Genomic DNA, 113,341 nt, shown 5'->3' with positions numbered 1-113,341 from the left:
ACGCCGTCCAGGAGGGCGGGCAGGTCGGAGAGGGGGAGACGGGCGGGGTTGGCGAAGCGGTACTCCACCGGGCCGCCGGCCGAGGCAGCGTTCGCCGCGCGGGCGCTGAGCAGGTCGGTGTCGGAGTGCGACAGCAGCAGAAGCATGGCGAGCGCAGGCCTTCCTCGGGGTTGTCCGCGCCCCGGGTGGTCGTATGGGTTGGGGCCTCCCCTGCTCGGGCGAAGCCGAGAGCCTGGGGAAGGGAGTTCCTGACTCACCGCCCCCGAAGTGCGTCGCTGCGCACAGCCGGACCGGCTCACAGTGGCGGGACCGCGCCGGAGTCTCACCGGGCTTCCTCCCCGGGGTCCGGGGACCCCATGCCGATCTGCATCCTAGATCGTGCCGCGGAGGGACGGGACGGGCCACCGGGTCGACCTGATCACACCGGCCGAGGGGGCGGGGCCCCGTAGGTACGCCGACCGCCGGGCCGATCCCGCCCGTGGCCGCCCGGCCTCCCGTTGGTACGCCGACCGCCGGGCCGATCCCGCCCGTGGCCGCCCGGCCTCCCGTTGGTACGCCGACCGCCGGGCCGGTCCCGCCCGTGGCCGCCCGGCCTCCCGTAGGTGCGCCGACCGCCCGGCCGGCTCGGCCCGTGGCCGCCCGGCCGCCCACCGCGCCCACGTCCGTCGCGGCGTCGGCCTGATCACACCCGGTGGCCGCCCTGTTCCCCGTAGGTATGCTCGCCGCCATGCCGCCCACCCCACCCACGACGCCCGAACCGGGCGAAGCTCGTATACGGGACCGTGGCGACGCCTGCCCGGGGGCGCTGCGCCTGCATCCCGCCGAGGACGGCCGCCTGGCCCGACTGCGGCTCCCCGCAGGCCGTCTGACGTCTCATCAGGTCGAGACGCTCGCGGCCGCGGCGGAGACCCTGGGCGACGGGCGGATCAGCATCACCTCGCGCGGCAACGCGGAGCTGCGGGGCCTCGCGGACGACTGCGGGGCGGCGCTCGCGGCGCTCCTCGCGGACGCGGGCCTGCTGCCCTCCCCCACCCACGAGCGCGTCCGCAACATCGTCGCCTCGCCCACCGCGGGACTCGACGGACTCGGCCACGCGGACGTGCAGTTGTGGGCGCGCGGACTGGACGCCGCACTGTGCGCCGAGCCCCGGGCGGCGTCCCTCTCGGGACGGTTCCTGTTCGTCCTGGACGACGGTCGCGGCGACGTGGCCCCGCTCGGCGGGGATGTGAGCTTGGTCGCAGACGAGGACGGATCCGTCCTCGTGCGACTGGGTCCGCAGGTCTTGCGGCTCGCTGCCGCCGACGCCGTCCGCTCCGCCCTCGCCGCCGCCCTCGCGTTCCTCGACGCGGCCGAAGCGGCCGGCAACGGGGCCTGGCGACCCCGCGAACTGCCCGACGCGCACGTGCCGGACTGGGCCCGCGCCCTGGCGGCCGCCGGGATCGCGGCCGAATCCGTACCCCTCCCCGTACCGCCGCTGCCCGTGTCCCGTCCGCCGGCGCCCGGGGTGCTCGGCGCCGACGCGCTGTACGTCCTCGCGCCGCTCGGCCGGCTGACCGCCGCTCAGCTACGGGCCCTGCTGCCGGCCGACGAGGTGCGGCTGACGCCCTGGCGCGGGGCGGTCGTCGTCGGCCCCACGGGCTCTGCGGAAGCCGGCCCCACCGGGGCAGCAGAAGCGGGCCCCACCGCGCCGGCGGAAGCGGCCCGCACCGGGTCGGCCGTCGACGGACCCGCCGCCCGGCTCGCCCGCCTCGCGGCGTACGGGCTGATCACCCGGTCCGACGACCCCGGCGCCGGGGTCACCGTCTGTACCGGGCGGCCCGGGTGCGCCAAGTCCCTCGCCGACGTACGGACGGACGCCCGCGCCGTGCCCGCGGGGCCGGTGCCCGTGCACTTCTCCGGGTGCGCACGCGGCTGCGGGCACCCGTACGGCGACTGGATCGAGGTCCTCGCCACCGGCGACGACACCTATCTGGTGGACGGCGTCCCCACCCCCCGCGCCTCCCTGCCCGCAGCGGTCGGAGCGGCCCGTACCCCTGTCGACCACACGCCCCCCACGTCCCACACGAGATGAGCGAGAGCGACACCATGTTCGACTACGAGAAGGACGGGGCGGAGATCTACCGCCGGTCCTTTGCCACGATCCGCGCCGAGGCGGATCTCGCGGGCCTGCCCGCCGACGTCGCCCAGGTGGCGGTCCGGATGATCCATGCCTGCGGCATGACCGACCTCGTGCGGGACATCGCCTACTCCCCCGGCGTGGTCGCGAGCGCCCGCGCCGCCCTCCGGGCCGGCGCGCCGATCCTGTGCGACGCCCAGATGGTCGCGAGCGGCGTCACCCGCAGGCGCCTGCCCGCCGACAACGAGGTGGTCTGCACGCTCTCGGACCCGTCCGTGCCGGACCTGGCCGCCGAGCTCGGCACCACCCGCTCCGCCGCCGCCCTCGAACTGTGGCGGGACCGCCTCGAAGGCTCCGTCGTCGCCATCGGCAACGCGCCCACCGCCCTCTTCCACCTCCTGCAGATGATCGCCGAGGGTGCGGGGAAGCCCGCCGCCGTCCTCGGCATACCGGTCGGCTTCATCGGCGCCGCCGAGTCCAAGGACGCCCTCGCCGCCCAGGACCTCGGCCTCGAACACCTCGTCGTGCGGGGCCGGCGCGGCGGCAGCGCGATGACGGCCGCCGCGATCAACGCGATCGCCCACGAAGCGGAGATCCAGCAGTGACCGCCACCGGAAAGCTCTACGGCGTCGGCCTCGGCCCCGGCGACCCGGACCTCATGACGGTGGCGGCCGTGAAGGCCATCGCCGGCGCCGACGTGATCGCGTACCACTCGGCCCGCCACGGCCGCTCCATCGCCCGCTCGATCGCCGCCGAGCACCTCCGCGAGGACCACATCGAGGAGCGCCTGATGTATCCGCTCACGGTGGAGACCACGGACCACCCCGGCGGCTACCGGGGCGCCCTGGACGACTTCTACGAGGAGGCGTCGGCCCGCCTCGCCGCGCACCTCGACGCGGGGCGCACGGTCGCCGTACTCGCCGAGGGCGACCCGCTGTTCTACGGCTCGTACCAGCACATGCACAAGCGGCTCGCGCACCGCTACGACACGACCGTCATCCCCGGCGTCACGTCCGTCAGCGCCGCCGCCGCCCGCCTCGGCGAGCCGCTGTGCGAGGCGGAGGAGGTCCTCACGATCATTCCCGGCACCCTGCCGGAGGACGAGCTGACGGCCCGGCTCGCGGGCACCGACTCGGCGGTCGTGATGAAGCTCGGCCGCACCTTCCCCACCGTGCGGCGGGCCCTGGAGCGGGCCGGGCGGCTCGACGACGCCCGGTACGTGGAGCGGGCGTTCATGCGGGGCGAGCGGACCGAGCGCCTGTCCGACGTCGACCCCGAGTCCGTCCCCTACTTCTCCGTCGCCGTCCTGCCCTCCCGTATCGACCAGGAGCCTCCCGTACGGGAACAGGGCGAGGTCGTCGTCGTCGGCACCGGCCCGGCCGGCGCGCCCTGGCTCACCCCCGAGTCGCGCGGCGCGCTGGTGAACGCCGACGTCCTCGTCGGCTACACCACCTACCTGGACCGGGTGCCGGTCCTGCGCGCCGGGCAGATCCGGCACGGCTCCGACAACAAGGTGGAGTCCGAGCGGGCCGAGTTCGCGCTCGACCTGGCCCGGCGCGGCCACCGGGTCGCGGTCGTCTCCGGCGGCGACCCGGGCGTCTTCGCGATGGCGACGGCGGTCCTCGAAGTGGCCTGCGAACCGGCGTACGCCGACGTACCCGTTCGGGTCCTCCCGGGGGTGACCGCGGCCAACGCGGCCGCCGCCGCCGCGGGCGCCCCCCTGGGCCACGACTACGCGACGATCTCGCTGTCCGACCGGCTCAAGCCCTGGGACGTCATCGAGGCCCGGCTGCGGGCCGCGGCCTCGGCCGACCTGGTCCTCGCCCTCTACAACCCGGGGTCGAAGTCCCGTACGCACCAGGTGGCCGCCGCCCGCGACCTCCTGCTCGAACTCCGCCCGCCCGAGACCCCGGTGGTCGTCGCCCGAGACGTGGGCGGCCCCGAGCAGTCGGTACGCGTGGTGACCCTGAAGACCCTGGAACCGTCCGAGGTCGACATGCGCACCCTGCTCCTCATCGGCTCGTCCCAGACGCGCGCGGTGGAACGGACCGACGGCCGGACGATCACCTGGACGCCCCGCCGGTACGGGTGAGCCGGGCTGCCGGAGCGGCTACGAGCCGCTCCGGGTGAACGTCCCCAGGCCCTCCTGGTCCAGGTACTCGACGCGGACGGTCTTCCCGTCCGGGGAGAAGGTGACGCCGGTGGGGCCGACGGCGTTCTCCCCGCGCGTCGGGAAGCTGAACGTGTTCCCGTCGTAGTGCGTGAGCCGGTACGACTGGGGCTCCGGTCCCAGTCGCAGGACCAGGCCGCCGCCCTCCGCCGCGACCGTGAGCGGGCCGAAGTAGTCGTTGGCGTACGTGCCGGTGTAGGCGTCGGCGGCCTTCGCGGGGGTGGGATCGGCGGGCGGCTTCGTGTAGTCCGTCTCGGACCGGTCGGCGTCCGCCTGCTGCTGGTACAGGCCGTCCAGGAGCGGCACCCAGTCCCGACTGGGCTTCCCGTTCTGCACGGTGTCGAAGAAGTCGAGGGCGACGGCGTCCGCGACGCCGACCGGCGCCCCGTTGGTGAGGACGACGATCCCGAGCTGTTCGCCCGGCAGCATCGTGACGTTGGTGTGGGCGCCGAGCGCGAACGCGCCGGTGTGCGAGAGCCGCAGCCGGCCCTCGTCGTCGTACGCCACGTTCCAGCCCAGGCCGTAGAAGCCGGTCCGGCCCGCCGGCGCGTGCGGGGGCGAGGCGACGCTCTCGGGGTGGTGGGTGAGGTCGAGGGCCTCGGCGTCGACGATCTTCTTCCCGTCCAGCGTGCCGTTCGCGAGCTGGAGCCGGAGCCAGGTCGCCATGTCACGGGCGGAGGAGCTGACGCCGCCCGCCGGGGACTGGGCGTCCGGGTCGCGTACGGACGCCTTCCAGGTGCCGTCGGACTCCTGCACATGGCCGACGGCCCGGTCGGCGTTCGAGGCGAAGTCCTGGAAGCGGGAGCTGGTGTCGTTCATGCCGGCGGGCTTGTAGAGGGTGTCCTCGGAGAGCTTCTCCCACGGCACGCCCTTCTCCGCGGCGACGGCCTCGGCGGCCGCCGTCAGCCCGAAGTTCGTGTACGCGTAGCTCGCGCGGAACGGCGCCAGGGCCTCGTACCGCAGGTGGGACAGGATGTACTCCTGGTCGTAGCCGAGGTCCTCCAGGAGGTCGCCCGCGTGGTCGGGCAGACCGCTGCGGTGCGAGAACAGGTCGGCGACCGTCACATGGGAGCTCACCCACGGATCCTTCAGGCGGAACTCGGGCAGCTCGGGGGCGACGGGCCGCTGCCAGCCCTCGACGCCGACGGCCCCCGCGACGACGGTCGAGGCGATCGGTTTCGACACGGAGGCCAGCTGGAAGACGGTGTCGGCGTCGACGCGGGCCGTCTTGCCCACCTCGCGCACCCCGTACCCCTTGAGGTGGACGACCTCGTCCTCGTACACGACGGCGACGGACACCCCGGGGAGCCCGGTGCGTTTCATCATCGCCGCGACGTCGGCGTCGATCCGCCCGACGGCCCGGTCCACGTCCGCCCGGTCGAGCACGGGCGGCGGCTGCGCGGGCGGCGGTTCGGGCGTCGGGGAGGGGGAGGGGCTCGGCGCGGCACCCAGGAGCGCCACGAGCCCCGCCGTGGCAAGCCATCGGACGGTACCCATCACTCCATTGAACGCCGGGTGGGATCGGCTGTCGCGCCGGGAGCAAGGCGCCCGTACGGGCCCGTCCTGGCGGGCGCGGGGGACGTCATCGAGGCGACGGACCCGCGCGTGAACCGGGTCGAGGTCACCGAACTCGACAGCCCCCGCGAAGGCTGACCCGCCGAGGGGCCGACCCGCCACGGCTCCCTCTCAGGAGGCGGACCCACGCAACGCCCACCCGGCGGCCTCCGCCGGGGTCGTCGCCACCGGGACGTCCGGCGGGACCGGGGGGCGGCGGACCAGGACGACCGGGATGCCGGCCTCACGGGCCGCCCGGAGCTTCGGGGCCGTCGCCGCGCCGCCGCTGTCCTTCGTCACCAGGACGTCGATCCGGTGGCGGCGCAGCAGCTCCCGCTCGCCGTCCAGGGCGAACGGCCCCCGGTCGAGCAGGATCTCGGCGCGGGCCGGCATCGGAGCCTCCGGGGCGTCCACCGAGCGGACCAGGAACCACTGGGGGCAGGCCGCGAAGGCCGCGAGGCCCATGCGGCCCGTCGTCAGGAAGACGCGGTCGCCGAGGCCGTCCAGGGCGCGGGCCGCGTCGTCCAGGGACGGCACCTCGTGCCAGTCGTCGCCCGCCACCGGGACCCAGCCTGGGCGGCGCAGCGCGAGCAGGGGAACATGGGCGGTGGCGGCCGCCCCGGCCGCGTTGAAACTGATCCGCTCGGCGAAGGGATGCGTGGCGTCGATGACCGCGTCCACCGCGTGCTCCCGCAGCCACTCCGCCAGTCCTTCGGCACCGCCGAAACCGCCGATCCTGACCTCCCCGGCCGGCAGCCGGGGGCTCGCCACCCGCCCCGCGAGGGAGCTGGTGACCCGGGCCTCGCCGTGCAGCAGGCCCGCGAGGGCGCGGGCCTCGGCGGTCCCCCCGAGAATGAGTATGTGCACCACAGGAGCCCTTTCGTGACGTCTGGCGGGCGTGAGGCCCAACTCAAGCACACCGGCCTCCGCCCCGGCTGGACGACGGGTGCCTGCGCGACGGCGGCGACGACGGCCGCGTACACGGCGCTCCTGACCGGTGATTTCCCGGACCCGGTGACGATCACGCTGCCGAAGGGCCAGACGCCGTCGTTCGCGCTGACGGCGGAGTCCCTTCGCTCGGGCACGGCCATGGCGGCCGTGGTCAAGGACGCGGGCGACGACCCGGACGTCACGCACGGGGCGGTGATCCGGGCGACGGTACGGCTCCTGCCGCCGGGCTCGGGCGTGGTCTTCCGGGCGGGCGAGGGCGTCGGCACGGTCACCCTGCCGGGCCTGCCCCTGGACGTGGGCGAGCCGGCCATCAATCCGGTGCCCCGGCAGCTGATGCGGGAGCACGTCGCCGAGGTCGCGGCCCGGCACGGCGGCACCGGGGACGTCGAGGTCACCGTGTCCGTCGACCACGGCGCCGAGATCGCCCGCTCCACCTGGAACCCCCGGCTCGGCATCCTCGGCGGCCTGTCGATCCTCGGCACGACGGGCGTCGTCGTGCCGTACTCGTGCTCGGCGTGGATCGACTCCATCCGCCGGGGCGTGGACGTGGCCCGCGCGGGCGGCCTCACCCATGTGGCGGGCTGTACGGGCTCCACCTCCGAGCGCACGGTCAGCGGGCTCTACGAGCTGCCGGAGATCGCCCTGCTCGACATGGGCGACTTCGCGGGCGCGGTCCTGAAGTACATCCGCCGCCACCCGGTCGACCGCCTCACGATCTGCGGCGGCTTCGCGAAGCTGTCCAAGCTGGCCGCGGGCCATCTGGACCTCCACTCGGCCCGTTCCCAGGTCGACAAGGCCTTCCTCGCGGACCTGGCCCGCACGGGAGGCGCGTCGGAGGCCCTGGCGGCGGAGATCACCGGGGCGAACACGGGCCTCGCCGCCCTCCGCCTCTGCGAGTCCGCCGGCGTCCCCCTCGGCGACCTGGTCGCCACCCGAGCCCGCGACGAGTCCCTGGCGGTCCTGCGCGGCGCCCCGGTCGCGGTCGACGTCATCTGCGTCGACCGCGCGGGGACGGTGGTGGGACGCTCGCCGGTGCGGGGGCCGGGAGCGTGATTCCCGGCGGCCGACATGCGGCCCCCGGGGCCCGAACCTAGGCTGGCGGGGGCACAGCCCCCTAGCGAGAGGGAGTCCCATGGCGAAGCGTGGCAACAAGCGTCGGGCCCGGAAGAAGAAGAGCGCGAACCACGGCAAGCGGCCGAACGCCTGACGTCGAAGACCTGCGGTCTCACGTCGAACGCCTGACGCCGAAGACCCGACGACGTGCGGCGGGGCCCCGGGATCGGACTTCCCGGGGCCCCGCCGCATGCCCCCGCCCGGCCCCGCATTCCCCCGCACGCCCTCGCGCGCCCCCGCCGCGATCAGCAGGCGTGGCGGTCGCGGGCCGGGTCGTACAGGTGGCTGTCGCGGAATTCCGAGGCCGCGAGGGTGCGGCCGACGAGGATGACGGCCGTCTTCGTGATGCCGGCCGCCTTCAGCTGGGCGGCGATGTCGTCGAGGGTGCCCCGCAGGACGAGTTCGTCGGGGCGGCTGGCCATGGCCACGACCGCGGCCGGGCAGTCGGCGCCGTAGTGGGGGAGGAGTTCGGCGACGACCCGGTCGACGTAGCGGGCGGCCAGGTGGAGGACGAGCAGGGCGCCGCTGCGGCCGAGGGTGGCGAGGTCCTCGCCCTCGGGCATGGGTGTGGCCTGCTGTGCGACACGGGTGAGGATGACCGTCTGGCCGACCGTGGGGACGGTCAGTTCCCGCTTCAGCGCGGCCGCCGCCGCCGCGAACGCGGGGACGCCCGGTACGACCTCGTACGGGATGCCCAGCGCGTCGAGCCGCCGCATCTGCTCGGCCATCGCGCTGAAGACGGACGGGTCGCCGGAGTGGAGACGGGCCACGTCCTGGCCCGCCTCGTGGGCGGCGGCGATCTCCGCGACGATCCGGTCGAGGTCGAGGTCGGCCGTGTCGACCAGGCGCGTGTCCGGCCCGCACTCGGCGAGCAGTTCGGTGGGGACGAGCGACCCGGCGTACAGGCAGACCCCGCAGGACGCGAGCGTCCGCGCGCCGCGCAGGGTGATCAGGTCGGCCGCGCCGGGGCCCGCGCCGATGAAGTAGACGGTCATGCTCGTTCTCCTGGTTTGGTGACGGACCACTGCGTGACCGGCATCGCCTGGCGCCAGCCGGTGAAGCCGCCGACGGGGACGGCGGAGGCGACGGCGAGCCGGACCAGTTCGCCGCCGTGGCGGCGGTAGCGGTCGGCGAGCAGCGCCTCGGACTCGAGCGTCACGGTGTTGGCGACGAGCCGGCCGCCGGCGGGGAGCGCGTCCCAGCAGGCGTCGAGGAGGCCGGGGGCGGTGAGGCCGCCGCCGATGAAGATCGCGTCGGGGGGTGCGAGACCGGAGAGCGCCTCGGGGGCCGGGCCGGTGACCACGCGCAGGCCGGGGACGCCGAGGGCGTCGGCGTTGCGCCCGATGCGTTCCGCCCGCTGCGGGGACTTCTCGACGGTGATCGCCCGGCAGGAGCGGTGGGCCCGCATCCATTCGACGCCGATGGAGCCGGAGCCGCCACCGATGTCCCAGAGCAGTTCGCCGGGGGCGGGGGCGAGGGCGGCGAGGGTGGCGGCGCGGACGTACCGCTTGGTGAGCTGCCCGTCGTGCTCGTACGCCTCGTCCGGCAGGCCGGGGACGGCGCCGAGCCGGAGGGCGCCGGGGTCGCGTACGCAGTCGAGGGCGAGGACGTGGAGGGCGTCGGTCCGCTCGTGGGGCCAGTCGGCGGCGGTCGCGTCGAGGATCCGTTCGCGGTCGCCACCGAGCTGTTCGAGGACCCGGATCCGGGTGCCGCCCCAGCCGGTGTCCCGGAGGCGCGCCGCGACCTGGGCGGGTGTCGTGGGTCCTTCGCCGAGGACGAGGAGCCGGCGGCCGGGGTGGAGGGCGGCCGAGAGCGCGGCGAGGGGCCGGGCGACGAGGGAGACGGTCTCGGTGTCCTCCAGGGGCCAGCCGAGCCGGGCACAGGCGTACGAGACGGAGGACGGGTGGGGGTGGATCCGGAGGCGGTCGGCGCCGACGGCTCCGGCGAGGGTGCGGCCGATGCCGTAGAAGGACGGGTCGCCGCTGGCGAGGACGGCGACCGCGCGGTCCTGGTGGGCGGCGAGCAGTCCGGGGACGGCGGGGCGGAGCGGTGACGGCCAGGTGATCCGTTCGCCGGGGCAGGCGTCGCGGGGGAGCAGGTCGAGCTGGCGGGGGGCGCCGATGAGGACCTCGGCGGTGCCGAGGACGCGGCGGGAGGTCGCGGGGAGCCCGTCCCAGCCGTCCGCGCCGATTCCGACGACCGCTATCGCACCGTTCACGTCGGGGACTCTACGGGAGGCCTCCGGACCGCTCGGAAGAGAGGATCGGAATACCCTGGTCCTGGACCACGCCCCGCGACCGCTCTTCGCCCACCTGCGGGCCCTCGTCGCGCCGACCGCCGTCTACGCGGCCTCGGAGGACCGGGGCTCGGGCGGGGACGACTGCACGGACGGGCTGCCGTCCCGCATCAACCGGGCAGGACGCGATAGTTCGCGGCAGGACGCGATAGTTCGCGGAGATGGTCGCGCCCCGGCCGGGCGGACGGGACGACGAGGAGGAGATCGTCCCCTTCGGACGCCAACTGGCCGACCTGCGCCTCGACTGACCGGAACCCGCGGCGAAGGCCCCTTCCCCCACCGGACACCATGCGCCCGGCCGCCACGGGGCGCAGAATGCCCCCATGGACATCAAGCTGGAGCTCATCGGCGTGCCCGTCAGCGACATCGACCGGGCCAAGGCCTTCTACGAGCGGGTGGGGTTCCACACCGACCACGACATCCCGGTCAGCGACACCATCCGCTTCGTCCAGATGACCCCGCCCGGCTCGGCTTGCTCGATCGCCTTCGGCAAGGGCATCACCGAGATGGCTCCGGGCTCCCTCGACAACATGCAGGTCGTCGTCACGGACGTCGAGGAGGCCCACCGCGAGCTCACCGCCCGGGGGATCGAGGTCAGCGGCATCGACGACCAGCCGTGGGGGTCGTTCGTGTACTTCGCCGACCCGGACGGCAACCGGTGGGCGGTCCAGCAGACCACCCCGCGAGGCCGGTGAGCGGGAGCCCGCGCGGTCGATGACGGCGTGCGGGCGGAGCCTACTTGCGGTTGTAGAGCCTCATCGTCACCGCGCCGAAGACGATGACGAGCACCGCCGACCACCCCAGCGACCAGGCGATGTCCGCCGCGGGCCAGTTCCCGGCCATCAACTCGCGTACGGCCGTCGCCAGATGGGTCACCGGGCTGTTGTTGACGAAGGCCTGGAGCCAGCCAGGCATGGTCTTCGGGTCGACGAAGACGTTGGACAGGAACGTCAGCGGGAAGATCACCATCATGCTGACGCCCATGACGGACTTCTCGCTGCGCAGCATCAGCCCGAACATGGTCCAGATCCACGAGAACGCGAAGGAGAACACCAGCAGCAGCGCCACCCCGAGCAGCACGCCGACGACCCCGCCGTCCGGCCGGTAGCCGATGATCATGCCGACCGTCAGCATCACGGCCGAGGCGATCAGATAGCGCACCACGTCGCCGAGGAGATAGCCGACCATCGGCGCGGGCCGCCAGATCGGCAGGGTGCGGAAGCGGTCGAAGACACCCTTCTCGATGTCCGTGTTGACCGAGACCCCCGTGTACATCGTGATCATCACGACGCTCATCACGAGGATGCCCGGCAGCAGGAACTGGATGTACTCCGAGACCGAGCCGGCCAGCGCGCCCCCGAAGAGGTACGTGTACATCAGCACCATCATGATCGGGAACGCCGTCACGTCGAACAGCTGCTCCGGCACGTGCTTGATCTTCAGCATGGCCCGCCAGCCGAAGGTCAGCGAAGCGGACAGCGCGCTGGGGCGCGGCGGCCGGGACCGCCCGACGAGCAGCGCCGCGAGTTCGTCCGCCTTCGGGGCGACGAAGTCGAGCGCGTCGGTCGGCTGCGTGTCCTTGCCGGTGGTGACGGTGGTCATGCCGTCGGTCCCTTCCGGTCGGTGGGGGTTCCCTCGTCCGAGCCGTCCGCGAGCCGCTCAGCCGGCCGGTCCGTCAGGGCCAGGAACACCTCGTCGAGGCTGGGCTGGCCGAGCGCGAAGTTGTCGACGGTGATCCCGGCCCGCGCCAGCTCGGCCAGGGCACGCGCGGCCTGTTCGGCGGCGCCGAGGTCCGTCCCGTGGCCGTTGACGGTGGCGGTGAGCGCGACCGGGTCCGGTTCGAGGGTGACGGCCGCCTTCAGCGCGCCCTGGAGGACCCGCTCGGCCTCGGGGCGCTGCTCGGGGTCCCGGAGGCGTACGTGCACGGAGCCCGAACCGACGGAGGCCTTCAGCTCGCCCTTCGTGCCCTCCGCGATCACCTTGCCGTGGTCGATGACGGCGATGCGGGAGGCCAGCTGGTCCGCCTCGTCCAGGTACTGGGTGGTCAGCAGGACGGTGGTGCCCTGGGCGACCACGGCGCGGACGATGTCCCAGACCTGGTTGCGGCTGCGCGGGTCGAGGCCCGTCGTCGGCTCGTCGAGGAAGAGCAGGTCGGGGGTGTTGAGGATGGACGCGGCGATGTCGATGCGGCGCCGCATGCCACCCGAGTAGTTCTTGATCTGCCGGTCGGCGGCGTCGGCGAGCCCGAACGCGGCGAGCAGCTGCGCGGAACGCTCGCGGGCGGCCACCCGCGTGTGGCCGAGCAGCCGGCCCAGCAGGACCAGGTTCTCGGTGCCGGTCAGGTCCTCGTCGACGGAGGCGTACTGGCCGGTGAGGCTCACCCGGCCGCGTACGGTGTCGGCGTCCTCGACGACGTCCTTCCCGAAGACACGGGCCCGGCCGCCGTCGGGGCGGAGGAGGGTGGCGAGCATCTTGACGGCGGTGGTCTTGCCGGCGCCGTTGGGCCCGAGGACGCCGTAGACGGTCCCGGCGGGCACGCGCAGGTCGACGCCGTCGACGGCGCGGTTCGTACCGAAGACCTTGACCAGGCCCTCGGTCTCGATGGCGAGGTCGGTCATACCGTTCCCCTCCGGGATCGGGGAGTACCTGCCTGCCAGTCTCCGTCACCCGCGCACGGATCGCCAGAGCGGAGAACGGCGCGCGGGGCGGTGGCAGCACCACGCCGGCCCGCGCGGAGCGCCCGAGCCGGAGAGCCGAGCGCGCGGCGATGGCGCCGTGTCGGTGCGTGGACCGGGAGAGCCGGGCCTACGGCGGTGGCGTCGCCGTGGGGTGGAGCCGGTCTCCCCCGGGCGGCGGAGGCGGACCGGCCGCCGGGGCGACGTCCCGGGCCGGGTCCCGGCGGGACGCTGGGCGCATGACACGCATCAAGGCCCTTCCCGACGTGCCCCGCTGGGCCGTCCTCGCCGCTCACGCCGTCCCCCTGGTCACCCTCCCGTCCGGCCTGTGGCGCCTCGCGCTCGTCGCGGGCCTTCCCGTCACCCAGGACGCCGAGCTCGGCGCGATGAGCGCGGGCGAGTCCGTGTACGTCGTGGCCCTCAGCGTCGTCTCCGAGCTGCTCGCCCTCCTCACCCTGGGGCTCGTGCGCTCCTGGGGCGAGGTCTTCCCCCGCTGGATGCCCTTCCTCGGCGGCCGCCGGGTGAACCCGGCGGCCGCGACGGGTGCGGCCCTCGCCGGGGTCGTGGGACTGTGCGCCCTCGCGGGCTGGGGCGTGTACGCCTCGTACGCGGACCTCGGCCCCGCCATTCCCGCCACCGCGGCCCAGGACGCCCTGCTGATCGCCTGCTACGCGCCCCTGGCCGCCTGGCCGGTGCTGCTCGCCGTCGTGGCGGTCGCCTACCACCGGCGCCGCCGTCCCGCCGGGGGGCGGCGCGGGACCCGGGGTGGTCAGTACGGCGCGGGCCGCCCCGCGGCGTCCTCGTGGGTGTAGAAGACGTAGAAGGCGGCGACCGCGTTGAGCCCGGCGGCGGCAAGGCCGAGGCCGCTCGACGACAGGACGCTGGCGCCGGACAGGCTGAAGAGGAAACCGACCGCGATGCCGGTCAGAGCCCCCCAGGCGGCCGCCCGCAGCTCGCGGGGCAGGGCGCGGCCGTGGCGGTGGAGGGTGTGGATCCCGACGGCGAGGACGGCGGCCGAGACGAGGCCGAGCCACAGCTGCCCCAGAGTGGTGGGGCCGCCGTGGCGCGCCACGGTCGACGCGTAGAGGCCGTACAGGACGCCGATGGTGACCGGGGCGCCCCAGCCGCGCGTGTCGAACCGGCGCCGGGCGGGTACCGCTGCGTGTGCGGCCATGACGGGAGCTCCTTCGGGTCTCGTCCCCCTGCTGCTTTCCGCACCCTCCAGGGCACACCCGCGCCCGGCGCCCCGCAAGTGGATCAGGCGGCGGGCCGTACGGCGACGGCGCCGATCTCGAAGAGCATCCCGGGCAGGGCGAGTGCCGCGACCCCGCCGAGGGTCCGGGCGGTCATGGCTGTCCGTTCCCTCCGGAGGGTCCGAAGGGTCCGGAACGTGCGGAGGGCGCGGATCGTACGGGGCGATCGGAACGTACGGAGCCTGTGTCCGCCGCGAGCGCGGCCAGGCGGGCGAGGGCCTCGTCGAGGACCGGGTGCGGCGGGGAGGCGAGGCCGATCCGGATCGCGTCCGGGGCCGTGCCCGTCCCGACGGCGAAGGCGCCGCCCGGGGTGACCGCCACGCCCGCGCGTGCGGCGGCGGCCGTGAAGGTCTCCGCCCGCCAGGGCGCGGGCAGTTCCCACCAGCAGTAGTAGGCGCAGGGGGAGGTCCGCAGGGCCTGCCCGGCGAGCCGCCGTCGGACCAGGGCGTGCCGGGCCTCCGCGTCCGCCCGTTTCGCCGCGACCGCCTCGGCGACCGTGCCGTCCCCGGCCCAGCGGGTGGCGGCGGCGAGCGCGAGGCCGCCGGTCGTCCAGGCGCCGGACCGCAGGGCCTCCGCGACCGCCGCCCGCAGCCGGCCGGGCACCACGAGGTAGCCGACGGTCAGGCCGGGGGCGAGCCGTTTGGAGAGGCTGTCGACGAGGAGGACCCGCTCGGGTGCGTGCGCGGCGAGCGGGGCGGGCGCGTCCGGCACGAGGAAGGCCCAGGTGGTGTCCTCGACGGCCGTGAGGTCCAGGCTCCGCAGCAGCTCGGCCAGTTCGGCCCGGCGGCCCTCCCCGGCGGTCGAGCAGAGCGGGTTGTGGAGGGTCGGCTGGAGGTAGACGGCGGTCAGCGGCGCCGCCCGGTGGGCCGCCGCGAGCGCCTCGGGCCGTACCCCCTCGGCGTCGAGTGCGAGCGGTACGAGCCGGATGCCGAGGCGCTCGGCCACCGCCTTCACCAGGGGATACGTGAGTGCCTCGACGCCCAGGCGGCCGCCGGGCGGGACGAGTGCGCAGAGCGCGCCGGCGATGGCCTGGCGCCCGTTCCCGGCGAAGAGGACGCTCGCGGGGTCCGGTGCCCAGCCGGGTCGGGCGAGGACGGCGGCCGCCGCCTCGCGGGCCTCCGGGGTGCCGGTGGCGGCGGCGGGCCGGGAGACGGCCTCGGCCAGGACGTCGGGGCGGCCGAGGGCGGCGAGGGCGCGGGCCATCAGTTCCGACTGGCCTTCGAAGCCGGGGTAGTTGAGCTGGAGGTCGACGGGCGCGGTCCCGGTGGCCTCGGCGAGCGCGGGTCCCGGCAGCGGGGGCGCGGCCCGGACGAAGGTGCCGCGTCCGACCTCGCCGACGACCAGGCCCCGGCGCGCGAGCTCCCCGTACACGCGGATCGCCGTCGAGTTCGCGATGCCGTGGCGCCGGGCGAAGACCCGCTGCGGCGGCAGCCGGTCGCCGGGGCGCAGCCGTCCGTCACGTACGGCCGCCTCGACGCGGTCCGCGATCCTGCGGTACTCCTCCACGGCCACCCTCCCCGTATTGCACCGAGAGCAAAGATCTTATTGCACCGAGCAGTTGGGGCTGCCTAGCCTGCGGCCATGCCCGTCTCCACGACAGCCCACGCCGAGACCTTCTACGAGGACCGGGGCACCGGACCCGTCCTCCTCCTCGTCCACGGCCACCCCTTCGACCACACCATGTGGCGGCCACAGATCGACCGCTTCTCCCGGACGCACCGGGTGATCGCCCCGGACCTGCGCGGCTACGGCGCCACACCCCTCGGCGCGCACCCCGGAGCCACCCGCCCGGACTCCGCCTACCCCGGCTCCGCCCTCCCCGACGCCCCCGCCCGCCGCTCCACCGCCCTCGGCGTCTTCGCGGAGGACCTCGTCGCGCTCCTCGACGACCTGGACGTCGACGACTGCGTCCTCGCCGGGCTCTCCATGGGCGGCCAGATCGCCATGGAGCTGTACCGCAGCCATCCCGGACGCGTCCGCGGTCTCGTCCTCGCCGACACCTTCCCCGCCGCCGAGACCGACGAGGGCAGGGCCGCCCGGAACGCCATGGCCGACCGGCTCCTGCGGGAAGGCATGCGCGGATACGCCGACGAGGTACTGGACCGGATGGTCGCCCCGTACAACACCCATGCGGCGCCCCACGTCCACCGCATGATGTGCGCCACCGACCCCGTCGCCGCTGCCGCCGCCCTGCGCGGCCGGGCCGAGCGCCCCGACTACCGGGAGACGCTCACCACCGTGTCCGTGCCCGCGCTCGTCGTCGTCGGCCGGGACGACACGTACACCCCGGTCGCCGACGCGGAGGAGATGCAGGCACTCCTGCCCCACGCCACGCTCACCGTCGTCGAACGGGCCGCGCACCTGCCCAACCTGGAGCGGCCCGAGGAGTTCGACGCCGCACTGGAGAATTACCTCCACTCACTCGTACGGCCCAACTGAAGGTTCGCCGACGCGCGAACGCTCCGACGATGGGGCCATGAGCCAGAACACGGCACCACACCGCAAGCAGCACTCCTCCTCCGCCGCCTGGGCGGCCGGCGGCACGGTCTTCGCCGGCGTCCTGATGCTGATCACCGGCATCATGGACATCCTCCAGGGCATCGCCGGCATCGCCAAGGACGACGTCTACGCCCGCGTCGGCGACTACGTCTTCAAGTTCAACCTGACCACCTGGGGCTGGATCCACCTCATCCTCGGCGTCGTCCTCGTCATCGTCGGCTACGGCATCCTCAAGGGCGCCGAATGGGGCCGGGTCACCGGCATCGCGCTCGCCTCCCTCAACGTGCTCCTCCACTTCCTCTTCCTGCCGTACCAGCCGTGGTGGGCACTCTTCTCCATGGCCGTCTCGATCTTCGTGATCTGGGCGCTGGCCGCCAACGACGACTACGGCCGCGACGCGAGAATGTGAGGAACGGCCGGTCATGAGACGCACCACGGCCACCGCCCTGGCCCTCGCCGCGAGCACGGCCCTCGCCCTCACCGGCTGCGACACCGTCGCGGACAAGGCGGGCGAGGTCGTCTCCTCCGCCACCGCGGCCGCCGCGTCCGCCGCCCAGGACCGGATGAACGAGGTCAAGGACGGGGTGAACGCCACCGGCGACGTCACCGCCGGACCGACGAGGACCGACGGCGACCGCACGGTCGCCGAGATCACCGCGACCAACCCGAAGGGGAAGGACGCCGACTACACGGTCATGGTCACCTTCCGCGACGGCGAGGGGAACCTCCTCGACACGGTCGTCCTCAGCATCGACGGCGTCCCGCCCGGGGCGCCCAAGACCGGCACCGCACGCAGCAACCGGACCCTGTCGGGCGAGACCACGGCGGAGATCGGCCAGGCGCTGCGACACTGAGGGGCGTGGACCGAGCCCCTGCCGTCGCGCCCGAAGAACAGCCGCCCGTCACCAGCGCGGCCCCCGCGCCGCCACCCCCGCGGCCCAGGCACCTCCTCGGCGCCTGGGCCGCGGGGCTGCTCCTGGTGGGACCGGCCCTGCTCATCGGCTGCCGCGTCCTCGACAAGGACGGGATCACGCCCGTACCGCAGCTGCTCTCCCTGCTGCCCTGGTTCGCCGTGCCGGCCGCCCTCGCCGTGCTCCTCGCCGCCGTCGTCCGGCACCGCGCCCTCACCTGCACCGCCGTCGTCGTCCTCACCGCCACCGTCTGGGCGTCCCTGCCCCACACGCCGCAGCTCGTCACCGCCCATGGGCTGCCGCTGGCCCAGGTCCGCGTACTCGCCGCCAACGTCGAGTTCGGCCAGGCCACCGGGGCCCTGACCGAGACGATCCGGCGCGAGCGGCCCCAGCTGGTCTTCGTCTCCGAATGCGACCGGGCCTGCGGGCGCGCCCTCACCGCCGCCCTCGCGACCGAACTGCCCCACCGGGCCTCCGTCGACGCCGAGGGCTCCGTAGGCTCCGTCCTGCTGAGCGCCTACCCGCTCAGCGACCACCGGGTGATCCCGGCGGTCATGGGCATGCCGGGCGCCACGGCGACGATCGCCGGCGTCCCCGTACGCCTGCAGCTCGCCCACCCGCTGCCGCCGATGCCGGGCCAGGTGCGGCTGTGGAAGGCGGAACTCCGCCGGATCGAGAACGCCGCCGCCGGCCACACCGGCCCGCTCCTCGTCGCCGGGGACTTCAACGCCTCCCAGGACCACGCGGCCTTCCGCTCGATCCTGGAGACCGGGCACCTCCAGGACGCCGCCCGCCTCGCGGAGGAGAGCCGCACGCCGACCTGGCCCATGGAAGGGCCCCTGCCGCCGTTCGTCCAGATCGACCACGTCCTGGTCAGCGAGGACTTCAGCGTCCGGGGCGTCCGCTTCCTCGACCTCCCGGGCTCCGACCACCGGGCCGTCCTCACCGACCTCGACCTGCGCGGCGAGCGCTGATCGGCCACGCTGGAAGACATGGACAACGAGGAGATCCTGGACGACATCGGCGCCCTCGTCGAGGAGGAACGCGCCCTGCGGCAGCGCACGGGCGGTCTCCTCCCCGAAGAACGCACCCGCCTGGCCGAGGTCGAAGTACGCCTCGACCAGTGCTGGGACCTGCTGCGGCAGCGACGCGCGAAGGAGGAGTTCGGCGAGGACCCGGACACGGCCGCCCTCCGCCCGGCCGCGGAAGTGGAGTCCTACCGCAACTGACCCGCCCACGGGCCGCCGGGCGGGGACAGTACGTTGGGGCCATGGCTCGACCCGCAGGATCCGTACGGCTCTCCCCGCCCGCCTGGCTCACCGCAGGCCTCAAGCCCGCCCCCGCGCCGATCCCCTGGGCCGCCGCCCTCCGCGCCGCCGTCGCCCTCGCCGCGCCGCTCGCCGTCGGGCTGGCCGCCGGGCACCCGGCGTACGGGGCGCTCGTGTCGATGGGCGCGCTGTCCGGCGTCATCGGCGACACCGCCGACGCCTACCGGATGCGGGTCTTCAACATCGCCGTGCCGCAGCTCTTCGGCGCCGTCGGCGTCACCCTCGGCACCCTCGTCTTCGGGCACGGCTGGCTCGCGGTCGCCGCCCTCACCCTGGTCGCGCTCGTCTCAGGGATGATCTCCTCGATCGGCGCGGTCGCCTCCGTCTCCGGGCTGCTCCTGCTCCTCAACGCCGTCGTCGGCGCCGGACTGCCCATGCCAGACCCCTGGTGGACGGCGCCGCTCCTCCTCACCCTCGGCGGGCTCTTCGTCCTCGTCCTCACCCTCCTCGGCTGGCCGCTGCGCCGCGCGGCCCCCGAGCGCGCCGCCGTCGCCGCGACCTACCGGGCCGTCGCCGAGCTGTACGAGGCGACCGGCACAGCCGCGTACGACGACAAGCGGCACGCCGTCACCGCGTCCCTCAACCACGCCTACGACCTGATCCTGGCCCGCCGCGCCCGCCAGCACGGCCGCTCGCCGTCCCTGGTGCGGTTGCTCGCCCAGCTGAACGTCGTCATCCCGCTGGCCGAGGCGGCGCCCGCCGGGCATCTGCGCGCCCGGTTGTACGGCCCGCTGTCGCCCACGATCCCGGCGACCGTACGGGAGCTCGCCGACGCCGTCGAGGAGGGCCGTACGGGGACGCCCGTACTCGATCTGCCGACCCCGGAGCGGCCCGCCGAGAAGGCCGTCGACCACGCCCTGCGGCACGCCGCCGCCGTCGTCCACAAGGCGGAACCCGACGTCCACAACGTGGACGACCGGCTCGGGAAACCCGCCGCGCTCCGGGTCCGGGCCCGCCGCGCCACCCGCTCCGTGCTGCTCTCCGGGGCCTCCTGGCGGTACGGGCTGCGCCTCGCGCTCTGCATCGGACTCGCCCAGGCGCTGGTCTCACTGATCGCCGTACCCCGCTCGTACTGGGTCGCGCTCACCGTCACCTTCGTCCTGAAGCCCGACTTCGGCTCGGTGTTCTCCCGGGCCGTGCTCCGGGCCCTCGGCACCGCCGCCGGACTCCTCCTCGCCGCCCTCGTCCTCGCGGAGGTGCCCCGCGGCTTCTGGGACGTCCCCGTGATGTGCGCCCTCGCGGCCCTCATCCCGGCCTTCTCCGCGAAGGGGTACGCCTTCCAGACCGCGGCCATCACCCCGGTGATCCTGCTGCTCTCCGACACCCTCAACCAGCAGGGCTTCGGCCTGGTCATGCCCCGCCTGTACGACTCGCTCATCGGCTGCGGGATCACCCTGATCGCCGGCTACCTCCTCTGGCCCGAGTCCTGGCACACCCGGATCGGGGACCGGCTCGCCGACGCCGTCGCCGACACCGCCGCCTACGTGGCCCTCGCCTTCGCGGACGGCGCGGACGGCCAGGGCGCGCGACTGCGGGCCCGGCGGAAGCTGTACCGGGACCTGTCCACCGTCCGCTCCGAGTTCCAGCGCGCCCTGACCGAGCCCCCGCCCACCGGCGCCCGCGCCGCCGCCTGGTGGCCGCTGGTCGTCGCCGTCGAGCGGATCGTGGACGCGACGACGGCCGCCCGGCTCCGCGTCGACCACGGCGCCCCCGACCCCGACCGGGCCGAGGTCACGGCCGTGGAGGGAGAACTGCGCGAACTCGCGGACGCGCTGCGGGAGACGGACACCCTGGTGGAGGTCCGCACGGAGCTCCTCGGCGACGAGACCGGAGTCCTGGAACCGCTCCGCCAGGAGGTCCGCGCGGCCCGCGCCATCGCCGGTCCCGACCTGCGGTAAACCCTTTCCCCGGGGCGTACGGGAGGACTTACCGGCGGTCACCGAACGGAACCCTCCCCACCGCCGTTACCGGAAGCCACCCGGGCGACTACGATGCGCTCGATCTCACCGTGATCCGCGCCCGCCGCCGTCGGCAACCGGCCCGGCGGACGGGCCACTTCGACCTGCCTCACCCCCCGCGCCCCGAGGACCCCGCCATGCGCACCACCACCAACAGAGGGCTCCAGCCCAATGTCCTCGGCACCTTCGACACGATCGTGATGGCCGTCGCCGGCAGCGCCCCCGCCTACTCGCTGGCCGCGACCACCGCCGTGCTCTTCGGCGCCGTCGGCTTCGCCGGTCCCGCGGCCCTGCTGTACTGCGCGATACCGATGCTCGGCATCGTCCTCGCGTACGCCCGCCTCGGCCGGATCGACGTCAACGCGGGCGCGGGCTACTCCTGGGTGGGCCGCACCCTGCACCCCTTCCTCGGCTTCCTCTCCGGCTGGGCGCTGGTCTTCGCCGCGACCGTCTTCATGGTGGCCGGTTCGCTGCCCGCGGGCTCCCTCACGCTCTCCCTGATCGACCCCGACCTCGCGGACGACACGCCGCTCGCCGCCGCCGTGGGCGCCGGCTGGTTCCTGATGATGCTCCTCGTCGTCCTGGGCGGCGCAAGGCTCACCGTGCGCGCCCAACTGATCATGTCGGGCGTCGAGATGCTGATCCTGGTCGGGTTCGTCCTGGCGGCGGTCGCGCACCGGGGGCGGGCGACCGCCTTCGACTGGTCCTGGTTCGGGCTCGGCCAGTTCGAGGGCCCGCAGGGCTTCGCCGCGGGCGCCCTGATCGCCGCGTTCTACTACTGGGGCTGGGACGTCACCAGCAACCTCAGCGAGGAGACCCGGAACAGCCGGCGCACCGCCGGGCTCGCCGCGCTCGTCGGCGTCGGTTTCGTCTTCGTCCTCTTCGAGGCCTTCACCGTCGCCGTGAACGTCCTGCTCACCGCCGAGGAGATCCGCACCGCGGGACCCAACGTCCTCGCCGTCCTCGGCCAGGAGATCTGGCCGGGCGTCGGCGGCAAGCTCCTCGTCGTGGCCGTCGTCCTGTCGACCGTCGCCACCCTGGAGACCACGCTCCTCCAGGTCACCCGCTCGCTCTTCGCGATGGGCCGCGACCGGACCCTGCCCGCCGCGCTCGGCACCGTGCACCCCCGCTGGAACACCCCCTGGGTCGCCGTCGCCGCCGTCGGTGGCGCCGCCCTGCTGATGTTCGCCGCCGCCGCGGCCGCCGGCTCCGTCCAGCAGATCCTCAGCGACGCGGTCTCCGCGATCGGCCTCCAGATCGCCTTCTACTACGGCCTCGCGGGCATCGCCGCGGTCGTCGCCTACAAGTCGGTCCTCTTCCGCTCCGCACGGAACCTGGTCCTCGGCGGCCTCTGGCCGCTGCTCGGCTCCGCGTTCATGCTGTGGGCCTTCGTCGAATCGCTCGGCGAACTCTCCACGACCGCCCTCACGATCGGCCTCGGCGGCCTGCTCCTCGGTGTGGTCCCGCTGCTCGTCTACTGGCGGAAGGGCAGCGACTACTACCGCCCGGCCCGCCTGGACGCGGCCCGCGCGATGGCCGCGACGGAGGACTGGGGTCCGGCCACGCGTGCGCGTACGGGCACGCGGGACAAGAGCTACGCGACGGACTTCTGAACACCCACCGCCTCTCAGCACCCACGACTTCTGACGGCAGCCGAACCCGAAGGAGGCCCCCGATGGCCGTACGCCGTCGTTCCACGCGCGCCGCGCGTGCGGAGCGCTTCGCGCCCGACTTCGACCCGGACTTCGGGGACCGCGCGCTGACCGAGGCGCGCCACGACATCGTCATCGGCCGCTGGCAGGGCGTACGCGACCTGCTCGCCGCCACGGGCGACCACTGGGCGCGCCGCACCCACCGGCTGCGGCTCCTGTCGCACGCCGCCGCCGGCAGTTCCACCGTGGAGGCCTGGCGGGCCGCCGAACCGGGCAACCCCGACGCCGCCGTGCTGCGGGCGGCCACCGAGGTGGTACGGGTCTTCGACGCGGCCATCGCGGCCGGCCGGGGCGCCGCCGTGGAGCGGGGCCGGGTCGACGCCGCCGTCGACGCCTGCCGTGGCGCTGCGGAGGCGGCGCCCGCCGACCCGATGCCGTGGGTGGCGCTGCTCTCGGTGGCGCGACTGTACGAGGGCGGGGTGCCGCGCCGGGAACTGCGGCACTGGTTCGACGAGTTGCGGCGCCGTGACCCGTACAACACGGAGGGGCACATCCAGGTGCTGCGCTACTGGTCGGCGCGGTGGCACGGGACCCACGGCAGCATGTACGACTTCGCCCGCGACGCGGCGGGCGTGGCACCGCCCGGCTCCCCGCTGCCCGTCCTGGTGCAGGTGGCGCGGGTCGAGGAGTACCGGTACATCGCGGACGGGGCGCTGGGGCGGGGCCCGGTGCGCGGCTTCGACCAGCACTGGAAGCACGAGCTCGCGGTCACCGAACTGCGGCGCACCCACGCCCGCTGGATCGGCGGCCGGGACGCGGGGACACCGGTGGCACCCGAGGAGGTCGGGGACCTCAACTTCCTGGCGCACGCCGCCTGCTACGCGGGCCAGGTAGACATCGCCCGCGAACTGCTCGGGATGCTGGGCACGCGGGCGGCGTGGGTGCCGTGGGCGTACACCGGGGAGCCGAAGGAGCAGTTCGTACGGTTCAGGGAGGGCCTGGGGGTGGAGTGAGGCCGGAGTGAGGCCGGAGTGAGGCCTCCTCTCCACCCCCGGGACGGTTCCCCCGCTCAGGCGCCGATGTCGCGGCCGTCCGTACGCCAGACGGCGACGACCGACGGGCGGACGATCCTGCCGGGTCCGTCGGGCCAGGCGGAGGCGGGCTTCTCGACGGAGGCGCCGTCGATCTCGCCCGGGTGCTGCACGGCCACCAGGACGCGGCGGTCCTGGATGATCGGGCCGCAGGTCTCGGCGCCCTTCGGCACCGTCAGGAACTGCTTGAGCTCACCGCGCCGCTCGCCGCGGGTGGCGACGCCGAACAGGCCGTCGTGCGAGCCCAGCTGGTTGCCGTCGGTGGAGATCCACAGGTTGCCGTGCGGGTCGAAGGCGAGGTTGTCGGGGCAGGAGATCGGGGAGACCTTCTCCTTGGGGTAGCCGGCGTAGTAGGTGGCCGGGTCGTTCGGGTCGCCCGCGACGAGGAAGAGGCGCCAGGCGAAGCCGTCGGCGGCGGGGTCGTCCCAGTGCTCGGCCAGTTCGAGGACCTGGCCGTGCTTGTTGAGGTTGCGCGGGTTGGCCTCGTCGGCTCCCGGGTTGGTGCCCTTGCCGCGGTTGGTGTTGTTGGTGAGGGCGACGTAGACGCGGCCGCTGCGCGGGGACGGCTCGACGTCCTCGGGGCGGTCCATCTTCGTCGCGCCGACCTTGTCCCCGGCGAGGCGAGTGAAGACGTACACCTCCTCGGCGGTCATGCCGGGGACGTGGGAGACGTCGCCGGTGGCGAGCGGGATCCACACGCCGGAGCCGTCGAACTCGCCGTCGTTCGGGAGCTTGCCGGTGCCGTCGATCTCGGCGGCCGGGGAGTCGCCGGTCAGCCTGGCGACGTAGAGGGTGCCCTCGTCGAGCAGGGTGAGGTTGTGCTCACGGGCGGCCCGCGAGCCGCCCTTCTTCATCCGCTTGGCGGACACGAACTTGTAGAAGTAGTCGAAGCGCTCGTCGTCGCCCATGTAGACGACCGGACGGCCGTCCTCGGTGAGGCGGGGCTGCGCGGCCTCGTGCTTGAAGCGGCCGAGGGCGGTGCGCTTGCGGGGCGTGGAGTCGGGGTCGTACGGGTCGAGCTCGACGACCCAGCCCTGGCGGTGCACCTCGTTGGGCTCCTGGCGCAGGTCGAACCGCTTGTCGAACCGCTCCCACTTGCGCTCGGTGGCACCGGTGCCGACGCCGTACCGCTTGTCGGTCGGCGACGATCCGTACGCGAAGTACTGGTTGAAGTTCTCCTCGCCGGACAGGATCGTGCCCCACGGGGTGGTGCCGCCGGCGCAGTTGTTGAGGGTGCCGAGGACGGTACGGCCCTCGGGGTCGGCGGACGTCTTCAGCAGGTCGCTGCCGGCGGCGGGCCCGGTCAGCTCGAACTCGCTCGTCGTGTGCAGCCGCCGGTTGAGGTGGTGGCGGGTGACCGGGGTGAGCTTGCCGGTGCGGTGCTCCTCCTGGACGACGACGACCGACAGGCCGTGCGCGGCCCAGGCGATCTCGACCTGCTCGCGGGTCGGGTTCTCGGAGTCGTAGCCGCGGAACATGAGCACCTCGTCGGTGTACTCGTGGTTGGCGACGAGGACCTGACGGTGGCGCTCCCCGCGCAGCGGCAGCAGGGAGAGGAAGTCGTTGTTGTAACCGAACTGGCCGGCCTGGGCCTTCGCCGACTGCTTCTCGGAGTCGAAGGCGGGGGCGCCGCGGAGGATCGGCTCGCCCCAGCGGATGACGACGTTCTGCGCGTAGCCGGCGGGGACGGTGACCCGGTCGGCGGTGTTGGGGGCGACGGGGGCGAAGCGGAGGCCGCGGGCGCCGTCGGTGGGGGCGGGCCTGCCGGGCTTGCCGGGCTGCTCCGGGTGGGCGACCGCTTCCGGGGCGTTCCCGAGGACGACGGCGCCGCCCGCGGCGGAGGCGACGGTCACGACGGCGGCGGCGCGGAGGGCGGAACGGCGCGAGAGCGCACCGGCTATGACGTCACCGACGTACTCGTTGTCGCTGGTGTTGGGCACCTCGTGGAAGCAGGCGTCACCGCAGCGGAAGCGGCAGGTGAGAGCGGAACGGCCGCCTCCGTGGGGGTTCATGCTCAGCAGCGGCAGCAGTTTGCGCACTTCGTCCTCCTCCGGCGCAGCACTGCGCCGACATGGTGTCGGGGGTCCTTCGGCGGCCGACGCTATGGGCGTAGATCTGCACGGGGGCGGCGACGGAGTGAACGCGGAATGAATGCACGACAACCGGAGGCGACCGGGTCGCGGAGGAGGGAGGGGGTGGCCGCTAACCTTACGTATCCGCCCTGGCCAGGGATGAACGTCCCGAAACGCCCAGTACGGACATTCCCACTGCACCCCACTCATGCGAAAGGGTTCGCCCATGGGTATTCGGAGCATGCTGCGCAAGGTATTCGGCCGGGACCGCGAGGAATCCCCGGCAACCTCCGTCCCGCCCCAGACGCGTGAGACCCCGACCCCCGACACCCCGGAGGCCGCGGCCCGCCGAGCGGCGGACGACCTGGTGGCGGCGTCCTTCGACAACCCGCAGATCCCCAGGGCCCGAGCGAAGACCCCTGCGGCGGGCATGAAGGCGGCTGCGGCGGGCGCGGGTACGGAGACGGACACCGCGAAGGCGGCGACCCCTGCCGAGACCACCCCGGAGCCGACGGCCGCCGAGGGTTCGGATTCGGCCACCCCGGAGCCGACGGAGCCCGAGGGTTCGGATTCGGCCACCGCGGAGCCGACGGAGCCCGAGGGTTCGGATTCGGCGGCCGCGTCGACGGAGGCGGAGACGGAGACCGCGCCGGACGAGGCGCCGGTCGCCGCTGCCGAGCCGGTCGCGGAGACGCCGGACACGGCGGAGGCCGGGGAACCGGCTGAGGCCGAGACGGCGGCGGCTGAGGCCGACACGGCAACGGCTGAGGCCGAGACGGCGGCGGCTGAGGCCGACACGGCAACGGCTGAGGCCGGGGCGGACGCTGCCGCCGAGCCGGTCGCGGAAACGCCGGACACGGCGGAGGCCGAGGAGCCGGTTGAGGCCGAGGCGGACGCTGCCGCCGAGCCGGTCGCGGAAACGCCGGACACGGCGGAGGCCGAGGAGCCGGTTGAGGCCGACACGGCGGCGGTTGAGGCTGAGGCCGACGCTGCCGAGCCGGCTGAGGCGAAGACGGCGACGGCAGAGGCTGCGGCTGCGGCTGACGAGTCGGCCACGGCGACGGAGGCCGCCGACACGGACGCCGAGGCGCCCGAACTCGCTGCGGAGCAGCAGCAGGAAAAGGCGGAGGCCACTGCCTCCGCGCCGGCCGAGGAGCCGGAGGCCGAGCCAGCCGACACGGCGGAGCCGTCTGCCGAAGCGGACGGCGACGCGACCGAGGTCCCGGCGGAGCCGGAGGCCGAGGCCACTGCCGAGCCTGAGGCCGACGCCGACGCGACCGCCGAGCCGGAGGCCGAGGCCTCCGAGGCGGACGTCGCCCCCGAGCCGGAGGCCGACGCCGCCGTCGAGTCCGAGCCCGAGGCCCAGGCCGACGCGCCGGAAGCCGAGACCACCCCCGAGCCCGAGGCCCAGGCCGACGCGCCGGAGGCCGACGCGACCGCCGGGCCGGAGGCCGAGGCCTCCGAGGCGGACGTCGCCCCCGAGCCGGAGGCCGCCGCTTCGACGGCCGACGCCGACGACCCGCAGGGGTCCGTTCTCACCCTTCCCGCCGTCAAGGCCGTCGCCCCGCACCTCGCGGACGCGTACAAGGCCGCAGGGGCGCAGCTCAAGAAGCAGGGGCTCGTGGGGGCGCGGGCGGCCGTGTATCTCGTGGTGGACCGGTCCGGTTCGATGCGCGGGTACTTCAAGGACGGTTCCGTGCAGCGGCTCGCCGAGCAGGTCACCGCGCTCGCGGCGCACCTGGACGAGGACGCCACCGTGACGACCGTGTTCTTCTCCACGGACATCGACGGCACCGTCGACCTGACGCCCGGCGACCTCACCCCCACCCGGGTGGAGGAGATCAACGGCACTCTCGGCCGCCTGGGCCGTACCAACTACCACCGCGCCGTGGAGGAGGTCCTGGCCCACCACGGGAAGGCGGACCCGTCCCGGCCCGCCCTGGTCGTGTTCCAGACCGACGGCGCGCCGGAGTCGAAGACGGCCGCGACGCAGGCCCTGGCCGAGGCCGAAGGCCGCCCGCTGCACTGGCGGTTCGTGGCCTGGGGCGAGGAGGACAACAAGGCGTTCGACTTCCTCAGGAAGCTGGACGGCACGCCCCGTACGGCCACGTACTTCCCCGGCGCGACCCCGGTGGAGACCCCGCACGCCGCGTTCTACGGCGGACTGCTCGCCGGCCTGGAGCTCTAGGAGGGTGCGGTGGTGGCGGTGACCGGCAGGGTCACCGTCACCACCAGGCCGCCGCCCTCGGCCGCACTCCGCGCGACCGCCGTCGCACCGCCCCCGTGGGCGACGGCGATCGACCGCACGATGGAGAGGCCGAGCCCGGCGCCGGGGCCCATCCGGTCCCGCCCCTCACCCCGCCGGAAAGGTTCGAAGAGCCCCTCGGCGTCCGCCTCCGGGACCACGGGTCCCGTGTTGACCACGGTCAGGACGCCGCCCTCGGCCCGTACCTCCACCACACCCCCCGGCACGTTGTACGCGACCGCGTTCGCGACGAGGTTCCGTACGAGCTGCCCGAGCAGGACCCGGCTGCCCGGGACGACTCCGCCGTCCCCGACCGCGGTCGCCGCCCCGTACTCCTCCCGGACGACCTCGCCCAGCGGCACGTCCTCCCGTTCCGCGAGGCCCCGCTCGCTGCGGGCGAGGAGCAGCAGCCCGTCGATGAGGCGTTCGCTGCGCCGGTTGGCGTCGAGGAGCACCTGCCGGACGTCGCAGTCGTCGTCGAGCCCGACCTGGATGGCGGCGCGCTGGGTGGCGAGGGGGGTGCGCAGTTCGTGGGAGGCGTTGGCGATGAACCGGCGCTGGCTGTCGAAGGCGGTCTCCAGGCGTCCGAGCAGCGCGTCGATCGTGTCGCCGAGTTCCTTCAGTTCGTCGTCGGGTCCGCTGACGGCGATCCGGTCGTGCAGGGTGCGTTCCGAGAGGCGCCGCGCGCGGGCGGTCATCTCGTGCACGGGCCGCAGGACGCGTCCGGCGGTCCACCAGCCGACGACCACCGCGCAGCAGGTGATCACGATCAACGCCATGGACGACCACATGAGCATCTGCTCGCCCGCCGCGCGACTGATGTCGTCACCGAGCCGGTACGCCTCGACCACGGCGACGTCGTCGGCGCGCGCCACGATCGCCTCGGCTTCCCCGTCCGTACCGGCTCTGACCAGCAGGTTCACCAGGAGGAGCAGGGCCGCGCCGAGGACGAGGAAGACACCCCCGTAGACGATCGCGATCCGGGCCCGGATGGTGGACCCGGCCCCGAGGCAGCCGTGGCGGGGCGGGCTCACACCACGTACCCCACGCCCTGCACGGTCCGGATGAGCCCCGGTTCGCCGATCTTCGCGCGCAGCTTGCTCATGCAGACGCGTACGGCTCCGGTGAAGGGGTCGGCGTGGGCGTCCCAGGCGCGTTCGAGGAGCTCCTCGGCGGAGACGACGGCCCCGTCGGCCTCCAGGAGGATCTGGAGGACGGAGAACTCCTTGGGCGAGAGGTCGAGGACCCGCCCTTCGCGTTCGGCGGTCCGCCGGACGGTGTCCATGACCAGGCCGTACCGCGCGAGGAGCGGCGGCAGCGCGGGCCGGGCGGATCGCCGCCGCAGCGCCCGGACGCGGGAGACCAGCTCGGGGAACTCGAAGGGTTTGCCGAGGTAGTCGTCGGCGCCGAGGTCGAGTCCTTCGACGCGGTCGTCGACGGCGGTGGCGGCGGTCAGCATGAGGATCCGGGTGCGGGAACCGCTGGCGACGAGCCGCCGCGCCACGTCGTCACCGTGGACGCGGGGCAGGTCGCGATCGAGGACGAGCACGTCATACGGACACGAGCCCTCCAGCCCACCGCCCCCGTACAGCCCGGCCCGCTCCAACCCACCACCCCCGTCCACACTCGCCCGCTCCAGGGGACCGCCCCCGCACAGCCCGAGCCGCTCCAGGGCCTCCTTCCCGTCGTGGACGGTGTCGACGGCGAAGCCGGCCCTTCGCAGGCCGGTGGCGACGAGCGCGGCGAGGTCCCGTTCGTCCTCGGCTACGAGTACACGCATGCGTCCCATCTTCCCGAGGGCGCGCCCACGGCCGACCCCCGGGTTTATCGATGTGAGTGGATCTTCACGCGACCGTTAGGATTTCGACCATGGCGGCCACTGGATCCGAGAAGCAGGGGGCGAAGGCGTTCTACGTCACGACCCCCATTTACTACGTCAACGACGCTCCTCACCTGGGCCACGCCTACACGACCGTCGCAGGCGACGTGCTCACGCGCTGGCACCGTCAGCGCGGCGAGAAGGTGTGGTACCTCACCGGCACGGACGAGCACGGTCAGAAGATCATGCGTACGGCCGAGGCGAACGACGTCACGCCCCAGGCCTGGTGCGACAAGCTCGTCGAGGAGGCGTGGAAGCCCCTCTGGGAGCACCTGAACATCGCGAACGACGACTTCATCCGCACCACGCAGAAGCGTCACACCGACCGCGTCCAGGAGTTCGTGCAGGACCTGTACGACAAGGACGAGATCTACAAGGGCGGGTACGAAGGCCCGTACTGCGTGGGCTGTGAGGAGTACAAGCTCCCGGGCGACCTCATCGAGGCGGAGGACGGCACGAAGCTGTGCGCCGTCCACAAGAAGCCGGTGGAGATCCTCAAGGAGGAGAACTACTTCTTCAAGCTGAGCGAGTACGGCCCGAAGCTGCTGGAGTTCTACGAGGCGAACCCGGGCTTCATCCAGCCCGAGTCGGCGCGCAACGAGGTCGTGAACTTCGTCAAGCAGGGCCTGGAGGACCTCTCCATCTCCCGCTCGACGTTCGACTGGGGCGTCCCGGTGCCGTGGGACGAGAAGCACGTCATCTACGTGTGGATCGACGCGCTGTTGAACTACGCGACGGCCGTCGGCTACAACGAGAACCGGGCGAAGTTCGACGAGACCTTCCCGGCGAACGTGCACCTCATCGGCAAGGACATCCTCCGCTTCCACGCGGTGATCTGGCCGGCGATGCTGATGGCGCAGGGCCTGCCGGTCCCGGGCCGGGTGGCCGCGAACGGCTGGCTGATGGTCGGCGGCGAGAAGATGTCGAAGTCGAACCTGACCGGCATCAAGCCGCAGGACCTGACCTCGCACTTCGGTGTGGACGCGTACCGCTGGTACTTCCTGCGGGCGATCGCGTTCGGCCAGGACGGCTCGTTCTCGTGGGAGGACTTCTCCGCCCGCTACACGAGCGAGCTGGCGAACGACTACGGCAACCTGGCGTCCCGCGTCGCGGCGATGGTCGGCAAGTACTTCGGCGGCGCGCTGCCGGCCTCCGCGGCCGACGGCGAGGCCGAGAAGGCGGTCCACGAGGGCCTGGCCAAGGCCATCGCGGTGGCCGACGCGAAGATCGGCGAGGAGCTGGACTTCCAGGGCGGCATCCTGGCGATCTTCGAGTTCGTGAAGCAGGTCAACGGCTACATCACGGAGCAGGAGCCGTGGAAGGTCGCGAAGGACGAGTCGGATGAGGGCCGGGCCCGCCTGGCGACGATCCTCTACACGGCCGCCGAGTCGCTCCGCGCCGTCGCGGTCCTGCTCAATCCGATCATGCCGGAGACCTCGCAGGCCCTGTGGGACTCGCTGGGCGCCGAGGCGTCCCTGGGCGCGCTCGCGGACCAGCCGGTGCAGGACGCGGCCGCGTGGGGCAAGCTCCCGGCGGGCGCGACGGTGACGAAGGGCGCGGTGCTGTTCCCGCGCCTGGAGGAGCCGAAGAAGGACTGACGCCCCGGCGCGTACGTACGGCGAAGGCCGCCGCCCCCGTGACCCACGGGGACGGCGGCCTTCGCCGTGTCAGGCGAACACGAGGACGGCGGCGGCGGGAGCCAGGTAGAGCAGCGGGAAGGGCACGTGGCCGTACGAGCGGGCGCGGAGGACGGTGACGACGGCCCCGGTGAAGTACAGGACGAGCCCGACGGCGGCGAGCGTCCCGATCACGGGCACGAGGAACCCGACGAGAAGCCCGAGGGCCCCGGTGACCTTGGCGGCCCCGAGCAGGTTCCACCACGCCCGGGGCACCCCGTACGCGGCGAGCGGCTCGACGACGAACGCGGCCCTGACGAGGACCGCGACCCCGGAGAACCCGGCCATGAACGCGGCGACGGCGGTGACGACGACGGCGGTGGTGGACATCTCGGCGAACATGTCGGCTCCTTCGGCCTTCCGGCGCCCGCCTCGACCGAGCCGGACACCGGACTGACGGAACGGACGGCGGATGTGTGACGGCCGAGGTCGGCGCCTGGGTGTGTGACGGCCGACGGTCGGCGCCTGAGTGGCATATGCCAAGAGCCCGGGATCAAAGAATCCGGGCTCTTCACACGTGCGGTTTACGGAGGCGGGTGGCGGGGTCAGCCGATCGTCGCGTACGAGACGAAACCGGCCCAGGCGGACGGCGTGAGCGCGAGCTGCGGGCCGTCGACGCACTTGGAGTCACGGACGTGGACGGTGGCGGGGGTGGTGGCGACCTCGACGCAGGAGTCGCCCTCGCTGCTGCTGCTGTAGCTGCTCTTACGCCAGGCGACCTCGATGCAGGAGTCGCCCTCAGGACCGCTGCTGTAGCTGCTCTTGTACCAGGTCAGTGCGGAGGCCTCGCCGGCGGATGCCTTGCGGATCATGTTTCTCCCAGCAGTTGCTCAATGAGGGTCAGTGACTCCCCTGGCGGAAGTGCCTGAGCTCGGATGGTGCCATACCGCAGCTCAAGGACCCGTAGCTGTTTCGGCTCGTAGGTCGGGCGCCCGTTGAACGCGCCGTCGGAACGGCCCACCGCCGTGCCGTCTTCGAACTTGAGCAATTCGATCCTCCCGCTGAGACCGGGATGCGCCTCGCTTTGCGTCCGCATCACCTGGAGCGTGACGCTGTTCATGCGCCCCACCTCCAGCAGGCGTTCGAGCTGTTGCCTCCACACCATTGTGCCGCCAACACGGCGTTGCAGCGTCGCTTCTTCCTGCACGAAGCTGAGCGACGGTGCGGGGGATCGCTCGAAGACTGATCGTCGTGCCATACGGGCGGCCACCAGCCGTTCCACTTCATCCTCCGAGTACGCGGGCTGCCGAACCTCGAACAGGGCTCTCGCATGCTCGGGAGTCTGCAACAGGCCATTGACGCTGATGCACTCGTACACCCCAATCTCGACCGCCCGCGCCTCCAACTGGGCCAACTCTCTTACCTTCTTCGGGTACCGAACCTTCGCCACGTCCTCCTTCATGGCCGAGATCAGGCCGTCCGCTCCCAGGACCTCGTCCGCCTTGTCCAAGAACTCGGGACGGGGGATGCGCTTCCCGCTCTCGATCTTGTAGATGAGGTCCTCGCCGTAACCGGTCGCCGCCCCGAGCTCGGTGGCGCGCATGCCGACCGCTTCCCTCCGCAGCCTCAACTGCCGCCCCACCGTGGCGACTACGGCCACGCCCCAGTCGTCGTCCGGGTCGACCTCCCACCCCGGCTCGTCCCCCTCGCTCTTGAGCCGCTGCGCCCCATCGTCCACCGACACACCCGCACCTTTCCCTCGCCCTTCGTGGCGCGATGCCCCTCCCCTGGGGAAGGTCCGGACAGGCCGGACAGCAGTGGACAAGCCCCGGACAGTGACTCTACGCATCGGCTCCGTCACTATTCACGGTAGCCGGGGACGGCCACGCTCGGTGATGTGAATCAGCAGAACGCCGTCCAAGTCCATGAGCCCGTACGCCACTTCGGCGTCCTCCTGTCTTCCACACCGCGTGGGGCCCGGCTCGCCCGCCTGCTCGCCGTCGAGTGGATGCGGGATCACGAGGTCCCGTACGGCGTGACGGAGGCGGCCATCCAGGTCGTCGCCGAACTCGCCGCGAACGCCGCCACGCACGGCCGGGTCGCCGGCCGGAGCTTCCGGCTCGCGCTCCGGGTGGGGCAGGGCGTCCTGCGTATCGAGGTGACGGACACCCGGGGCGAAGAGCTGCCGCGGGTTCAACCGGCCTGCTACGGGGGCGACTCCGGGCGCGGACTGCTCCTGGTGGAGGCCCTGGCCGACCGGTGGGGCGTGGGGCTGGGACCCGTACCCCAGAAGACCGTCTGGGCCGAACTCGACCTCCCGCACCCCTGACCTGCGGAAACGACTCAGGAACCGGATTCCGGGAACCTGGACTTCGGTGGGGCGGACGGTCTCCCCAAGGAACGATGGGAGAGAAAGAAACCGCACCAAGCCCCACCCCTCCTCCCGCTCGGACAGGCGGTCACTCACTCGGGTGAAAAAGGCCAAGAGGGCTGGTTTTGGGGTGGGTTGCCTGACCTACGCTCTGCCCGACTGGCATATGACCGCCAGCGCCGGACATGCGTCGGCCCTCGCCGGGACTAGGGATCCATGGCGAGGGCCTGACCATCAAGGAAGTAAGAGGCTTCCCGATGGGTACCCAGCACACTAGCGCGCGCCCGCACGCCCAGTCCCGTAACGACGGGAAAATCCGCCCTTCGCGGCGAGCCGGAACGGCCACGCGCTGCGGCGGCGTCACGCACGACAACTCCCGCCACACCACCCGCTTCACGGTGATCGGCAACCACCTCGCCCAGCACGCCGAGCTGTCGCTGCTGGCCATCGGGCTCGCCGTGCACATCCAGTCGCTGCCCAGCGGCGCGGCCATCGGCATCAGGGCCCTCGCCGCGCGCTTCCCGGAGGGGACGACCCGGATCGCCGCCGCGCTGCGCGAGCTGGAGGCCCACGGGTACCTGCGCCGCATCGCGCGAGCGTACGCAGGACGGGCAGATCGTCACCCGAACGGTGTCCTGCAACCAGCCGGGCCGGACCGGCGCCCCGGACGAGCCGAAGCCGAAGCGCCCCGCCCGACGGGAGGACAGCCCGAACCCCCAGCGCCCCGCCCTCCCGGGAGACAAGGCGAATCCCCAGCGCCCCACCCGACGGGAGGACAAGCAACCGCGCCGCGCCCTGCCCGCCGTGCCGCAGCCCGCGTTCCCGGCCGCCGCTCTGCTCGCGACCGCTCTCGGGGTCCTCTCGGGCCTCCGCCGCACCGAGCCCCGGCTCATGATCTCCGCGACCGACGCCGAACACCTCGTCCCGGGCGTCGCCGCCTGGCTGGAGCGGGACCTCACCCCCGAGGACGTCCACAACGCCCTGACCGCCGGCCTCCCGGCGGAACCCCTGTACCGCCCGGCCGCGCTCCTGGCCCACCGCCCAGCTCCCGCCCCTGCCGCCCTTCCGCACCCCAGAGAACCCGGCCGCCCGCCACCCCCTCCAGAACTGCGACACCTGCGACCACGCCTACCGCGCCCCCGAACCCGGCACCTGCGGCGCCTGCCGAACCTGACCGACCTCCGGCCCCACACCCCTAGGAACCCCATGGTCAACCCACCGCATGAAGCGATGCACCACATCTTCCGACACGACCTCCATCTGTTCAGCCGCCTGAAGGACGTACTGGATCTTCCCCTCCCGGACGCCGTCGACGCGGTCGTCCTGCCCAACGACCTCACCGAGACGCGGCCCGTCGAGCGCCGCGTGGACACCCTCCTGCGGCTCGACAGCGCCAAAGACGGCGCCCTTCTCCTCGCCATCGAGGCACAAGGCAAGAAGGACCCGTCGAAGCCGGCGAGCTGGGCGTACTACGTCTCGTACCTGTGGACGAAGTACGGACTGCCGACCGCCCTGCTTGTCGTCTGCCAGGACCGCGCGACGGCGGAATGGGCCGCCCGGCCCGTGGCCAGCGGACCCGCCTACATGCCCACGCTCCGCGTCCAGCCGATCGTCGTGGGCCCGCACAACATGCCCGTCATCACCGACCCGGCCCAGGCCGCCGAGGACCTGGCACTGGCCACTCTGTCGGCCATCACGCACGCGGGCGATCCGGACATCGGTGCCATACTGAAGGCACTGTCCACCGCGCTGCGGGACGTTCCCGAGAACGTCGCCGACCCGATCATCGAATTCACCGCACAGGGCTGAGCAAGCGCCCAGCCCAGGACCTCTGGAGGACTCTGGTGGCCGTGGACCTCTCCTTCTACAAGTCGTACCTCTCCGAGGAGATCCGGGACGAAGGCCGGGCCGAGGGCCGGGCCGAGGCCGGCGCCGCCGCCATACTGCTCGTCCTGGAGCAGCGCGGCCTCGACGTGCCCGACGACGTACGCGCCCGCGTCACCGGCTGCGAGGACCCCGAGATCCTCCGCGACTGGCTGACCCGCGCCGTCACGGTGACCTCGGCGGAGGAGATCTTCGAGGACGGCGAGTAGCACCATCAGGGAGCGCGGAAAGGGCCCGGGGACGACGTCCGTCCCCGGGCCCCGCTGCGCGCCGACCGGACCCGTGACTCGCAGCGCGGAGGCAGAATGCGTGCCAGCCGGGAAACACCGGGGGAGCCCATGAACATGCCAGGGGCCGGCGAGCTCCAGATCTACAGCGTGGTCGAGCACGGCCCGGACGGTGGTGTCTGTGTCGTCCGCTGCGTCGGGGGTGTCCTCCGGCCCCGGCAGGTCTATGCCGCGAGGGGTCTGACGGGGACGGTGAGGCTGGACCGGGTCGAGAAGTACGGACGTCCCGTGGAGTTCATCGACCCACCCCACAGCGCACTGATCCACCTCTCCGGCGGCGTTCTTGACCAACTCCGCTACGGGGACGTCCTCGTGGCTCTGCCGGACGGGACCGGTCTCGCCTGAGGCCCCGGAGGACGGAGGTCGGTCGACCTGACGAAAGCTGCCCGACCGACATGACGAGATCGAGCCCTTGTTCGTTGCTCGTGTGAACGGGCGCATGGCAGCATGCCTGGGTGACTGACAACGGGGATGGCATACCGGAGCCTCGACTGGTGGCGAGACTGGCGGATTTGGCGGGGGAATCGGTTCCGGTGGCACCGCCGGGACCGGAAGCGGCCCCGGTGACCGCTGCCGCGCCGGCCGTGTCGGAGCCGAGGCCTGACGCTGAACCGGGCGACGACGCGGCGGCGGCCCGGCGTGAGTTTGCGCGTTTGCTGGGGGAGTTCCGGCGTACCGCCGTCGTGGTGCCGTTCGACGACCACGAGAGCCTCTGGACCGCCGACTTCAACGGCGTCCGGTGGATCTGCGCGTTCTCGGACGAGGCGGCGCTGGCGCGGTTCGCGGTCGCGCGCGGAGAAGCCGGGCGGGAGTGGGCGTACCGGACGGTTCTCGGTGCGCGGCTGCTCGATGTGATGGTGCCGATGCTGCCCGGTCCCGGCGGGGTCGCCTTGGACGCGGGCAGTGCGGACGGGATGCTGTTTCCGCCGGTGGCGGGGATCGTCCCGGATGAGGTGGCGGTGGATCTCGGGGGGACGGAGACCGGGACCGGGACGGGGACTCCGATGGGGACGGGAACGGGGACACGATGAGCGGGAACGAGCCCGATCTCGCGGCGCCGGCGGCGGCGCTGGCGGAGATAGCGAAGGGCATCGACCTGGCCCATGCCGAGCTGAAGGAGCTCGGCATGACCGGCGAGGCGTCGGCGGGTCGGGGGTTCTCCGATCTCGCTTTGTCGGGGCTGGAGTTGGGGCACGGCGGCCTGACGTCGGAGTTCGAGACGTTCTGCGAGCGGTGGGAGTGGGGCGTGCGCGCCCTGACCCTGCGCGGGAACGGGTTCGCGCAGGCGGTCGGCCTGTCGGCGGGCTCGTTCGCGGAGCAGGAGCGGTACATCAAGGACGCGATCAAGATCGGCGTGAACTCCCTCAACGGCAACCCGCACCTGTCCGAGGACGACGTCAAGACCATGAGCTGGGAGACCGTCCGAGACCAGCGCACCTGGGACAACGCGGACTTCAGCCCGGAGTCGTTCACCGAGGCCCATCAAGAGGTCAAGCAGACCTGGCAGAACACCGGCTACGACGTCATGGACGCGAAGCTGGACTCGCTGGAGCGGTCCGGGCTGATCGACCCGGCGATGCGCGACCGCATGGACGAGCAGCTCAAGGACGACCTCGACCCTGACCGGGCGACCGTCGAACAGGCCGAGCAGCCGCGGTGGGGGGAGAGTCGCTGATGGTGGACTGGGGTGGTCTGGTCGACAAGGGCATCGACAAGATCGGTGAGGGCGTCGACAAGGGCAAGGAGATCGTCGGCGAAGGTGTCGACTATGTGACCGACAAGGCCGGCCAGGGCCTGGACAAGGTCGGCGCGCACGACTGGGCGGACGCGGTCGAGGACTGGGGCGACGAGACGGCCTCCTCTCTCGGCGCGGGGGTCGGGGAGCAGCAGCTCGGGCAGACCGAGGAGGCGAACGAACTCGTCCACGGCAAGCCGGAGAAGATCGCCGCGACGGTGAAGAACCTGCGGGACTTCCAACGTGCCTTCGACCTGGTCGGCAGCGGGATGAAGCAGCTGGACTCCGGCCACTGGAAGGGTGAGGCGGCCGACGCGTTCCGGGAGAAGTTCCAGACCCTGCCCACGGACTGGCTGCACGCGGCGGACGCGATGGAGAACGCCGCCAAGGCCCTGGAGACGTACTCCCAGGCGGTCGTGAGCGCGCAGGGCAAGGCGCGTGAGGCGATCGCGCTGTACAAGGAGGGCGACCAGGACTCCAAGGCGGCGGTCGACTCGTACAACAAGAAGGTCGACGCCTACAACGCGGCGCGCACCGGAGACAGTCCGCTGCCGGACCCGGGCGCGTTCACCGACCCCGGCAAGGCCAAGCGGCAGCGCGCCCGGGAGATCCTGAACGACGCCCGGAAGGGGCGTAACGAGGCCGGGGAGACGGCGCGGTCGGCGGTCCGCGCCGCGCTGGCGCACGCCCCCCAGGAGCCGACGGGTCGCGAGCGGGCCAAGCTGGAACTGATGGACTACAGCCTGAGCCAGAGCTTCGAGCTGGCCCACTTCGGCGGTGGCATCGTCAAGGGCTCGGCCGGCCTGATCAACTTCGTCCGGTCGGTGAACCCCACGGACCCGTACAACCTGACCCACCCGGCGGAGTACTACAAGGGCGTCAACATGACGCTCGCCGGTCTGGTGTCGACGGCGGCGAATCCCGACCGGGCCCTGAAGAACGCCTGGGACGCGGCGAAGGGCGACCCGTCGGAGTTCCTGGGGAGGCTGGTGCCGGAGCTGATCGGGACGAAGGGCGCGGGGCTCGCGCGCAGCGGTGTCCGCCTCGGCCTGAACGGCTCCAAGCACCTGCCCGACGGCACGAAGCCGGACGGGACGAAGCCGGACGGTACCCGCGGGGACCAGGAGAAGAACCCGCCCAGCACCTGCAAGCGGGGCAGCGAGACGGTGTGCGAGCGGGATCCCGTCGACATCGCCACCGGCCGGGTGCTGCTGCCGCAGACCGACATGTCCCTGCCGGGCTCGCTTCCCCTCGTCTTCCGGCGCACCTTCGACTCCTCACGCCGGTCGGGACGCTGGTTCGGCCCGACGTGGTCGAGCACGGTGGACCAGAGGCTGGAGATCGGCTCGGAAGGAGTCGTCTTCAGCTGTGACGAGGGCAGCCTCCTCGCCTATCCCCATCCCGCCCCCGGCGTCCCCGTCATGCCCACCCACGGCCGGCAGTGGCCGCTGGACCGGGTCGAGGACGGGTACACGATCACCGACCCCGCCACCGGCGCGGTCCGCCACTTCACCGAGCACGACGACGAACTCGCTCTCCTGGCCCAGATCGACGACCGCAACGGCCGCTGGATCACCTTCGAGTACGACCAGGCGGGCGCCCCGACCGCGATCGTCCACCACGGCGGCTACCACCTGAAACTCACGACGGGCGAAGGGCGAATAACCGCCCTCCACCTCGCGGGAGCGGCGGCGGACGGCTCCGACCAGGAGATCCTGCGCTACGGCTACACCGACGGCCATCTGACCGAGGTCACCAACTCCTCCGGGCGTCCCCTGCTCTTCGGCTGCGACGAGCACGGCCGCATCACCTCGTGGACCGACACCAACGGCAGCCGCTTCGACTACGTCTACGACGACCAGGACCGCTGCACCTACCAGTCGGGCGTGAACGGGCACCTCGAAACCACGTTCACCTGGGACGACGTCGACCCGGCCACCGGGCTCCGCATGACCACCCTCACCGACGGACTGGGACACACCGAGCGCCGTCTGATCGACGAGCGCACCCAGGTCGTCGCCGAGATCGACGCGCTGGGCGCGGTCACCCGCTTCGCGTACGACCGCCACAACCGGCTGCTGGCCCGCACCGACCCGCTCGGCCATGTCAGCCGCTCCACGTATGACGAACAGGGCCGCCTGACGGTGCTCGAGGGTCCGGACGGACGACAGGGGCGGGCCGAGTACGACGAGGACGGGTTCCCGGTACGCATCGTCGGCACCGACGGCAACGTCACCCGTCAGACCTTCGACGAGCGCGGCAACCGCACGTCGGTGACGGACCCCTCGGGCGCCCGGACGGAGTTCGCCTACGACGAGGCGGGCCGGCTCATCGCGGTGACCGACCCGCTCGGCGCCACCACCCCGCTGGTGGTGGACGCCCGTGGCCTCCCCGTGGAGATCACCGATCCGCTCGGCGCCACGACCCGGTACGCGTACGACGCCTTCGGCCGTACGGTCCGGGTCACCGACCCGCTCGGCGCGGTCACCCGGTTGGAGTGGACGGTCGAGGGCCGCCCCTCGCGGCGCACCGCGCCCGACGGCACGGTGGAGAGCTGGACGTACGACGGCGAGGGCAACTGCCTGAGCCACACGGACGCGATGGGCGGCACGACCCGCTTCACGTACACCGACTTCGACCTGCTGACCTCCCGCACGGGTCCGGACGGGGTCCGGTACGAGTTCGCCCACGACACGAACCTGCGCCTGACGCGGGTGACCGACCCGCAGGGCCTGACGTGGGAGTACACCTACGACCCGGCTGGCCGGCTGGTCGCGGAGACGAACTTCGACGGCCGGACTCTGAGCTACGCCCACGACGCGGCGGGCCGGCTGGCGTCCCGGTCGAACGGGCTCGGCCAGGCGATCCGGTTCGAGCGCGACGGCCTCGGCCGGATCGTCCACAAGGATGCCGAAGGGGCGGTGAGCACCTACGAGTACGACATCTTCGACCAACTGTCGTCGGCGACCGGCCCCGACGCGACGCTGCAGCGCCTGAGGGACCGCTACGGCCGCCTCGTCTCCGAGACGGTGAACGGCCGGACGCTGTCGTTCACGCACGACGCCATGGGCCGGAGGGCGGGTCGGACGACTCCGGGCGGTTCGACTAGCACGTGGTCGTACGACGCGGCGGGCCGTCGCACGGAACTGACGTCCTCGGGCCGGACGCTGGCCTTCGCCCACGACGCCGTCGGCCGCGAAACCACCCGCCACATCGCCGGCTTCGCCGTCCTGGGCTCGGCGTTCGACGCGATGGGCCGACTCACCGACCAGGAGGTCACGGGCGGTTCGGGCCGCCGTATCCAGCACCGGACGTACACGTACCGCGCGGACGGCGGGCTCGTCGGCATCACCGACGCGCTCTCCGGCGCGCGCCGCTTCGACCTGGACGCGGCGGGGCGCGTCACGGCCGTCCACGCGAGCGACTGGACGGAGCGGTACGCCTACGACGAGGCCGGCAACCAGACGGAGGCGTCCTGGCCGTCCACGCACCCGGCCCACTCGGCGACGGGCGCACGCGCCTACCAGGGCACGCGGATCACCCGCGCGGGCGCCGTCCGCTACGAACACGACGACCAGGGCCGGATCGTCCTGCGCCAGAAGACCCGCCTCTCCCGTAAACCGGACACCTGGCGCTACGAGTGGGACACGGAGGACCGCCTGACGGCGGTGACGACCCCGGACGGCACGGTCTGGCGGTACGCGTACGACCCCCTGGGCCGCCGAATATCCAAGCAGTCCCCTTTCGAGACGGTCCACTTCACCTGGGACGGCACGACCCTCTGCGAACAGACGACGGCCGACGTCACCCTCACCTGGGACCACGCGGGCCTGCGCCCCCTGGCCCAGACGGAACGCCGCACGGACTCCACCGACGAGCGGTTCTTCGCGATCGTCACCGACCTGATCGGCACCCCGACGGAACTGGTCGACGAGTCGGGCGCCTTGGCGTGGCGCACCCGCACGACCCTCTGGGGCACGACCACCTGGAACAGGTCGGCCACCGCCTACACCCCCCTCCGCTTCCCCGGCCAGTACTTCGACCCCGAATCGGGCCTCCACTACAACCACTTCCGCTACTACGACCCGGAAAGCGCCCGCTACCTCTCCCCGGACCCCCTGGGCCTCGCCCCGGCCCCGAACCCGGCGACGTACGTCCACAACCCGCACACGTGGAGCGATCCGCTGGGGTTGTCGCCCTGTCCGCCTGGCGGCCCCGAAAAACATCTCCCGCTGGATGCCGAACGCGGCGACGTCCTGTTCCCGGACCATGACTCGGCCCTCGCCGAGGTCCTGCGCCGCTATGACATCGAGGATCCCTCATATATTGCGAGAGTCGAACAGTGGGGGAAGAACCCGAACCTCTACGGCCCCAAGGGTGAACCGTGGGAGCTGATACGGGCGATCGACTCCAAGGGGAATGAACTGGAGTTCCATCACCACGCGAATGGGCATTACTTCAAGAACAAGGATCCAGAACTTGAGGAGTGGTCGCTTCCCCATTACCACGGCCCCAAGGGCGAGCACATCTATTATGGCGACATGCAATCAGGATACGGGCTCAGAGGAGTGCCGAGAAATGCTGGATGAGCGATATCTCATCGCAGGGCAACCGCGTTGGGATCCGGAGGGTATCGGTTCCGTCGTCTCATCCTTGGACGGACCGTTGGGCGATCTCGGGGCTGTGTGGGTGTTCTGCGACCCGAGCGAAGAGGGAAACGTCTGGGCCAGCGCCTTGCCCGCCCTCCAACGAGGCAACATTTTCACGTGGTCGGCGAAGCTGCGCCCGGAGGGCTGGGACCCTCCCAGCGAGAGGGACGAGCACTCCATGCTGTGGAGATCCGGGCAGCGGGCGGCAACCGAGCAGTTCCAGGGGCTTCCACGCTTCGAGTCCAAGTACCAGGTCTTTCCGAACACGGAGCCGGCGGTGCGCGATGTCATCGGCAACCTGGGCACCCGTAGCTCGGGATTCGCATGCGCCGTGGGAGACCGCGAAGAACCGAGAGGTTCCTGGATCCAATCGGTGCAGATCATGGAAACCCACTTCTCGCTCTCCAGAGATTTCAAGAACTCGATCGACCTGGAGTCGCGCCGCAGAAGAATCGCCTCACTTTACGTGAGATTTTCCGTAGAAGCGGGCTTTTTTCCTGTCATCCCCCTCAACAGACATCCGCACGCGGGGCTGGTCCTCTTCTGCCCTGCTGAAAGTTACCCAGACGCTTTCCGGAGCATGGCGAGGGGTGTGACGGCACTCGAAGGCAGCAAGGCGACAACCTGGATCAACGACTTCCTCGGGCAGGGCGGAGATCTCGCCTACCTATGAGCTCACCCCCGCCGGAGGGACGGGACGACGCTGTGCGAGCTATCCAGCAGCGGTTGCTGACCGCGATGTGTCCATGCATGCGGAAGGGCCCGGAATCCGTAAGGATTCCGGGCCCTCGCCGCGTACCAGCCGGGACTACTGCTCCGGCTTCTCCGCCGCCTTCGCGACCGGCTTGCGCAGCTGGATGTTCAGTTCGCGCAGGCGGGACTCGTCGAGTTCCGTCGGGGCGCCCATCAGGAGGTCCTGGGCGTTGCCGTTCAGCGGGAAGGCGATGGTCTCGCGGATGTTCGGCTCGTCGGCGAGGAGCATCACGATGCGGTCGACGCCCGGGGCGATGCCGCCGTGCGGCGGGGCGCCGTACTCGAAGGCGCGGAGCATGCCGGCGAACTCGTGCTCGACGGTCTCCTTCGAGTAGCCCGCGATCTCGAACGCCTTGAACATGATCTCGGGCTCGTGGTTCCGGATGGCGCCGGAGGAGAGCTCGATGCCGTTGCAGACGATGTCGTACTGCCAGCCGAGGACGTCCAGCGGGTCCTGGGTCTCCAGCGCCTCAAGGCCGCCCTGCGGCATCGAGAAGGGGTTGTGCGAGAAGTCGATCTTGCCGGTCTCCTCGTCCTTCTCGTACATCGGGAAGTCGACGATCCACGCGAAGCGGAAGACGTTCTCCTCGAACTGGCCGGCGCGCTTGGCGGCCTCGACCCGGACCGGGCCCATGATCTTGGAGACCTCGTCGAAGTCGCCGGCGCCGAAGAAGATCGCGTGGCCGGGCTCGAGGCCGAGGCGCTCGGTGAGGACCTTGACGTTCTCCTCGGTGAGGAACTTGGCGATGGGGCCGGTCAGGGCGTTGCCCTCGCCGACGCGGACCCAGGCCAGGCCCTTGGCGCCGAGGGAGACCGCGAAGTCGCCGAGCGAGTCGAAGAACTTGCGCGGCTGGTCGCCCGTGTTCGGGACGGCGAGCGCGCGGACGTGCTTGCCGGCGAAGGCCTTGAACTCCGACGCCTCGAAGACGTCCGAGATGTCGACGAGCTCCAGGGCCGTACGCAGGTCCGGCTTGTCGTTGCCGTACTTCAGCATCGACTCGCGGAACGGGATCCGCGGGAACGGCGAGGTGACGTGCCGCCCGCCGCCGAACTCCTCGAACAGCTCGGTCATGAGCTTCTCGATCGGCTGGAAGACGTCCTCCTGCTCGACGAAGCTCATCTCGACGTCGAGCTGGTAGAACTCGCCCGGCGAACGGTCCGCGCGGGCGTCCTCGTCGCGGAAGCAGGGCGCGATCTGGAAGTACCGGTCGAAGCCGGAGATCATGAGCAGCTGCTTGAACTGCTGCGGCGCCTGCGGCAGCGCGTAGAACTTGCCCGGGTTGAGGCGGGACGGGACGACGAAGTCGCGGGCGCCCTCGGGGGAGGTCGCGGCGAGGATCGGGGTCGCCATCTCGTTGAAGCCGAGGGCCACCATCTTGGAGCGGATGGCGGCGATGACGGCGGAGCGCAGCATGATGTTGCGGTGCATGCGCTCGCGGCGCAGGTCGAGGAAGCGGTACTCCAGGCGCCGCTCCTCGTTGACGCCGTCGTCGGCGTTGATGGTGAAGGGGATCTGCTTCGCGGCGCCCAGGACCTCGACCTCGGCGGCCTCGATCTCGATCTCGCCGGTGGCGAGCTCCGGGTTGACGTTGTCCGCGCCACGCGAGACGACCTTGCCGTCGACGCGGACGACGGTCTCCTTCGTCAGCTTGTCGAGAACCTCGGCCGCGGCGGTGCCGGGGCGGGCGACGAGCTGCGTGATGCCGTAGTGGTCGCGCAGATCGATGAAGAGGATGCCGCCCAGGTCGCGCCGATTGTGCAGCCAGCCGCTCAGCCGGACGTCGGTGCCGACGTCAGAGGCGCGGAGCTCGCCGCAGGTGTGGGACCTGTACCGATGCATCGTCGTTCATCCAGTCTTCGGGATTCGTGGGTCGTGGGCCGCCGCCCCGTGGCCCCTGTCACGGATGCCACCGGCCTCGCAGGGTCGGAGTCACGGATGTCACAGGACACGCGGGCAGACCCACCCAGAGTACCGGCCGGGCCGGGATCGCTTTTCGAATAGTCTCGGTGGCGACCTGCTCTCCGATATTCATAAAGTAGGGCAATGCGCACCGAGGACGTCCTGGCCGCGATCGCGACCGGCCTGTGGCGCTGGGACAACGCGTCCGGGATCGTCTCGCTCGACGCCGAGGCCGCCCGGCTGCTCGGGCTGCCCGCCGAATCCGTGCGGCTCAGCGAAGCCGCCGTGCGCTCCCGTTTTCATCCGGTCGACTGGAACGAGATCGACGGGATCGTCAACCTCGCCGTCGCCGAAGACACCCTCGCCGAGGCCCGGATGCGGATCATGGACGAGCACGGCCGGGTGATCCGTACCGTACGGAGCAGGTCCAAGCCACTCGTCAAGGGCAACGACTACCAGCTGGTCGGCACCCTCCAGGAGGTCGCCGAGCAGCAGCCGGGCACCGCCGCGCACACCCCCATCACCGGTGACTGGCGCCGCTCCCGCGAGGCGTTCCTGCTCGACGCGGGACGGGCACTCGCCGAGGCCCGGTCGACGGCCGAGGTGCTGCGGGTGGCCGCCTCGCTCTCGATGCCCGGTTTCTCGCCCGACGGGCTGGCCGTCTTCGGCGTGGCGGGCGACCGGCTGACGATCATCGGCCACCACGGGCACAGCGACGGCGACGAGGGGCCGTTCTCGTCGATGTCGCTCGACACGGACTATCCGGCCGCTGAGGTCGTACGGATGGGCCGCGCGATCTACCTGCCGTCGCCCGACGAGTACCTCCGCCGCTTCCCCATGACCTGGCCGCTCGCGCAGCGCTTCGGGCGCCGCTCCTGGGCCTTCGTGCCGCTGGTCGTCGCCGGGCGCACGATGGGGGCCTGGATGGCGGCCTTCAAGCACCCGGTGGCGTTCACCCCCGACGAACGTTCGGTGCTCACGACGGTGGCGCGGATGCTGGCGCAGGCCCTCGCACGCGCGGGCGTGGCCGAGTCGGAGCGCGAGCTCTCCCTCGGACTCCAGCGGACGATGATGCCGGTCCTCGGGCCGGGGATCCCCGGCATCCAGGTCGCCGCCCGGTACGTGCCGACCGGCGGCGGGCTCCAGGTCGGCGGCGACTGGTACGACATGATCCGGCTCCCCGGCGGCACCTCCCGCACCGGCGGGCGCGGCTCCGGCCGCATCGCCCTCGTCATCGGCGACGTCCAGGGCCACGACGTGCGGGCGGCGGGCCTGATGGGACAGCTGCGGATCGCCCTGCGCGCGTACGCCTCCGAGGGCCACCGGCCGGACGCGGTCCTCTCCCGCGCCTCGCGGTTCCTGTACGGGATCACCGACGGGGACGACGGGGACGGGGCCCCGGACGGCGGGGCCGGCGGGGTGGGCGGGGGCGAGGGGTACGGCGGGAACGGGGGCGGCGGGGGGAACGGCGGCGGCGGGCCGCGGTTCGCGACCTGTCTCTACCTGGAGGTCGACCTGGAGACCGGGACGGTCGACATCGCCCGTGCGGGGCACCCCGACCCGGCCGTCCGGATGAACGACGGAACGGTCCTGCTCAGGCCCACGGCCGGCGGGCTGCCCCTCGGCATCGACCCCGACACCGACTACCCCACCACCCGGCTCACCCTGGAACCCGGCGAGACCCTGATGATCTGCACCGACGGCCTCCTGGAGACCGGCGGGCACGACCTGGACACCGGCTGGGAACGGGTCAGGAAGCTCCTGGAGTCCCACGACGGCGAAGACCTGGAACAGCTCGCCGACACCCTCGTGGAGGCGGTCCACGGCCCCGGCTCCCACCACACGACCGGGCCGCTCGCCGACCGCCGCGAGGACGACATCGCGGTCCTGCTGCTTTCCCGCCGCCCCGCCGACGGGCTGCTGCAGGCCCCCCGCCGCACCCTGATGACGATCGCCCAGGCGGAACCGGAACGGATCGCGGAGGCCCGGGAGCAGATACGGCAGCTGCTGCACGACTGGGCGGACGGCGACCAGCTCGACTCCGCGGTCCTCATGGTCTCCGAGATGGTCACCAACGTCCTCGTCCACACGGACGGCGACGCGCTCCTGGTCGCCGAGGTCGCCTGCGCGGACGAGTCCCGGCGGCTGCGCGTCGAGGTCTCCGACACCAGCGACGAACTCCCGCACAAGCGCCACCCCGGCGAGATGGCGTCGAGCGGGCGCGGCCTGGTCCTGATGGAGATGCTGGCGGACGCGTGGGGCGTCGACCCGCGCGGCGAGGGCAAGGCGATCTGGTTCGAGCTGAACGAGTCGGCGACGGGGCAGGGCTGCTGCGCGTAGGGGGAAGGCCGGGAGGCGAGGGCTTCCCGGGGCGCGCAACCGCGCCGACACCCCGGCGCACCGCCGCCCCCGCGCGCGCCGCTCCCGCCACCCCGCCGCGTCCCGTCCCCGCCGCACCCGCCACCCCGCCGCGCCCCGTCCCGCCGCGCGCCGTCCCCTCTCCCGGCGCAGACTGGTGTCGTAGTACGGCCGTCGGGGGGACCACGGAGCGTGCCATGGACATCCACAAGGTCGGGAGCGACACCACCGTCCTGGCCGACAGCCTCGACGTGCCCGGGATCGGGCACATTCCCGCCAACGCCTACGTCGTCACCGCCACCGAGCCCGTCGTCGTCGACACGGGGCTCTCCCTGTCCGACCGGAACTTCGTCGACACGGTCGGCTCGGTCGTCGACCCCGCCGACGTCCGCTGGATCTGGCTGACCCACCCCGACCGCGACCACACGGGCGGCATCTTCGACCTGCTCGTGGCCGCGCCCCGGGCGAAGGTCGTCACCACCTTCATCGGCGCCGGGATCATGTCCACCGAGCGTCCGCTGCCGACGGACCGCGTGTACTTCCTGAACCCCGGCCAGTCCCTCGACGTCGGCGACCGCGTGCTGCACGCCTTCAGGCCGCCGCTCTTCGACAACCCGGCCACCGTCGGCTTCTACGACGACAGGACCCGCATCTGCTTCAGCTCCGACTGCTTCGGCGGGCCCATGCCGACGCGGGAGCTCGCGGAGAGCGGGCACGCGAACGACCTCAAGCCCGAGGAACTGCGGCAGGCACAACTCCTGTGGGCGTCCGTGGACAGCCCGTGGGTGCACATCGTGGACCCGGTCAAGTACCGGGCGACGATCGACCCGCTGCGGAAGATGGCCCCGGAAATCGTGCTGTCCACGCATCTGCCGCCCGCGGTCCGGATGACGACGTCGATGATCGACACCATCTCGACGGCCCCGGACGCGGACCCGTTCGTCGGGCCCGACCAGGCGGCCCTGGAGCAGATGCTGGCGACCTTCGAGCCGGGCGGCCAGCCCGCGGCGACCTGAGCGGCCTCACCTCACCGCCCGGCCCCCGCGGGTTCGGGCGGTTTCGCCTCAGGCTTCCCGTACCGCGTCCGTCGGCATGGCGTCGCGCGCGGACTGCCGTAGCGCTCTGACTGCCGTAGCGCGCCGACTGCCGTACGGGTGACGGCTCGTCAGCAGGGTGCGCCGACGAGCCGCCTGGTACGCCGCGTACTCCCCGTACCCGGTCCCGTCCCGTACGCCGGGCTACTCCCCCATGCCGTGCACCGCCGGGATCGTCCCCAGGCGGCCGGCCTGGAAGTCCTCGAAGGCCTGGCGCAGTTCGGCCTGGGTGTTCATGACGAAGGGGCCGTAGTGGGCCATGGGCTCGCGGATCGGCTGTCCACCCAGGAGGACGACCTCCAGGTCCGGGGTGTTGCCGTCCTGCTTCTCGTCCGCGCGGACGGTCAGCGCGCCGCCCTTTCCGAAGACGGCGGTCTGGCCCATGTGGACCGGGCGGCGTTCGGCGCCGACGGTGCCGCGTCCGGCCATGACGTACGCGAGGCCGTTGAAGTCCTCGCGCCACGGCAGGGTGATCTCGGCGCCCGGCCGCAGGGTGGCGTGGATCATCGTGATCGGGGTGTGGGTGATGCCCGGCCCGTCGTGGCCGTCGAGCTCACCGGCGATGACACGGAGCAGGGCGCCGCCGTCGGGGGAGGTGAGGAGCTGGACCTGGCCGCCGCGGATGTCCTGGTAGCGGGGGGCCATCATCTTGTCGGCGGCGGGCAGGTTGACCCACAGCTGGAGGCCGTGGAAGAGGCCGCCGCTGACGACGAGGGACTCCGGCGGCGCCTCGATGTGGAGGAGACCCGCACCGGCGGTCATCCACTGCGTGTCGCCGTTGGTGATGGTGCCGCCGCCACCCTGGCTGTCCTGGTGGTCGAAGATCCCGTCGATGATGTAGGTGACGGTCTCGAAGCCGCGGTGGGGGTGCCAGGGCGTGCCCTTGGGCTCGCCCGGCGCGTACTCCACCTCGCCCATCTGGTCCATCATGATGAACGGGTCGAGGTACTGGTAGTTGATCCCGGCGAACGCCCGGCGCACCGGGAAGCCCTCCCCCTCGAAGCCCGTGGGGGCCGTGGTCACGGCGAGCACGGGGCGGGAGACGGCGTCGGCGGTGGCGGCGACGCGCGGCAGGCTGAGCGGGTTCTCGACGGTCACGGCGGGCATGACGACCTCCTGGGTGCGGCCTCGGCGGCCTTGATACGTCCACTTTAGTTGAACGATGAACTTCCCGCCACCCGGAACGCGGAACGCCCGGGAGGAATTCCTCCCGGGCGCCCCCGTACGTTCAGGATCGGTCAGCCGTACATCCGCCGCATCGCGAAGTCGACCATCTGCTCCACGGCCTTCGCGTCGAACACCATCCGGTGGTCGCCCTCCATGTCGAGGACGAAGCCGTAGCCCGTCGGCAGCAGGTCGATCACCTCGGCGCCGGTGATCACGAAGTACTTCGACTCCTTGCCCGCGTACCGCCGCAGCTCCTTGAGCGAGGTGAACATCGGGATGACCGGCTGCTGGGTGTTGTGCAGGGCCAGGAAGCCCGGGTTGTCACCGCGCGGGCAGTAGACCTTGGAGGTCGAGAAGATGTGCTGGAAGTCCTCGGGCGCGAGCGTGCCGGTCGTGAAGGCGCGTACGGCGTCCGCGAGGGAGGGCGGCGAGGGCTCGGGGTAGAGCGGGGCCTGCTGCTGCCCGTACCCGGCCTGCATGCCGCCCTGCATGTCGGCCTGCGGGGCGTACTGCTGCTGCGAAGGCGGCGCGTACTGCTGCTGGGCACCCGGATTCTGCTCGTAGCCGTACATGGGGCCAGCCTATCGACCCGTGGGCCGTCGCATCACTGCCCGTGGGCGGTGATGCGAGCCTCCGGGCCGTCCGCACCCGCTCTTCGTACGCCCCCTGCCTCTTGCTAGATTCGCGGAAGCAATCTTCGGTCACCACGGGGGTGGAACATGGCGTTGAACGCCACTTGGGAAGAGTTGTTCGGCGGAACGGCCCCGCCCGGACAGCCCGCGGCGATGACCCTCGCGGGGGTGCCCGCCCCCGACTCCGGTGGAGGCGGCGGCGACGCGGACCTGAAGGCCGACGAAGGCCCGTGGCACCAGGCCGGGAACACCGCCGGTGAGCTGCGCACCTCCACGACCGCCTCGCTCACCGACCTCGACACCGCGAACGAGGGCGTCGGCGGCGGCACCGCCGGCTTCGACTCCTCGGCCGGCCTCACCGAGATCCTCGGCACCTGGAAGGCCCGCCTCGGCGCCGTACGCGACGAGTGCGGCCGCCTTGAGGGCGCACTGAAGAGCGCGGGCCTGCAGTTCGGCGAGCGCGAGGCCGCGACGAAGCGGAAGATCGCCGCAGAGGCGCCGGCTCCCGCGCAGAAGGAAGGCTGAGCCCCGTGCCCACCTGGCAGCAACTGCGCGACGTGAAGCTGAACGAGTACACCGACGCGGCCGACGGCTGGGGCAAGGTCTCCTCCCGCTCCAACGCCGACAAGGACCGTGTCGACAACGGCATGTTCGCCAAGATCCACGACACGCAGAAGGGCGAGAGCGCCACCGAGGCGACCCACGCCGTCCGGCAGCTCAGCCGCAACTACCAGTACCTGCACACCGAGTGCGGACTGGTCCGCACCGCGCTCAACGGACTCGCCTCCGAACTCGCGGCCCCGCAGCGGAAGCTGAAGCAGGCCCTGGAGGACGCCGAGAACCTCAAGTTCACGGTGAAGCCCGACGGTTCGGTGGAGTACCCGACCCAGTCCTTCGTCCTCGCCCCCGGCAGCAACACCGCCGAGCACGGCGCGCCCGTCCCGCTCGCGCCCGGCAAGGGCGAAGGGGTCGGCAGCGCCGACGCCAACAAGGGCAAGGCGGAGGACATAGCCCAGCGCATCGGCGACGCCGTCCGCGAGGCCACCGAGATCGACGGCCGCTACGCCGCCGCCCTGCGCAGGCTCAAGGCCGGCCCCGGCCTGGACGTCAGCGACGCGGACCTGGTCGACGCCGCCGCCGACACCAAGGCCCTCCAGCAGGCCGCCGGGAAGTACGCCGACGACGACAGGATCCCGCACGGGAAGTCCCCGAAGGAGAACGCCGAGTGGTGGAACGGCCTCAGCCAGGAGCAGCGTGACGAGTACGCCACGCTCTACCCGGCCTCCGTCGGCGCCCTCGACGGACTGCCCTCCTCGGTCCGCGACGACGCCAACCGGATGGTGCTCGCGGAGACCCGCGCGCAGATCCAGACGGACCTGAACAGGCCCGCGCCGAACCAGTACATCCCGAACCCGAACGGCAACTACCCGGCCGTCGTCCTCAGCCCCGAGTACAAGCAGTGGCAGAAGGACCAGGAGCGGCTGAAGGAGCAGCTCAGGGGCACCGACTCGATCCAGGCGCGCTTCGACGCCACGGGCAGGGAGGGCCTGCCGGAGGCGTTCCTCCTCGGCTACGACAAGGAGGGCATCGGCCGCGCGATCATCGCCAACGGCAACCCCGACACCGCCGACCACACCGCGGTCTACGTGCCGGGCACGACGACGAACCTGAAGGACTTCGACGGTGACATCACACGGATGACGGACCTGTGGAAGGAGACACAGAGCTGGGCACCGGGCCAGAACGTCTCCACCATCACCTGGTTCGGTTACGAGACGCCGCAGTCCATCGCACCGGATGCCATGCAGAAGGGTTGGGCGCACGACGGCTCCCCCAAGCTGCTCCGGTTCATGGACGGCCTGGAGACGGTGCAGGGTGGCGCCGATCGGAGCCACACCACGATCATCGGGCACAGCTACGGCTCGACCGTCGTTGGCGACGCCTCGAACAAAGGCGATCTCGCGGCCGATGACATCGTGGCGGTCGGCAGCCCCGGGATGCTCACCGGCAGGGCCGAGGACCTGGACGTCGGCAAGGACCACGTCTGGTCCGAGGCGGCGTGGAACGATGTCGTGCCGGCGGGTGGCAAGGCGGCCGGACTCGGCGGCCACACCTGGGGCGTCGAGACCTGGAACGGCGTCCCGTTCAACGCCGGGTACGTGCAGACCGTGCCCTCCGACGAACTGTTCGGCGCCCATCGGATGGACGTGGACACCAGCGGACACAGCGACTACTGGACCCGGGACTCGGAGAGCCTCAGGAACCAGGCGAAGGTCGTGGCGGGCCGGTACGACGATGTGAACGAGGACTGATGAGCACCAGCGACCACGACAGCACCGCAGACCCGACGGCGACCCCACGGCCGCGCCGGGTCCGGCGCCCGGCCGTGCTCGGCGCCCTCCTCCTCTGCCTCACCACCCTGGCGACGGGATGCACCATGAACGACGCGGACGACCTCGGCTACACCCCTACGACCCTCGACGTCGCGGATGCCAGGACGCGGACGAAGGAGATCTCCAGCGAGATCTTCGACATGATCGGGCTGCCCCGGGCCAGGACGACGGAGCCCGGCCCGAGCGCCTCCGTCTGCCCTGAGGACCGCGAGCACCTCTTCAAGACCCGCCACCCCTGGTCGGTGTACGACGTCTCCGACGAGGAGCTGGAGCAGGGCTTCGAGCGGTTGCGCCAGGCGCTGCCCGGCAAGGGCTGGAAAATCGTCTCGTACGGGCCCAACAACAGCAGGGCCAAGTCCCTCGAACTCACGGCGGACTCGGAGAAGGAGCACTTCGCTGTCAACGCCGAACTGTCACTCGGCAGCAAGGACCCGAAGCAGAAGAACCTGATCGCCGTCACCGTCGTCTCCGGCTGCTTTCGCGCGCCCGAGGGGACCGACCTGAAGGGTCTGTACTGATAGCGCTCGTCGTGTGAGGGAGGGGCCTGGGGCACATGCCCCGGGCCCTTTTCTGCGGCTCGTGTCACAGATGACCGGAAAGGGGTTGCTCTTATTACCCGCGGGTAGCATCATCGTAGAGAAGCGTGGGCTACTCACCGGTAGTACGAGCGTGACCACGTCCGCGTACCAGGACATCCGCCTCCCCGAGCCTTAACGGAGCCGTCGCCATGGGGCACTACAAGTCGAATCTCCGCGACATCGAGTTCAACCTCTTCGAGGTCCTCGGCCGCGACAAGGTGTACGGCACCGGACCGTTCGAGGAGATGGACGTCGAGACCGCCAAGAGCATCCTCGACGAGATCCGCCGCCTCGCCGAGAACGAGCTCGCGGAGTCCTTCGCCGACGCCGACCGCAACCCGCCGGTCTTCGACCCCGAGACCAACACCGCCCCGGTCCCCGCCACCTTTAAGAAGTCGTACAACGCCTTCATGGAGTCCGAGTACTGGCGCCTCGGCATCCCCGAGGAGATCGGCGGCACCGTCTCCCCCCGCTCCCTGATCTGGGCCTACGCGGAGCTGCTCCTCGGCTCGAACCCGGCCGTCTGGATGTACTCCTCCGGCCCGGCCTTCGCCGGCATCCTCTACACCGAGGGCAACGAGCAGCAGAAGAAGGCCGCGCAGATCGCCGTCGACCGCCGCTGGGGCTCCACCATGGTCCTCACCGAGCCCGACGCGGGCTCGGACGTCGGCGCCGGCCGCACCAAGGCCACGCAGCAGGAGGACGGCTCCTGGCACATCGAGGGTGTCAAGCGCTTCATCACCTCCGGTGAGCACGACATGGAGGAGAACATCCTCCACTACGTCCTCGCCCGCCCCGAAGCCGCCGGACCCGGCACCAAGGGCCTCTCCCTCTTCCTCGTCCCCAAGTACGAGTTCGACTGGGAGACCGGCGAGCTCGGCGCGCGCAACGGCGTCTACGCCACCAACGTCGAGCACAAGATGGGCCTCAAGGCCTCCAACACGTGCGAGATGACCTTCGGCGACCAGCACCCCGCCAAGGGCTGGCTCATCGGCGACAAGCACGACGGCATCCGCCAGATGTTCCTCATCATCGAGTTCGCCCGCATGATGGTCGGCACGAAGGCGATCTCCACCCTCTCCACGGGCTACCTCAACGCCCTGGAGTACGCCAAGGAGCGCGTCCAGGGCACCGACCTGGCCAACTTCATGGACAAGGCCGCGCCCAAGGTCACCATCACCCACCACCCCGACGTCCGCCGCTCGCTCATGACGCAGAAGGCGTACGCCGAGGGCATGCGCTCCCTCGTCCTCTACACGGCCTCCGTGCAGGACGAGATCGCGATCAAGGAAGCGGCCGGCGAGGACTCCAAGGCCCTGCACGGCCTCAACGACCTGCTGCTCCCGATCGTCAAGGGATACGGCTCCGAGAAGGGCTACGAGCAGCTCGCGCAGTCGCTCCAGACCTTCGGCGGCTCCGGCTTCCTCCAGGAGTACCCGATCGAGCAGTACATCCGGGACGCCAAGATCGACACCCTCTACGAGGGCACCACCGCCATCCAGGGCCAGGACTTCTTCTTCCGGAAGATCGTCCGCGACCAGGGCGCCTCCCTGAACGCGCTGTCCGAGAAGATCAAGAAGTTCCTCGCGGTCGGCACCGGCGGCGACGACCTCGCCGACGCCCGCGACTCGCTCGCCAAGGCCGCCGTCGACCTCGAAGGCATCGTCGGCACGATGATCACCGACCTCACCGCCACGGGCGAGGACGTCAAGAACATCTACAAGGTCGGCCTCAACACCACCCGCCTGCTGCTCGCCTCCGGCGACGTCGTCGTCGGCTACCTGCTGCTGCGCGGAGCGGCCGTCGCCGCCGAGAAGCTGGCCGCCGGGGCGAGCGGCAAGGACGTCGCCTTCTACCAGGGCAAGATCGCGGCCGCGAAGTTCTTCGCCGCCAACGTCCTGCCCGGCGTCACCGCCGAGCGCGCCCTCGCCGAGGCCGTCGACGGTTCGCTGATGGACCTGGACGAGGCCGCGTTCTAACACGCGCCCACGTCCTGCAGGGAACGGCTCGTCCCCGGGGAGGGGGGCGGGTCGTTCTGGATTTTCTGGGCTCGGTTCGCCTCCGGGGCGCTCGAGCCGGGCTCACAGTCCCGGGGGCGGACGCGGGCGGGCCCATCGGGCGGGGCGGCGCGGGTCGCACCTTCGAGGTTCCCGTCGTGCCGGCGACGGAAGGCGCGGGTCCCGCTCGCGAGGTCCCCGGCCGGGTCGGGGCGGCTCACGCGTGACGTGCCCGTCGAGCAGGTCCCCAGCGGCTCCGGCGCGGCCCCGCTGCGTAAGGTTGGGCCATGAGCAGCGCAGCTTCCCGTCCCGCCGCCGGCCCCTTCGACCGCGGTCACACCGACGACCTCATGGCCTTCCTGATGGCGTCGCCCTCGCCGTACCACGCGGTCGCGAGCGCCGCCTCACGCCTTGAGGCGGCCGGGTTCCGGCAGGTCGAGGAGACCGCCGCATGGGACGCTGCGACACCGACGGGCGAGCCCGCGGGGCACGGCGGGAAGTACGTCGTCCGCGGCGGGGCGATCATCGCCTGGTACGTGCCGGAGGGCGCCGCCCCCCACACCCCGTACCGCATCGTCGGCGCCCACACCGACTCCCCTAATCTGCGCGTCAAGCCTCGGCCCGACATGGGTGCGCACGGCTGGCGGCAGGTCGCCGTCGAGATCTACGGCGGCGCCCTCCTCAACACCTGGCTGGACCGCGACCTCGGCCTCGCCGGGCGCCTCACCCTCCGCGACGGCAGCCACCACCTCGTCGACGTCGGCCGGCCCCTGCTGCGCGTCCCGCAGCTCGCCATCCACCTCGACCGGGGGGCCAACGACGGCCTCAAGCTGGAGCGCCAGCGCCACATGCAGCCCGTCTGGGGCATCGGCGACGTCCACGAGGGCGACCTGATCTCCTTCCTCGCCGACGAGGCCGGCGTCGACGCCGAGGACGTCGGCGGCTGGGACCTGATGGTCCACGCCGTCGAAGCGCCCGCCTACCTCGGCCGCGACCGCGAGCTCCTGGCCGGACCCCGCATGGACAACCTGCTCTCCGTCCACGCGGCCGTCGCCGCCCTCGCCTCCCTCGCCGGCCGCGACGACCTCCCGTACATCCCGGTCCTCGCCGCCTTCGACCACGAGGAGAACGGTTCCGAGGCCGACACCGGCGCCCAGGGCCCCCTGCTCGGCAACGTCCTGGAGCGCTCCGTCTACGCCCGCGGCGGGTCCTACGAGGACCGGGCGCGGGCCTTCGCCGGCACCGTCTGCCTGTCCTCCGACACCGGCCACGCCGTCCACCCCAACTACGGGGAGCGCCACGACCCGACGCACCACCCGCGTGTCAACGGCGGCCCGATCCTCAAGGTGAACGTCAACCAGCGGTACGCGACCGACGGCGGCGGCCGCGCCCTGTTCGCCGCCGCCTGCGAACGCGCGGGCGTGCCCTGGCAGTCGTTCGTCTCCAACAACGACATGCCCTGCGGCACCACCATCGGCCCGATCACGGCCGCCCGTCACGGCATCAAGACCGTCGACATCGGCGTCGCGATCCTCTCCATGCACAGCGCCCGCGAACTCTGCGGCGCCGACGACCCGTACCTCCTCGCGAACGCCCTGGTCGCCTTCCTGGAGGGCTGAGCCCCGGCTGCGCCGGACGGCACCGCGAGCGAAACATCCGCGAAAGGCCCCGCCTGACACCGTCACCCCATGCACCGTCATGAGGGGCCTCCCCCACGCCAGTTCGTCCCGTACGCCGTCGGCGCCCTGCTCCTGGTCCTGACGGGGGCGGGGCTGCTCATCGACGCGTACGACGACCGGCCCCCGTGGGGCACGGACATCGCGTACGAGGGCGGCTACGTCCAGGCCTCCCGCATCCGCGGGTACGACATGGACGGCACGCGGACGAAAGCGCTGCTCGACGGCGAGTGCGCGCTCATGGAACGGCAGGGGATGGGTGGCGACCGGGCCGTCCACGATCCCGCGGCGTGGGTGGCCGGATGCCTGGACGGGGCCGCGGGGCGCCCCTCCAGGAACCAGGGGATGCTGCGCTGAGCGGCTGACTAGCCGTCCATGCCCGCGAGGATCAGCGGGAGGCGGGAGACGCCCGCCTCCGTGATCTTCACGGGCACGCCCCAGTCCTGCTGGTGGACGTGGCAGGCCGGGTACTCGTTGGCCGGGTCGTCGTCGCAGGACGCCGCCATCGCCGAGACGTGCAGGACGCCCTCCGTGACCTCCGGGTTCAGGTCGAGGTCCCGGAAGAGGTCCGTGCCCGTGCCGTCGCCGCCGAGCAGCAGTTCCGACGGGGTCGAGGAGACCAGGAGCCGGGTCGAGGGGCCGTAGCGGTCGTCGAGCTTCTGGCCCGTCGGGGCCTGGAAGACGACGTCCAGGCGGAGCCGGCCGGGGGCGACCTCGGTGGCCTCGCGCCGGGTGCGGTGCGCCACGGCGGCGACCTGGACGGCCTCCTCGGGGAGCCGCAGCCGGGTCAGCCGGTGCCGGGCGGACTCGACGACCACGATGTCGCCGTCGACGAGGACCGCGCCGCTGGGCTCGCGCAGATCGGTGGCGAGGGTGGTCACCTCGCCGGTGGCCGGGTCGTAGCGGCGCAGGGCGTGGTTGTACGTGTCGCTGACGGCGACCGAGCCGTCGGGCAGGGCCGTGACGCCCAGCGGGTGCTGGAGCAGGGCCTGGCCGGCGGCGCCGTCGCGGTGCCCGAAGTCGAAGAGACCGGTGCCGACGGCGGTGTGGACGACCCCCTCGGGGTCGATCCAGCGCAGGGCGCTGGTCTCGGAGTCGGCGATCCACAGCCGGTCCTCGGTGGCCGAGAGCCCCGAGGGCTGCGCGAACCAGGCCTCGGCGGCCGGCCCGTCGACGAGCCCCTCGTTCGTCGTCCCGGCCGCGACCTCGACGGTCCCGCTCTCCGGGTCGTACGTCCACAGCTGGTGGACACCGGCCATGGCGATCCACACCTTGCCCTGCCACCAGGCCACGTCCCACGGCGAGGACAGGTCGACCTCCAGGGCGGGACCGGAGGTGGCGGATCCCTGCCACCACTGCCTTCCGGTGCCGGCGACCCGCTCGATCACGCCGGTCTCGAGGTCGAGGACGCGCAGCGAGTGGTTCACCGTGTCGGCGACGACGATCTTGCCGTCGGGCAGCGTCGCGAGACCCTGCGGCTCCCGGAAGACACCTTCGCCGATGCGCCGCACGACGGTCTCGCCGTCGGCTTCGAGCTCCACGAGCTGGTGGCGGGTGGTGTCGGAGACCAGGAGGTTCCCCGAGGGCAGCAGGATCGCCTTGCCGGGGAACCGCAGGTCGGTGGCGACGGGCTCGGGCGGCACGTACGGGCCGTCGCCGCGCCGCAGCGTCCCCTTGGCCTCGTGCTCGGCCTCCAGCTTCTCGACGAGCGTCCGGAGCGCGTTGGCGTGCCCCTCACCGGCGTGCTGGGCGACGACGTACCCCTCGGGGTCGATCACGACCAGCGTCGGCCAGGCGCGCACGGCGTACTGCTTCCAGGTCGCGAGCTCGGGGTCGTCCAGTACGGGGTGGTGCACCTCGTACCGCTCGACGGCGTCGACGACGGCCTGGTGCTCGGCCTCGTGCACGAACTTCGGCGAGTGCACCCCGACGATCACGAGCGTGTCGCGGTGCTCCTCCTCCAGTTCGCGGAGCTCGTCGAGGACGTGCAGGCAGTTCACGCAGCAGAAGGTCCAGAAATCCACAACAACGCACTTACCTCGCAGGTCAGCGAGGGTGAGCTCTTTGCCGCCGGTGTTGAGCCAGCCGCCCTTGCCGATCAGCTCGGGGGCACGGACACGGGCACGCTTGCGGGGTGCGGGCGCGGGGGTGGGCGCCGGGGCGGCATCGTTCATGCTTCAAGCTTGCCATCCGCCGTGCCGGGCGGGATCGGCGCCATCCCATCGCCCCGCAGTGCCCGGACGACGCGGCAGCGCGCGGCGCCGTCGAACCTCGCGCCGGCCTTTCCCCGCTCGACCCGCCGTTCGGCGCGGCGCTCGACCCGCCGTTCGCGCGACGCTCGGGGTGCGCTCGGGGCGGCGCTCGGGGCGACCCCGGACGCGCTCACCCGCTACTGCAGGTGAGAACCGCCGCTCGTACGGGCAGGCATACCGCCATGAAATATCTCGTACGGGACAAGATCTTCGCGATCGGTGACGACTACTGGATCGAGGACGAGCAGGGTCGCCACGCCTTCCTCGTCGACGGCAAGGCGCTGCGGCTGCGCGACACGCTGGAGCTGAAGGACCCCGACGGGAAGGTCCTGATCACGCTGCGGCAGAAGATGTTCAGCCTGCGGGACGCCATGACCGTCGAGCGGGACGAGCGGCCGCTGGCGACCATCCGCCGCAAACGGCTCTCGCTGCTGCGCAACCACTTCCGGGTGACACTCGTCGAGGGGACCGAACTGGACGTCAGCGGCCGGATCCTGGACCGGGAGTTCACCGTCGAGTACGAGGGCGAACTCCTGGCCCACATCTCCCGGCAGTGGATCCACGTCCGCGAGACGTACGCGGTGAACGTGATCCGGGAGGACGCGGACGCCGCCCTGCTCGTCGCCGTGGCGGTGTGCGTGATCCGGATGGCCGAGCGCGAGCGGGAGGACTGACGTGGCGTCACGCGCACATCGGAGGTGACCTGTCGTCACTCGGCTTTCGCCAAAGCCTGTTCCAGGTCCGTCCACAGGTCCTCGACGTGCTCGATGCCGACCGAGATCCGGACCGTGCCGGAGCCGATCCCCGCCGCCGCGAGGGCCGCCGCGTCGAGCTGGTGGTGGGAGGTGGAGGCCGGGTGCATCACCAGGGTCTTCACATCGCCGAGGGAGACGCTGAGCGAGGCCAGCCGTACCGCCTCGACGAACGTGCGGCCCGCCTCCCGGCCGCCCGCGAGGTCGACCGAGACCACCCCGCCGCCACCGCCGGGCAGCAGGCGTGCGGCGATCTCCCGGTCCGGGTGGCTCGCGAGGGCGGGGTGGCGTACGGCCGCGACGGCGGGGTGCGCGGCGAGCCGGGCCGCGAGGTCGGCGGCGCTCGCGCACTGGCGTTCCATGCGCAGCGACAGGGTCTGCATCCCGCGCAGCGTCAGCCAGGCGGCGAACGGGTCGGTGGAGGCGCCCTGTTCGACGGCGTGGTGGCGGACCCTGCGGTACAGCTCGTGGTCCTTGAAGACGGCGACGCCGCCGAGGACGTCCGCGTGCCCGGCCAGGTACTTGGTGGCCGAGTGGACGACGATGTCGGCGCCGTGGTCGAGGGGACGGCACAGGAGCGGGGAGGCGAAGGTGTTGTCGACGGCGACCGGCACCCCGGCCCCGGCCGCGACGGCGGCGAGCGCGGGCAGGTCGGAGACGCGGGTGGTCGGGTTGGCGATGGTCTCCAGGTAGAGGAGCCGGGTCGTGGGGCGCAGCGCCGCCCGGACCTCCTCCGGGTCGGTTCCGGAGACGTAGGTGACGTCGACGCCCCAGCGGGTGGCGAGGTCGGTGAGGACCGCGTACGTACCGCCGTACAGGCAGCTCTGGGCGATGACGTGGTCGCCGCTGGAGAGCAGGCCGAGCAGGACGGCGTTGACGGCGCCCATGCCGGAGGCGAAGGAGAGGCCGGCGGCTCCGCCTTCGAGGCGGGCGACGGCGTCCTCGAGAGTGCGGACGGTGGGGTTGCCGAGGCGGCTGTAGAGGAAGGCGTCCGCGGCGGTGAAGGCGGTGGCGAGGGCGTCGGCCGAGTCGAAGGCGAAGACGTGGCCCTGGTGGAGCGGGACGCCGAGGGGCCTGCTGCCCCTGACCTCCACGTGCGGCGGGTGGACGGCGAGGGTCTCGGGGCGGACGGCCCCGGTACGGAGGGGCGTGGCTGCGGAGTCGTCGGCGTGGCTCATGCGTCCAGTCTGTGGACCCGCCGCTTGCCTTCCCAGGGCCAATCCCGGCAGATTGGTCCGGCGATGGAGCCAATCGACGCGACCCTCGACCTGGACGACCTGGTCGCCCGCCTCGGCCGCTGGTCGGCCGGGCGCGGCCCGCTGTACCTGCTGCTCGCGGCCCGGCTGCGCCGGCTGATCGACGAGGCCGCGCTGCCGCCGGACGCGCTCCTGCCACCCGACCGGCGGCTCGCGAAGGCCCTGGCCGTGGGCCGTACGACGGTGGTCGCCGCCTACGACACGTTGCGCCAGGAGGGGCGGCTGGTACGACGGCAGGGCAGCGGAACCCGGGTCGCGCGGGCGGCGCTGGCTCCGGAGGGGCGCGGGGGGACGCAGGCGTCCCGGCGGCCGGACACGCCCCGCGTCACCGAGACGTCGAACCCGCTCTTCCTGCACCTCCTGGAGGCGCCGGACGACGTGATCCTGCTGACCTGCGCCGCCCCGTCCCAGCCGCCGCCCGAGCTGGCGGAGGCGTACCGCTCGCTCGTCCTGCCCGACGGGGACCTCGGCTACCACCCGGCCGGTCTCGCGGCGCTGCGGACGGCGGTCGCCGAGCGGTACGCGGCGCGCGGGGTGCCGACCGAGCCGGGGCAGATCCTGGTCACCACCGGCGCTCAGCAGGCGCTTTCGCTGCTCACGCGGCTGCTGCTCGCGCCCGGGGACGGCGTGCTCGTGGAGGCGCCGACGTATCCGGGGGCGCTCGACCTGTTCCGGGAGGCGGCGGCCGAACCGCTGCCGGTGGCGGTCGGGCCGTACGGGATCGACGTGGCGGAGGCGGTACGGGTGATGACACGTCACCGTCCCGCGCTGGCCTACGTGATGGCGCGGTTCCAGAACCCGACGGGGGCGGTGCTCCCGCCGCTGGCCGGGCGCCGGCTCGTGGAGGCGGCGAACGCGCTCGGCGTGCCGCTCGTGGACGACGAGGTCCTCGCGGACCTGGCGTTCGACACGGCGTCGCCGCCGACGGCCCCGCTCGCCTCGTACGGCGAGGTGATCGCGGTCGGTTCGCTGAGCAAGACGGTGTGGGGCGGGCTGCGCATCGGCTGGCTGCGCGGCCCCGCGTCCCTGGTCGCCCGTCTCGCCCGGCTCAAGGCCCTCCACGACCTGGGCAGCGACCTGCCCTCCCAGCTCACCGCGACCCGCCTCCTCGACGACTTCGGCCCGGTCCTCGCGGCCCGCCTGGCGTCGGTGCGCGCCGGCCACGACCACCTCAGGGCCGAACTCGCCCGCCACCTGCCCTCCTGGTCCTGCGCGCCGTCCACGGGCGGCCAGACGCTCTGGGTACGGCTCCCCCACGGCGACGGGGTCTCCTTCGCGCAGCTCGCCCTGCGCCACGGGGTGGCCGTCCTGCCGGGCTCGACGACCGACGCGCTCGGCGGGAGCGTCCGCCGCCTCCGGCTCCACTACCTCGTCCCGGCCGAGGTCCTGACGGAGGCGGTGCGGAGGCTGGCGGCGGCCTGGGCGGAGTACGCCCCGGGCCCGGCGCCGGAGCGGGCCTCCCTGCGGGCGATCGTCGTCTGACGCCGCGTGCGCTCGTCGTCCGACCCCGGGGTGATCGCCGACCGCACCGCGCCCGTCGCGCGCACCGCGCCCGTCGCGCGCACCGTGCCCGTCGCAACGCGCCCGACGCCCCGTGCCCGACGCCCCGTGTCTGTCGCACCGATGAGGAGTCCCTGTCATGCACACCAACGTCACCCCCTTCGACCTCCACGCGTGGAAGGAGGGGAACCGGCACGACTACCGCGCGGGCTGGAAGGGCGTCTCGCCGGAGTTCGGCGAGATCACGCTGACCTGCCCCCTGCCCCGGACCACGCCCGAGTCGATCGTCTCCGAGGTACGCGGGGGGCGACTCCCCGTCACCTCCTACGAGTCGCGCGGGACGCACGCCGAGGGACTCATACTGCCGACCCTGAACCGGTCGACGCTGCGGGTCGGCGACCGGATGGTGTACGTGGAGCGGAACCGTCTCGGGGCCACCCTCGGCCAGCGCGCCCTGACGATGCGGTACGCGGGCGACCACTACCGGCTCGCCGCACTCGACAAGCACGGATACGTCCTGAGTCGCGAGGCCGACGACGAGGACCCCGGGGTCACGATCACCGCCCGTGAGTCCGGGCGGGGCAAGAACCGCAGGCTCTCCGTCCAGGTCGCCGGGCGCGCCGAGGGCGGGGACCTGGCCCTGGCCCTGATCTTCGCGGGCGTCGACCGCTCCGCCCTGACGCACCTCGGCGCGGTGAAGGCGGGCATCTCCCGCGTGACCCACTTCTGGACCGAGTCCCCGTACTGATCTCCTGACCACCATCTCCGGACTCCACCCGCCCTACCCGAGTGGGCGACGCATGCCTTCCTCACGACGTGACCGATCCCGTTTCCGGCTGTCCGACGACGAGGTCTTCGTCCTCGCCCAGCGGCGACCGGTCAGCCGGTCCCGGAGTCCATGGCGCCCGCGGAGCGGGAGCTGCCCACCGAGCCGGCCGGGCCCGGGAAATCGGGGCCGCCGGGGCCGGGCCCTGGGCCCAGGGCCGGGAACTCGGGGCCGCCGGGGCCGGGCCCACGGCCCCAGGCTGCTGCCCGGGCCCGGGGCCTCAGGCTGCTGCCGGGGCCCAGGGCCTCAGAGCCCCAGGCTCCCGAACCGTCAAGCTCTCAAGGCCTCTTCGGCGGTGCGACGCCCAGGACGCGGTCCTTCAGGGCCGGGAACTGTTCGCGGGTCGTGGTGACCTTCGCCGGGTCGAGGTCGACCCGGAGGATCTCCTCGTCCGGGCCCGCCTCCGCGAGGACCTCGCCCCAGGGGTCGACGACGATCGAGTGGCCGGCCTGCTCGACGCCCGCGTGGGTGCCCGCCGTCCCACAGGCCAGGACGTACGCCTGGTTCTCGACGGCACGTGCCTGGGCGAGCAGGGTCCAGTGGGCGCGGCGGCGGGCCGGCCAGCCGGCCGGGACGACGAAGGCCTGTGCGCCGGCGTCGACGAGCCCGCGGAAGAGCTCCGGGAAGCGCAGGTCGTAGCAGGTGCCGACGCCGACGGTGAGGTGCGGCAGGTCGACGGTGACGAGGTCCTCCCCGGCCGCCATCATCACCGCCTCGCCCTTGTCGAAGCCGAAGCGGTGGATCTTGCGGTAGGAGGCGGCGAGTTCGCCGTCGGGGGAGAGGACCAGCGAGGTGTTGTAGAGGGCGCCACCCTCCGCCTCGACGAAGGAACCGGCGTGCAGCCAGACCCCCGCGTCACGCGCGGCGGCCGCCATCGCCCGGTGCGTGGGGCCGTTCAGCGGCTCGGACTCGGCGGCGAACGACTCGTAGGCGAAGGCGCCCATGGGCCACAGTTCCGGCAGGACGACGAGGTCGGCGCGGCCGGATTCCTCCCGTACGAGGCGCGCCACGCGGGCACGGCGGGCGTCGACCGGTTCGTCCGGGTCTACCGCGATCTGGATCAGCGAGGCGCGCACACTACCACCGTCCTGGCATTCGAGCCGTCAACACCGGCCTACGATCGTCACACGAAAGCACTGCCGGGGTGCCTTCGGGCAGCGTAACTTAGCGTCCAAGCCTCCCACCCAGTCGTGTTTTCAGCCCGCGCACCGAAGAACCGCCGAGGGGTCCCGTGACCGTCCATCCCAGCCTCCAGAATTACGCCGACGCCTGGACCCATTCCATCGAGGCGATAGCCGAGCTGGTGCAGCCGCTCGTGGAGGGCGAGTGGAACCGGCCGACACCGTGCCCGGGCTGGTCGGTCCGGGACATCGTGTCCCATGTGATCGGCATGGAGACGGAGATGCTCGGCGACCCGCGGCCGATCCACTCCCTGCCGCGCGACCTCTACCACGTACGCAGTGACTTCGCGCGGTACATGGAGGTGCAGGTCGATGTGCGACGGCACCACACCGCGCCGGAGATGACCTCGGAACTGGAGTACATCCTGATCCGCCGGGCCCGGCAGCTCCGCAACGAGAACCGCTCCCCCGAGCACCTGATCCGCGCGCCCCTCGGCGCGGAGCAGTCCCTGGAACTGGCGTACCGGATGCGCGCCTTCGACGTGTGGGTGCACGAGCAGGACCTGCGGACCGCGCTCGGGGTGCCGGGCAACCTGGACTCCGCGGGCGCGCACGTGACGCGTGACGTGCTCCTGGAGGCGCTGCCGAAGGTGGTCGCCAAGGACGCGGGCGCGCCGGCGTCTTCGGCGGTGGTCCTGGACGTGAGCGGTCCGGTGGAGTTCCTGCGGACGGTCCGGGTCGACGCGGACGGCCGGGGTTCGATCGACGGGGCGCCGTCGCTGGGTCCCGCGGTGACGCTGGCCACGGACTGGGAGACGTTCGTACGTCTCGCCTGCGGCCGGATCCGGCCGGCCGACGCGGCCGACCGGGTCAAGGTGGAGGGCGACGAGGAGCTGGCGCGGGCGATCCTCGCCAACATCGCGGTGACGCCCCGCTGAGGACTCAGACGGGGACGTGCACCGCCTCGACGCGGCTGGCGACCAGCCGTTCGCGTTCCCTGCGGTGGGTCCGGGCCTTGAGGCGCAGGATCTGGACGACGCCGAGGGCCTCCAGGACGAAGACGGACGAGAACGCGATCCGGTAGTTGTCGCCGGTCGCGTCGAGGAGCACGCCGACGGCGAGGAGTGTCGTCATCGACGCCACGAACCCGCCCATGTTGACGATGCCGGACGCGGTGCCCTGACGCCCCGGCGGGTTCGCCGGGCGGGCGAAGTCGAAGCCGATCATCGAGGCCGGTCCGCAGGCGCCGAGGACCAGGCAGAGGGTGACGAGCAGCCACATCGGCGCGTGCTCGCCGGGGTACGCCAGGGTGGCGCCCCACATCAGGGCGGTGCCGGCGACCGTGCCGAGGGCGAGCGGGGCGCGGGCCCTGTGGTGGCGGGCGATGATCTGCCCGTACGCGAGGCCGACGGCCATGTTCGAGAGGACGACCAGGGTGAGCAGTCCCCCGGCGGCCGACCGGGAGAGGCCCTGCGCCTCGACGAGGTAGGGCAGTCCCCAGAGCAGCAGGAAGACCATCGCGGGGAACTGGGTGGTGAAGTGCACCCACATGCCGAGGCGCGTGCCGGGTTCCCGCCAGGACTCGGCGATCTGGCGGCGGACGAAGGCGGCGCCCGCGCGGGATGGGGGTACCCCCTGCTCGAGCGAAGCCGAGAGCTCGGGGGAGGGCTGGGGTTCGTATCCCTCGGGGTGGTCCTTGAGGAAGAGCAGCAACAGGACGAGGACGAGGACACCGGCGAGGGAGCTGCCGACGAAGGTGGTCGTCCAGCCGAGGCCGTGCAGGGCGCGGGCGATGAGGACGGTGGAGACGAGGTTCCCCGCCATGCCGAAGAGGGCGGCGACCTGGCCGATGAGCGGACCGCGGCGGGCCGGGAACCAGTGGGCGCCGAGCCGCAGGACGCTGATGAAGGTCATGGCGTCACCGCAGCCCAGGAGGGCGCGGGCGGCCAGCGCCGTGCCGTACGAGGGCGAGAGCGCGAAGCCCAGCTGGCCCAGGGTGAACAGGACGACGCCGAGGGTGAGGACCTTCTTGGTTCCGAGCCGGTCGACCATGAGGCCGACGGGTATCTGCATGCCCGCGTAGACGAGCAGCTGGACTATGGAGAAGGTGGAGAGCGCGGAGGCGTTGACGTCGAAGCGGTCGGCGGCGTCGAGTCCGGCGACGCCGAGGGACGTGCGGAAGATGACGGCGACGAAGTAGACGGCGACGCCGACGCCCCAGACGAGGGCGGCGCGACGGCCGCCGGGCGGGTCTCCGGGGAGGGTGCGGGCCGATCCGGACCCGTTGCGGCTGCCACGGCCGTTCCCGCTGCCACGGCCGTTCCCGCTGTCACGGCCCTTCCGGCTGTCGCCGCTCACCGGTCCTCACCCCGGACCAGGACCTTGACCCAGGTGAGGTGCTGACGGACGCAGCGAGCGGCGCCCTCCACGTCTCCGGCCTTGATCCGGTCGAGGATCTCGGCGTGCTCGGTGATGTTCTTGGTGACCCGGTCGGGCTGGGACTGCATCACGGCGACGCCCATGCGCAACTGACGGTCGCGGAGCTGGTCGTAGAGGCGGGACAGTATCTGGTTGCCGGCGTGACGGACGATCTCGGCGTGGAAGCATCGGTCGGTGACGGCGACTTCGGCGAGGTCCCCGGCCTCGGCGCGCCGCTTCTGCTCCTCCAGGAGCTCTTCGAGCCGCGCGACGAGTGAAGCCGGCGCGGGTACGGCCCGGCGGACGGCGAACTCCTCGACGAGCAGGCGGGTCTCGACGACGTCGGCGATCTCCTGGGCGGAGACGGCGAGGACGAGGGCGCCCTTCTTCGGGTAGAGCTTGAGCAGCCCTTCCATCTCCAGCTTGAGCAGCGCCTCGCGGACCGGCGTCCGGGACACTCCGACGGCGAGGGCGAGTTCGCCTTCGGTGAGGAGGGTGCCTCCCTCGTACCGCCGGTCGAGTACGGCCTGCTTGACGTGCGAGTACACACGGTCGGTGGCGGGCTGTTGCTTGACGGGGGCGGCGGCGGATGGCATGCGCACAGGATAGATACAACAGAGGTGCAACAGAGAGCCCCATCCACATCGTGGACGGGGCTCTCTTGTTTCACGTGAAACGGACGGACCCACGCACTGCGCCCGGCGCGTCAGCTCCAGGCATCGGCTTCGGGCGTCAGCTCCAGGTGATCAGCCGCTTCGGCTGCTCCAGGATCGCGGCGACGTCCGCCAGGAACTTGGAGCCGAGTTCGCCGTCGACCAGTCGGTGGTCGAAGGAGAGTGCCAGCGTGGTGACCTGACGCGGCTTCACCTTGCCCTTGTGCACCCACGGCTGGAGCTTGATCGCACCGACCGCGAGGATCGCGGACTCGCCGGGGTTGAGGATGGGCGTACCGGTGTCGACGCCGAAGACGCCGACGTTGGTGATGGTGAAGGTGCCTCCCTGCATGGCCGCCGGGGTCGTCTTCCCCTCCCGGGCGGTGGAGACCAGCTCGCTCAGGGACGCCGAGAGCTCGGGCAGTGTCTGGGCGTGCGCGTCCTTGATGTTCGGCACGAGCAGACCGCGCGGGGTGGCCGCGGCGATGCCCAGGTTCACGTAGTGCTTGAGGACGATCTCCTGCGCCGCCTCGTCCCAGGCCGCGTTGATCTCCGGGTTGCGCTTGACCGCGACCAGGACGGCCTTGGCGATGAGGAGCAGCGGATTGACCCGCAGGCCCGCCATGTCCTTGTCGGACTTGAGCTCCTCGACCAGCTTCATCGTGCGCGTGATGTCGAAGGTCACGAACTCGGTGACGTGCGGAGCGGTGAAGGCCGATCCGACCATCGCCGCCGCCGTGGCCTTCCGTACGCCCTTGACGGGCACACGGGTCTCCCGGGCGTCGGTCGAGACGAGCGGCGCGGGCGCCACGGCCTGGGCCGGAGCCGTAACCACGGCCGGCTCCGGAGCCGGGACCTGGACGGCGGGCGCGGGCGCCGGAGCGGCCGCCGCGTGCACGTCCTCACGGGTGATGACGCCGTCGGGGCCGGTCGGGGTGACCGTCGCGAGGTCGACGCCGAGGTCCTTCGCGAGCTTCCGGACCGGCGGCTTGGCCAGCGGGCGGGCTCCGGCACCGGCCGGAGCGTGCCCGTTGAGCTGCTCCGGTACGGAGACGGTGACGGGCACCGCCGGAGCCGGAGCGGCGGGGGCGGCGCCGGCCGGCGCCTTGCGCGCACGGCGCTTGGTGGAGCTGGCGGCCACGCCGTAGCCGACGAGGACGGGCTGGCGGCCCTTTGGCTCCTCGTCCTCCTCGACCGGCGCGGGCGCGGGTACGGCGGCTGCCGGAGCGGCCTCGGCCACCGGAGCGGCGGGCGCCTCGGCGGTTCCGCCGCCGACGTTCACCGAGATGATGACCTGGCCGACGTCGACCGTCGTCCCCTCGGGGAAGCACAGCTCGTGGACCGTGCCGTCGAAGGGGCTCGGCAGCTCGACCGCGGCCTTGGCCGTCTCGACCTCGCACACGACCTGCCCGTCGGTGACCGTGTCACCGGGCTGGACGTACCACTTGAGGATCTCGGCCTCGGTGAGGCCCTCGCCCACGTCGGGCATCTTGAATTCGCGGATCGTCACGGTGCTCTCCTCAGTACGCCAGCGAGCGGTCGACGGCGTCGAGCACGCGATCGAGACCCGGCAGGTACTCCTCTTCCAGGCGCGCCGGCGGGTACGGCGCGTGGTAGCCGCCGACCCGCAGGACGGGAGCCTCGAGGTGGTAGAAGCACCGCTCGGTGATCCGGGCGGCGATCTCCGCGCCGGACCCGAAGAAGACGGGCGCCTCGTGGACCACGACCAGGCGCCGGGTCTTCTCGACCGAGGCCTGGATGGTGTCGAAGTCGAGCGGCGAGACGGAGCGCAGGTCCACGACCTCGACCGACTTCCCCTCCTCGGCGGCGACGGCGGCCGCCTCCAGGCAGGTCTTCACCATCGGCCCGTAGGCGGCGAGGGTGAGGTCCGTGCCCTCGCGAGCGACCCGCGCCTTGTGCAGCTCACCGGGGATGGCCTCGGTGTCGAGCTCGCCCTTGTCCCAGTAGCGGCGCTTGGGCTCGAAGAAGATGACCGGGTCGTCGCTCTGGATCGCCTGCTGGAGCATCCAGTAGGCGTCGGAGGAGTTCGCCGGGGTGACGACCTTGAGGCCGGCGACGTGCGCGAAGAGGGACTCGGGGGACTCGGAGTGGTGCTCGACCGCACCGATGCCGCCGCCGTACGGGATGCGGATGACGACCGGCATCTTCACCGTGCCGAGCGAACGGGCCCGCATCTTCGCCAGCTGGGTGACGATCTGGTCGTACGCCGGGAAGACGAAGCCGTCGAACTGGATCTCCACGACCGGCCGGTAGCCGCGCAGGGCGAGGCCGATCGCGGTCCCGACGATGCCGGATTCGGCGAGGGGGGTGTCGATGACCCGGTCCTCGCCGAAGTCCTTCTGCAGGCCGTCGGTGATCCGGAAGACACCGCCGAGCTTGCCGACGTCCAGGCCCATGATGACGACCTTGGGGTCGGTCTCCAGGGCCTTGCGCAGCGACTCGTTGAGCGCCTTCGCGAGAGGAAGATTCTGAACAGCCATGATTACTGGCCCTCCCCGGCCGCGAAGGACGCCTGGTAGGCGGCGAACTGCGCGCGCTCCTCGTCGACGAGCGCGTGCCCGTCCGCGTACGTGTGGTCGAAGATCGCCATGTGCTCCGGTACGGGCATGGCGCGGACGACCTCGCGGACGTTCTTGCCGAGCGCCTCGCTCTCCGCCTCCAGCTCCTCGAAGAAGGCCGCGTCGGCGTGGCCCTCGTTCTCCAGGTAGGCCTTCAGGCGCAGGATCGGGTCCTTGGCCTCCCACTCCGCCCGCTCCGCGTCACGGCGGTAGCGGGTCGGGTCGTCGGAGGTGGTGTGGGCGGCCATGCGGTACGTGAACGCCTCGATGAGCGTCGGGCCCTCGCCACGGCGGGCACGCTCCAGGGCCGACCGGGTCACGGCGAGGCAGGCGAGGACGTCGTTGCCGTCGACCCGGACGCCGGGGAAGCCGAAACCGGCCGCGCGCTGGTAGAGCGGGACACGCGTCTGCTTCTCGATGGGCTCGGAAATGGCCCACTGGTTGTTCTGGCAGAAGAACACGACGGGGGCGTTGTAGACCGCGGAGAAGACGAACGACTCGTTGACGTCACCCTGGCTGGAGGCGCCGTCACCGAAGTACGCGAGCACGGCGGAATCCGCGCCGTCCTTGGCGATACCCATGGCGTAGCCGGTGGCGTGCAGGGTCTGCGAACCGAGAACGATCGTGTACAGGTGGAAATTGTTGCTGCTGGGATCCCAGCCACCGTGGTTCACACCACGGAACATTCCGAGCAGATTCGTCGGGTCGACGCCACGGACCCACGCGACGCCGTGCTCGCGATAGGTGGGAAAGACGTAGTCGTCGTCCCGCAGGGCCCGGCCGGAACCGATCTGGGCCGCCTCCTGGCCGAGCAGCGAGGCCCACAGGCCCAGCTCGCCCTGGCGCTGCAACGAGGTGGCCTCGGCGTCGAAGCGACGGGTGAGCACCATGTCGCGGTAGAGGCCGCGAAGCTCCTCGGCGCTCAGGTCGATGTCGTAATCGGGGTGCTGGACGCGCTCTCCCTCGGGCGTCAGCAGCTGGACGAGCTCGGGCTCCGTCGCTCCCGACGCGGCGCGCGTGCTCGTCTTCTTGGTGGTGCTCGTGCTCGCGCTTGCGGTGCGCTTGGTGCCGCTGCTGCGTCGCGTCGTCTTGCGCGCGGCAGTGCTCTCCACGGTCACGTGCGTGCTCCTCCGTCGGTCCGGCCTCCGGGTTCGCCGGGTGGGCCAGTGCGGCTCCGCCTTGCCCGTACCTGCGCACGGGGTGGGTGCGACGCGGTCGGGGTGGGGCGTGACAGGTGCCCCGACGAACGCCGTCATAGGCACGTTACCCACAGTGCGGCATTCCCGCGAAACCCCACCTGACCTGCGATTTTGCTTGGATATCCAAGTAAATCGAGGAAAGCGGGGACTCCGCCCTGGTCAGGGCGTGGACAACGGCCCGACACCGTCGTCGGAACAACCGGCACGTTATCCCGCGCACCCCGGGCGCGGGAAGAGCCAATATGTGAGACTGACCGAGTGCGCGAAGAAGGAAAAATCCGGGTATTTCTGCTGGACGACCACGAAGTGGTCCGGCGCGGCGTCCACGAGTTGCTCTCCGTGGAGCACGACATCGAGGTGGTCGGCGAGGCCGGCACGGCGGCGGACGCCCTGGTCAGGATCCCCGCGACCCGTCCCGACGTGGCCGTGCTCGACGTCCGGCTGCCCGACGGCAGCGGGGTCGAGGTGTGCCGCGAGATCCGTTCGCAGGACGAGAGCGTCAGATGCCTGATGCTGACCTCGTACGCGGACGACGAGGCCCTCTTCGACGCGATCATGGCGGGGGCCTCGGGCTACGTCCTCAAGGCCATCCGCGGCAACGAACTCCTGAACGCCGTACGGGACGTGGCGGCCGGCAGGTCGCTGCTCGACCCGGTGGCGACGGCCCGGGTCCTGGAGCGGCTGCGCGACGGGAACAACCCGAAGAAGGACGACAAGCTCGCCAACCTCACGGAGCAGGAGCGCAAGATCCTGGACCTGATCGGCGAGGGCCTGACCAACCGGGTCATCGGCGAGCGGCTCCACCTCGCGGAGAAGACCATCAAGAACTACGTCTCCAGCCTGCTGTCGAAGCTGGGCATGGAGCGACGCTCGCAGGCCGCGGCCTATGTGGCGCGGCTCCAGGCGGAGCGCCACTGAGCCGGCGGCGCGCTTCGGGACCTAGGGCCTTTCGTTTGGATCATGCCGGGCTCGCGGGCCCTGGCACCGCGCCTGATCCGGCCTGATCCAAACGAAAGGCCCTAAGGCCCCCTGAAGGCGGGGCAGAGGCCCCTTTCCCGGCACGGGTCGGTGGCGGAGAGTGGGGACCATGTCCACCGACGAGATCCGCGCCATCGAGATGCTGAACCGCGTGGCGTACGGCCGGGTGGCGACGAGCATGCGAGCGATGCCGTTCGTCGCGCCCGCCCGGCACATCGTGGTCGACGGCCGCGTCCTGCTCCGGATGCACCGGGGGCTCGGCTACCACCGCGCCTGCAACGGCAGTGTCGTCGCCTACGGGGCGGACAACTTCAACTCCGGGTCCGAGCACCTCTGGACCGTGCAGTTCACCGGCACCGCCGAGATCGTCGAGCCGACCGGGGACGAGCTCGCGGCCTTCGGTCCCGAGCCCGAGCAGGTCGACGACGAGGCCTTCGCGCCGGTCTACCTGCGGATCGAACCGCAGTTCGTGACGGTGCACGGGCTCGACTACGCGAGCGAGACCCCGGTGACCCGCCCCGCGCCCCGATCCGTACGGCGACATCTTCACCACGTAGCGTGATCTAACATCTGGCGGGTGCCGCGCTCATCTGAAACGCTCTCCCCGCCGACCGCCCCGCCCACCCGGCACACCGCGCCCTCCCCGCCCGTCGCGGCCCTGCTGCGCCGCCACCGGCACGCCGGCGAGCCGCTGTCCTGCGTGCCGGTCGCCGAGGGCCTGCTCAACCGGAGCTTCCGTCTCTCCACCACCCGCGGCACCTACTTCCTCAAACAGCACCTCGACGCCCCCACCGCCGACCGCGCCACCATCGCCCGCCAGCACCGCGCAACCCACCGGCTGCACGCCCTTGGCCTGCCCGTCGCCCCGCCGCTGCCCGACGCCACCGGCCGCACGGTCGCCGTCATCGGCGGCCACTGCTACGCACTGCACCCCTGGATCGACGGCCGCCACCGCGACGGCACCCAGCTCTCCGCCGGCTGCTCCCGGCGCCTCGGCACCCTCCTCGGGCAGGTCCACACCGCCCTCGACCGGGTCATGGAACCCCCGGCCCCGGGACCGTCCGGGCCGCCCGGCACCGCCGACGGAGACGTCTGCGCGAGCGCCGACCTCCAGGACACCTTCCGCGCCATCGACGAACTGATCCGCCTCGCCCGCGCACACCGCCCCCGTGACAGCTTCGACGCGCTCGCCGAGCACCGGCTCAGGGAGCGGCGCCGACTGCTCGCCCAGCACGCCCACCACCGCCCGCCGCCCGCCGCGGCCGCCGGCTGGGTGCACGGCGACTTCCACCCGCTGAACCTGCTCTACCGGGGCGCGGAGCCCGCCGCGATCGTCGACTGGGACCGGCTCGCGGTCCGGCCCAGGGCCGAGGAGGCGGTCAGGGCCGCCGCCATCTTCTTCGTACGGCCGGGCGGTGAGCTGGCCCTGGAGAAGGTGCGGGCCTACGCGCGCGCGTACCGCCGGGCGACCGGCGCCGACCGCGCCGAGCTGGCGGCGGCGGCACACCGGGTGTGGTGGGAACGGCTCAACGACTTCTGGACCCTGCACTGGCGCTACCAGCTCCACGACCGAAGGGCCGACCCGCAGTTCCCCGCGGTGTCGGCCCTGGCGGTCTGGTGGACCCACGAATACGCGGCGGTCCGCGACGCCTTCACGGCGTGAGCGTCGGGCGCCGCGCCCTCACGACGGGAGCGGCCAGCACCGCCCCCTCACGAACGGGAGCGTCCGGCGTCGCCCGGTCGCCCGGTTCGTCAGCCCGTCTCCGCGTCGGACGGCGGGGTCGTGCCCGGGTTGCCGTTGCCGCCCGTCGGCTCGCCGCCGCCGGTCGTCTCGCCGCCGGTCGGCTCGCCCCCGGTCGTCTCGCCGCCCGTCGGCGTGTCCGTCGGCGTCGGCGTGCCCGTGGGCGTGGTGGGCGGGGTGGTCGTCGGCTCCGTCGGCTCCTGCGGCGGCGGCGTCGTCGCGGGGTCCGTCGGCTGGTACGACGTCTCCGGCGGCCACGGGTTCTGGGTCTGGCCGCCGTCCGTCCTGCCCGGGTCCTGCGACGGCTCCGCGGTGGTCTCCTGCGAAGGCGTGGGCTCCTCGGAGGCCGTCGACGGCGACTTGCTGACGGTGGGCGTGATGACGCCCTTCTCCCCGCCCTTCCCGCCCGTCTTGTCGAGCGCGAAGACGACTCCGGCGACGACCGCGATCAGCGCGAGCGCCGCGAACAGCCACACCTTGCCGCGGCCGCCGCCACCGCCCCGCGGACCGTAGGACCCGTCCTGGCCGTAGCCGCCGGAGCCGCCCGTACCGCCGCCGTATCCACCGCTGTATCCGCCGTCGTCCGGGTTGACCGGGGGCAGGAGCGGGCCCTGCGCGGTCTCGCCGTGCATGGGGTGCCCCATGGCGGCCGTCGCGGCCATGCCGCCGACCGGGGTGTGCCCGCCCTCGTGCGTCTCGACCGGCCCGGTGTTCCACGTGCCGGTGTGGCCGCCCTGCTGCTGGAGCATCTGCAGGCCGTACTGGATGAGGCCGCGCATCTCCTCGGCGCTCTGGAACCGGTCGTCCGGCTCCTTCGCGAGCGAACGCATCACCAGGCCGTCGAGCTCCGGCGGCGCGCCCTGCGCCACGTCGGACGGCGGGATCGGCGCGTCCTGGACGTGCTGGTACACGACGGACAGCGGGGTCTCACCGGTGAACGGGGGCCGCAGCGCGAGCAGTTCGTAGAGGAGGCAGCCCGTCGCGTACAGGTCGGAGCGGTGGTCGACGGCCTTGCCGAGCGCCTGCTCGGGCGAGAGGTACTGCGGGGTGCCCATGACCATGCCGGTCTGGGTCATCGTCGACTGCGCGCCGTGCAGGGCGCGGGCGATGCCGAAGTCCATGACCTTGACGGCGCCGCCGTGCGTGATGATCACGTTCGCCGGCTTGATGTCGCGGTGCACGATGCCGTGCTGGTGCGAGTAGGCCAGCGCCTCCAGGACTCCGGAGACGATGATGAGGGCCTGCTCGGGCCCGGGGGCCTCGGCGCTGAGCAGCAGCTCGCGGATGGTGCGGCCCTCGACCAGCTCCATCACGATGTACGGCACGGGCCGGCCGGCCACGAGGTCCTCGCCGGAGTCGTACACGGCGACGATGGCGTGGTGGTTGAGCCCGGCGACGGACTGCGCCTCGCGGGTGAAGCGGGCCTTGGAGACCGGGTCCTCGGCGAGGTCGGCGCGGAGGAGCTTCACGGCGACCGTGCGGCCCAGCCGAACGTCCTCGGCGGCGAAGACCTCCGCCATGCCGCCGCGGCCCAGACGGTGGGTCAGGCGGTAGCGCCCGTCGCCGACGACTCCGCCGACGCCCCAGGACTCCGCCGACGCGTCCGGCACACCGCCACCTGATCCGGATTCGGGTGCCATCAGTCCTCGCCGTCGTCTGTCGTGCCGTGTCCAGTCGTCACGCTACAGGCTCCGTACGACATCACGGTCCGAGATGGACCGGCCATCCAACCCCGCCCGCGTACACCTGTGCAAATTCGACGCTTTCATCCGCCGCCGAGGAAACGGTTCCTGTGCGCAGGGTCACGGAACGGGCACCCGGCTTGACGTGTCACTGCCCTGGGGCAGACTTGGCCAGGAAAATCCGGATCAACGCCGCCACGCGCGCGTAGGGGGAAGCACAGATGAGCCAGGACGGCGCACAGGGCCGCTATGCGGGCGGTTCGGTCGCGGGCGGCCGGTACCAGCTGCGCGACCTTCTCGGCGAGGGCGGCATGGCGTCGGTGTACCTGGCCTACGACAGCGCGCTCGACCGGCAGGTCGCCATCAAGACGCTCCACACCGAGCTCGGCCGCGAGCAGTCCTTCCGCGAGCGGTTCCGGCGCGAGGCGCAGGCCGTCGCGAAGTTGTCGCACACCAACATCGTCTCGGTCTTCGACACCGGCGAGGACACCCTCGACGGCGCCGTCATGCCGTACATCGTCATGGAGTACGTGGAGGGGCAGCCGCTCGGCTCGGTCCTCGCATCGGACATCCGGCAGTACGGCGCGATGCCGGCCGACAAGGCGCTGAAGGTCACGGCCGACGTGCTGGCCGCCCTGGAGGTCAGCCACGAGATGGGCCTGGTCCACCGGGACATCAAGCCGGGCAACGTGATGACGACCAAGCGCGGCATCGTCAAGGTCATGGACTTCGGCATCGCGCGCGCCATGCAGTCCGGCGTCACGTCGATGACCCAGACCGGCATGGTCGTCGGCACCCCGCAGTACCTCTCCCCCGAGCAGGCCCTCGGCCGCGCGGTGGACGCCCGCTCCGACCTCTACTCGGTCGGCATCATGCTCTTCCAGCTGCTCACGGGCCGGCTCCCGTTCGACGCCGACTCCCCGCTGGCCATCGCGTACGCGCACGTGCAGGAGGAGCCGGTCGCCCCGTCCACCGTCAACCGGGCGGTGACGCCGGCGATGGACGCGCTCGTCGCCCGCGCGCTGCGAAAGAACCCGAACGAGCGGTTCCCGAGCGCGGCGGCGATGCGCGACGAGTGCCTCCGGGTGCTCGCGGCCGGTCAGACCGGCGCTCCGGTGATCGTCCAGGGCGGCCCGGTCATCAGCGGCGCGGGTGTCGGCTCGGCGGTCTTCCCGCCCGTCGGCCAGACCCCGCCGCCGACCCCGCACCCCGGCCTGCCCGGGGTGCAGCAGCCCTACCAGCCGGGACCGTACGGCCCCGCGACCCCCGCGCCCGCGTACGGCTACCCGCAGGCGCCGACGCCCGCGCCGATGCAGTACCAGACGCCGGCGGCTGCGGGCCCGGTGTCGTACCAGCCCCCCGGTCCCGCCTCGTACGCCCCGACCCACACGTCGGCCTCCTCCTCGACCGGCGGCGGTTCACGACGGACGCCGATGCTCGTGGGCGCGATCATCGCCGCGCTGCTCGCCGTCGGCGGTGTGCTCGTGGCACTCGACAGGAACAAGGACGACCCGGGCACGGAGGCGGGCGGCACGGGAACGGACCAGAGCCAGACCGCGGCCCCGGGCCACAAGGGGCCTGACCTGACCAAGACGATCGACCCGAAGAAGTGCTCCCAGCCGAGGGAGTCGAGTGACGACCCGGAGAAGTTCGAGGTCCCGAACTTCACCTACAAGAACATCCAGTCGGTGAAGGACTGCGTCCGTGCGGCCGGGTGGAAGATCATGACCCAGACCCCGGTCGACGAGGCGACCTACGGCGAGGGCACGGTCCTGGAGCAGTACCCGCCGGCCGGTGAGGACATCACCGACAAGGACGCCGAGTTCACCCTCAAGATCTCGACGGGCAACCCGCCGCAGTAGCCCCGGAGTCCCGAGGCGCACTCCGGCTCTCCTTCACGGGCGCTGACCCGGATCCGCGACGGCCGACCCGGCTACGTCCGCCGGCCCGGGTACGTCCGCCGAGCCGGCTACGTCCGCTGATCCAGATACGCCGGCCGACCCGGCTACGTCCGCCGGCCCGGACCTACGGGGCCGACCCCTACGTCCGCGGGCCCGCCTCCACGTCCGCTGACCCGTCCTTACTTCTGTCGACCCCGTCCCGGATGCCGGAAGCGTCCCGTCATGTGACGCTGAGTCGACCATCTCGGCTGTTCGGTACGGGAGGGGGTCACCCGGTGACTCCAGTACTCCGCAGGGCACGCGCGCGGGCCTATGGCCCCGCGCTGACCTGCGTGTTCACCTGCGCGTGCATGCTGTACGCCGCACCCCTCGGGTCCGGGCGGGACCTGGCGTACGGGGTGGAGGCGCCCGGCAGTCCGGGGGGCACCACGGCCCCGCCGCCGGCGACCGGGACCAGTCCGGCGCCGTCACCCCCGTCACCCCCGCCGCCCCCGTCGACCTCCCCTCCGGCTTCGGCGCCACCCCCCTCCTCCACTCCGCCGTCCCCGACCGCCGCTCCCACCCGGTCCCCTTCCACGTCGGCCACCGCGCCCTCCTCCGGCTCCGCTTCACCGGGGCGGTCCGGGGGCGTCGGTACGCCCCCGTCCCCGGCGCCCGCGCCGACCGGCACCGGGGCGCCCGCCCCGTCAGCGTCGAACGTCGAGCCCAGCGACGCCCCCGCGCCCAGCGGCTCCGCCTCCCTGGCGGGCCGGCCCGCCGGTGAGGGGCGGCCCCGGCCCGGGCGCTCCGTGCCACCCCGTCCCACGGAGCCCTCGCCGGACGACTCCCGTACCGAAACGGCAACAGACCCGCTGACCCCGGAAGCAGAAGAGGAGGAGGCCGAAGCGGTACGCGAGGAGGACCCGTTCCTGACGGAGGTGGCGCCCGCGAGTCGGCCCGGCGTTGCGCCCCGCGAGGCGGCCGAAGCCGTCCCCGCCCTCGTCGACCAGCGGATTCCCGTCCTCACGCTGGGCGTGGGACTGGCCCTGATGGGGCTCGGGATCGGTTTTCTCGGGGTGCGGATGCGCCGCCGCTGAGCCCGCCGGGCGCTCGGGTCCCCCTTGAGGCGGACCCGCCGCTTCCGTCTCAAGGCGGTTGTCCGCCTGGACATACCCGGTATACATACTGAGTATGTCGATCCGTCACGGGCTTCTCGCCCTCCTCGAACGCGGCCCTCGGTACGGCTCCCAGCTCCGTACGGAGTTCGAGTCCCGCACCGGTTCCACCTGGCCGCTCAACGTCGGCCAGGTCTATACGACCCTCAACCGCCTCGAGCGCGACGGCATGGTCGCCCAGGGGGGTGAGGACACGGCCGGGCACACGCTCTACACGATCACCGACAGCGGCCGCGCCGAGCTCAGGGCCTGGTTCGAGAACCCGGTGGACCGCACCAGCCCCGCCCGTGACGAGTTGGCCATCAAGCTCGCCATGGCCGTGGGAGCCCCCGGCGTCGACATCCGCGACGTCATCCAGTCCCAGCGCCGGCACACCGTGAAGGCCATGCAGGACTACACCCGCCTCAAGGCCCAGGCCCTCGTCGCCGTCGAGAGCAGCGCGGCGCGGGAACGGGACGACGTGGCCTGGCTGCTCGTCCTGGAGCAGCTGATCTTCCAGACCGAGGCCGAGGCGCGCTGGCTCGACCACTGCGAGTCCCGGCTGATCCGACTGTCAGCGACGGCGACGGCGACGGCCGCGAACGCGCCGGTCGCACCAGGCGCCCATGCGGCCTCGCACGCGCCGGTCGCGCCGGTCGCGCCGGTCGCGCCGGGCTCCCCGGTCGCGCCGCACGCGTCGAGCGCGCCGCGCTCCGACCTCGGCCGCTGATCCCGGGGCCCGCGCGCCCCAACCCCGTACCACCGACGTACGACCCTTCCACCGCTCGTTCCCGTACCCGGCCGACCGCCGTGTACGTCCAAGGGGGACCCTTCATGTCCGCACAGCAGCCCGTGCTGCAACTCACGAACCTGACCCGCGTCCACGGCGCGGGCGCCACCGAGGTGCACGCCCTGCGCGGCATCGACCTCGCCGTGTACCCCGGTGAACTCGTCGCCGTCATGGGCCCGTCCGGCTCCGGCAAGTCCACGCTCCTGACCATCGCGGGCGGCCTCGACACCGCCACCTCGGGCCAGGTGATCGTCGAGAACACCGACATCACCACCGCCGGCGTGAAGGAACTCGCGGCCCTGCGCCGCCGCAGCATCGGATACGTCTTCCAGGACTACAACCTCATCCCGGCGCTCACCGCCGCCGAGAACGTGGCCCTGCCCCGCGAGCTGGACGGGACCTCCGCCCGCAAGGCGCGCGTCGAGGCCGTCGGCGCACTGGAGGAGATGGGGCTCGGCCACCTCGCCGACCGCTTCCCCGACGAGATGTCCGGCGGCCAGCAGCAGCGCGTCGCCATCGCCCGCGCCCTCGTCGGCGACCGCCGGCTCGTCCTCGCCGACGAGCCGACCGGTGCCCTCGACTCCGAGACCGGCGAGTCCGTGCTCGCCCTCCTCCGCAGCCGCTGCGACGCGGGCGCCGCCGGCGTCCTCGTCACCCACGAGCCGCGGTTCGCCGCCTGGGCCGACCGCGTCGTGTTCCTGCGGGACGGCGCCATCGTCGACCAGACCGTGCGCAGCGAGGCCGATTCCCTGCTGTCGGGCCAGGTGGCTGAGGCGTGAAGACCTGGTTCCACTCCTGGCGGGCCGCTATCCGCATCGCCCGTCGTGACGCCTGGCGCTCGAAGGGCCGCAGCGCCCTCGTCCTGGCCATGATCGCCCTGCCGATCCTGGGCGTCAGTGCCCTCGATCTGACCTTCCGCAGCTCGGAGCTGTCCCCCGCCGAGCAGGCGACGAGGTCGATGGGCACGGCCGACGCGATATTCCGGGACGCCCACGTCGAGGGTGTCCCGATCTTGCAGGACCCGAGCGGCGAGATGCACACGCCGGTCACGGAGTACAAGGACCGACCGTGGCCGAACGGCGCCACCGATGTCACCAGGGCCTTCCCCGCGGGTTCCACGGTCCTCAAGGACAGCTCCGGATCGGCCAAGCTGACCACGACCCACGGTCTGCTCACGGCCGACGTGCGTGAGTTGAAGGCGTCCGATCCGATGGCCCGGGGCATCATGACCCTCCTTTCGGGGCGCTTCCCGGAGAAGGGCGACGAGGTCATGGCGACCTCTCACTTCCTGGAGAGCAGCGGTCTGTCGGTCGGCTCGACCCTTTCCGCCCGCAACTTCGACCGTCCGTACCGCATCGTCGGCTCCTACGAAATTCCCGACGCGCTCGCCGCCGACCAGGTCAACGCGCTGCCCGGGGCCTTCCTCGCCCCGTACGCCAAGGCGGTCGAGAAGGCCGGCCTTTCCGCCCCCGAAACCTCCACCGCCTACCTGGTGGGCAAGCCGGGTGGTTTCACGTGGAACATGGTCAAGGAGATCAACGCCAAGGGCGTGGTCGTCGCCTCGCGCGCCGTCCTCCTCGCCCCGCCCGCCGATGCCGAGGTGCCGCTCTACCAGAAGGAGAGCTGGGGCAGGTACGAGTCCAGCCCGGCGGCCGACGCCACCGAACTCGCCGCCATCGGGACCGTCGTGGGCCTGGCGATGCTGGAGATCTGCCTGCTCGCCGGACCGGCCTTCGCGGTCGGCGCCCGCCGCTCGCGCCGCCAGCTCGGTCTCGTCGGGGCCAACGGCGGTGCCCGCAGCCACATCCGGGCCATCGTGCTGAGCGGCGGGCTGGTCATCGGTGTCGCGGCCGCCGTCACCGGCACCGTCCTCGCCGTGATCCTCACCCTGGCGCTCCAGCCGGTCCTCGAGGACATGATGAACCAGCGGTTCGGCGCCTTCGACGTCCGGCCGCTCGAACTCCTCGGCATCGCGCTGCTCGCCGTTCTGACCGGTCTGCTCGCGGCGATCGTGCCGGCCGTCACCGCTTCCCGGCAGACCGTCCTCGCCTCGCTCACGGGCCGTCGCGGTGTCCGTCGCAGCAGCCGGGTACTGCCGCTGATCGGTCTCGGGGCCGTCCTGCTCGGAGGGGCGATCGCCCTCTTCGGCTCCATGGTCTCCGAGCAGTTCATCATCGTGGCGGGCGGCTCGGCGATCGCCGAGCTGGGCGTCGTGGCCATGACCCCGGCCCTGGTGGGCCTGTTCGGGCGGGCTGGGCGCTGGCTGCCGCTGTCGCCGCGGCTCGCGCTCCGGGACGCCGTCCGCAACCGGGGGCGTACGGCCCCGGCCGTCGCCGCCGTCCTCGCCGCCGTCGCGGGCACGGTCGCCGTCTCCACCTTCATGGCCAGCAGCGAGGCGCAGAACAGGGCCCGTTACGAGGCCCGGCTGCCGCACGGGGCGGTCTCCACCTTCGTCCTGGAGGAAGGCGGCCGGGACGTTCCGGCGGTCCGCGAGGCCATCCAGCGCTTCTTCCCGGTGGACGTGCGGGCCGACGTCGAGCGCGTCTCGGTCGGAAAGCCCGGCTGTCCTCCCTGGGGCGGCGGAGCGGGCTGCGGCCGCTACGAGGTCGTGATCCCCCCGGCGAACGTGTGCCCGCTGCACGCCGTGCTCCCCGACGGCAGTGACCCCAGCGAGAAGTACACCCCCGAACAGCGCCGGAAGATGATCACCGAGGACTGGCGGTGCGCCCACTCCGAGGGCGGCTATCTCCCCGTCGACGGCGGGCTGCTCGTGGGCGACGCCAAAGTTCTCCAGGTCCTCGGCATCGACGACCCGGGTGCGGTGAAGGCCCTGGAGGAGGGCAGGATCGTCAGCTTCTCCCGGATGGAGATCGACAAGAACGGCACCATCGGGATCAAGCAGATCACCGACATCGCCGCCGCCGACAGGGCCTCCGAGCAGGGCCGTCCCGTGCCCGGCGAGGTCAGCTCAGTCGCCGCCTACCTGGTGCCCGAGGGGCAGAAGTCCTACGGCGTCAGGGCGCTGATGACCCCGGCCACCGCCAAGGCCGCCGGTCTCGCCACCCTGCCCGCGGGCTCGTACTTCAGCACCGAGCGGATGCCGGACGGCGAACAGCGCCAGAAGCTCGACGGCGAACTCGCCAAGCTCGGCAGCAGCGTCGATCTGCACGTGGAGGAAGGTTTCGTCAACGACGACAGCCTCTTCCTGGTCGCCCTGGCGATCTTCGCGGGCCTCGTGACCATCGGCGCCGCCGGCATCGCCACCGGCCTCGCCCAGGCCGACGCCGAGGCCGACCTCAAGACGCTCGCCGCCGTCGGCGCCCCGCCCCGGGTCCGCCGCACCCTCAGCGGCTTCCAGTGCGGAGTCGTCGCGGCGATGGGCGTGATCCTCGGATCGGCGGCCGGAGTCCTCCCGGCGGTAGGCCTCCGTCTCACCGACGAACGCGAACAGATCCGCTACTACGAGGAGGCGCTCCTCCAGGGCTGGGACAACGGCCTGTCCGGCCCGCCGTACGTCCCGATCGTCGTCCCCTGGGAGACCCTCGCGGGCCTGCTCATCGCCGTCCCGCTGGGCGCCGCGCTGCTCGCCGCGCTGGTCACCCGCTCCCGCGGTGCGCTGGCCCGGCGCGAGGCGACCTGACGGTCTTCGTTGCCGTCCTGTGCCCCTGTACGAGGGTGGATCACCCTCGTACAGGGGCACACCCCGTGGTGACGCATGTGTACGAGAGAATGGCGGCATGGAGATGCCGAGGAATGACAGGTCGCAGGAGAGCCCCCAGGTCCTCATCGTGGGACAGGACGGGATGGCGCTCGGCGGCACTCAGGGCGACGACGAACCCCGCGAGGTCCCGGTGACGGAAATGGTCGAGCAGCCTGCGAAGGTCATGCGGATCGGCAGCATGATCAAACAGCTCCTGGAGGAAGTACGCGCGGCACCTCTCGACGAGGCCAGCCGGGTGAGGCTCAAGGACATCCACGCGAGCTCCGTGAAGGAGCTGGAGGACGGACTCGCGCCGGAGCTGGTCGAGGAACTGGAGCGGCTCTCGCTGCCGTTCACGGACGAGACGATCCCCTCCGAGGCGGAGCTGCGCATCGCGCAGGCCCAGCTCGTGGGCTGGCTGGAGGGCCTCTTCCACGGCATCCAGACCGCGCTGTTCGCCCAGCAGATGGCGGCCCGCGCGCAGCTGGAGCAGATGCGCAGGGCGCTGCCTCCGGGTACGTCGCACGACGAGGACGACGACGACCGCGGCCCCGGCCATCCGGTCCGCTCGGGGCCGTACCTGTAGGCAACCGGAAGACGGAAGGGGCCCGGCACACACGGTGTGGCGGGCCCCTTTTTCGTGTGCCCGTCAGACGGGAGTGGAGGCCAGGCGGGGCTGAGGGCCAGGTGCGGCTGAGGTCCAGGGCTGGCGCTCGCGGTCCGGCGCCGTCAGGCCTGGGGGGCGAGGAGCAGCACCTTGCCGACGTGGCTGCCGGACTCCAGCGCACGGTGCCCCTCGGCGGCATCCGTCAGCGGCACCGTACGGTCGACGACCGGCCGGACCGTACCGGCACCGATCAGCGGCCAGACGTGCTCCCGTACGGCGGCGACGATCGCCGCCTTCTCCTGCGGCGGGCGGGAGCGCAGTGTCGTCGCCATGACGGCGGCGCGCTTCGCGAGCAGCGCCCCGAGGTTCAGCTCGCCCTTCACCCCGCCCTGGAGCCCGATGACGACGAGGCGGCCGTTCACGGCCAGCGCCTTCACGTTCCGCTCCAGGTACTTGGCGCCCACGATGTCCAGGATGACGTCCGCGCCCGCTCCGTCGGTGGCCTTGTGCAACTCCTCGACGAAGTCCTGCTCGCGGTAGTCGATGAGGATGTCCGCGCCGAGGTCGGCACAGCGTGCCAGCTTCTCGGGACCTCCCGCGGTGACCGCGACCCGCGCCCCGACCGCCTTGGCCAGCTGGACGGCCATCGTGCCGATCCCGCTCGCCCCGCCGTGCACGAGCAGCGTCTCGCCCGGCCGCAGGTGGGCGATCATGAAGATGTTGGACCAGACGGTACAGACGACCTCCGGGAGCGCGGCGGCCGTGGCCAGGTCGACGCCCTCGGGGACGGGGAGCAGCTGGCCGGCCGGGACGGCCACCTTCTGCGCGTAGCCACCGCCGACGAGCAGCGCGCACACCTCGTCACCGACGGCCCAGCCGGACACTCCCGGGCCGAGGGCGGTGATCCGGCCGGAACACTCCAGGCCGGGGTACGGGGAGCTGCCCGGCGGCGGGTCGTAGAAGCCCTGGCGCTGGAGCAGGTCGGCGCGGTTGACGGCGCTCGCCGCGACCTCGACGAGCACCTCGCCCTCGCCGGGTACGGGATCGGGCACCTCGGCCCAGACGAGGGCCTCGGGGCCGCCGGGTTCCGGAATCGTGATCGCATACATGGCGGCGAGGCTACTCCCGCCGCCGTCCCGGGGCGTGGTGGTCCTGGCCCCGGGAGGTGAGGGCGCTCCCGGCCCCGGGGTGGAGCGACCGCTCCCGGCTCAGTCCTCCCGCGGTGTGCTGAGTGGGGTGACCGGCACCGCGCGCACGATGGTGATCAACCGGTCGGTCAGCTGGAGCGGATTGGCCGCGGGGTCGTCGTACCCGAGGAGCCGGTGGCCACGGAGCACGCTCACCACCAGGTCGCCGGTCTCCCGCGGGCTCTTGCCGGCCTCGCTCTTGGTCACCGGCCGTTCCACCAGGTCGAGACCGGATCCCTGTTGGATCAGGTCCTCCATGACCGTGCCGGCGCTGGGGCTCAACACGGAGAGACCGAGCAGGCGGCCGGCGGCGCTGGCGCTGGTGATGACCGCGTCCGCGCCGGACTGGCGCAGCAACGGCGCGTTCTCCTCCTCGCGGACCGCGGCGACGATCTTCGCGCCCCGGTTGAGCTGGCGGGCCGTGAGGGTGACCAGGACGGCCGTGTCGTCGCGCTGGGTGGCGATGACGATCTGCCGGGCCCGCTGCACCTCGGCGCGGAGCAGCACATCACTACGGGTCGCGTCACCGATGACGCCGACGAACCCGTCCGCGTTCGCCGTCTCGATCACCTTGCTCGACGGATCGACGATGACGATCTGTTCCTTGCTCAGGCCGGTCGCGCAGAGGGTCTGGATCGCGGACCGCCCCTTGGTACCGAAGCCGACGATGACGGTGTGGTCGCGCAAGGTGGACCTCCAGCGGTTCAGCCGGAACTCCTCGCGGGTCCGCTCCGTGAGGACCTCGAGAGTGGTGCCGACCAGGATGATCAGAAACAGCACGCGCAGGGGCGTGACCAGCAGGATGTTGGCGAGCCGCGCCGAGTCGCTGTGCGGGACGACGTCGCCGTACCCGGTGGTGGAGAGCGTGACGGTCGCGTAGTAGGCGCAGTCGAGGAAGTCGAGCGTCTCGTTGGCGTTGTCGTGGTAGCCCTCGCGGTCGACGTAGACGATGAGGACCGTCAGGGCCAGCACACCGAGCGCCATGAGCAGCCGCTTGCCGACCTGGCGCAGCGGCCGCTCGACCTCCTGGCGGGGCAGCGTGACCCGCGGTCCGGAGAGTTTCTCGTCCGCGTGGCGGGCCATCACGTCACGACTGGGAAGTTTCACGTGAAACACGCTCCTTGGGCCGGCACGGCCCCCGCTTCGGTCGGCCAGGGAAGGTCGAGGATGTCCAGCTCCTGGCCGGGCCGCGCGCCGCCGGGCGGCACGACGGCCAGGCCGTCCGCCGCGGCGATGCCCCGGAGCATGGCCGGTCCGTTGTAGCGCAGGGGTACGGCCTGCCCGCCACGGCGGACGACCGGGACGAGCCGCGTGTCGTACGGATGCCCGTGCACCTCGTCCTGAACGGCGGCGCGGGGCGGGGACGGGGGCGACGCGTTCGCTCCGGCTTCGGCTCCCTTGAGGGCCGTGAGCAGGGGCTCGGCGAGGGTGAGGAGTCCGGAGACGGCCGCGAGCGGATTGCCGGGGAGCCCGACGAGATGCCGGACGGGACGGCCCGGGGCGGGTTCGGCGTCGAGGCGGGCGAGCAGCATCGGGTGACCCGGCCGGACTTTCACGCCGTCGACGAGGAGGGTGGCGCCCGCCTTGTCGAGCACCCCGTGGACGTGGTCCACGGGCCCGGCGGCGGTCCCGCCGGTGGTGACGACGAGATCGGCGGGGGAGCCGGTCACGGCGTCGTACAGCTCCTCGGCGTCGTCACCGATACGTCGGGTGGCGAGGACGTCGGCGCCGAGCGCGGTCAGCCAGGGGCCGAGCATCGGGCCGAGGGCGTCACGGATGAGCCCCTCGTGGGGGAGGCCCGCCGTGAGCAGTTCGTCGCCGAGGACCAGGATCTCCACGCGTGGGCGGGACGGCACGGGCAGCTCGTCGTAGCCGGCGGCGGCGGCGAGGCCCAGTACGGCGGGGGTCACGGTGGTACCCGCGGGAAGCAGCTCGTCGCCCGAGCGGCACTCCTGGCCCCGAGGACGGATGTCCTGCCTCGGAACCACCTCGCGCAGGGCGCGCAGCAGGAGGGCGGGATCGGTTCCTGCTCCCACCTGCTCGGGGCTGGCATCCTCGACACGGGCGTCCTCGATAGGAGAGGGCTCGGCAGGGGCAGGCTCGGTACGCGAGTGTTCGGTACGGAGGACGGCGGTGGTCCCGGCGGGGACGCGGGCGCCGGTGGCGATCCGTACGGCCTCACCGGCGACCGACACGTGCGCGGACGCCTGCCCGGCGAGCACGGCGGCGTCCTCGCGCACCGTCCAGGGGCCGGGGCCCGCGACCGCCCAGCCGTCCATGGCGGAGGTGTCGAAGGGCGGCAGGTCGGTGAGGGCGAGGAGCGGCTCGGCCAGGACCTGGCCGAGTGCCCGCCCGAGGGGAACGCCCAGCGGCGCACGGCCGTCCCGGGCGGCGGCCCCGGCTCGTATGGCGGCGGCTCGCGCCTCGGGCCAGGCGGTGGCCCGGTGCGGCTGCCCGGCGCGCGCGTCGGTGGCGGCGCCCGGGGTCACCGGGGCGGGTTCCTTCAGGTTCATCCGGCCTCGTCCTGCTCGGCGGCCCAGCGCTGGGCCAGCGCGGCGGCCTTGCGGGCGGCCTCGGCGACCGCCTCCGGACCGCCCTCGGCGCCCGCGCGCGCCGCCGCGTACCCGACCAGGAAGGTGGTCAGGGGCGCGGCGGGACGGGCCACTCCGTGGGCGGCGTCACGGGCCAGGTCGAGCAGCACGCCGGTGTCGACGTCCAGCTCGATACCCAGCTCGTCCTTGACTGCGGTGATCCATTCATCCAGCACGGTCCCATGCTCCCTGATGCGGGCCCGGGCCGTGGCGATGTCCTCCCAGGTGTCGCAGTCGAAGGAGGCCAGGGGGCCACCGGCGACCCGGACGGGGCGGAGCACGTGGGTGAGATGGCGCAACGGCAGGTGGGCGAGGCCTCGGTGGTCCTGCGTGAGACGGCGCAGCTCACGTCGGAGCGGCCCCGTCCGGTACGCGGCGACGAGCGGCTGGTCCCTCCCCTCGGCGTCGACGAGGAGCGCGACCTCCGCCTCGGGTGCCCCGTCGAGCGCCGCCACGAGGTCCCGGACGGTGTCCCCGTCCAGGAAGGGAAGGTCGGCGGAGAGAACGAGGAGGACGGCGGCCTCCGTCTCCCGGACGCCGGCGTCGAGAGCGGCCACCGGCCCGCCGCCGGGCGGCTCCTCCCGGGTCCAGCGGACGGGGCGTGCCGTCGGGCGCGGAACGCCGACGACCACGGTCAGGCCCGCGTCGGGGCAGGCCCCGAGGACCCGGTCGAGAAGGGGCCTCCCCCCGACCCGTACCGCGGGCTTGTCGGAACCGCCGAGGCGCCGGGCGGCGCCCCCGGCGAGCACGACGGCGTCGTAGGCGGTGGTCACCCCAGCAGTATGGGGCGCGGAGGCCGGCGAGTGCCCGGCGCGTCCCACTCAGAGAGACGGAGCGCGCCGGACGGACGGCTTCCACGGACGGGGAGAGCCCTGCCGAGCGGCCCGACTACCCCGAGGAAACCGACGACCCCGGGGAACGCGAACGGCCCGAGCGACCCGAACAGCCCGAGCGGCCTGAGCGGCCCGAGCGGCCCGAGCGGCCTGAGCCACCCGAGGAACCCGAGGGACCGCTGCAGGGACATCCCCCACCGCCGGGGCCGGCCGCCATGGGAGGGCGCGGCCCGGACCGGCGCTGGCCGTCAGATCGTACGGAGCAGGACCGCGGGCTGCTCGACGCAGTCCGCCACGTACCGCAGGAAACCGCCCGCCGTCCCGCCGTCGCAGACGCGGTGGTCGAAGGTGAGCGAGAGCTGCACCACCTGACGGACGGCCAGTTCGCTCTGGTGTACCCAGGGCTTGGGGATGATCCGGCCGACGCCGAGCATGGCGGCCTCGGGGTGGTTGATGATCGGCGTGGATCCGTCGACCCCGAACACCCCGTAGTTGTTGAGGGTGAACGTGCCACCCGTCAGATCGGCCGGGGTGAGCGCGGACTGCCGGGCCGACTCCGTCAGCCGGGCGAACTCCGCCGTCAGCGACTCGGCCGTGCGGGCACCCGCGTCCTTGACCACGGGGACGACGAGACCGCGCGGGGTCTGGGCGGCGAAGCCGAGGTGCACGGCCGGCAACCGCACGATCTCCCTGGCGGCGGTGTCCACGGTGGAGTTGAGCTCGGGGAACCGGGCCAGGGCATGGACGCAGATCCGGGCGAGGAGCGCGAGCAGCGAGATCTTCGGCCCGCCCGCCGCGTTCATCGCCGACCGTGCCGCCATCAGCTCGGTCGCGTCGGCGTCCACCCAACAGGTCGCGTCCGGGATCTCCGTACGGCTGCGCGACAGCTTGTCCGCCACGGCGCCACGGACCCCGCGCAGCGGAACCCGCTCACCGGCCGTAACGACGCCCGCCGGAGCAGCGGCGACCGCGGGGGCCTGGCGGGCCTCGGGGGCCTGGGGGGCGACCGCACGGTCCAGGGCCGTGAGGGCCAGCTCCACATCGGCGCGCAGGATCAGCCCCTCGGGCCCCGATCCCCGCACCTCCCGGAGGTCGAGCCCCCGGTCCCTGGCCAGCTTCCGCACGAGCGGCGAGATGACCGGCACCGGGCCCTCGTGCACTCCCCCACCCACGCGGACGGGCGCCGAAGCCGGTGAGGTGGTCGTCGAAACCGGAGCGACGGACGCCGGAGCGGGAGCGGCGGCGGTCGGCGCCGAGGCGACGGACGCCGGAGACCCGGCCGTGCCCCTCGGGACCGTTGCGGTGGGGGGCTCAGACGTCCGCGCCACGGCCGGGCTCTCGTGCCGCACCCGACGGCGCCGGGCGGCGGGCCCCGCCGTGCCGTAACCGACCAGCACGTTGCCCGAGTACTCGGACGAGACGGCGGAAGCGGCGGCCTCATCCGAGGCGCCGGAAGCCGAAGGGACGGGGGCCGAGGCGCCGGACGCCGCCGCGGCCCCGTTCCCGTCCGCGTCCGTACCGCCCACCGCGACCGTCAGAAGCGGCGCGCCGACGGGCAGCTCCGTGCCCTCCTCGCCGTACCGGGCGGTGACGACACCGCCGTACGGGCAGGGCACCTCGACCATGGCCTTGGCCGTCTCGACCTCGACGACCGGCTGGTCGATGGCGACGACGTCGCCGACGGCGACCAGCCAGCGGACGATCTCCGCCTCGGTGAGCCCCTCACCGAGGTCGGGCAGCTTGAACTCGAGCACCCGCGCCATCAGTTTCCCGCCTCCCACTGCAGCCGCGCCACCGCGTCCAGGACCCGGTCCACGCCGGGCAGATGGTGCCGCTCCAGCATGGGCGGCGGATACGGGATGTCGAAGCCCGCGACCCGCAGCACCGGTGCCTCCAGGTGGTGGAAGCAGCGCTCGGTCACCCGCGCGGCGATCTCCGCGCCGGGGCCGCCGAAGCCGGTCGACTCGTGGACCACGACCGCGCGGCCGGTGCGCCGCACCGAGGCGCAGACGGTCTCGTCGTCGAAGGGCACGAGCGAGCGCAGGTCGACGACCTCCAGGTCCCAGCCCTCGGCCTGCGCGGCCTCCGCGGCCTCCAGGCAGACCGGCACCGAAGGGCCGTAGGTGATCAGGGTGGCCCCGGTGCCCCGCCGCCGTACGACGGCCTTGCCGATCGGCTCCACGCGCGCGGGGGCTTCGGGGGACCAGTCCGACTTGGACCAGTAGAGCCTCTTGGGCTCCAGGAAGACCACGGGGTCGTCGGAGGCGATGGCCGCGCGCAGCAGCCCGTAGGCGTCCTCGACGGTGGCCGGCGTGACGACATGGAGGCCGGGGGTGGCCGTGTAGTAGGCCTCGGAGGAGTCGCTGTGGTGCTCGACGCCGCCGATCCCGCCGCCGTACGGGACACGGATGACGATCGGCATCGGCATCGCGCCGCGGGTGCGGTTCCGCATCCGCGCCACATGCGAGATCAGCTGCTCGAACGCCGGGTACGCGAACGCGTCGAACTGCATCTCGACGACCGGCCGCAGGCCGTACATGGCCATGCCGACGGCCGCCCCGAGGATGCCTGCCTCGGCCAGCGGGGTGTCCGTGCAGCGGTCCTCGCCGAACTCCTTGGCGAGCCCGTCGGTGACCCGGAAGACGCCGCCGAGCGTGCCGACGTCCTCGCCCATCACATGGACGGTCGGGTCCTCGGCCATCGCGTCACGCATGGCGCGCTGGAGCGCCTGCGCCATCGTGGCCGGCTTGGGCCTGCCGGCGTTCCCCGCGGTCCTGTCCGCCGCGGGTCCGGTCGTCGCCGTCGTCATCACGCCTCACCCTCGGCATCGAGCTCGGCGCGCAGCTGCGCCGCCTGTTCGCGCAGCTGTGTGGTCTGCTCCGCGTACACATGGGCGAAGAGGTCCATCGGGTCGAGCACCGGGTCGGCGTTCATCCGCTCGCGCAGCTCCGCGGCCATCGTCTCGGCGGCCTCCGCCGCCGCGCGCCGGCCGTCCTCGTCGAGCAGACCACGCTCCGTCAGTTCCCGTTCGAGGATGAGGATCGGGTCGTGCGCCCGCCAGGTCTCGACCTCGCCTGCCGGGCGGTAGCGGGTGGCGTCGTCGGCGTTGGTGTGGGCGTCGATCCGGTAGGTGACGGCCTCGACGAGGGTGGGGCCGCCACCGCGCCGCGCGCGGGTCACGGCCTCGGTGAGCACCTGGTGGACGGCGACCGCGTCGTTGCCGTCGACGAGCCGGCCGGGCATCCCGTATCCGACGGCCTTGTGGGCCAGGGAGGGGGCGGCGGTCTGCTTGGCGAGCGGCACGGAGATCGCGAAGCCGTTGTTCTGCACGAAGAAGACCACCGGGGCCTGCCAGACGGCCGCGAAGTTCAGCGCCTCGTGGAAGTCGCCCTCGCTGGTGCCGCCGTCGCCGACCATGGCGAGCGCGACCACGTCGTCACCCTTGAGCCGGGCCGCGTGGGCGAGGCCCACCGCGTGCGGGAGCTGGGTGGCCAGCGGGGTGCAGAGCGGCGCGATGCGGTGCTCGTGCGGGTCGTAGCCGGTGTGCCAGTCGCCGCGCAGCAGGGTCAGGGCCTGCACGGGGTCGAGGCCGCGGGCGACGGCCGCCAGGGTGTCGCGGTACGAGGGGAAGAGCCAGTCCCGGTCCTCCAGGGCGAGGGCGGCTGCGATCTCGCACGCCTCCTGGCCGGTGGTGGACGGGTACACGGCGAGGCGGCCCTGCTTGGTGAGGGCGGTGGCCTGCGTGTTGTACCGGCGGCCGCGGACCAGCTCCGCGTAGAGCCGGAGCAGCAGCGCGGGGTCGGCGTCGGCCACGGCGTCCGTGCCGAGCACGCGCAGCGGCTCGGTGTCGGGCAGCAGCGGGGCGGGGTCGGTGCGCGGCTGCCATGCCGGCGGGGTGGGCCGGTGGGCGGTGACGGCACCGGGCGGCTCTTGGACTGTCGAACTGCGCTGTTGCAACGAGTCCACCTCCTCGTGGGAGCGGGCATAACACCCGAAGGCGGGTGGCGCGAGTGTGGTGCGCCTCACCTACCGATTGTTCGGTTGTGGAGGCATTTTGGCTACAGGCACCACCAGCCTGTGGACAAACGGTTCTCCACAGCCTGGGATATGAGCAGGTCGTCCATCGGAGAGAGGCGGGGGCACATGGCGGATGAACAAATGGCCGTCGACCGGAGCGGGGCTCCGGGCGACGGGACGAGCGACGAGGCGGCAGGGGGCGCGAGCGGCGGCATGGACGGCGCCCTCGGCGGCCCTGAGGCAGAGGTGCCCGGCGAGGTCCTGAGCGCGCCCGTCGGCACGCCGACGGGCGTGCTGCCGGCCCGCCCGCTGGACGCCATCGACCGGGACATCCTGCGCCTGCTGCAGACGGACGGCCGCGCCTCGGTACGCTCCGTCGCCGAACGGGTGCACGTCTCCCGGGCCAACGCGTACGCGCGCATCAACCGGCTCATCGACGACGGGGTGATCCGCGGCTTCAGCGCCCGGGTCAACCACGAACGCGCCGGGCATGGCGCCTCCGCCTACATCACGCTCAAGATCGTCCAGAACTCCTGGCGTACGGTCCGCGAGCAGCTCAAGACGCTGCCGGGCGCCACGCACATCGCCCTGGTCAGCGGCGACTTCGACGTCCTGCTCCTGGTGCACACACCGGACAACCGGACACTGCGCGAGCTGGTGCTCACCCGGCTCCAGGCGATCCCGGAGGTGCTGTCCACCCGCACCCTGCTGGTCTTCGAGGAGACGGACCTCAACACCGACCCCCGCGGCTGAGCCCCCACCGCACCCCCCGGGGGCTCCTCAGCCGGCGGTCCACAGGCCTCGGGTGAGCCGCCCCCACGCCCTCAGCGAGCCGTCCGCAGCGCCCTCAGCGAGCCGTCCGCAGCCCGTCGAAGGCCAGACGGGCGACGGTCTCCGCGAGCTGCTCCCGCTCCGCCGTCGCGTCCGGATGCGGGCGGTACCACTCCACCAGCGAGTTGATCATGCCGAAGAGCAGCCGGGTCGCGAGACGGATGTCCACATCGGCCCTCAGATCACCCTCCTCGGCGGCGGCCTTCAGCAGCTCGGCCACCCTGTGGTCGAACTCGCGACGCCGCTCCATGGCCCACCGTTCGGTGCTCGTGTTGCCGCGCACCCGAAGGAGCAGCGTCACGTATGGCAGCTCCGCGATCAGCACCTCGACCGTCCGCCGCGTGACGTACTCGACCCGCTCGACGGCCCGGCCGCGCCCGGCGCCCGGCTCGTCGAGGATCGCGAAGAGCCCGTCCAGCGCCCGGCTGACCGCCCGCCGCAGCAGCTCCTCCTTGCCTGACACATGGTGGTAGATCGACGACTTGGAGATCCCGGCCGCCTTGGAGAGGTGCTCCATGGAGGTGCCGTCGTAGCCCCGGTCGTTGAAGATCCGGACGGCGACCGAGAGCAGCGTCTCGGGGGTGTACGTGTCGCGCTTCACGGTGGTCATCGGGAGTCCTCCGCCTCCTCGGCGTACCCCCGGCGCACGAGGGCGACGCCCGGCGCGTACCGCCCCGTCGGGTACCGCTCGTGCAGCTCCCCCAGGAGCCCGGACATCCGCTGGTATCCCACCTCGGCGGCCCACTCCAGCGGGCCGACGGGGTAGTTGACCCCGAGCCGCATCGCCGTGTCCACGTCCTCGGCGGTCGCGACGCCCCGGTCGACGGCGTCGGCCGCGATGTCGGCCAGCATGGCGACCGTACGGGCCACGATCATGCCGGGCACGTCACCGATCACGGAGACCTTCTTGCCGAGGGCCTGGAAGAGGCCCACGGCCTTGTCCAGGGTCTCGGGCGCCGTGCCCTCCCTGGTGGAGAGGACGATCCGGCTCGCGCGCGCGTAGTCCAGTGCGAGGTCGAAGTAGACGATCTCCTCCCGGGGGTACTCGAAGGAGCTCTCCCCGTCCGCGAGGTTGAGCTCACCCCCGCCGGGCAGCTCGATGAATCCGAAGCCCTTCTTGCGCCGGACCTCGATCCCCGCCTCCTCGAAGAGCCCCACCAGCGGCTCGGCGGGACCCAGGTCACCCCGGACGACGATCTTCGTGGGGGCCTTCGCCGGCGGCGCCGTGTGCGGCTTCGGCCGCTCGGCGCCCTCCGCGTACGAGAACCAGCCCTGGCCGGTCTTGCGGCCGAGGCGCCCGGACTCCACGAGCCGCCGCTGAGCGAGCGAGGGCGTGAACTTCGGGTCCCGGTGGAAGGACTCCCACACGGACCGGGTGACGGCCTCGTTGACGTCCTGGCCGATGAGGTCGGTCAGCTCGAAGGGGCCCATGCGGAAGCCTCCGCAGTCGCGCAGGGCCGCGTCGATGGTGGCGGGATCGGCGGCGCCCTCCTCGTAGACCCGCAGGGCCTCCGCGTAGAAGGGGCGCGCGACCCGGTTGACGATGAAGCCGGGAGTGTCCGCGCAGCGCACCGGCGTCTTGCCCCAGCCCTTCATCGTGTCGTACGCGCGCGTGGCGACGTCCGGGTTGGTGGCGAAGCCGCTGACGACCTCGACGAGCGGGAGCAGCGGCGCCGGGTTGAAGAAGTGCAGTCCGACGAACCGGCCGGGCAGCCGCAGTCCTCCCGCGATGGCGGTGACGGAGAGCGAGGAGGTGTTGGTGGCGAGGACGGCGTCGTCGCCGACGACGTTCTCCAGGTCGGCGAAGAGCTGCTGCTTGACGGGGAGCAGTTCGACGATCGCCTCGACGACGAGCGCCGCGTCGGCGAGTTCGGCCAGGTCCTCCGCGGCGTGCAGCCGCCCGACGGCGGCCTCGCGCGCGGTGGCGTCGAGCCTGCCCTTCTCGACGAGCCGGTCCAGGCGGGCGGTGAGGGCGGCGACGGCCTCACCGGCGCGGCCCGGGGCGCTGTCGTAGAGGCGCACGGGGTGGCCGGCGACCAGGGCGACCTGGGCGATGCCCTGGCCCATGGTCCCCGTGCCGACGACGGCGACGGTGCGGTCCTGTGCGAGGGCGGTGGGCTCACTGGCGGTCACGTCGTCGCTCCCCCTGACGGTCACGTTGGCGCTCATAGGGGTGATCCTCCCCGATGGGTTTTCCACAGGATCGACGGACCCCCTTGTCCCGACCGATCGTTCGGTTACTCTAACTCCGTACGCGTCTCCCTGCCCAGCTCGACGAGGAGTTGGTCCATCCATGGCCACCGCTCAGCTGACCACCGACCGTCTGGCCGAGAAGCACCGGTCCACGCTCGACCAGGCGCTCGACACCATCCGGACCCGTGCCTACTGGTCGCCGTACCCCGAGCACCCGAAGGCGTACGGGGCGGACGGCTCGCTCGACGCGGCGGCGGGCCTCGCCGCCCATCAGGCCACGTTGAGCAGTCGCTTCGAGCTCGACCAGCCCGGCACGGACGGCTGGACCGGCGGCGAGACCTCGCCGTACGGCCCGTCGCTCGGCATCGAGTACCCGCACGCGGACATCGACGTCCTGCTGCCCGCGATGCGCGCGGGGACGGGCGCCTGGCGCGACGCGGGGGCCGAGGCCCGCGCCTTGGTCTGCCTGGAGATCCTCGCCCGGATCTCCGCCCGCACCCATGAGTTCGCCCATGCCGTGATGCACACCAGCGGGCAGGCGTTCATGATGGCGTTCCAGGCCGGCGGCCCGCACGCGCAGGACCGGGGCCTCGAAGCCGTGGCGTACGCCTACGCGGAGCAGACCCGCACCCCCGCGGGACGCGCCGACTGGTCCAAGCCCCAGGGCAAGCGCGACCCCCTGGAGTTGAGCAAGGAGTTCACCCCGGTCGGCCGCGGCGTCGCCCTGGTGATCGGCTGCAACACCTTCCCCACGTGGAACGGCTACCCGGGCCTGTTCGCCTCCCTCGCCACCGGCAACCCGGTCCTCGTCAAGCCGCACCCGCGCGCGGTCCTGCCGCTCGCGCTCACCGTCCGTGTCGCCCGCGAGGTGCTCGCCGAGGCCGGCTTCGACCCGAACCTGGTCGCGCTCGCCGTCGAGCGGCCGGGCGAGGGCATCGCCAAGACGCTGGCCGTGCGTCCCGAGATCCGGATCATCGACTACACCGGTTCCACCGAGTTCGGCGACTGGCTGGAGGCCAACGCCCGGCAGGCCCAGGTCTACACCGAGAAGGCCGGCGTCAACACGGTCGTGGTCGACTCGACCGACGACTACAAGGGCATGCTCGCCAACCTGGCGTTCTCGCTGTCCCTGTACAGCGGCCAGATGTGCACCACCCCACAGAACCTCCTGATCCCCCGCGAGGGCATCGCCACCGACCAGGGCCCCAAGTCGTACGACGAGGTCGTCGCGGACCTCGCGGCGTCCGTCGACGGTCTGCTCGGCGACGACGCCCGGGCGAACGGTCTGCTCGGCACCCTGGTCAACCCGGACGTGAAGGCGCGCCTGGAGGCCGCGGCGGGTCTCGGTGAGGTGGCGCTCGCCTCCCGCGAGGTGGCCAACCCGGAGTACCCGGACGCCGTGGTGCGTACGCCGGTCATCGTGAAGCTGGACGGCTCCAAGCCGGACGCCCAGGCCGCGTACTTCTCGGAGTGCTTCGGACCGGTCTCCTTCGCCGTCTCGGTGGACTCCACCGACGACGCTCTGGAGCTGCTGCGGCGCACGGTGCGGGAGAAGGGCGCGATGACGGTCGGGGCCTACACGACGTCGGCGGAGACCGAGCGCGCGGTGGAGGAGGTCTGCCTGGAGGAGTCGGCCCAGCTCTCGCTGAACCTCACGGGCGGGGTGTACGTGAACCAGACCGCCGCGTTCTCCGACTTCCACGGCTCCGGCGGCAACCCGGCGGCGAACGCGGCCCTGTGCGACGGCGCCTTCGTCTCCAACCGCTTCCGGGTGGTGGAGGTCCGCCGCCAGGCCTGAGGCACGCGCGCGTGGAGGCTCCACGGGGGGCCTCCACGCCCGCTGGGGGCTGGGGACCTCCGGGGGGCCGGGGCCCCCTCTAGGGGCTCTCGATCTCCGCGTAGCGCTGCACCCAGGCGTGCATGGCGATGGCGGCGGCGGCCCCGGCGTTGATCGAGCGGGTCGAGCCGAACTGGGCGATCGAGCAGACCATCTCGACGTGGGCGCGGGCCTCCTCGGTGAGTCCCGGGCCCTCCTGCCCGAAGAGCAGCACGCAGCGGCGGGGCAGCACGGTCCGCTCCAGCGGTACGGCGCCCGGCAGGTTGTCGATGCCGATGACCGCGATGCCCTCGGCCGCCGCCCACGAGATCAGCGACTCGGTGTCCGGGTGATGCCGGACGTGCTGGTAGCGGTCGGTGACCATGGCGCCCCGGCGGTTCCAGCGCCGGCGGCCCACGATGTGGACCTCCTTCGCGAGGAAGGCATTGGCGGTCCGTACGACCGAGCCGATGTTGAAGTCGTGGCCCCAGTTCTCCACGGCCACATGGAAGTCATGGCGCCGGGTGTCCAGGTCGGCGACGACCGCCTCCCGCGTCCAGTACCGGTAACGGTCCACGACGTTGCGCCGGTCGCCGCCGGCGAGCAGCTCGGGGTCGTATCGCTCGTCCTCGGGCCACGGCCCCGGATGCGGCCCGACGCCGACCTCGGGGCCGAAGCCCTCGTCGTACTGAGCCGGTTCGACGGCCCCGGCAGCGGCCTCGACTCCGGCCTCGGCCGCGGGCTTCTCTTCGGTGGTGCTCACCCGACGAGGGTACGGGGACCGTGCTCCTCACCCGTACGGCGCTGCTCGGGCAGTGCCCCGGCGGGCGGGCGCCGCAGCAGCCGGTCCCGGCGGCGCGCGACCCACGCGCCGAGCGCCACCAGGAAGGGCGTCGGCAGGAAGACGGCGTCGGCGGAGATCATCGCGAGCGAGAAGACCGGGAGTCCGAGGAGCACCGCGATCCCGGCGTGCTCCAGCATCATCGCGACCAGCAGGACGTTCTTGACCTTGCGGTGGAAGAGCGTGAAGGGGAAGGCAACCTGGATGATCACCGTGCCGTAGGTCAGCAGCATCACCATGACCCCGCTGGCTCCGAGCAGCTCGGAGAGGGCCGGCCAGGGCGTGAAGTAGTCGAGGTTGAGCGGGTAGAACAAGGCGGTGCCGTCCTGCCAGCGCGAGCCCTGGATCTTGTACCAGCCGGCCGTGGCGTAGATCAGACAGACCTCCGCCATGATCACGAACAGGGCCGTGTTGTGCGCGAGGTGGGCGAGGGCGTCGAGCAGGGTGCGCGGTTCGTCCGGCGCGTACCGGCGGACCAGCCACCACAGGCCGTTGCCGAGCCACAGGACCCATAGCAGGACGGGCAGCCACCACTCGCCGGTGATCTCGCTGAACCAGGTCGTGGCGAGGAGGAAGCCTCCGAGCACGGTCCACAGCAGCGGGCCGACGCGATCGTCGCGCGGTGGCTCGCCCGCCACGGCGGCGCGCACGTCGCGGGCCGCCCGCCGGGCGTCGAGGGACCACACCTGGGCGCAGCGGGTCAGCACGAGGTAGATCGCGGCGAGGTGCAGGACGTTGTCGCCGCCGTCGCCGACGAAGACGGAGCGGTTCTGCAGCGAGAGCACCCCGACCATGAAGACCACCGAGACGGCCCGGGTGCGCCAGCCGACCAGGAGGAGCACGGCGGAGAGCACGGCGAGCCCGTAGACGAACTCGAACCAGATCCGGCCGTCCGACCACATGAGGACGGTGAACGAGCGGTTGTCGGCGATCAGCCGCCGGGCCATCTCCCAGGACCAGGGACCGTCGGGACCGTACAGCTCGTGGCGGTGCGGCAGCTCGCGCAGCAGGAAGATCAGCCAGGTCAGCGAGAAGCCGATCCGCACGATCGCGGTCTGGTAGGGGCCGAGGGAGCGGCCCGTGACGTTCTGGACGGCGCGGGCGAGCCGGCGGTCGAAAGGCTCGCGGGTACGCGCGCGCGTGTCGGTGCCCGCGGCAGGGCCAGGGCCAGGGACCGGGGGAGTGGGGGTGGGGGCAGGGCTGCGGGTGCTCATCGGTCCGCCTCCGTGCGGCTGCGGCCGGCCACCGCGTGGCTCCGGTCGGGTTCGGCGGGCCGGTCGGCCTCGGTGACCGGCCACCACGGGAAGTCGCGGTAGGAGGGGGCGGTGTCGGTCTCCTCCGTGCTCCACCGGGGGGCGGCGACGGGCCGGGTGACGGTACGCAGCTGGACCCGCCGTACGTCCCCGGTGATCGTCCGCCCGTCGGGGCCTTCGAGGGCGGGGAGAGCGTCGAGGCGGAGCATCGCGATCCGGCGCATGTACTCCTCCGAGAGGCGGCCGCGCGACCCGTTGGGGCGGTCGTCGTCGGAGTGCGAGCCGAGGTAGAAGTCCACGGCCCGACGGAGTTCGTTCTGCTGGGCGTGGCTGGGCAGGGGGTTGTGGCGGATCGTCTCGGTGTCCTGGGCGGTGAGGTCGATCCAGCCGGTCGTGCTCAGGGCGCCGTCGGCGGTGGCGAGCTCGGCGCGGACCTCGACCGAGATGTTGTGCTGGAGCGGATTGGGCGCGAAGAGCTTCCAGTTCTGTTCGAACTCGGGGTAGACCCAGTCGTCGACGGCCTGACCGTGCCGTTTGGTCAGCGTGTTGGACGGCGCCACGTGCAGGAACACCATCGCCAGATGGACGCAGGCGAACACCCCCGCGACGGCCAGCGCCACGGCGAGGACGACCTGGTAGGGCAGGGAGAGAGCCATGATCCCTGTGGTCGCGCTGTCCGCCGCGGGAGTGGTTTCCGGAGTGTCGGCGAGGAGCTCCGCCGGGGCCGCAGGAGGGCCGTCGTGCACGTCAGCCGCGTCCCTCTCGACGTCCGCGTCCATTCCGCCCCGATCCCGATCGGCCCACCTCGGTTATCCACAGGGTTGACACCATACGGGCCGTCGACTCACCATTGAAGTCATTCAACCGAACGATCGGTCGGTAGGGGGTCCGATGACCGCAGTGACGGCAGGGACGGCAGTGACCACGGGCGTGCCCGGCGTGTCGGACGCGGCCGTGGCGGCGGAGCAGGCCGCTCACGAGGCCGTGTTCGACGCCGCCGTGGCCGCCGATGAGCGAATCGAGCCGCGCGACTGGATGCCCGAGGCCTACCGGGCCTCGCTCGTCCGGCAGATCGCGCAGCACGCCCACTCCGAGATCATCGGCATGCAGCCGGAGGCGAACTGGATCACCCGCGCGCCCTCACTACGGCGCAAGGCGATCCTCATGGCCAAGGTCCAGGACGAGGCCGGCCACGGCCTGTACCTGTACAGCGCGGCCGAAACCCTCGGCACCAGCCGGGACGAGCTGCTCGACAAGCTCCACTCAGGCCGCCAGAAGTACTCCTCGATCTTCAACTACCCGACGCTGACCTGGGCCGACGTCGGCGCGATCGGCTGGCTGGTGGACGGGGCCGCGATCACCAACCAGGTCCCGCTCTGCCGCTGCTCGTACGGGCCGTACGCCCGCGCGATGGTCCGGGTCTGCAAGGAGGAGTCCTTCCACCAGCGCCAGGGGTACGAGGCACTGCTCGCCCTCTCCCGGGGCACCGAGGCCCAGCACGCCATGGCGCAGGACGCGGTGGACCGCTGGTGGTGGCCCTCCCTGATGATGTTCGGCCCCCCGGACGACGAGTCGGCGCACTCCGCCCAGTCGATGGCCTGGAAGATCAAGCGCCACTCCAACGACGAACTCCGCCAGCGCTTCGTCGACATCGCCGTGCCGCAGGCCGAGGCGCTCGGACTCACCCTCCCCGACCCCGACCTCCGGTGGAACGAGGAGCGCGGGCACTACGACTTCGGCCCGATCGACTGGGCCGAGTTCCGGGACGTCCTCAAGGGCAACGGCCCCTGCAACGACCAGCGGCTGAGCAAGCGACGCCAGGCCCACGAGGACGGCGCCTGGGTCAGGGAAGCGGCGACCGCCCACGCGGAGAAGCACAAGCACACCGGCAAGGACGGGGAGGCACAGGCATGACGAGCGACGGTTGGCCACTGTGGGAGGTGTTCGTGCGCTCCCGCCGCGGACTGTCCCACACCCACGCGGGCAGTCTCCACGCGCCCGACGCGGAGATGGCCCTGCGCAACGCCCGCGACCTGTACACCCGCAGGAGCGAAGGCGTGTCGCTCTGGGTCGTCCCCTCCACGGAGATCACCGCCTCCTCCCCCGACGAGAAGGACCCCTTCTTCGAGCCGGCCGCGGACAAGGCCTACCGCCACCCGACGTTCTACGAGATCCCGGAGGGGGTGAAGCACCTGTGAGCACCCCCGACACGCGCGAGGGCACCGTGATCGCCGGAGCCGCCCTCGCCCTCGGCGACGACGCCCTCGTCCTCTCCCACCGCCTGGGGGAGTGGGCAGGCTCCGCCCCCGTCCTGGAGGAGGAGGTCGCCCTGGCCAACATCGCACTGGACCTCCTCGGCCAGGCCCGCATCCTGCTCTCACTCGTCGGCGACGAGGACGAACTGGCGTACCTGCGCGAGGAGCGTTCCTTCCGCAACGTCCAACTGGTCGAGCAGCCGAACGGCGACTTCGCCCACACCATCGCCCGACAGCTCTACTTCTCCACCTACCAGCGCCTTCTTTACGGGCAGCTCGCGTCCGGCGACGGACCCTTCGCCGGCCTCGCGGCCAAGGCCGTCAAGGAGGTCGCCTACCACCAGGACCACGCCGAGCAGTGGACCCTGCGCCTCGGCGACGGCACCGCCGAGAGCCACGAGCGGATGCGCAGGGCCAGCGAGGCCCTCTGGCGGTACACGGGCGAGCTGTTCCAGCCCGTCGAAGGCCTCGACCTGGACCACGCGGCCATGGAGAGCGCCTGGCTGGCCTCGGTGACGGACGTCCTCGGCAGGGCCACGCTCACCGTGCCCTCCGGGCCCCGCACCGGCGCCTGGCGCGCGGGAGCCGGACGACAGGGCCTGCACACCGAACCCTTCGGACAGATGCTCGCCGAGATGCAGCACCTGCACCGCAGCCACCCGGGGGCGACATGGTGACCATGACCGCCCTGGAGGAGGAACTGAGCCGGATCGCCGGCGCCGTCCTCGACCCCGAGCTGCCCGTCATCACCCTGGCCGAGCTCGGCGTGCTGCGCGGCGTCCAGGTCACCGGCCCCGGCCGGGTCGAGGTCGCCCTCACCCCGACGTACACGGGCTGCCCCGCCGTCGAGGCCATGACCTCGGACATCGAGCGCGCGCTCCACGAGCACGGAGTGCCGGAAGTCTCCGTCGTCACGGTCCTCGCCCCCGCATGGTCCACCGACGACATCAGCGAGGAAGGCCGCCGGAAGCTGGCCGAGTTCGGCGTCGCTCCGCCGCGCCCCCAGGGCCCCGCGGGCCCCGACGGCGGACCGGTGCCGCTGACCCTGGCGATCCGCTGCCCCCACTGCGGCTCCACCGACACCGAGCTCCTCAGCCGCTTCTCCTCGACCGCGTGCAAGGCACTGCGCCGCTGCACCGCCTGCCGCGAACCGTTCGACCACTTCAAGGAGTTGTAGATGGCGACCTCAGGCTCCCCCAGCCCCCGCCGGGAGGGATCCCCGGGGCGGGCCGGGTTCCATCCGCTCAAGGTGAGCGAGGTCGAGCGGCTCACCGACGACTCCGTGGCCGTCACCTTCGCCGTCCCACCCGAACTCCACGAGGCGTACCGACACCTCCCCGGCCAACACCTCGCCCTGCGCCGCAGCAGCGAAGCGGGAGAGGAGATCCGCCGCACGTACTCCATCTGCGCTCCCGCCGCCCCGGCCGGCGAACCCCCCGTCCTGCGCGTCGGCATCCGTCTCGTCGACGGCGGCTCGTTCTCGACGTACGCGCTCAAGGAACTGGCCGTCGGTGACCTCGTCGAGGTCATGGAGCCCATGGGCCGCTTCACCCTCGCCCCGCGCCCCGGCCACTTCGCGGCCGTCGTCGGCGGCAGCGGCATCACCCCCGTCCTGTCGATCGCGGCCACCCTGCTCGCCCGCGAACCGGAAGCCCGGTTCTGCCTGGTGCGGAGCGATCGCACCGCCGCGTCCACGATGTTCCTCGACGAGGTCGCCGACCTGAAGGACCGCTACCCCGACCGCTTCCAGCTGGTCACCGTCCTCTCCCGGGAGGAACAGCAGGCGGGACTGCCGTCCGGTCGGCTCGACCGCGAGCGGCTCGCCGAACTGCTGCCCGCGCTGCTGCCGGTCGACACGATCGACGGCTGGTTCCTCTGCGGCCCCTTCGGACTCGTGCAGGGCGCCGAGCGGGCACTGCGCGGCCTCGGGGTCGACCGCGGCCGGATCCACCAGGAGATCTTCCACGTCGACGACGGCTCCGCGCCCACCGCGGTCCCCGCGACCGACACGCCCGCGCACGCCACCCTGACCGCGACCCTGCACGGCCGATCCGGCAGCTGGCCGGTGGACCGGGGCGAGACCCTCCTCGACACAGTGCTCCGCGCCCGAGCCGACGCCCCGTACGCCTGCAAGGGCGGAGTGTGCGGCACCTGCCGCGCCTTCCTCGTCGGCGGAGAGGTACGGATGGACCGCAACTTCGCACTGGAACCGGAGGAGACCGAAGCCGGATACGTCCTCGCCTGCCAGTCCCACCCGGTCACGGCGGACGTGGAGTTGGACTTCGACCGCTGACGAGGCGCCGACCTGCTCCCCCGCACACACGACGACCTCGGCCTCGCCGCCCAGTACTTCACCCACGGCGAGCTCCGCGCCGAAGTGCGGCTCGACTTCGTAGCCTCCACCACACCGACGTCATTCGGCCCCGCCGCGGCCCACGAGGAGGCCTAGGGCGACCTGCTGGCCGCCCACCCCCTCGGCTAGGCGCCGGTGGACATCAGAGGACGAACGCCGGGCTGCCGTCCCCCGTCACCATCGGACGCCCGGCACCGTCCCAGGCGAGCATCCCGCCGTCGACGTTCACCGCGTCGAAGCCCTGCTGCACCAGATACTGCGTGACCTGCGCCGACCGGCCACCGACCCGGCACATCACATACGCGCGACCACGCTCGGCCACGGCCTCCGTCACCTCGCCGAAGCGGCCCACGAAGTCGCTCATCGGCACGTGCAGCGCGCCCTCGACATGACCGGCCGCCCACTCGTCGTCCTCCCTGACGTCCAGCACCAGGGCATCCGCCGGCACGGAAGCCGCGTCCACCGAGGGCAGCGGGGAGAAATTCATGGGACCGGCCTTCTCTCGTCAGTACCGCCCGAAGGAGATCGAGCGCACGGAAAAACCTACTGCACCAGTTCGGACAGCTCGTTCTCCCGCTCGGAGACCTGCGCGAGCAGCTGCTCCGCGATCTCCTCCAGGAGCCGGTCCGGGTCGTCCGGCGCCATCCGCAGCATCGCCCCGATCGCGCTCTCCTCCAGCTCGCGCGCCAGCGCCGACAGCATGTCCTTGCGCTGCGCCAGCCACTCCAGACGCGCGTACAGCTCCTCGCTCTCGCTGAGCCGCTCGACCGGCACGGGACCGGCCTCCCACTCCGCGGAGAGCTCACGGAGCAGTGCCTCGTCGCCCCGGGCGTAGGCGGCGTTCACCCGCGTGATGAACTCCTCGCGCCGCTTCCGCTCGTCCTCCTCGCGGGCCAGGTCGGGGTGGGCCTTGCGGGCCAGCTCCCGGTAGAGCCTGCGGACCTCCTCGCCCGGGCGAACCCTCTTCGGCGGCTGCACCGGCCGGTCGGTGAGCATGGCCTCCGCCTCGGGGGAGAGGCCGTCGGAGTCGATCCAGTCGTGGAACAGTTCGTCCACCCCGGGCATCGGCATGACCGCGGCCCGCGCCTCCTGCGCCCGCCGCAGATCCTCGGGGTCACCGCTGCGTGCCGCCCGTGCCTCGGCGATCCGGGCGTCGAGCTCGTCGAGCCGCGCGTACATCGGGCCGAGCTTCTGGTGGTGCAGCCGCGAGAAGTTGTCCACCTCGACCCGGAAGGTCTCGACGGCGATCTCGAACTCGATCAGTGCCTGCTCAGCCACCCGCACAGCCCGCTCAAGCCGAGCCTCGGGCCGCTGATCCCCAGGCCTCTCGCCCCCGGGCAGCTCGGCCTCGGACCGCTCGTCCCCAGGCTCCTCGGCCCTGGGCCGCTCGTCCCCGGGCCCTTCGTTCACACCCTGGTCCACGCTCACGTCCACGCCCGCCCAGTCCTCGTTCGGCCTCGTCCCCCCAGCCTACGGGCCTGAGAGGACCTCGGGGGCCTCCCCCTCCCCCCTCCCGCCCCCGCCCCCGCCCCCGCCCCCGCCTACTGCTACCGCCCGCTCCCCACCTCCCCCGAGACCCCCCAGCCGTCAGACGCCCAGTTCCGCCGCTATGCGGCCCGCGCGGACCGCCGAGAGCAGGTCGGCGTGGTCGGCGGTGGTGGTGTCCGCGTAGGAGACGGCGAAGGAGGCGACGGCCTCGTCGAACCGGTCGTTCTTGCCGCAGTACCCGGCTATCAGGCGCGGGTCGGCGCTGTGGGCGTGGGCGCGGGCCAGCAGCGCGCCGGTCATCCGGCCGTAGTCGTCGACCTGCTCGACGGTGAGGGCGGCGGGGTCGACGCTGCCCTTGCGGTTGCGGAACTGGCGCACCTGGAAGGGGCGCCCGTCGACCGTGGTCCAGCCGAGCAGGATGTCGCTGACGACCTGCATCCGCTTCTGTCCGAGCACCACCCGTTGCCCCTCGTGGCCGGGCTCCGGCAGGGGGAAACCCACGGCCGGCAGATGCGGCAGCAGCGCGGACGGACGGGCCTCCTTCACCTGGAGCACGAGCGGCTCTCCTCGGTGGTCGAGGAGCAGGACGACATAGGAACGGGTGCCGACGCTGCCGGTGCCGACCACCCGGAAGGCCACGTCGTGAACGGCGTACCGCGCGAGCAGCGGCAGTCTGTCCTCGGACACCGTCTCCAGGTACGGGCCGAGGGAGGCGGCGACGACGGCGGCCTCGGCGTCCGGGACCCTGCGCAGGACCGGGGCGGCGTCGACGAACCGGCGGCCGCCGCCCTCCGCGTCGGTCACGGCCTCGGTCGACCGGGCGGCGAACCGGGCGCTCGTGTTGTTGCGGGCCTTGGCGGACACCTCTTCCAGGGTGCCGAGGAGATCACGGGCGTCGGTGTGCGAGACGAGTTCCTCGTCGGCGATCGCGTTCCAGGCGTCGAGCGCGGGGAGCCGGGCGAGCAGTCGCATGGTGCGCCGGTAGGCGCCGACGGTGTCGAAGGCGGCGGCCCGGCACATCTCCTCGCTCGCGCCCACCTCACGGCCCGCGAGGACCAGGGACGTCGCGAGCCGCTTGAGGTCCCACTCCCAGGGGCCGACGACGGTCTCGTCGAAGTCGTTGAGGTCCATGACGAGGCGGCCGCGGGCGTCGCCGTAGAGCCCGAAGTTGGCGGCGTGGGCGTCGCCGCACAACTGGGCGGCTATCCCTGTGACGGGGGTGTCGGCGAGATCGTGGGCCATCAGTCCGGCGGATCCGCGAAGGAACGCGAAGGGGCTGGCCGCCATCCTGCCGATCCGTATCGGCGCGAGCTCGGGGACTCGGTCGCGGCTCGACTCCTCGACGGCCCGGACCGCGTCCGGCCGGTCGGCGGCGAGGGCCGGACGGGAGTGGGCGGAGCGTGGGACCCGCTCCCTGAGCTTCTTGCCCCGCTCCTTTTGGTCGCTCCCGCCACCGAGGGCGGCGCGCCGCGCGAACCCCGGTACGTGCGGGACGCGCACGTCCTCCGGGCTTCCGTCCGAACCGCGCTGTTCCGGTACTCCGGCCAGGATCTCGTCCATGGCACGCCCTCCCCCGATGTGTAAGTCCAACATCATCCGAGGCTGACGGTACCGCCGCACCCGAGCGAGCGTCTCCCCCTGTGGACAACGCCGGCCACCCGCCTGTGGACAACTATGCGGACAGGCCGACGGCGGACGGGTCCCGCGACGGCCTCAGACCGCCACAGCCTCCTCCATCTCCTCCTCGGCCTCCTCCTTCTGAGCCCTCTCCTCCCGAGCCCTCTCCTCCCGAGCCCTTTTGTCCTCGGCCTTCTCCCTCTCAGCCCTCTCCTCCTCAGCCCTCTCCTCCTGGGTCCTGGCCGCGCCGCGCGTGCCCTGTGCCGGCCCGCCCGCGCGGCCACGCCTCGCCTCCGTGATCCCGGCGGCGGTGACGAGGGCTGCTCCGACGAGGAACCAGAGGGCGAGGACGAGGACGTGCCCGCCGAGCGCGTGCCCGCCGAAGTACACATGGCCGCGTACGCCCTCGATGAAGCCCGCGCCGTTCCAGAACGCGTGCAGTGCGCCGAAGAAGCCGGGCTGGAGCTCTGGCCGGTAGATGCCGCCGGAGCTCGTGAAGTTGAGCATGACGAAGAGGACCATCACACCGAGCGTGGTCCAGCGGCGCAGGAAGGTGTGGAGGCCGACACCGACGAGCAGGATGCCCGCCGCGTACAGCCAGGACAGCGCCCACACGCCACCGAGTCCCTGGTCGACCAGGTGGAATACCGGTCCGGCGAAGAGAGTCCCGATCAGGCTGACGACGAGGGACATCCCTGCCGCGAGGAGGACCCGCACGCGCATGGGCAGGACGGCACCGGCTCCGCCGATGACGGCGACCGACGCGTACGCGCCGATGCTGAGGGCGACGAGCAGGAAGAAGACGCCCTGGCCGGTGGGGTCGCCGGAGGCGACGGGCGCCACGTCGGTGACCTTGAGCGGGGCGTCCTGGTCGGCGGCGACCTTGGTGAACACCTTCTCCACGGCCATGGCGCTGGTGTCGGAGGAGGCCGAGGCGATGAGCAGTTCGGGCTTCTCACCGGGGACGTAGGCACCGAAGCTGCCCTGCTCGCGCAAGGCGGCGACGGCCGTGTCCCGGTCGGCGACGGTACGGACGTCGAGGGCGCCGGCGCCCTTGTCCTGGAGGGTCTGCGCGAGGATCTGGGCGGTGGGCCCGGAGCCGACGACGTCGACGCGCAGATCGTGGGGTGCGGGGGCGTGGAACGCGCCGAGGTAGGCGAGCCCCATGCCGACGCACATCAGCAACGGGGTGAGCAGATGTCCGAGGACGTGCCGCAGCGCCCCGGTGGTGTTCGGTCCTGCGGACACCGCGACCTCCATGGTTGGCTTTTACAACTAAAGACCCGTTGTACTATACAACCGAAAGGTCGTGGTGGGCCAACAGGGCCCATCCATCACGAGGGAGCCCCCATGACCGCCCCCAGGAACGGCGCCGCAGAGCCCGCCGCAGAGCCCCTACGCGAGGCGTCCGTGGACGTCATCCAGCGTGAGCTGACGGCCTTCGCGCGCCGAGCCCGCGCCGCCGCTGCCCGGGTCCACCCCGAGCTCCCGCTCGTCTCGTACACGCTCCTCGCCCACATCGAGGAACAGAGCGGCTGCCGCGCGACCGATCTCGCGGCCCACTACCTGCTGGACAAGTCGACGGTCAGCCGCCAGATCGCGGGCCTGGAGAAGCTCGGCCTCGTCGAGCGCCGCCCCGCACCCGACGACCACCGCGTGCACGTCCTGCACCCCACGGAGGCGGGCACCAGGGTGCTGACCTCGGCCCGTACGAGCCGGCGCGCGGCCTACCAGGAACGCCTCAAGGACTGGCAGCCCGAGGACCTCGCCCGCTTCGCCGCCTACCTGCTCCGCTACAACGCGGCCGACCCCACCGCCCCCCCGACCGACCTCCCCGACAGCCCCGCACACTGATCCCCCGGCGCCGCCGCCCCTCCACATCCACCTCCAGCACGAAAGCCAAAAGCCCAAGGCCGAAGGCCGAAGGCCCCCCTATAGCCCCGCGTCCCGCGCCAGCAGCGCCGCCTGTACCCGATTCTCGCAGTCCAGTTTGGCGAGGATCCGGCTCACATACGTCTTCACCGTGGCCTCGCTCATGTGCAGCCGCTTCCCCGCGTCCGCGTTGGAGAGGCCCTCCCCGAGCAGAGCCAGCACATCGCGCTCTTTCTCGCTCAACCCCGCGACCCTTCCCCGCGCCTGCTCCGCGCGGGCCGCCTCCCGCCCGGTGGCGAGCCGCTCCACCACATGACGGGTCGCCGCCGGAGACAGATACGCGTCACCCGCCGCGGCCGCCCGCACCGCCCGGATCAGCTCGGCGGGCGCCGTGTCCTTGAGCAGGAACCCGGCTCCCCCGTGCTCGAGCGCCCGCAGGACGTTCTCGCGCTCGCCGAACGTCGTCAGGACGATCACCCGGGCCTTCGGCGCCGTGCGGCGCAGCTCCGGCAGAGCCGAGAGGCCGTCGAGCACCGGCATCTGGATGTCGAGGAGCACCACGTCGGCGGCGTGCGCCCGAGCCGCTTCGACGGCCTGCCGCCCGTCGGCTGCCTCGCCGACGACTTCGATCTCCGGGTCCGAGGTGAGAATCATCCGGATCCCGGCCCTGATCAGAGGCTCGTCGTCGGCGATCACGACCCTGATCGGCTGCCCTGCCACTGCTGTCCCCCACGGCTTCGGTACGGGCGGATCGACGCTACCGCGCCTCGACCTCGTACGACTTCTTCTCGATCAGCTTGCCGTCCTTGAAACAGAACCGGAAGACAGGCTCCGTCTCGAAGGTCTCGCCCATCTCCGAGGACATCAGCACCAGGCAGCTGGCGCCCTCCGGTCTGTCGGGTCCCTTGGCGCTCAGACCCGCGGTGGCGATCGTGTCGCCCGAAGGAAGCTGGTCGCGTACCTCCTTCTCGGGCATCCCCACCTTCACCGCGTCGTACTGCTCGGGTTCGATCATCCCCTCCTTCAGCGACCCCATCAGGAAGTAGAGGCCGAATCCCCCCGCCACCATCAGCAGCACGAGCGCCGCGAACGCGATCCCGCAGCCCAGCGCTATCGAACCGCCCGTGCTTCTGCTCCTGCCCCCACGCATCGCCATGGCGAGCTCCCGCTCCGTGAACGTCCAGTCGGCCGGTCCGACCACGACCGGACGACCATCGCCGACCAGCGGCCTCGTGGTCTGCTGCCGGAAGTCGTCGGCCACATCGACCAAAGGCGCCCGTTCCGCGACGGGCGCCGCCCCGTACGGCAGCATCCCGGCCACCCGGAAGCCACCCCCGTCCGCCGGACCCGCGTGGCACATGCCGCCCACCAGGCGGGCCCGCTCGGCGAGCCCGTCCAGTCCCTGGCCGCCGCTCACCACGTCCTTGGCGGGCCCGTCCGTCGGCTGCTCGTTGAGGACTTCCACCACGAAGGTGTCCGGCTCGTAGCGCAGTTCGACGCCGATCGGGGCGCCCGGCGCGTGCTTGTAGGCGTTGGTCAGGGCCTCCTGCACAATCCGGTACGCGGCGTGGTCGGCGGCCGGCGCCAGTGTCCGCTCCTCCCCCGACCGTCGCAGCCCGACCGCGGTGCCGGACGCCCGCGCCGCCTCCACCAGGCCCTCGATGCCCGCGATCCCCCGCGCTGCCCGCCCCGTCTCGTCCCCGGCCCGCCCGAGGACCAAGGTCGTCCCGTCGACGGCCTCGACGCCGTCGCGGAGTATCCCGACGACCTCCCTCAGCTCGTGCATCGCGGTCACCGACGCGTTCCGCAGGACCCCGACCACCTCGCGCTGCCGCTCGCTCAGCTCCCGGTCCACCTCAAGGGCTCCCGTGTGCACGGCGATGAGGGCCAACTGGTGCCCGAGACTGTCGTGCATGTCCTGGGCGATCCGCTGCCGCTCACGCAACCGGGCCTGCCAGGCCACCATCGTCCGCTCCCGCACCAGCTGGGCGTTCCGCTCCTGGAGGGCGTGCAGCAGGGTCCGTCGCTGGGTCCAGTAACGGTGGGCGAGCCCGGGGGCCAGCGTGGTGCCCAGGTAGTAGAGGGTTGCCGTGAGGGCGATGGCGAGCAGCCGCTGCCGGTCCCAGGGCCCGATGAGGCTCCCCCCGACGTTCAGGACGAAGGCGGCGATGTACGCGGCGAGCGCCCGCCCGGCGCCCGCGACGTACCGCCCGGACGACCAGCCGACGACGAGCAGCAGCGGCCCGAAGCCCGGTACGAAGGGTGTGAGCCCGGCGGTCAGGACGAGGACGCCCGCGGGCAGTCTGCGCCGCACCAGCGACAGCACGGCGGAGCCGGCGGCCACCCAGACCACCCGCCACCCTTCGCCGCCCAGCAGGTCCTCGGTCCCGGCGCCGAGCAGCGCGACGACCGCGGCGAGCGCCACCTCACCGGTGGTCCTGCGCCCCGACCACTGCCCCGGCACCGCGAACCAGGCCCACCCGGCGGCGAGCACGGCCCTGCCCCCGGCTCCGGCCCCGTACGAACTCCGGGCCCCCGACTTCGACATGAGATCCACGCTCGCACCGTAGGCCGCGGCCCGGCGCCCGGGCGTCTCTCTTTCGTCTCGTCCGCCGACGACCAAAGTCGCAGCCGACCACCACCAGTGCCCGCCCCCGGGGGGAAAGGGGAGCATGGGAAGGCTCACACGCATGACAACAACGCGGAAGCCCCGTAGGTCGATGACCTACGGGGCTTCCGTCTGGTGCGCGAGGGGGGAGTTGAACCCCCACGCCCTTTCGGGCACTGGAACCTGAATCCAGCGCGTCTGCCTATTCCGCCACCCGCGCATTGGGTGTGCTCCGGGCTCTCTCACTTGTCGTGCGAGCGCCTGGCGACATCAGAAGATTAGCACGTCGCAGACCGTGGATTCACATCCGTTGTTTCGCCTCCGCTCGGGGAGACCAAGGTGAGGAAGGGGTAGGAGCACGGAAGCGGGAAGGAGGCAGAGGAGAGCAGAGGGATAGAGAGGGTTAGGAGGGGGAGGAAGGGGACGGACCGCCCCGAAGCCCGGACCGAGCCCCCGTTTCCACAGCCGGGTGCGGGACACTGTCCACAGGCCACCTCTACGATCCGTGGGGAAAGCCTGTGAGAGGTGACACTCGTCCACAGGGCAGAGAAGGGGAACCAGCCGATTTCCCGACGCGTGGATACGATCAGTAAGCAGTACCAGGACGACAACGACGGAGGAGGTGCCCCATGGGAGTCCTGAAGCGTTTCGAGCAGCGTCTCGAAGGTCTGGTCAACGGCACCTTCGCCAAGGTCTTCAAGTCCGAGGTCCAGCCGGTCGAGATCGCCGGCGCGCTCCAGCGTGAGTGCGACAACAACGCGCAGATCTGGAACCGCGAGCGGACCGTCGTCCCCAACGACTTCATCGTGGAGCTGAGCACCCCGGACTACGACCGGCTCAGCCCCTACTCGGGCCAGCTCGGCGACGAGCTCGCCAGCCTGGTCAGGGACTACGCGAAGCAGCAGCGGTACACCTTCATGGGCCCGATCAAGGTCCACCTGGAGAAGGCCGACGACCTCGACACCGGCCTGTACCGCGTCCGCAGCCGCACTCTGGCGTCGAGTACGTCACAGTCGCAGCCGCCCGCGGGCGGACCGTCTCATCAGCAGCAGAGCCCGGCACAGGGCGGTCGCGGCGGCTACGGGTACCCCCCGGCCGGCGCCCCGCCCATGCCCGCCTCCCCGCCTCCCGGCGCCCCCGGCCAGCGGCCCACGGCCGCCGCGGGACGCCCCACGGGCGGGCCCGGCCCCATGCCGGGCCCCGGCACCCACGGCGGAGCGGGCTCCCCGCGCCGCTGGATCGAGATCAACGGCACCCGCCATCAGATCTCCCGCCCGACCCTGGTCCTCGGCCGCAGCACCGACGCGGACGTGAGGATCGACGATCCCGGCGTCTCCCGCCGGCACTGCGAGATCCGGACCGGAACGCCCTCGACGATCCAGGATCTGGGATCCACCAACGGCATCGTGGTGGACGGGCAGCACACCACCCGCGCTACGCTCCGCGACGGCTCGCGGATCGTCGTGGGCAGCACCACCATCGTTTACCGGCAAGCCGAAGGGTGAAGCGGGGGCAATGTCAGAGCTGACCCTTACGGTCATGCGGTTGGGTTTCCTGGCCGTTCTGTGGCTGTTCGTCATCGTGGCCGTCCAGGTCATCCGTAGCGACCTCTTCGGTACGCGGGTGACCCAGCGCGGTTCACGGC

99 protein-coding genes, 1 tRNA gene, 3 pseudogenes and 1 riboswitch (2 of these 104 cut by a window edge) are annotated in these 113,341 nt (G+C 72.3%); of the genes and pseudogenes, 57 read left to right on the top strand and 46 right to left on the bottom strand.

Translation table 11 applies throughout. From position 1 onward, the window contains the following. Positions 1-146 carry the 5' end (the start) of a cobaltochelatase subunit CobN gene (gene cobN, locus ABZ567_RS14240; RefSeq protein WP_360788537.1) on the bottom strand. Its footprint begins 3,472 nt before the window's first position, so the window shows 146 of its 3,618 coding nt (coding positions 1-146); it begins with the start codon at positions 144-146; its stop codon lies beyond the left edge, outside the window. 75 nt (positions 147-221) lie between these two features. Continuing rightward, a riboswitch (cobalamin riboswitch) is annotated at positions 222-373 on the bottom strand. A gap of 354 nt (positions 374-727) precedes the next feature. Between cobN and ABZ567_RS14235 the strand changes: the two genes are divergently transcribed. Genes ABZ567_RS14235 through ABZ567_RS14225 form a run of 3 tightly spaced genes read left to right on the top strand, consistent with a single transcriptional unit; the run spans position 728 to position 4,208 of the window. Then, complete coding sequence (locus tag ABZ567_RS14235; protein ID WP_360788534.1) at positions 728-2,071, top strand: cobalamin biosynthesis protein CobG; 1,344 nt, start codon at positions 728-730, stop codon at positions 2,069-2,071. Then, complete coding sequence (locus tag ABZ567_RS14230) at positions 2,068-2,721, top strand: precorrin-8X methylmutase (RefSeq protein ID WP_360788531.1); 654 nt, start codon at positions 2,068-2,070, stop codon at positions 2,719-2,721. Before ABZ567_RS14235 ends, ABZ567_RS14230 begins: the two co-directional genes overlap by 4 nt. Continuing rightward, positions 2,718-4,208 (top strand): precorrin-2 C(20)-methyltransferase, encoded by a 1,491-nt coding sequence (locus tag ABZ567_RS14225; protein ID WP_360788528.1) that lies wholly within the window; start codon positions 2,718-2,720, stop codon positions 4,206-4,208. Before ABZ567_RS14230 ends, ABZ567_RS14225 begins: the two co-directional genes overlap by 4 nt. Positions 4,209-4,226: 18 nt before the next feature. On the opposite strand, the gene ABZ567_RS14220 is transcribed toward ABZ567_RS14225, so the two are convergent. Then, a complete protein-coding gene (locus tag ABZ567_RS14220) occupies positions 4,227-5,783 on the bottom strand; it encodes a serine hydrolase (protein ID WP_360788525.1) in 1,557 nt (518 codons plus the stop codon). 189 nt (positions 5,784-5,972) lie between these two features. After that, a complete protein-coding gene (locus ABZ567_RS14215) occupies positions 5,973-6,707 on the bottom strand; it encodes a cobalt-precorrin-6A reductase (RefSeq protein WP_360788523.1) in 735 nt (244 codons plus the stop codon). Positions 6,708-6,722: 15 nt separating this feature from the next. Between ABZ567_RS14215 and ABZ567_RS14210 the strand changes: the two genes are divergently transcribed. Next, the gene (locus ABZ567_RS14210) at positions 6,723-7,844 is read left to right on the top strand and encodes a cobalt-precorrin-5B (C(1))-methyltransferase (protein ID WP_360788521.1); all 1,122 of its coding nucleotides are present in this window, start codon (positions 6,723-6,725) and stop codon (positions 7,842-7,844) included. Between the two features lie 305 nt (positions 7,845-8,149). Here ABZ567_RS14210 and cobM read toward each other — a convergent pair whose 3' ends face one another. Together cobM and cbiE are read right to left on the bottom strand one after the other, a co-directional pair. Continuing rightward, on the bottom strand, positions 8,150-8,899 hold the full coding sequence (gene cobM, locus ABZ567_RS14205; protein WP_360788519.1) for a precorrin-4 C(11)-methyltransferase: 750 nt from the start codon (positions 8,897-8,899) through the stop codon (positions 8,150-8,152). Further along, the gene (gene cbiE / locus ABZ567_RS14200) at positions 8,896-10,122 is read right to left on the bottom strand and encodes a precorrin-6y C5,15-methyltransferase (decarboxylating) subunit CbiE (protein WP_360788516.1); all 1,227 of its coding nucleotides are present in this window, start codon (positions 10,120-10,122) and stop codon (positions 8,896-8,898) included. Before cbiE ends, cobM begins: the two co-directional genes overlap by 4 nt. A gap of 46 nt (positions 10,123-10,168) precedes the next feature. Here cbiE and ABZ567_RS14195 point away from each other — a divergent pair. Both ABZ567_RS14195 and ABZ567_RS14190 read left to right on the top strand, forming a co-directional pair. Further along, positions 10,169-10,448, top strand: a pseudogene (locus ABZ567_RS14195) (oxidoreductase); the annotation flags it as partial. Between the two features lie 75 nt (positions 10,449-10,523). After that, a complete protein-coding gene (locus tag ABZ567_RS14190) occupies positions 10,524-10,895 on the top strand; it encodes a VOC family protein (RefSeq protein ID WP_360788513.1) in 372 nt (123 codons plus the stop codon). Positions 10,896-10,935: 40 nt separating this feature from the next. On the opposite strand, the gene ABZ567_RS14185 is transcribed toward ABZ567_RS14190, so the two are convergent. Both ABZ567_RS14185 and ABZ567_RS14180 read right to left on the bottom strand, forming a co-directional pair. After that, positions 10,936-11,802 carry an ABC transporter permease gene (locus ABZ567_RS14185; protein WP_360788510.1) on the bottom strand — a complete coding sequence of 289 codons (867 nt, stop codon included), beginning with the start codon at positions 11,800-11,802 and terminating at the stop codon, positions 10,936-10,938. Beyond that, entirely contained in the window at positions 11,799-12,818 is a 1,020-nt protein-coding gene (locus ABZ567_RS14180) for an ATP-binding cassette domain-containing protein (RefSeq protein WP_360788507.1), read from the bottom strand. The genes ABZ567_RS14185 and ABZ567_RS14180 overlap by 4 nt, the downstream gene beginning before the upstream one ends. Positions 12,819-13,114: 296 nt before the next feature. Between ABZ567_RS14180 and ABZ567_RS14175 the strand changes: the two genes are divergently transcribed. Further along, positions 13,115-13,687: a hypothetical protein gene (locus tag ABZ567_RS14175; protein ID WP_360788505.1), complete on the top strand. Its 573-nt coding sequence runs from the start codon at positions 13,115-13,117 to the stop codon at positions 13,685-13,687. Here ABZ567_RS14175 and ABZ567_RS14170 read toward each other — a convergent pair. Further along, positions 13,645-14,049 carry a hypothetical protein gene (locus tag ABZ567_RS14170; RefSeq protein WP_360788502.1) on the bottom strand — a complete coding sequence of 135 codons (405 nt, stop codon included), beginning with the start codon at positions 14,047-14,049 and terminating at the stop codon, positions 13,645-13,647. The two genes, ABZ567_RS14175 and ABZ567_RS14170, sit on opposite strands and share 43 nt — an antisense overlap. A 172-nt stretch (positions 14,050-14,221) precedes the next feature. After that, a complete protein-coding gene (locus ABZ567_RS14165; RefSeq protein WP_360788499.1) occupies positions 14,222-15,634 on the bottom strand; it encodes a PLP-dependent aminotransferase family protein in 1,413 nt (470 codons plus the stop codon). A gap of 75 nt (positions 15,635-15,709) precedes the next feature. Here ABZ567_RS14165 and ABZ567_RS14160 point away from each other — a divergent pair, with 75 nt between their 5' ends. The 8 genes from ABZ567_RS14160 (at position 15,710) to ABZ567_RS14125 (ending at position 23,489) form a co-directional block, all read left to right on the top strand. Next, a complete protein-coding gene (locus ABZ567_RS14160) occupies positions 15,710-16,567 on the top strand; it encodes an alpha/beta hydrolase (RefSeq protein WP_360788496.1) in 858 nt (285 codons plus the stop codon). 37 nt (positions 16,568-16,604) lie between these two features. Beyond that, positions 16,605-17,036, top strand: a complete 432-nt coding sequence (locus tag ABZ567_RS14155) for a hypothetical protein (protein WP_360788493.1) — start codon at positions 16,605-16,607, stop codon at positions 17,034-17,036. Positions 17,037-17,049: 13 nt separating this feature from the next. Further along, the gene (locus ABZ567_RS14150) at positions 17,050-17,481 is read left to right on the top strand and encodes a hypothetical protein (RefSeq protein ID WP_360788490.1); all 432 of its coding nucleotides are present in this window, start codon (positions 17,050-17,052) and stop codon (positions 17,479-17,481) included. 5 nt (positions 17,482-17,486) lie between these two features. Further along, entirely contained in the window at positions 17,487-18,512 is a 1,026-nt protein-coding gene (locus ABZ567_RS14145; protein ID WP_360788487.1) for an endonuclease/exonuclease/phosphatase family protein, read from the top strand. An 18-nt stretch (positions 18,513-18,530) separates the two neighbouring features. Next, the gene (locus ABZ567_RS14140; RefSeq protein WP_360788484.1) at positions 18,531-18,767 is read left to right on the top strand and encodes a DUF2630 family protein; all 237 of its coding nucleotides are present in this window, start codon (positions 18,531-18,533) and stop codon (positions 18,765-18,767) included. A 41-nt stretch (positions 18,768-18,808) separates the two neighbouring features. Then, positions 18,809-20,764, top strand: coding sequence for an FUSC family protein (locus ABZ567_RS14135; RefSeq protein WP_360788481.1), 1,956 nt, complete (start codon positions 18,809-18,811; stop codon positions 20,762-20,764). 197 nt (positions 20,765-20,961) lie between these two features. Next, positions 20,962-22,437 (top strand): APC family permease, encoded by a 1,476-nt coding sequence (locus ABZ567_RS14130; RefSeq protein WP_360788479.1) that lies wholly within the window; start codon positions 20,962-20,964, stop codon positions 22,435-22,437. 62 nt (positions 22,438-22,499) lie between these two features. Next, entirely contained in the window at positions 22,500-23,489 is a 990-nt protein-coding gene (locus ABZ567_RS14125) for a hypothetical protein (RefSeq protein ID WP_360788477.1), read from the top strand. A gap of 56 nt (positions 23,490-23,545) precedes the next feature. On the opposite strand, the gene ABZ567_RS14120 is transcribed toward ABZ567_RS14125, so the two are convergent. Continuing rightward, positions 23,546-25,606, bottom strand: a complete 2,061-nt coding sequence (locus ABZ567_RS14120; RefSeq protein ID WP_360788475.1) for a PhoX family phosphatase — start codon at positions 25,604-25,606, stop codon at positions 23,546-23,548. 274 nt (positions 25,607-25,880) lie between these two features. Between ABZ567_RS14120 and ABZ567_RS14115 the strand changes: the two genes are divergently transcribed. Beyond that, complete coding sequence (locus ABZ567_RS14115; protein WP_360788473.1) at positions 25,881-27,827, top strand: VWA domain-containing protein; 1,947 nt, start codon at positions 25,881-25,883, stop codon at positions 27,825-27,827. Here ABZ567_RS14115 and ABZ567_RS14110 read toward each other — a convergent pair. Both ABZ567_RS14110 and ABZ567_RS14105 read right to left on the bottom strand, forming a co-directional pair. Then, positions 27,824-28,918 carry an ATP-binding protein gene (locus ABZ567_RS14110; protein WP_360788470.1) on the bottom strand — a complete coding sequence of 365 codons (1,095 nt, stop codon included), beginning with the start codon at positions 28,916-28,918 and terminating at the stop codon, positions 27,824-27,826. The genes ABZ567_RS14115 and ABZ567_RS14110 overlap by 4 nt on opposite strands. Next, positions 28,915-29,664: a response regulator transcription factor gene (locus ABZ567_RS14105; protein WP_360788467.1), complete on the bottom strand. Its 750-nt coding sequence runs from the start codon at positions 29,662-29,664 to the stop codon at positions 28,915-28,917. Before ABZ567_RS14105 ends, ABZ567_RS14110 begins: the two co-directional genes overlap by 4 nt. Before the next feature lie 89 nt (positions 29,665-29,753). On the opposite strand from ABZ567_RS14105, the gene metG reads away from it, so the two are divergent. After that, positions 29,754-31,361 carry a methionine--tRNA ligase gene (metG, locus tag ABZ567_RS14100; RefSeq protein ID WP_360788464.1) on the top strand — a complete coding sequence of 536 codons (1,608 nt, stop codon included), beginning with the start codon at positions 29,754-29,756 and terminating at the stop codon, positions 31,359-31,361. A gap of 69 nt (positions 31,362-31,430) precedes the next feature. On the opposite strand, the gene ABZ567_RS14095 is transcribed toward metG, so the two are convergent. The 3 genes from ABZ567_RS14095 to ABZ567_RS14085 form a co-directional block, all read right to left on the bottom strand. After that, entirely contained in the window at positions 31,431-31,781 is a 351-nt protein-coding gene (locus tag ABZ567_RS14095) for a DoxX family protein (RefSeq protein ID WP_360788461.1), read from the bottom strand. A gap of 203 nt (positions 31,782-31,984) precedes the next feature. Further along, complete coding sequence (locus ABZ567_RS14090) at positions 31,985-32,251, bottom strand: DUF397 domain-containing protein (protein WP_360788458.1); 267 nt, start codon at positions 32,249-32,251, stop codon at positions 31,985-31,987. Further along, positions 32,248-33,123, bottom strand: coding sequence for a helix-turn-helix transcriptional regulator (locus ABZ567_RS14085; RefSeq protein WP_360788456.1), 876 nt, complete (start codon positions 33,121-33,123; stop codon positions 32,248-32,250). Before ABZ567_RS14085 ends, ABZ567_RS14090 begins: the two co-directional genes overlap by 4 nt. Positions 33,124-33,276: 153 nt before the next feature. Between ABZ567_RS14085 and ABZ567_RS14080 the strand changes: the two genes are divergently transcribed. From ABZ567_RS14080 to ABZ567_RS14045, 8 genes and pseudogenes are all read left to right on the top strand, one after another. Beyond that, complete coding sequence (locus tag ABZ567_RS14080; protein WP_360788453.1) at positions 33,277-33,708, top strand: ATP-binding protein; 432 nt, start codon at positions 33,277-33,279, stop codon at positions 33,706-33,708. A 299-nt stretch (positions 33,709-34,007) separates the two neighbouring features. Then, positions 34,008-34,924: pseudogene (locus ABZ567_RS14075) on the top strand (helix-turn-helix domain-containing protein). Between the two features lie 32 nt (positions 34,925-34,956). After that, a pseudogene (locus ABZ567_RS14070) lies at positions 34,957-35,843 on the top strand (hypothetical protein). A gap of 129 nt (positions 35,844-35,972) precedes the next feature. Then, positions 35,973-36,266, top strand: coding sequence for a hypothetical protein (locus ABZ567_RS14065; protein ID WP_360788450.1), 294 nt, complete (start codon positions 35,973-35,975; stop codon positions 36,264-36,266). Positions 36,267-36,376: 110 nt separating this feature from the next. Continuing rightward, entirely contained in the window at positions 36,377-36,952 is a 576-nt protein-coding gene (locus ABZ567_RS14060) for an SseB family protein (protein ID WP_360788447.1), read from the top strand. Continuing rightward, positions 36,949-37,596: a hypothetical protein gene (locus ABZ567_RS14055; RefSeq protein WP_360788444.1), complete on the top strand. Its 648-nt coding sequence runs from the start codon at positions 36,949-36,951 to the stop codon at positions 37,594-37,596. The genes ABZ567_RS14060 and ABZ567_RS14055 overlap by 4 nt, the downstream gene beginning before the upstream one ends. Next, positions 37,596-42,245, top strand: a complete 4,650-nt coding sequence (locus ABZ567_RS14050; protein ID WP_360788442.1) for a putative T7SS-secreted protein — start codon at positions 37,596-37,598, stop codon at positions 42,243-42,245. Before ABZ567_RS14055 ends, ABZ567_RS14050 begins: the two co-directional genes overlap by 1 nt. After that, the gene (locus ABZ567_RS14045) at positions 42,235-42,978 is read left to right on the top strand and encodes a hypothetical protein (protein WP_360788439.1); all 744 of its coding nucleotides are present in this window, start codon (positions 42,235-42,237) and stop codon (positions 42,976-42,978) included. Before ABZ567_RS14050 ends, ABZ567_RS14045 begins: the two co-directional genes overlap by 11 nt. A 135-nt stretch (positions 42,979-43,113) precedes the next feature. Here ABZ567_RS14045 and aspS read toward each other — a convergent pair whose 3' ends face one another. Beyond that, the gene (gene aspS / locus ABZ567_RS14040; protein WP_360788436.1) at positions 43,114-44,898 is read right to left on the bottom strand and encodes an aspartate--tRNA ligase; all 1,785 of its coding nucleotides are present in this window, start codon (positions 44,896-44,898) and stop codon (positions 43,114-43,116) included. Between the two features lie 204 nt (positions 44,899-45,102). On the opposite strand from aspS, the gene ABZ567_RS14035 reads away from it, so the two are divergent. Next, positions 45,103-47,298 carry a SpoIIE family protein phosphatase gene (locus ABZ567_RS14035; protein ID WP_360788433.1) on the top strand — a complete coding sequence of 732 codons (2,196 nt, stop codon included), beginning with the start codon at positions 45,103-45,105 and terminating at the stop codon, positions 47,296-47,298. Between the two features lie 215 nt (positions 47,299-47,513). Further along, positions 47,514-48,332 (top strand): MBL fold metallo-hydrolase, encoded by an 819-nt coding sequence (locus ABZ567_RS14030; RefSeq protein ID WP_360788430.1) that lies wholly within the window; start codon positions 47,514-47,516, stop codon positions 48,330-48,332. Between the two features lie 222 nt (positions 48,333-48,554). On the opposite strand, the gene ABZ567_RS14025 is transcribed toward ABZ567_RS14030, so the two are convergent. Next, positions 48,555-49,517 (bottom strand): pirin family protein, encoded by a 963-nt coding sequence (locus tag ABZ567_RS14025; protein ID WP_360788427.1) that lies wholly within the window; start codon positions 49,515-49,517, stop codon positions 48,555-48,557. 131 nt (positions 49,518-49,648) lie between these two features. Then, positions 49,649-50,149 carry an SseB family protein gene (locus tag ABZ567_RS14020; protein ID WP_360788424.1) on the bottom strand — a complete coding sequence of 167 codons (501 nt, stop codon included), beginning with the start codon at positions 50,147-50,149 and terminating at the stop codon, positions 49,649-49,651. Positions 50,150-50,302: 153 nt separating this feature from the next. Between ABZ567_RS14020 and ABZ567_RS14015 the strand changes: the two genes are divergently transcribed. From ABZ567_RS14015 to ABZ567_RS13990, 6 genes are all read left to right on the top strand, one after another. Beyond that, positions 50,303-50,734, top strand: coding sequence for a hypothetical protein (locus ABZ567_RS14015; protein WP_360788421.1), 432 nt, complete (start codon positions 50,303-50,305; stop codon positions 50,732-50,734). Between the two features lie 5 nt (positions 50,735-50,739). Next, positions 50,740-52,521, top strand: coding sequence for an alpha/beta hydrolase (locus tag ABZ567_RS14010; protein ID WP_360788418.1), 1,782 nt, complete (start codon positions 50,740-50,742; stop codon positions 52,519-52,521). Beyond that, a complete protein-coding gene (locus tag ABZ567_RS14005; RefSeq protein ID WP_360788415.1) occupies positions 52,521-53,120 on the top strand; it encodes a hypothetical protein in 600 nt (199 codons plus the stop codon). Before ABZ567_RS14010 ends, ABZ567_RS14005 begins: the two co-directional genes overlap by 1 nt. 209 nt (positions 53,121-53,329) lie before the next feature. Then, a complete protein-coding gene (locus tag ABZ567_RS14000; RefSeq protein WP_360788412.1) occupies positions 53,330-55,159 on the top strand; it encodes an acyl-CoA dehydrogenase in 1,830 nt (609 codons plus the stop codon). A 305-nt stretch (positions 55,160-55,464) separates the two neighbouring features. Beyond that, positions 55,465-56,796: a M18 family aminopeptidase gene (locus ABZ567_RS13995; protein ID WP_360788409.1), complete on the top strand. Its 1,332-nt coding sequence runs from the start codon at positions 55,465-55,467 to the stop codon at positions 56,794-56,796. A 69-nt stretch (positions 56,797-56,865) separates the two neighbouring features. Then, positions 56,866-57,210 carry a hypothetical protein gene (locus tag ABZ567_RS13990; RefSeq protein WP_360788406.1) on the top strand — a complete coding sequence of 115 codons (345 nt, stop codon included), beginning with the start codon at positions 56,866-56,868 and terminating at the stop codon, positions 57,208-57,210. 8 nt (positions 57,211-57,218) lie between these two features. Here ABZ567_RS13990 and ABZ567_RS13985 read toward each other — a convergent pair whose 3' ends face one another. Next, a complete protein-coding gene (locus ABZ567_RS13985) occupies positions 57,219-59,027 on the bottom strand; it encodes an NHL domain-containing thioredoxin family protein (RefSeq protein ID WP_360788403.1) in 1,809 nt (602 codons plus the stop codon). 260 nt (positions 59,028-59,287) lie between these two features. On the opposite strand from ABZ567_RS13985, the gene ABZ567_RS13980 reads away from it, so the two are divergent. Beyond that, positions 59,288-59,779 (top strand): LURP-one-related family protein, encoded by a 492-nt coding sequence (locus tag ABZ567_RS13980; protein ID WP_360788400.1) that lies wholly within the window; start codon positions 59,288-59,290, stop codon positions 59,777-59,779. 35 nt (positions 59,780-59,814) lie between these two features. Here the strand turns inward: ABZ567_RS13980 and ABZ567_RS13975 are convergent, their stop codons facing one another. Beyond that, positions 59,815-61,035, bottom strand: coding sequence for an aminotransferase class I/II-fold pyridoxal phosphate-dependent enzyme (locus ABZ567_RS13975; protein ID WP_360788397.1), 1,221 nt, complete (start codon positions 61,033-61,035; stop codon positions 59,815-59,817). A 63-nt stretch (positions 61,036-61,098) separates the two neighbouring features. Between ABZ567_RS13975 and ABZ567_RS13970 the strand changes: the two genes are divergently transcribed. Together ABZ567_RS13970 and ABZ567_RS13965 are read left to right on the top strand one after the other, a co-directional pair. Continuing rightward, positions 61,099-62,595, top strand: a complete 1,497-nt coding sequence (locus tag ABZ567_RS13970; RefSeq protein ID WP_360788395.1) for a PLP-dependent aminotransferase family protein — start codon at positions 61,099-61,101, stop codon at positions 62,593-62,595. A 157-nt stretch (positions 62,596-62,752) separates the two neighbouring features. Beyond that, entirely contained in the window at positions 62,753-63,361 is a 609-nt protein-coding gene (locus ABZ567_RS13965) for a hypothetical protein (protein ID WP_360788392.1), read from the top strand. A 356-nt stretch (positions 63,362-63,717) separates the two neighbouring features. Here the strand turns inward: ABZ567_RS13965 and ABZ567_RS13960 are convergent, their stop codons facing one another. Beyond that, positions 63,718-64,515, bottom strand: coding sequence for a carbon-nitrogen family hydrolase (locus tag ABZ567_RS13960; protein WP_360788390.1), 798 nt, complete (start codon positions 64,513-64,515; stop codon positions 63,718-63,720). Positions 64,516-64,670: 155 nt separating this feature from the next. Here ABZ567_RS13960 and ABZ567_RS13955 point away from each other — a divergent pair, with 155 nt between their 5' ends. Next, positions 64,671-65,498 carry a maleylpyruvate isomerase family mycothiol-dependent enzyme gene (locus ABZ567_RS13955; RefSeq protein ID WP_360788387.1) on the top strand — a complete coding sequence of 276 codons (828 nt, stop codon included), beginning with the start codon at positions 64,671-64,673 and terminating at the stop codon, positions 65,496-65,498. 4 nt (positions 65,499-65,502) lie between these two features. Here ABZ567_RS13955 and ABZ567_RS13950 read toward each other — a convergent pair whose 3' ends face one another. The 5 genes from ABZ567_RS13950 to pdhA (ABZ567_RS13930) form a co-directional block, all read right to left on the bottom strand. After that, positions 65,503-66,918, bottom strand: a complete 1,416-nt coding sequence (locus ABZ567_RS13950) for an MFS transporter (RefSeq protein WP_360788384.1) — start codon at positions 66,916-66,918, stop codon at positions 65,503-65,505. Continuing rightward, positions 66,915-67,574: a GntR family transcriptional regulator gene (locus tag ABZ567_RS13945; protein ID WP_360788381.1), complete on the bottom strand. Its 660-nt coding sequence runs from the start codon at positions 67,572-67,574 to the stop codon at positions 66,915-66,917. Before ABZ567_RS13945 ends, ABZ567_RS13950 begins: the two co-directional genes overlap by 4 nt. A gap of 136 nt (positions 67,575-67,710) precedes the next feature. Further along, positions 67,711-69,120, bottom strand: a complete 1,410-nt coding sequence (locus ABZ567_RS13940) for a dihydrolipoamide acetyltransferase family protein (protein WP_360788832.1) — start codon at positions 69,118-69,120, stop codon at positions 67,711-67,713. A gap of 31 nt (positions 69,121-69,151) precedes the next feature. Then, positions 69,152-70,132 carry an alpha-ketoacid dehydrogenase subunit beta gene (locus tag ABZ567_RS13935; protein WP_360788378.1) on the bottom strand — a complete coding sequence of 327 codons (981 nt, stop codon included), beginning with the start codon at positions 70,130-70,132 and terminating at the stop codon, positions 69,152-69,154. A 2-nt stretch (positions 70,133-70,134) separates the two neighbouring features. Continuing rightward, the gene (gene pdhA, locus ABZ567_RS13930; RefSeq protein ID WP_360788376.1) at positions 70,135-71,328 is read right to left on the bottom strand and encodes a pyruvate dehydrogenase (acetyl-transferring) E1 component subunit alpha; all 1,194 of its coding nucleotides are present in this window, start codon (positions 71,326-71,328) and stop codon (positions 70,135-70,137) included. A gap of 339 nt (positions 71,329-71,667) precedes the next feature. Here pdhA (ABZ567_RS13930) and ABZ567_RS13925 point away from each other — a divergent pair, with 339 nt between their 5' ends. From ABZ567_RS13925 to ABZ567_RS13915, 3 genes are all read left to right on the top strand, one after another. Next, positions 71,668-72,327, top strand: a complete 660-nt coding sequence (locus ABZ567_RS13925) for a response regulator transcription factor (RefSeq protein ID WP_360788373.1) — start codon at positions 71,668-71,670, stop codon at positions 72,325-72,327. 169 nt (positions 72,328-72,496) lie between these two features. Then, positions 72,497-72,949 (top strand): pyridoxamine 5'-phosphate oxidase family protein, encoded by a 453-nt coding sequence (locus ABZ567_RS13920; protein ID WP_360788370.1) that lies wholly within the window; start codon positions 72,497-72,499, stop codon positions 72,947-72,949. Positions 72,950-72,964: 15 nt separating this feature from the next. Next, positions 72,965-74,050: a phosphotransferase gene (locus tag ABZ567_RS13915; protein ID WP_360788368.1), complete on the top strand. Its 1,086-nt coding sequence runs from the start codon at positions 72,965-72,967 to the stop codon at positions 74,048-74,050. A gap of 89 nt (positions 74,051-74,139) precedes the next feature. Here the strand turns inward: ABZ567_RS13915 and ABZ567_RS13910 are convergent, their stop codons facing one another. Beyond that, complete coding sequence (locus ABZ567_RS13910) at positions 74,140-75,768, bottom strand: protein kinase (RefSeq protein ID WP_360788364.1); 1,629 nt, start codon at positions 75,766-75,768, stop codon at positions 74,140-74,142. A gap of 263 nt (positions 75,769-76,031) precedes the next feature. On the opposite strand from ABZ567_RS13910, the gene ABZ567_RS13905 reads away from it, so the two are divergent. From ABZ567_RS13905 to ABZ567_RS13875, 7 genes are all read left to right on the top strand, one after another. Further along, positions 76,032-77,672, top strand: coding sequence for a protein kinase (locus ABZ567_RS13905; protein ID WP_360788362.1), 1,641 nt, complete (start codon positions 76,032-76,034; stop codon positions 77,670-77,672). A 385-nt stretch (positions 77,673-78,057) separates the two neighbouring features. Further along, complete coding sequence (locus ABZ567_RS13900) at positions 78,058-78,474, top strand: hypothetical protein (protein ID WP_360788359.1); 417 nt, start codon at positions 78,058-78,060, stop codon at positions 78,472-78,474. Between the two features lie 25 nt (positions 78,475-78,499). Further along, positions 78,500-78,787 (top strand): hypothetical protein, encoded by a 288-nt coding sequence (locus tag ABZ567_RS13895; protein WP_360788356.1) that lies wholly within the window; start codon positions 78,500-78,502, stop codon positions 78,785-78,787. A gap of 94 nt (positions 78,788-78,881) precedes the next feature. Continuing rightward, positions 78,882-79,574, top strand: a complete 693-nt coding sequence (locus ABZ567_RS13890) for a PadR family transcriptional regulator (protein WP_360788353.1) — start codon at positions 78,882-78,884, stop codon at positions 79,572-79,574. Positions 79,575-79,678: 104 nt separating this feature from the next. Next, on the top strand, positions 79,679-80,413 hold the full coding sequence (locus tag ABZ567_RS13885; protein WP_360788351.1) for an ABC transporter ATP-binding protein: 735 nt from the start codon (positions 79,679-79,681) through the stop codon (positions 80,411-80,413). Continuing rightward, positions 80,410-83,274, top strand: coding sequence for an FtsX-like permease family protein (locus ABZ567_RS13880; RefSeq protein WP_360788348.1), 2,865 nt, complete (start codon positions 80,410-80,412; stop codon positions 83,272-83,274). Before ABZ567_RS13885 ends, ABZ567_RS13880 begins: the two co-directional genes overlap by 4 nt. A gap of 97 nt (positions 83,275-83,371) precedes the next feature. Further along, positions 83,372-83,920, top strand: a complete 549-nt coding sequence (locus ABZ567_RS13875) for a bacterial proteasome activator family protein (protein WP_360788345.1) — start codon at positions 83,372-83,374, stop codon at positions 83,918-83,920. Between the two features lie 143 nt (positions 83,921-84,063). On the opposite strand, the gene ABZ567_RS13870 is transcribed toward ABZ567_RS13875, so the two are convergent. The 7 genes from ABZ567_RS13870 to pdhA (ABZ567_RS13840) all read right to left on the bottom strand — a co-directional run bounded on the left by ABZ567_RS13870 (position 84,064) and on the right by pdhA (ABZ567_RS13840) (position 92,518). Further along, positions 84,064-85,050, bottom strand: coding sequence for an NAD(P)H-quinone oxidoreductase (locus ABZ567_RS13870; RefSeq protein WP_360788342.1), 987 nt, complete (start codon positions 85,048-85,050; stop codon positions 84,064-84,066). Positions 85,051-85,149: 99 nt separating this feature from the next. After that, the gene (locus tag ABZ567_RS13865) at positions 85,150-86,211 is read right to left on the bottom strand and encodes a potassium channel family protein (RefSeq protein WP_360788829.1); all 1,062 of its coding nucleotides are present in this window, start codon (positions 86,209-86,211) and stop codon (positions 85,150-85,152) included. 20 nt (positions 86,212-86,231) lie between these two features. Beyond that, a complete protein-coding gene (locus ABZ567_RS13860) occupies positions 86,232-87,641 on the bottom strand; it encodes a molybdopterin molybdotransferase MoeA (RefSeq protein ID WP_360788340.1) in 1,410 nt (469 codons plus the stop codon). Continuing rightward, positions 87,638-88,492, bottom strand: a complete 855-nt coding sequence (locus tag ABZ567_RS13855; RefSeq protein WP_360788337.1) for an NTP transferase domain-containing protein — start codon at positions 88,490-88,492, stop codon at positions 87,638-87,640. The genes ABZ567_RS13860 and ABZ567_RS13855 overlap by 4 nt, the downstream gene beginning before the upstream one ends. A 308-nt stretch (positions 88,493-88,800) precedes the next feature. Continuing rightward, positions 88,801-90,315 carry a dihydrolipoamide acetyltransferase family protein gene (locus ABZ567_RS13850; RefSeq protein ID WP_360788334.1) on the bottom strand — a complete coding sequence of 505 codons (1,515 nt, stop codon included), beginning with the start codon at positions 90,313-90,315 and terminating at the stop codon, positions 88,801-88,803. Next, positions 90,315-91,361 (bottom strand): alpha-ketoacid dehydrogenase subunit beta, encoded by a 1,047-nt coding sequence (locus ABZ567_RS13845; protein WP_360788331.1) that lies wholly within the window; start codon positions 91,359-91,361, stop codon positions 90,315-90,317. The genes ABZ567_RS13850 and ABZ567_RS13845 overlap by 1 nt, the downstream gene beginning before the upstream one ends. Further along, on the bottom strand, positions 91,361-92,518 hold the full coding sequence (gene pdhA / locus ABZ567_RS13840) for a pyruvate dehydrogenase (acetyl-transferring) E1 component subunit alpha (RefSeq protein WP_360788826.1): 1,158 nt from the start codon (positions 92,516-92,518) through the stop codon (positions 91,361-91,363). The genes ABZ567_RS13845 and pdhA (ABZ567_RS13840) overlap by 1 nt, the downstream gene beginning before the upstream one ends. Positions 92,519-92,695: 177 nt before the next feature. On the opposite strand from pdhA (ABZ567_RS13840), the gene ABZ567_RS13835 reads away from it, so the two are divergent. Further along, positions 92,696-93,322: an Lrp/AsnC family transcriptional regulator gene (locus ABZ567_RS13835; RefSeq protein WP_360788328.1), complete on the top strand. Its 627-nt coding sequence runs from the start codon at positions 92,696-92,698 to the stop codon at positions 93,320-93,322. Between the two features lie 94 nt (positions 93,323-93,416). On the opposite strand, the gene ABZ567_RS13830 is transcribed toward ABZ567_RS13835, so the two are convergent. Together ABZ567_RS13830 and ABZ567_RS13825 are read right to left on the bottom strand one after the other, a co-directional pair. Then, positions 93,417-94,010 (bottom strand): TetR/AcrR family transcriptional regulator, encoded by a 594-nt coding sequence (locus ABZ567_RS13830; RefSeq protein WP_360788325.1) that lies wholly within the window; start codon positions 94,008-94,010, stop codon positions 93,417-93,419. Continuing rightward, positions 94,007-95,569, bottom strand: coding sequence for a 3-hydroxyacyl-CoA dehydrogenase (locus tag ABZ567_RS13825; protein WP_360788323.1), 1,563 nt, complete (start codon positions 95,567-95,569; stop codon positions 94,007-94,009). The genes ABZ567_RS13830 and ABZ567_RS13825 overlap by 4 nt, the downstream gene beginning before the upstream one ends. A gap of 124 nt (positions 95,570-95,693) precedes the next feature. On the opposite strand from ABZ567_RS13825, the gene paaN reads away from it, so the two are divergent. Continuing rightward, positions 95,694-97,391: a phenylacetic acid degradation protein PaaN gene (paaN, locus tag ABZ567_RS13820; protein WP_360788320.1), complete on the top strand. Its 1,698-nt coding sequence runs from the start codon at positions 95,694-95,696 to the stop codon at positions 97,389-97,391. A gap of 79 nt (positions 97,392-97,470) precedes the next feature. On the opposite strand, the gene ABZ567_RS13815 is transcribed toward paaN, so the two are convergent. From ABZ567_RS13815 to ABZ567_RS13805, 3 genes are read right to left on the bottom strand one after another with little or no spacing between them, the layout of a single operon-like run. Then, positions 97,471-98,172, bottom strand: coding sequence for a TrmH family RNA methyltransferase (locus ABZ567_RS13815; RefSeq protein WP_360788317.1), 702 nt, complete (start codon positions 98,170-98,172; stop codon positions 97,471-97,473). Further along, a complete protein-coding gene (locus tag ABZ567_RS13810; protein WP_360788315.1) occupies positions 98,169-99,464 on the bottom strand; it encodes an HTTM domain-containing protein in 1,296 nt (431 codons plus the stop codon). Before ABZ567_RS13810 ends, ABZ567_RS13815 begins: the two co-directional genes overlap by 4 nt. After that, on the bottom strand, positions 99,461-100,282 hold the full coding sequence (locus tag ABZ567_RS13805; RefSeq protein ID WP_360788312.1) for a DUF5819 family protein: 822 nt from the start codon (positions 100,280-100,282) through the stop codon (positions 99,461-99,463). Before ABZ567_RS13805 ends, ABZ567_RS13810 begins: the two co-directional genes overlap by 4 nt. A gap of 112 nt (positions 100,283-100,394) precedes the next feature. On the opposite strand from ABZ567_RS13805, the gene paaA reads away from it, so the two are divergent. From paaA to ABZ567_RS13780, 5 genes are read left to right on the top strand one after another with little or no spacing between them, the layout of a single operon-like run. After that, positions 100,395-101,417: a 1,2-phenylacetyl-CoA epoxidase subunit PaaA gene (gene paaA / locus ABZ567_RS13800; RefSeq protein ID WP_360788309.1), complete on the top strand. Its 1,023-nt coding sequence runs from the start codon at positions 100,395-100,397 to the stop codon at positions 101,415-101,417. Then, positions 101,414-101,701, top strand: coding sequence for a 1,2-phenylacetyl-CoA epoxidase subunit PaaB (gene paaB, locus ABZ567_RS13795; protein WP_360788307.1), 288 nt, complete (start codon positions 101,414-101,416; stop codon positions 101,699-101,701). Before paaA ends, paaB begins: the two co-directional genes overlap by 4 nt. Then, a complete protein-coding gene (paaC, locus tag ABZ567_RS13790) occupies positions 101,698-102,435 on the top strand; it encodes a 1,2-phenylacetyl-CoA epoxidase subunit PaaC (RefSeq protein ID WP_360788304.1) in 738 nt (245 codons plus the stop codon). The genes paaB and paaC overlap by 4 nt, the downstream gene beginning before the upstream one ends. Further along, the gene (gene paaD, locus ABZ567_RS13785; protein ID WP_360788301.1) at positions 102,429-102,935 is read left to right on the top strand and encodes a 1,2-phenylacetyl-CoA epoxidase subunit PaaD; all 507 of its coding nucleotides are present in this window, start codon (positions 102,429-102,431) and stop codon (positions 102,933-102,935) included. Before paaC ends, paaD begins: the two co-directional genes overlap by 7 nt. Then, complete coding sequence (locus ABZ567_RS13780; protein WP_360788298.1) at positions 102,936-104,051, top strand: 2Fe-2S iron-sulfur cluster-binding protein; 1,116 nt, start codon at positions 102,936-102,938, stop codon at positions 104,049-104,051. Between the two features lie 202 nt (positions 104,052-104,253). Here ABZ567_RS13780 and ABZ567_RS13775 read toward each other — a convergent pair whose 3' ends face one another. From ABZ567_RS13775 to ABZ567_RS13760, 4 genes are all read right to left on the bottom strand, one after another. After that, positions 104,254-104,598: a rhodanese-like domain-containing protein gene (locus ABZ567_RS13775; protein WP_360788295.1), complete on the bottom strand. Its 345-nt coding sequence runs from the start codon at positions 104,596-104,598 to the stop codon at positions 104,254-104,256. 56 nt (positions 104,599-104,654) lie between these two features. Further along, positions 104,655-105,452, bottom strand: a complete 798-nt coding sequence (locus ABZ567_RS13770) for a hypothetical protein (protein WP_360788823.1) — start codon at positions 105,450-105,452, stop codon at positions 104,655-104,657. Positions 105,453-105,698: 246 nt separating this feature from the next. Further along, complete coding sequence (locus ABZ567_RS13765; protein WP_360788292.1) at positions 105,699-107,159, bottom strand: DUF2252 domain-containing protein; 1,461 nt, start codon at positions 107,157-107,159, stop codon at positions 105,699-105,701. Positions 107,160-107,312: 153 nt separating this feature from the next. Next, positions 107,313-108,476, bottom strand: coding sequence for a hypothetical protein (locus tag ABZ567_RS13760; protein WP_360788289.1), 1,164 nt, complete (start codon positions 108,474-108,476; stop codon positions 107,313-107,315). Between the two features lie 90 nt (positions 108,477-108,566). Here ABZ567_RS13760 and ABZ567_RS13755 point away from each other — a divergent pair, with 90 nt between their 5' ends. Further along, entirely contained in the window at positions 108,567-109,070 is a 504-nt protein-coding gene (locus tag ABZ567_RS13755; protein ID WP_360788286.1) for a MarR family winged helix-turn-helix transcriptional regulator, read from the top strand. Between the two features lie 78 nt (positions 109,071-109,148). Here ABZ567_RS13755 and ABZ567_RS13750 read toward each other — a convergent pair whose 3' ends face one another. The 3 genes from ABZ567_RS13750 to ABZ567_RS13740 form a co-directional block, all read right to left on the bottom strand. Continuing rightward, positions 109,149-109,808 carry a response regulator transcription factor gene (locus ABZ567_RS13750; RefSeq protein ID WP_360788283.1) on the bottom strand — a complete coding sequence of 220 codons (660 nt, stop codon included), beginning with the start codon at positions 109,806-109,808 and terminating at the stop codon, positions 109,149-109,151. A gap of 37 nt (positions 109,809-109,845) precedes the next feature. Continuing rightward, positions 109,846-111,636 (bottom strand): histidine kinase, encoded by a 1,791-nt coding sequence (locus ABZ567_RS13745; protein ID WP_360788820.1) that lies wholly within the window; start codon positions 111,634-111,636, stop codon positions 109,846-109,848. 193 nt (positions 111,637-111,829) lie between these two features. Next, a tRNA-Leu gene (locus tag ABZ567_RS13740) sits at positions 111,830-111,916 on the bottom strand. Positions 111,917-112,325: 409 nt separating this feature from the next. On the opposite strand from ABZ567_RS13740, the gene ABZ567_RS13735 reads away from it, so the two are divergent. Continuing rightward, complete coding sequence (locus ABZ567_RS13735) at positions 112,326-113,201, top strand: DUF3662 and FHA domain-containing protein (RefSeq protein WP_360788280.1); 876 nt, start codon at positions 112,326-112,328, stop codon at positions 113,199-113,201. Between the two features lie 10 nt (positions 113,202-113,211). Further along, a protein-coding gene (locus ABZ567_RS13730; RefSeq protein WP_360788277.1) for an FHA domain-containing protein crosses the window boundary here: on the top strand, positions 113,212-113,341 show its start. 392 nt of this gene lie beyond the right edge of the window; the window shows 130 of its 522 coding nt (coding positions 1-130); the start codon lies at positions 113,212-113,214; its stop codon lies off the right edge, out of view.

It is taken from the genome of Streptomyces sp. NPDC016459 (assembly GCF_040632845.1).
Classification (GTDB): domain Bacteria; phylum Actinomycetota; class Actinomycetes; order Streptomycetales; family Streptomycetaceae; genus Streptomyces.
This window is presented reverse-complemented; position numbering and strand designations above follow the sequence as displayed.

Bases quoted from the DNA above. Each gene is read 5' to 3' on its own strand.
- ABZ567_RS14235 (WP_360788534.1), top strand. From the start codon at position 728: ATGCCGCCCACCCCACCCACGACGCCCGAACCGGGCGAAGCTCGTATA.
- ABZ567_RS14230 (WP_360788531.1), top strand. From the start codon at position 2,068: ATGAGCGAGAGCGACACCATGTTCGACTACGAGAAGGACGGGGCGGAG.
- ABZ567_RS14220 (WP_360788525.1), bottom strand. From the start codon at position 5,783: ATGGGTACCGTCCGATGGCTTGCCACGGCGGGGCTCGTGGCGCTCCTG.
- cobM (WP_360788519.1), bottom strand. From the start codon at position 8,899: ATGACCGTCTACTTCATCGGCGCGGGCCCCGGCGCGGCCGACCTGATC.
- ABZ567_RS14190 (WP_360788513.1), top strand. From the start codon at position 10,524: ATGGACATCAAGCTGGAGCTCATCGGCGTGCCCGTCAGCGACATCGAC.
- ABZ567_RS14185 (WP_360788510.1), bottom strand. From the start codon at position 11,802: ATGACCACCGTCACCACCGGCAAGGACACGCAGCCGACCGACGCGCTC.
- ABZ567_RS14180 (WP_360788507.1), bottom strand. From the start codon at position 12,818: ATGACCGACCTCGCCATCGAGACCGAGGGCCTGGTCAAGGTCTTCGGT.
- ABZ567_RS14175 (WP_360788505.1), top strand. From the start codon at position 13,115: ATGACACGCATCAAGGCCCTTCCCGACGTGCCCCGCTGGGCCGTCCTC.
- ABZ567_RS14170 (WP_360788502.1), bottom strand. From the start codon at position 14,049: ATGGCCGCACACGCAGCGGTACCCGCCCGGCGCCGGTTCGACACGCGC.
- ABZ567_RS14160 (WP_360788496.1), top strand. From the start codon at position 15,710: ATGCCCGTCTCCACGACAGCCCACGCCGAGACCTTCTACGAGGACCGG.
- ABZ567_RS14155 (WP_360788493.1), top strand. From the start codon at position 16,605: ATGAGCCAGAACACGGCACCACACCGCAAGCAGCACTCCTCCTCCGCC.
- ABZ567_RS14150 (WP_360788490.1), top strand. From the start codon at position 17,050: ATGAGACGCACCACGGCCACCGCCCTGGCCCTCGCCGCGAGCACGGCC.
- ABZ567_RS14140 (WP_360788484.1), top strand. From the start codon at position 18,531: ATGGACAACGAGGAGATCCTGGACGACATCGGCGCCCTCGTCGAGGAG.
- ABZ567_RS14135 (WP_360788481.1), top strand. From the start codon at position 18,809: ATGGCTCGACCCGCAGGATCCGTACGGCTCTCCCCGCCCGCCTGGCTC.
- ABZ567_RS14130 (WP_360788479.1), top strand. From the start codon at position 20,962: ATGCGCACCACCACCAACAGAGGGCTCCAGCCCAATGTCCTCGGCACC.
- ABZ567_RS14125 (WP_360788477.1), top strand. From the start codon at position 22,500: ATGGCCGTACGCCGTCGTTCCACGCGCGCCGCGCGTGCGGAGCGCTTC.
- ABZ567_RS14115 (WP_360788473.1), top strand. From the start codon at position 25,881: ATGCTGCGCAAGGTATTCGGCCGGGACCGCGAGGAATCCCCGGCAACC.
- ABZ567_RS14105 (WP_360788467.1), bottom strand. From the start codon at position 29,664: ATGCGTGTACTCGTAGCCGAGGACGAACGGGACCTCGCCGCGCTCGTC.
- metG (WP_360788464.1), top strand. From the start codon at position 29,754: ATGGCGGCCACTGGATCCGAGAAGCAGGGGGCGAAGGCGTTCTACGTC.
- ABZ567_RS14095 (WP_360788461.1), bottom strand. From the start codon at position 31,781: ATGTTCGCCGAGATGTCCACCACCGCCGTCGTCGTCACCGCCGTCGCC.
- ABZ567_RS14090 (WP_360788458.1), bottom strand. From the start codon at position 32,251: ATGATCCGCAAGGCATCCGCCGGCGAGGCCTCCGCACTGACCTGGTAC.
- ABZ567_RS14065 (WP_360788450.1), top strand. From the start codon at position 35,973: ATGAACATGCCAGGGGCCGGCGAGCTCCAGATCTACAGCGTGGTCGAG.
- ABZ567_RS14055 (WP_360788444.1), top strand. From the start codon at position 36,949: ATGAGCGGGAACGAGCCCGATCTCGCGGCGCCGGCGGCGGCGCTGGCG.
- ABZ567_RS14050 (WP_360788442.1), top strand. From the start codon at position 37,596: ATGGTGGACTGGGGTGGTCTGGTCGACAAGGGCATCGACAAGATCGGT.
- ABZ567_RS14045 (WP_360788439.1), top strand. From the start codon at position 42,235: ATGCTGGATGAGCGATATCTCATCGCAGGGCAACCGCGTTGGGATCCG.
- aspS (WP_360788436.1), bottom strand. From the start codon at position 44,898: ATGCATCGGTACAGGTCCCACACCTGCGGCGAGCTCCGCGCCTCTGAC.
- ABZ567_RS14035 (WP_360788433.1), top strand. From the start codon at position 45,103: ATGCGCACCGAGGACGTCCTGGCCGCGATCGCGACCGGCCTGTGGCGC.
- ABZ567_RS14030 (WP_360788430.1), top strand. From the start codon at position 47,514: ATGGACATCCACAAGGTCGGGAGCGACACCACCGTCCTGGCCGACAGC.
- ABZ567_RS14025 (WP_360788427.1), bottom strand. From the start codon at position 49,517: ATGCCCGCCGTGACCGTCGAGAACCCGCTCAGCCTGCCGCGCGTCGCC.
- ABZ567_RS14020 (WP_360788424.1), bottom strand. From the start codon at position 50,149: ATGTACGGCTACGAGCAGAATCCGGGTGCCCAGCAGCAGTACGCGCCG.
- ABZ567_RS14005 (WP_360788415.1), top strand. From the start codon at position 52,521: ATGAGCACCAGCGACCACGACAGCACCGCAGACCCGACGGCGACCCCA.
- ABZ567_RS14000 (WP_360788412.1), top strand. From the start codon at position 53,330: ATGGGGCACTACAAGTCGAATCTCCGCGACATCGAGTTCAACCTCTTC.
- ABZ567_RS13995 (WP_360788409.1), top strand. From the start codon at position 55,465: ATGAGCAGCGCAGCTTCCCGTCCCGCCGCCGGCCCCTTCGACCGCGGT.
- ABZ567_RS13990 (WP_360788406.1), top strand. From the start codon at position 56,866: ATGCACCGTCATGAGGGGCCTCCCCCACGCCAGTTCGTCCCGTACGCC.
- ABZ567_RS13985 (WP_360788403.1), bottom strand. From the start codon at position 59,027: ATGAACGATGCCGCCCCGGCGCCCACCCCCGCGCCCGCACCCCGCAAG.
- ABZ567_RS13980 (WP_360788400.1), top strand. From the start codon at position 59,288: ATGAAATATCTCGTACGGGACAAGATCTTCGCGATCGGTGACGACTAC.
- ABZ567_RS13975 (WP_360788397.1), bottom strand. From the start codon at position 61,035: ATGAGCCACGCCGACGACTCCGCAGCCACGCCCCTCCGTACCGGGGCC.
- ABZ567_RS13970 (WP_360788395.1), top strand. From the start codon at position 61,099: ATGGAGCCAATCGACGCGACCCTCGACCTGGACGACCTGGTCGCCCGC.
- ABZ567_RS13965 (WP_360788392.1), top strand. From the start codon at position 62,753: ATGCACACCAACGTCACCCCCTTCGACCTCCACGCGTGGAAGGAGGGG.
- ABZ567_RS13945 (WP_360788381.1), bottom strand. From the start codon at position 67,574: ATGCCATCCGCCGCCGCCCCCGTCAAGCAACAGCCCGCCACCGACCGT.
- ABZ567_RS13940 (WP_360788832.1), bottom strand. From the start codon at position 69,120: ATGCCCGACGTGGGCGAGGGCCTCACCGAGGCCGAGATCCTCAAGTGG.
- ABZ567_RS13935 (WP_360788378.1), bottom strand. From the start codon at position 70,132: ATGGCTGTTCAGAATCTTCCTCTCGCGAAGGCGCTCAACGAGTCGCTG.
- ABZ567_RS13920 (WP_360788370.1), top strand. From the start codon at position 72,497: ATGTCCACCGACGAGATCCGCGCCATCGAGATGCTGAACCGCGTGGCG.
- ABZ567_RS13910 (WP_360788364.1), bottom strand. From the start codon at position 75,768: ATGGCACCCGAATCCGGATCAGGTGGCGGTGTGCCGGACGCGTCGGCG.
- ABZ567_RS13905 (WP_360788362.1), top strand. From the start codon at position 76,032: ATGAGCCAGGACGGCGCACAGGGCCGCTATGCGGGCGGTTCGGTCGCG.
- ABZ567_RS13890 (WP_360788353.1), top strand. From the start codon at position 78,882: ATGTCGATCCGTCACGGGCTTCTCGCCCTCCTCGAACGCGGCCCTCGG.
- ABZ567_RS13885 (WP_360788351.1), top strand. From the start codon at position 79,679: ATGTCCGCACAGCAGCCCGTGCTGCAACTCACGAACCTGACCCGCGTC.
- ABZ567_RS13875 (WP_360788345.1), top strand. From the start codon at position 83,372: ATGGAGATGCCGAGGAATGACAGGTCGCAGGAGAGCCCCCAGGTCCTC.
- ABZ567_RS13870 (WP_360788342.1), bottom strand. From the start codon at position 85,050: ATGTATGCGATCACGATTCCGGAACCCGGCGGCCCCGAGGCCCTCGTC.
- ABZ567_RS13865 (WP_360788829.1), bottom strand. From the start codon at position 86,211: ATGGCCCGCCACGCGGACGAGAAACTCTCCGGACCGCGGGTCACGCTG.
- ABZ567_RS13860 (WP_360788340.1), bottom strand. From the start codon at position 87,641: ATGAACCTGAAGGAACCCGCCCCGGTGACCCCGGGCGCCGCCACCGAC.
- ABZ567_RS13850 (WP_360788334.1), bottom strand. From the start codon at position 90,315: ATGGCGCGGGTGCTCGAGTTCAAGCTGCCCGACCTCGGTGAGGGGCTC.
- ABZ567_RS13845 (WP_360788331.1), bottom strand. From the start codon at position 91,361: ATGACGACGGCGACGACCGGACCCGCGGCGGACAGGACCGCGGGGAAC.
- ABZ567_RS13835 (WP_360788328.1), top strand. From the start codon at position 92,696: ATGGCGGATGAACAAATGGCCGTCGACCGGAGCGGGGCTCCGGGCGAC.
- ABZ567_RS13830 (WP_360788325.1), bottom strand. From the start codon at position 94,010: ATGACCACCGTGAAGCGCGACACGTACACCCCCGAGACGCTGCTCTCG.
- ABZ567_RS13825 (WP_360788323.1), bottom strand. From the start codon at position 95,569: ATGAGCGCCAACGTGACCGTCAGGGGGAGCGACGACGTGACCGCCAGT.
- paaN (WP_360788320.1), top strand. From the start codon at position 95,694: ATGGCCACCGCTCAGCTGACCACCGACCGTCTGGCCGAGAAGCACCGG.
- ABZ567_RS13810 (WP_360788315.1), bottom strand. From the start codon at position 99,464: ATGAGCACCCGCAGCCCTGCCCCCACCCCCACTCCCCCGGTCCCTGGC.
- ABZ567_RS13805 (WP_360788312.1), bottom strand. From the start codon at position 100,282: ATGGACGCGGACGTCGAGAGGGACGCGGCTGACGTGCACGACGGCCCT.
- paaA (WP_360788309.1), top strand. From the start codon at position 100,395: ATGACCGCAGTGACGGCAGGGACGGCAGTGACCACGGGCGTGCCCGGC.
- paaB (WP_360788307.1), top strand. From the start codon at position 101,414: ATGACGAGCGACGGTTGGCCACTGTGGGAGGTGTTCGTGCGCTCCCGC.
- paaD (WP_360788301.1), top strand. From the start codon at position 102,429: ATGGTGACCATGACCGCCCTGGAGGAGGAACTGAGCCGGATCGCCGGC.
- ABZ567_RS13780 (WP_360788298.1), top strand. From the start codon at position 102,936: ATGGCGACCTCAGGCTCCCCCAGCCCCCGCCGGGAGGGATCCCCGGGG.
- ABZ567_RS13775 (WP_360788295.1), bottom strand. From the start codon at position 104,598: ATGAATTTCTCCCCGCTGCCCTCGGTGGACGCGGCTTCCGTGCCGGCG.
- ABZ567_RS13765 (WP_360788292.1), bottom strand. From the start codon at position 107,159: ATGGACGAGATCCTGGCCGGAGTACCGGAACAGCGCGGTTCGGACGGA.
- ABZ567_RS13760 (WP_360788289.1), bottom strand. From the start codon at position 108,476: ATGGAGGTCGCGGTGTCCGCAGGACCGAACACCACCGGGGCGCTGCGG.
- ABZ567_RS13755 (WP_360788286.1), top strand. From the start codon at position 108,567: ATGACCGCCCCCAGGAACGGCGCCGCAGAGCCCGCCGCAGAGCCCCTA.
- ABZ567_RS13745 (WP_360788820.1), bottom strand. From the start codon at position 111,636: ATGTCGAAGTCGGGGGCCCGGAGTTCGTACGGGGCCGGAGCCGGGGGC.
- ABZ567_RS13735 (WP_360788280.1), top strand. From the start codon at position 112,326: ATGGGAGTCCTGAAGCGTTTCGAGCAGCGTCTCGAAGGTCTGGTCAAC.